We start from the raw sequence: 111,943 nt of genomic DNA, 5'->3' as shown, positions 1-111,943 counted from the left end.
GGCCTTGGCGTCGGTGTCGAAGTTGAGCTTGTCGGTGTCGTTGATGAGGAGCATCCGGATGGCCAGGTCGTCGTTGTAGATCTGGTTGACCCGGTTCATCAGGGTGACCTTCTCGGCCAGCACGTTCTCGGTGCCGAAGTACGCCGCGTACGACGGGTCGGTGAGCAGTGCCAGCCGGTAGGTGCGCAGCGACACCTCGTCGCCGCCGGCCTCGCCGGCCCGGCTCTCGACGAGCTCGTCGAGGACGTGGTCGTCCAGGTGCGGCTCGATCAGGCCCTTCTCGGGGGCGGGGAGGCTGCTGCCCAGGTAGGACAGGTGCACGGTGTCGTCGCCGTTCCACGCCGGGTCGACGTACCAGGCGGCCTGGTCGCGGGCGCCGCGGACGGAGGCGTGGAAGCCGTTCGGGGTGACGTCGAAGCGGATGGTGGCGGTGGGGTCCTCGACGCCGCGGCCCGCGTAGGTGCGGATCTCGGGGTTCCGAGCGGCCAGCTCGGCCTCCATCACCGGGGACTCCTTGACGTCGAAGGCGACCAGGTCGCCCTCGGGTGAGGGGACCCAGACGGTCTCGGCGGCGGCGGTGCTCTCCTCGCGCGGTGCGTCGCGGAGCTCGTCGCGCAGGGAGTCGCCGTCGAGGCTGAACGCCGCGAAGTCGCGGGGGTCGACCCGGGGGGTCAGGCCGTCGCGGACGGTGCCCGGCCGGGCCGACGTGGCCGACCAGTAGTCACCGGTGGACGTCGCTGCGGGGGTGGGGCGGTCCGGGGTCGCGGTGGCGGTCGCGGGGCTCAGCAGCGCGAGGCTGCCGGCTCCCACGACTGCCGCGATGCTGGAGCAGACGATCCCCCGGAGGCGGGGGCGCCTGTGTGACGCATGTGGCATATGGGTCTCGCTTACCTAAAATTGGGTATGACGAGACAAGTGCATCACTTCGTCGACGGTGTGGCGTTCGTTGACCGGATGTCGAACACTTGCGCACCCCCTGGCCCACCCGCCCCACGAGCTCTCCCACTCCCACGCCGCGGGCCCCGGACCAGGAGGTCCGGGGCCCGCGGAGACTGCCTGCTCGGAGTGAGCCGGGACCGGGTCGGTCGCCTCAGTGCCGCACGGTGTTCACCGGACCCAGGCTCACCGGAGCCTCGGCGCGCGCCGCCACCTGCTCGGGCTCCGGGGCCGGCTCGTCCTCGGAGGTCCCGGTCTCCCGGGTCTCCTCCCGCAGGATCCGAAGCGCCTGGCCGGTGCCCCGGGCCAGCTCGGGGAGCTTGCGCGCTCCGAAGAGCAGCACCAGCACGGCGAAGATGATGAGCAGCTCGGTGCTCCCCAGGTGGGCCATCAGCGTCGTTCCTTCTTGTCCGGGAAGGCGGCGTCGACCTCGACCTCGACGAGCCATCCGTTGACTGGCAGGTTCTCGATCTCCAGGGCGAACCGCGACGGGCGTGCCGGGTTGGCCACCTTCGGCGGCGCGGGTGGCGCGGAGCCGAGCGGCACGGCGACCGGCAGACCGGTCGACAGGCTCGTGTTGGCGAAGAACTGCCGGTAGGCGCGGTTCCAGCCCGCGAAGTCCATCTTCTCCTCGCTCGCCGGGTTCTGGAGGAAGACGCGCATGGTGATCACGTCGTCATAGCTGAGCCCGACCCGGGCCAGGTTCTCCCCGATCCGGCGCAGCACGTTGAGTCCCTGGGCCTCGGTGATGGTGACCCCGGGAGGCAGCGCGCCGTCGACGAGGTCCACCGGGTCGATGTAGCGCTCCTCGGTCCCGGCCGGGGCCGCGGTGTTGAGGCCGCCGGGCCCCAGGCCGCTGGTCTTGTAGATCGCGGTGTCCTTGCCGATCGCGACCCCGTCCGCGATGGACGGGTTGTCCTGCCCCGGGGGCAGCATCGAGACGGTCGTCCCCTTCTTCGGCTCCCAGTAGCGGCTTCCCGCCACGGCCGCGGTCGGCGCGACCACCGCCGCGGTGATGACCGAGGCCGCGACGACCCTGCGGACGGCCTTCGGCTTCTTCGTGCGCTGCGTGGTCATGGTGCTCCTCGTGCTCATCAGGCGGTCACCCGCTCGTGGATCTGCTGGACGGTCACGCGGGCCGACGTCATCGCCCCGTGCTGCCACGCGATGGCGTGGCTGAGGTGGTCCCCGGCGAAGTAGACGTTGCCGGTGGCGCCGAGGAGGCTCTGATAGCCCGCGCCGGTCTGGCCCCCGACGGCGCTCGGCCAGCCGACCCAGGCCGCCTCGGCGTACTTCGAGGTGGCCCAGTCCTGGCTGAACGAGGCGGCGACCTTCTCGGCGTAGACGTCCCCGAAGATCTTCTTGCCCTGGGCGAGTGCCTCGTCGAGGCGCTGGGCCGGGGTCAGCGCGCCGTAGAAGTTCGCGTTGGCCCCGGTGTTGTAGTAGCCGATCATCGTGCCGCGCCGCCCGTGGTAGTCGTACGAGGGGTGCCACACGTTGCCCAGGTTGGTGTTGGCGTTGGTGATGCCTCCGTAGATCCGGAAGTCCTCCTCCCACCAGCGCCGCTCGTACTCGATGCCGATCTTCCCGGCGTTGGTCCGGCTCACCGAGCCCAGCGCGGTCACCACCTCGGCCGGGAGGTTGCTGGGGATCCGGGCGGCGATGTGCGGCGGCATCGTGTTGACGGCGAAGTCGGCGGTGACCTTCCGGGTGCCGCCGAGCCCGCGGTAGAGGACCTCCACGCCCGTGGTGGTGTTGCGGTACTCGACGACCTCGGCGTTGTAGCGGATGTTGCGTGCCCCGACCGCGCCGGCCAGGGCGTAGGCGATCCGGTCCATGCCGCCGACCGGCTGGTACATCATCATCGCCTGGTCGAAGCCCATCTCGAAGGAGAAGTAGTTCCCCAGCGTGGAGCGGAACAGGTCGGAGATGTCGTACTGGGGGAGCGGGGTACCCGCCTCGAGGTGGGCGCCGGGCTCCGGGTCGTAGCCGCGGCGTCCGCCCCCGACGTACTCGTTCGAGGAGTTGATCGCCCCGAAGCTGCGCAGGAAGGAGATCAGTGCCTCCTTGTCCTCGGCAGTGAGCTCGGCGTCGAGCGCGCCCTGGCTCGTGGCCTTGGCGAGCAGCTCGGCGGTGTAGCCGTAGACGTCGGCCTTGACCGCGCGCTGCCGCACCGGCACCCCGTTGAGGGCGCCGGGGACACCCTCGCGGTAGAGGAAGGCGTCCGCGTTCTGGTTGGCGAAGACCTCGATCGGGACGCCGAGCTCCTTGCAGTAGTCGAGCGTCACGTGCATCTGGGGGATCCGGGCGGGGCCGGCGTTCATGTACTGACCGCGGGAGAAGCGGGCGCGCTGGGTCTGGCCCTTGAGGTCGGTGTAGGTGTCACCGCCGCGGACCGTCCAGTTGCGCCCACCGGGGCGGCTCCGGCCCTCGAGCACCGTCACCGAGTAGCCGCCCTTGAGCAGCTCGTAGGCGGTGGTGAGCCCGGCGATGCCACCGCCGAGCACGACGACCGACTTGCGCCCCCGACGCTGGAGGCCCTCCCGGTCGAGCGGGGTGAACGGCGGCGTCTCCGCGACCGCGGCGGGGGAGAGCCCGAGAGCCCCCATGGTCTGGAACATGACTCCTGCTCCGCCGGCGACGCCGACGCTGCGCAGGAATGCGCGACGTGTCTGGGACAAGGAAGGACCTCCGAGATAGCCGGAGCCAGAGGCGTCCGGGGCTGAGCTGTGATGCGGGACGCTAGGCACGCCCGGTTTCGCCCGTCCCCCCCGAACGGTGACGCGCACGTTTCAGACCGCTCGGTCGTCGAACAGTCGTGTGACCTGCCGCTCACGCGCCGCCCCAGGGGCGCGACCTACAGTCGAGAGCATGAAGACTCTCTACACAGCCAGCGCCGTCGCGACCGGGGACGGCCGGAACGGCCACGTCGAGACCACCGACGGCCTGCTCGTGACCGACGTGCGCACCCCGAAGGAGATGGGCGGACCGGGCGGTGCCACCAACCCCGAGCAGCTCTTCGCCGCCGGCTATGCGGCCTGCTTCCACTCCGCCCTGAGGCTGGTGGCCCAGAAGGCCGGCGCCGACGTCGCGGAGTCCGAGGTCGTCGCCGACGTCTCGATCGGCGACAACGGCGAGGGCGGCTTCGGCCTGGCCGTCGCCCTGGAGGTGACGCTGCCGCAGGTCTCCCGCGAGGAGGCGGAGAAGCTGGTCGAGCAGGCCCACCAGGTCTGCCCGTACTCCCACGCCACCCGGGGCAACATCGAGGTCACGCTCACCGTCGCCTGACCCGGCCGCGCCGCCCGGCGCGGCGCCGCGCCGGTCGCGACCCACGCGCCGATCGGGGATCCGCTGCGGCGCCCGGTAGCCTCCGAGCGTGGACGCGGTCTCAGCGGTGGACGGATTCCAACGACGGCACGGCGTCGTCGGCTTCCCGCTCGCGGTCGTCTACAAGTACTTCGACGACCAGGGGCCCTACCTGGCCTCGGCGCTGACGTACTACGCGTTCATCGCCATCTTCCCGCTGATGCTCCTCGGCTCCTCGATCCTGGGCCTGGTGCTGCAGGGCCATCCGCAGTGGCAGGAGGCGATCCTGGACTCGGCACTGGCCCAGTTCCCCATCATCGGGGACGAGCTCGGCAGGCCCGAGGGCCTCCAGGGGTCGGTCTCCGGCATCGCGGTCGGCGGGCTCACCGCGCTCTACGGCTGCCTCGGCCTCGGCCAGGCGCTGCAGAACACCCAGCACGTCGCTTGGTCGGTGCCGCGCAACAGTCGTCCCAACCCGATCTACGCCCGGGTCAAGACCCTGATCCTGCTCGTCACCGCCGGGCTCTCGCTGGCGAGCGTGTCGGTCCTCTCGACCGTGGTCAGCACCACCGACCTCTTCGGCGACGCGCTGGGTGGGGGGATCAAGCCCCTGCTCCCGGTGCTCACCATCGCGGTGGTCGGCACCTTCCTGACCCTGCTCTTCCGCTTCGCGGCGACCGGCCAGCACTCCTTCAACAGCTCCGCGCCCGGGGGCTTCGCGCTGGCCGTCATGTGGCAGGTGCTCCAGTTCCTGGGGGCCAGGTACGTCGAGCACGTGCTGGTCGACGCCAGCTCGATGACGAAGACGTTCGGTCTCGTCCTCGGTCTCATCGGCTTCCTGTGGATCGGAGCCGTGATGGCGGTCCTCGCGATGGAGATCAACGTCGTGCTGGCGCGCCGCCTGTGGCCCCGGGCACTGCTGACCCCGTTCACCGACAACGTCGAGCTCACCGACGCCGACCGCCGGGCCTACGCCGGCTACGCCCGGATGCAGCGGCACAAGGGGTTCGAGCGGGTCGCCGTCTCCTGGGAGGAGAATCCTCCGGACTCACACTCTGGTCGCTGAGTCAATCTTGACTTGATCCAGAACAGGTTGCATGCTGGCGACCATGACCACGGACTTCCCCTCCGTGCTGCGCGGCGTCTCCCTGCGCGTCACCCGACCACGGGTGGCGGTGCTCTCCGCCGTGCACGCGGAGCCCCACCTCGACACCGACGCGGTGATCGACCGCGTCCGCGCCGACCTCGGCGCGGTCTCGCACCAGGCCGTCTACGACGTGCTCCGGGCGCTCACCGACGCCGGTCTCGTCCGGCGGATCCAGCCGGCCGGGGCGACCGCGCGCTACGAGGCGCGCGTGGGGGACAACCACCACCACGTGGTCTGCCGCTCGTGCGGGGCGATCGCCGACGTCGACTGCGCCGTCGGCCACGCCCCGTGCCTGACCGCCTCCGACGACCGCGGCTTCACGGTCGACGAGGCGGAGGTCGTCTACTGGGGCACCTGCCCCGACTGCGCGACCGCCACCAGCGCGGATCACCGCACCGACCCGCACCGACACCACCGCACACCGCACACCACCGAACAGCACTGACCGCACCACCTCGCCACGAGGGTCCGGGGCGCACCCAGCCCGGGACACATCCAGCCGGAAGGAACCAGATGACCGACAGCCAGGACAACAGCACGCCGCAGAGCCCCCAGGGGGTGGACCGCAAGGCCGAGGGCGGCTGCCCGGTCATGCACGACTCCGCCGCCGCGCACGGCAGCGAGAGCGAGAACCCCGGGATCGAGTCGCCGACCCCGAAGACCGGCATGCGCCCCCGCACCAACAAGGACTGGTGGCCCAACCAGCTCGATCTCTCGGTGCTGCACACCAACTCCGAGAACATCAACCCGCTGAGCCCGGACTTCGCCTACAAGCAGGAGTTCGAGAAGCTCGACCTGGAGGCGCTCAAGCGCGACATCGTCGAGGTCATGCACACCTCCCAGGACTGGTGGCCGGCTGACTTCGGTCACTACGGCGGCCTCTTCATCCGGATGAGCTGGCACTCGGCCGGCACCTACCGGGTGCACGACGGTCGTGGCGGTGGTGGCGACGGCGGCCAGCGCTTCGCGCCGCTCAACAGCTGGCCCGACAACGTCAACCTGGACAAGGCCCGCCGGCTGCTGTGGCCGGTGAAGAAGAAGTACGGCCAGAAGATCTCGTGGGCCGACCTGATCGTGCTGGCCGGCAACGTCGCGCTGGAGGACATGGGCTTCGAGACCTTCGGCTTCGGCTTCGGCCGCCAGGACATCTGGGAGCCCGAGGAGATCTTCTGGGGTCCCGAGGACGCCTGGCTGGGCGACGAGCGCTACGCCGGCGAGCGCGAGCTCGACGACGCCCTCGCGGCGGTCCAGATGGGTCTGATCTACGTCAACCCCGAAGGCCCCAACGGCAACCCCGACCCGATCGCCTCGGCGAAGGACATCCGCGTCACGTTCGCCCGGATGGGGATGAACGACGAGGAGACCGTCGCGCTGATCGCCGGTGGCCACACGTTCGGCAAGACCCACGGTGCCGGCGACGCCGACCTGGTCGGCCCCGAGCCGGAGGCCGCGCCGCTCGAGGAGCAGGGCCTGGGCTGGAAGAGCGCCTACGGCTCCGGCAAGGGCGGCGACACCATCACCTCGGGCCTGGAGGTCACCTGGACCTACCACCCGACCCGGTGGGACAACGAGTTCTTCCACATCCTCTACGCCTACGACTGGGAGCTCTTCGAGTCGCCGGCCGGTGCCAAGCAGTGGCGGCCCAAGAACGGCGCCGGCAACGACCTGGTGCCCGGCGCCCACGAGGGCGACGCCCGCCGCGAGCCCCGGATGCTCACCTCCGACCTCGCGCTGCGCTTCGACCCCGAGTACGACAAGATCTCGCGGCGCTTCAAGGAGGACCCGGAGGAGTTCCGCCTGGCCTTCGCGAAGGCCTGGTACAAGCTGCTCCACCGCGACATGGGTCCGGTCACCCGCTACCTGGGCCCGTGGGTCCCGGAGCCCCAGATCTGGCAGGACCCCGTGCCGGCCGTCGAGGGCGAGCTGATCGGCGACGCCGACGTGGCGACGCTGAAGGCCAAGGTCCTCGACTCCGGCCTCTCGGTCTCCGACCTGGTCTCCACCGCGTGGGCGTCCGCCTCGACCTACCGGCGCACCGACCACCGCGGCGGTGCCAACGGCGCCCGCATCCGGCTGGAGCCGCAGCGCGGCTGGGAGATCAACCAGCCCGAGCGACTCGCCCCGGTGCTCGAGCGCCTCGAGGCCATCCAGCGCGAGTTCAACGAGGCCGGCGGCGCCCAGGTCTCGCTGGCCGACCTGATCGTGCTCGCCGGCACGGCAGCGGTCGAGAAGGCGGCGAAGGACGCCGGTGTCGAGGTGACGGTGCCGTTCCACCCGGGTCGCACCGACGCCACGCAGGAGCAGACCGACGTCGACTCCTTCCGGTGGCTCGAGCCCCGGGCCGACGGCTTCCGCAACTACGTCCGTCCGGGCGTGAAGCTGCAGCCGGAGACCCTGCTGGTCGACAAGGCCTACACGCTCAGCCTGAGCGCCCCGGAGATGACGGTCCTCGTCGGTGGCCTCCGCGCCCTGGGCAACAACCACGGCGGGTCGGCGCACGGCGTGCTCACCGAGCAGCCGGGCGTGCTGACCAACGACTTCTTCGTCAACCTCCTCGCTCCCGGCATGGAGTGGAAGGCGTCGGAGAACGAGGAGGGCGTCTTCGAGATCCGCGACCGCGCCACGGGCGACGTCCGGTGGACCGCGACCGCGGTCGACCTGATCTTCGGCTCCAACTCGCAGCTGCGGGCGATGGCCGAGGTCTACGCCAGCGACGACGCGCGCGAGAAGTTCGTGCAGGACTTCGCCGCGGCCTGGACCAAGGTGATGGACGCGGACCGGTTCGACCTCCGCTGATCCGGTCCTGACACCGCCGAGCCCGGCCCCCGCCATGCGGGGGCCGGGCTCGGCGGCATTGCGGGGGCGAGAGCCCTCAGCTCGCCACCGGCAGCCGCATCGTCTCCATCTGCAGGGGGGATCCCTCGCGCAGCGGCGTGAGGTCGCCGGTCACCTCGAAGCCCTGCGACTCGTAGACGGCCCGGGCCGAGGAGTTCCCCTCGGTGACGTGGAGACGGACCTCCAGGGCGCGGGTGTGGCACCAGGCCACGAGCTCGCCGACGATGCGCCGGCTCAGGCCCTGGCCCCGCGCCTCCGGGGCGGTCCAGATGCCCCACAGCCACGCGGTCCGCGACTGCGGGTAGGCCAGCGCGCCGCCCATCGCCACGGGGCGCTCCCCGTCCAGGACGAGCAACGTCGGCCCGGCACCGTCGGCGAGGCTGCGCCAGACGGACTCGGGGTCCTCCTGGGCCTGGGCGAGGCTGACCTGGAAGGAGTCGGGCGAGTCGGCCAGCGCCTGCAGCCTGATCTCGCGCAGCAGGGGCCAGTCGTCGCCGGAGAGGAAGCGCGAGACGAGAAGCATCGGGCCATCGTTCGTGGCGGGTGCGCGTCGCGCAAGGAGTTGCGAGGAGCGCCACACCCGGAATTCGCGCGCGCTCGTCGTCCCGGTCGTCGCGCCGGCCTCAGCCGGCCTCAGCCGTCCCGGGCCGCCCGGTAGGCGCACCGCGTCGCCACCGCCTTCTCCAGGTCGTCGGTGATGCCGGTGAAGAACTGACGACGGTAGGTCTCGTCGGTGACCGCGTAGACGGCGAAGTAGAGCCCGGAGAAGGCGGCCAGGAAGACCGAGACGCGCACCAGCTCCCAGGTGAGCGACCCGACGGCGGCGGTCGGCGCGACCCCGACCCAGCTCGTGACGACCTCCTCGGGGATGGCGACCAGACCGAAGCCCAGGAAGAAGACGAAGACCGCCACGCTGAGCAGCAGCACCTGGACGGCCTGGGAGGCGAGCAGCACCAGGACCAGGTTGGCCCGCTCCAGCCGGGTGGGGGGCGGGATCGCCTCGACGGCGCCGATCCCGCGCGACCACTCGGCGAACGGGGTGCCGGCGCAGGCGCTCTCCACGCCGGCGGGGTCCAGCTGTGCGGTGAGCAGGTCCACCTCCTCCGGCAGCCGGGAGAGCAGGAAGCCGACGGCGGCCGCTGCGAAGCCCAGGACGGCCGCCCACATCACACCGCCGGAGAGCCGGGCGGCCACCTGCCACACCTCGGCGTTGATGAAGAGGAAGGTGATGAAGAGCATCAGCATCGGCAGCGCGCGTGCCACCAGGGAGACCATGAGGCCGAGCGAGGAGAGGGTCTTGCCGGTGGCCCAGCGCAGCCACAGCCAGACACGCAGGGTCGCCAAGGCGTAGCCGGCGACCACCACGCCCACGGTGGTCAGGGCGGCCGCTCCCGCGACGTAGAGGTCCGAGAGGGGGAGCGCGACGCCGAGGACGACGGCGGCCAGGAGGAGCGCCGTCGTGGCCACCACCACCAGCCGGACCGGTCGCAGGCCGTGCTCCACCCGGCCCCGCACCTCGTCGACGAAGTAGGGCAGGCCGTGGTCGAGGAACCAGTGCTCGGCCCGTCCGAGCCCCGGGGGGCTCGCCGGCCGCTCGGGGCTCACGGGTCCAGCCTGCGGGGGACCGTCGAGCTCCTGGGGGTCCTGCTGCGTCCGGTGCACGTGCGCCCTCTGTCTGGGTGAGCGGATGGGAGTGGTGGCATCGTGCCACGCGGGTGCGGAGCGGGCGGCCGGATCGGCCGTGCGGTGTGTGAGCATGCAGCCATGCGTGCGGTGGTGGTCTGGGCCCTGGGAACGGCGATGACGGTGCTGGGGGTCCCGGCGTCCGCCCTGGCGGCCTCGGGCGACGGCACCGGTGGGGAGCTCGCCGCCACGCTGACCCTCACCAGCGCCCCGGCCCGGTCGGAGGAGGCGGCCGCCGTCACGCTGGTCGCGACCGGCGCGGACGGCGGCCCCCTGGCGGGCGTGCCGGTCACCGTCGAGAGGCTGCACGGCGGCGCCTGGACGCCGCTGCTGACCGTCGGCACCGACGGCGCCGGCGTCTCGGCGTTCCCGGTGACGCTGTCGCGGGAGCATGAGGAGAACCGGCTGCGGGCGAGCTACGCCGGGGACGCGCTCCACGCCCCGGCCGTCTCCTCCGAGCACGCCCTGACCCTGGTGCCCCGCGCGGGCAGGATGCGGCTCCACGGGCCCCGCTCGGTGGTCGACGAGCGCGCGGTGACCCTGACCGTGGAGTGGCGGGCCGCGACGGGGCAGCCCGTGGCCGGGACGGTCGCGCTCCAGCGCCGCCTGGTGGCACGCCCGGGGGTGCGACTGACGCCGCAGCAGCGTCGCCGGCAGCCCTGGCGGACCGTGCAGCACGTCGAGACGGGCCCGGACGGCACCGGAGCCGCGGAGGTGACGCCGCGGGCGACGTTCCGCTGGCGGGCGGTGGCCGAGGACCTGCCGTGGGTCGGCGGGGCGCGGAGCCGGGCACGCCTCCTGCGCAACCTGCCGCCGGGGACGCCGGTGCGGCTGCCGGCCGGCGCCCCGCGCCCGCGGGTCACGCTCCCGCCCCAGCAGCGCGCCGTCGGGAGCGGTGCCAACGCGGTGGTGCTGCCGATCCCCGACTCCGTGTGGAACCAGATGCGCGGGCGGTCCTGGCGGCCGGGCTGCCCCGTCGGTCGCAGCGGGCTCCGCCTGGTGCGGGTCAACTACTACGACTTCGACGGCTACCGGCGGCGCGGAGAGCTGGTCGTCCACGCGGCCGTGACCGGGAACGTCGTCGGGGCCTTCACCGAGCTGCACGACCGCCGGTTCCCCGTCCGCTCGATCTACCGGGTGGACCGGTTCGGCTGGTCGGGGCGGCTGCGGGGCGCCGACGACCACGCCTCGATGGCGGCCGGCAACACCTCGGCGTTCAACTGCCGGCAGGTGGTGGGCAACCCGGCGGTCCGCTCGCCGCACTCGTGGGGCCGTTCGGTGGACATCAACCCGTGGGAGAACCCGTACCGCAGCCGTCAGGGCGTGGTCCCCAGCCCCTGGTGGCAGTCGCGGCAGCACCCTCGCTACGCCTGGCGCAGCGCGAGCCACCCGGTGGTCGCGCTGATGCGGCGCCACGGCTTCCGGTGGACCTACGGGCGCCACGACAACCACCACTTCGACGCCGTGGCGGGCGTGCGGGGGCGACTGGCCCGGCTGCTGCGGGGCGACCGCTGCGACGGGGTGTGCGAGTGACCGGGCGGAGCGGAACCGGCCGAGCGGGTGGGGCCGCGTGCCTCTTCTGCGCCATCGCCGCGGGCGAGGCCGCCGCCGAGGTGGTGCTGGAGACCGACGAGCTCGTCGGCTTCCTCGACGTGCGCCCGGTCTTCAAGGGACACACGCTGCTGGTGCCGCGTCAGCACGTGGCGACCCTGCCCGACCTGCCGGCGTCCCTGCGCGACGCGTTCCTGGGCGAGGCGCAGCGACTGGCCACCGCGGTGGTGGCCGGGCTGGGCGCGCAGGGCTCGTTCGTGGCGATGAACAACGTGGTCAGCCAGTCGGTGCCCCACCTGCACCTGCACGTCGTGCCCCGCACCAAGGGCGACGGCCTGCGTGGCTTCTTCTGGCCCCGGACGAGCTACGCCGACGACGACGAGCGGCGTGAGTACGGCGACCGGCTCCGCGCGGTGCTGTGACCGGCGCGCGACGGCGCGGTCTGGGCGGGCCGCCCGGAGTCGGGCGCGTCTGCTGCGCCTAGAGTGACGCCGGGAGCGGGGACCGGCCTCGCACACTCAGAGGAGGTCACCTGACATGGGTCGTTTCGACGGTCGCGTCGCAGTCATCACCGGAGCCGCACGCGGGATCGGCTTCGGCACCGCACAGCGCTTCGCCGCCGAGGGCGCGAGCGTCGCCATCATCGACCTCGACGAGTCCGCCGCGGCCGAGGCAGCCGGCCGGCTCGAGACCGTCGGGCAGGCCAAGGCGACCGGCATCGGCTGCGACGTCAGCGACGCCGCCTCGGTCGACGCCGCGGTCGAGCGGGTGGTCTCCGAGCTCGGTGGCCTCCACATCCTCGTCAACAACGCGGGCATCACCCGCGACAACCTGCTCTTCAAGATGACCGAGCAGGACTGGGACCTGGTCATGAACGTCCACCTCAAGGGCGCGTTCCTGATGACCAAGGCCGCCCAGAAGCACTTCGTGGAGCAGAAGTACGGCAAGATCCTCAACCTCTCGAGCGTCTCCGCCTACGGCAACCGCGGCCAGGCCAACTACTCCGCCGCCAAGATGGGGGTCCAGGGCTTCACCCGCACCCTGGGCATCGAGCTCGGCCCCTTCGGCATCAACGCCAACGCGATCGCCCCCGGGTTCATCGCCACCGAGATGACCGACGCCACCGCCGCCCGGCTCGGCCTGGGCGTGGAGGAGTTCCGCGAGCTCAGCGCCAAGAACAACCCGGTCCGCCGGGTGGGCTTCCCCGAGGACATCGCCGCGGCGGCGGCGTTCCTGTGCAGCGACGAGGCGTCCTACATCACCGGTCAGACCCTCGTGGTCGACGGTGGGGCCAAGCTCGTCAGCTGACCCTGCTAAACCCTCGAGGGGGGAGACCTGCCTCACGCGCTGAGCGTGGGCGGGTCTCCCCGTCTTGAGTTGACCTGTGGTCATGTGCTTAACCTGCGGAGTCGAGAGCACTCGGCGCACAAGTCAACAGCCACCACCGGGTACGCCGAGTCCTGCCCGTCCGGTCGGAGGCGCCTCACCACATGAAAGACGGGCAGGAGTGGGGGACCCACAGGTTCTTCGCCGCAGCACGCGGCTCGGGGTGAAGTCACCGCTTGGTGGCAGAGCACTTTCCAGCTCCAACCCGACAGCTCACCTCACAGGCGTGGGAAAGGAACACATCTCCATGCCTGTCACCCGCAACACTGGCGCGCGCCTAGGTGCCCGCCGCGGCGTCACCGCCACCCTCATGCTCGGCCTCGTCACCGGTCTCGGACTGACCGCCCCGGCCGCCAGCCCGGTGGCCGCGGCTCCGGCCCGCCAGGCCGACGTCTCCCCGTCGCCCGTCCCCACCCCCGTCTCCAACCCCGGGTCCACCCCGGAGCAGCCCGACCGGACCACCCAGGAGCGCCGGGCCGCCGCGAAGGCCCGGAAGGCTGCCCGGCAGGCCCGGAAGGCCAAGAGGGCCCGGATCGCGGCCCGGAAGGCCCGGAGGGCCCGCGTGGCGGCCCGCGCCCGGGCCCGCAAGGCGATGTGGGCGCAGATCCACCGGGTGGGGCGTGCCAAGAACATCGCGATGGCCCAGCGCGGCGACGCCTACGTCTACGGCGCCACCGGCCCGAACGCCTTCGACTGCTCCGGCCTGGTGCAGTACTCCTACCACCGCGCCGGCTTCCGCGGCATGCCCCGGACCTCCTCGGCCCAGGCCGGCCACACCCGCCGCATCTCCAAGGGGGCCATGCGCCCCGGCGACCTGATGTTCTTCGCCAACGGCGGGGGCGTCTACCACGTGGGGATCTTCGCCGGGCGCGGCCGCGGCGGCGTCCCGCTGATGGTCCACGCCTCGCGTCCGGGGGTGCCCGTCCAGGTGGCCACGCCGTGGACCTCCAGCTGGTTCGCCGGCACGGTCCGCTGACCGGGACGCCCGCGCGTCCTGCCGGGCGGCCGGGGCCGGGAGCCGCACACTTGGCTCGTGTCCATGCCGCCCCTGTCCAAGCTGCTCGTGCCCAGGCCCGAGCTCAGCACCTCTCGATCGGAGACTGACGTGCGCCGCCTCCTCGCCCTGCCCGCCGCCCTGCTCTCGGCCTCCCTGCTGCTCGCGGGCTGCAGTGGGGGCGAGGAGGCGCCTGCGCCCACCGCCGGAGAGGCGGCGGCCAGTGGGGAGGCGGCGGCCGAGCCCGCCGAGCCCGAGACCTGGCCGCTGACCGGTCTCGAGGCACCCGAGGGCAGGTCCGTGGCCGCCCGGCACCCGGTGCTGGTCACGAAGATCGACAACACCTCCAGCGCGGCCCCACAGCTGGGTCTGGGTAAGGCCGACCTGGTGATCGAGGAGCTCGTCGAGGGCGGCACCACGCGCCTGGCCGCGTTCTTCTACAGCCAGCTTCCCGACGTGGTCGGCCCCGTCCGCTCGATGCGGGCCAGCGACATCGGCATCGTCACCCCCGTGAAGGCCGACGTGATCACCAGCGGCGCGGCCCAGATCACCAAGGACCGCATCCAGCGGGCGGGGATCACCTTCTTCGAGGAGGGGGCGAAGGGCTTCTTCCGCGAGTCGAGCCGCTACGCCCCGTACAACCTGATGGCGCGTCCCCGCGAGGTGGCGAGCGTCGTGAAGCAGCAGCCCACCCGGCCTGCTGACTACTTCACCTTCGGCGACCCCGCCGCCCTGCCGAAGGGCCGGAAGGCATCCACCCTCTCGGCCGGGTTCGGCCGGCACACCACCAGCTGGCAGTTCGCCGACGGCACGTACCGCAACGTCAACGGCTACATGGGGGCCGGCGACGAGTTCGTCGCCGACACCGTGCTGACCCTGCGGGTGCGGGTCGGCGACGCCGGCTACCGCGACCCGGCCGGCAGCTTCGTCCCCGAGACCATCTTCGAGGGGTCCGGCCCCGCCCAGCTCTTCCACGGGGGGCGGGTGGTCAACGCCACCTGGTCCAAGGACGGCCTGGGCGGGCAGCTGAGGCTGAAGGCCAAGGGCGAGGAGATCGCCGTGCCGCCGGGGCGCACCTGGGTCGAGCTGGTCCCGCAGGACACCGGCTCGGTGACCTTCGCGAAGTAGCCGCCCCGGCGCGCGTCGGGGCCGGTCAGCGAGAGGGGCCGGGCCGGGGGAGCACCCGCGCGGTGATCTCCGACAAGCCGGCGCCGGAGTCGACGAGCTGCCGGATCGAGGCCAGCATCAGTCCCACCACCTGCTCGACCCGGGCGCTGTCGGCCTCGGCGTCGTCGCTGGCGGCCACCGCGGCACCCGCGGTGTTGAGCGCCCCGTAGAAGAGCCTGCTGAACGTCCGCACCTGCTCGTCGTCCACCTCCCAGCCGCTGGAGCCGAGGATGCCTTCCAGGATGCGGTGGACCAGCGCGAAGGTGGGGCGCGACTCCTCCGCGCGGTAGCGCTCGTGGCCGAGCACGGCCGGCCCGTCCTGGGCGACGATCCGGCGGTAGCCGGGCTCGCGGACCACCTCGAGGAAGGTGCGCAGGCCGGCCGCCGCCTGCCGCCAGGGGTCGTCGTGCGCGGAGACGCTCTCCTCGATCACCCGCGCGGAGTCACGGTCGACCTGCTCGAAGACCGCCTCGAAGACCCCCTGCTTGCTGCTGAAGTGGTGGTAGAGGGCGCCCTTGGTGACGTGTGCCCCGGCCACGATCGAGTCGAGCGAGGTGGCGGCGTACCCCTGGTCGGTGAAGAGCCGCTGCGCCACCTCGAGGAGGTCGCGGCGGGTCGAGGCCGAATAGTCCTGGCGGCGGGTCGCCCGGGACGCCTTGGGCTCGGTCATCCGGGCAGTGTAGGGGCGGCGAGCGTGCTCGCGTGTGGGCAGAGTCACCCGTTGAACGTTTGCATACCGTCGGTATGGAGGCGTACCGTTCCACACGTGCTCAGGACTTAGGTCCCTCCCATGAGCCCGACAGCCCCGACCTGCTGCGCCACGCGGTTCCCTCCCTCCCAGGAAGACCGCACCTCCCTCCCTCCCTGTGCGCCGGGTCGGGGCTGTCGCACGTCTGCGACCTGCCCCATGATGGACGACATGGAATCCGGAGCTGGGCAGGACGAGGAGCAGGCAGGCGTCGTACGGGCCGGCTCCCTCCTGGTGGCCACCCCCGGGATGGCGGATCCCAACTTCGCCGACACCGTGGTGCTGGTGCTGGACGTCGACCCCTCCGGGGCGCTGGGGGTGGTGCTCAACCGCCCGTCCCCGGTGCTCGTCGCGGAGGTGCTGGAGACGTGGGGCGACGTCGTGGCGGAGCCCGAGGTGCTCTTCCGCGGCGGGCCGGTGGGGGCGGAGGGGGCGATCGCCGTGGCGCTCCTCTGCGAGGGCCAGGACGAGCCCGTGGGCTTCCAGGAGGTCTGGCGCTCCGAGGCGGGGGTGGTCGGCATGGTCGACCTCGACGCGCCCGTCGAGCTTGTCGCCGGCTCCCTGGCCGGGATGCGGGTCTTCGCCGGCTACGCGGGCTGGGGGGCCGAGCAGCTCCAGGGCGAGGTGGTGCGTGGCGACTGGTACGTGGTGCCGAGCGTGGTGGGCGACCTCTTCCGCCCTGATCCTCGCGACCTGTGGCGCGAGGTCCTGCGGCGTCAGCCGGGCGAGGTGGCCTGGCACTCCACGCGGCCTGCCGATCCTGGGCTGAACTGACCTAGACTGGCCGCACCATGACCCAGATCGGATTCTCGCCCGGAGCCTCGACGATCGAGGACACTCGCACCGTCCCCACCGACGACGGGGATCACGAGCGGTTCTCCCACTACGTGCCGAAGGACAAGCTCACCGAGGCGATGGTGATGGGCACCCCGGTGATCGCCCTGTGCGGCAAGGTCTGGGTGCCCAGCCGCGCCCCGGAGAAGTACCCGGTCTGCCCGGAGTGCAAGGAGATCTGGGACTCCCTCAAGCCCGGTGGCGGCGGGAAGTCCGGCGGAGACTCCGGTGCCGGGGGCAACGACGCGTGAGCGACCGGGCAGATCTCGCCCCCGTCACTCCTGCGCTCTCCCCGGCCTGGCCCGAGCGCGCCGCCTGGGGCACGGCACCGTCGCTGCGCGCGTGGCAGTCGGCGGCGATGGCGAAGTACTTCGACGAGCAGCCGCGTGACTTCCTGGCCGTGGCGACGCCGGGCGCCGGCAAGACGACCTTCGCGCTCACCGTGGCCGCCGAGCTGCTGGGCAGGCGGATCGTCGACCGGGTGACCATCGTGGCGCCCACCGAGCACCTCAAGGTGCAGTGGGCCGAGGCGGCCGCGCGCGCCGGCATCCCGATCGACCCGACCTACGCCGCCGGCAAGGGGCGCACCTCCAAGGACTACCTGGGGATCGCGGTGACCTACGCCGGGGTGGCGGTCAACCCGCTCGCGATGAGGATCCGCACCGAGCGGTTCAAGACCCTGGTCATCCTCGACGAGGTGCACCACGCGGGTGACGCGCTCGCCTGGGGCGAGGGGGTCCGCGAGGCGTTCGAGCCGGCGACCAGGCGCCTCGCGCTGACCGGAACGCCGTTCCGCTCCGACATCAACCCCATCCCGTTCGTCACCTACGCGCCGGGGCCTGACGGCGTCCCCCGGTCGCTGGCCGACTACACCTACGGCTATGCGCAGGCGCTGGCCGACCACGTGGTCCGCCCGGTGCTCTTCATGGCCTACTCCGGCGAGATGCAGTGGCGCACCCGGATGGGCGACGAGATCACCGCCCGGCTCGGTGAGCCGCTGACCAAGGACATGCACGCGCAGGCGCTGCGCACCGCGCTGGACCCCACCGGCTCGTGGATGCCCTCGGTGCTGGCGGCCGCCGACAAGCGGCTCTCCGAGGTGCGACGCCACATGCCGGACGCCGGTGGGCTGGTGATCGCCTCCGACCAGGAGACCGCGCGCGCCTACGCCAAGATCCTGCGCGGCATCACGGGGGAGGGGCCCACCGTGGTGCTCTCGGACGAGAAGGCGTCGTCCAAGAAGATCGCGAAGTTCACCGACTCCGAGGACCGGTGGATGGTCGCGGTCCGGATGGTCTCCGAGGGGGTCGACGTACCGCGGCTCGCGGTCGGCGTCTGGGCCACCCGCACCTCCACCCCGCTCTTCTTCGCGCAGGCGGTCGGCCGCTTCGTGCGCGCCCGCAAGCGCGGCGAGACGGCGTCGGTCTTCCTGCCGTCGGTGCCCAACCTGCTGGGCTTCGCCTCCGAGATGGAGGTCGAGCGGGACCACGTGCTCGGGCGCAAGGTCAGCGACGAGGGAGACATCTTCGCCGCCGAGAACGACCTGCTCGCCCAGGCCCAGCAGGGCGAGGGTGCCTCCGACGAGCTGGAGGGGACCTTCGAGGCGATGGGCTCCACAGCCTCCTTCGACCGGGTGCTCTACGACGGCGGCGAGTTCGGCCACTCCGGTGAGGTGCACGTGGGCTCCGAGGAGGAGATGGACTTCCTCGGCATCCCGGGACTCCTCGAGCCCGACCAGGTGCGCGAGCTGCTCCACTCCCGCCAGAGCGAGCGCGCGGCCCGGCAGAAGGCCGCCGCACCCGGCCGCGGGCCGGCCGCCGCCGACGACCCGGTGGCGGCCCTGTCGACCCACGAGCAGCTGGCGGTGCTGCGCCGCGAGCTCAACGGCCTGGTCGCCGCCTGGTTCCACCGCACGGGTCAGCCCCACGGGGTCACCCACGCGGCCCTGCGCAAGGAGTGCGGCGGCCCGGCGGCCGCGGTGGCGACGGCGGAGCAGCTCCACGCGCGGATCGACGCGCTCCGAAGCTGGGCGGTCCGCAAGAGCTCCTGAGCGCCTAGACTCCGAAGCATGGCTGCCGAGACCTCGCAGACCCTCGACCGGGGGATCCGGGTGCTCGTCACGCTCGCGGAGGAGCCCGACGGACTCACCGTCACCGAGCTCGGCACCCGGCTGGGGGTCAACCGCACGGTCGTCTACCGCCTGGTCTCCACCCTGGAGCAGCACGGCCTGGTGCGGCGCGGCCCGCAGGGCCGGCTCCAGGTCGGCCTGGGGGTGCTCCACCTCGCCTCCGCCGTGCAGCCGGTGGTGCGGGACCTCGCGGTGCCGGTGCTGCGCCAGCTGGCGGAGACCGTCGGCTGCACCGCCCACCTCACCGTCGCCGACGGCGACGAGGCGCTCGCCCTCGCCGTGGTCGAGCCGTCCTGGACCGACTTCCACGTCGCCTACCGGGTGGGCGCGCGGCACCCCCTCTCCCAGGGGGCCGCGGGCAAGGCGATCCTGATGGCGCGCGGCTCCTCCAAGGCGGGCTACGTGGCCACCCAGGGCGAGCTCCAGTCCGGCGCGCACGGGCTCTCGGCACCGGTGCGCGGCGTCCAGGGCCTCGACGCGTCGGTGGGGATCGTCACCCTCGGTCAGCCGGTCGACGAGTCGGTGGTGGCTCCCCGGGTGGTGGCCGCCGCGGAGGAGGTCGCGCGCAGGCTGCGCTGAGTCGCCTGGCGCGTGCCGGGTCAGTGCCGGTCAGCGCCGGTCAGCGCCGGGTCAGGGCGGCGTGGGCCAGGGGCAGCACCCGGTGGGCGACCTGCTCGGCGAGGGCGATGACGGTGGTGCTGCGCACGATGGACGGGTCGTCGAGGACCAGGTCGATCACCCGTTGCAGGTCGGCGTTGGAGCCTGCCACCACCCGCGCCCACATGTCCCCGGCCCCGGTGATGGTGTGCACCTCCAGCACCTCCGGGACGCCGGCGAGATGGACCGCGACCGCCTCGTGCCCGGAGCCCTGGCGGATCTCCAGGGTCAGGAACGCCGTCACCGGATAGCCCAGGGCCGCCGGCGAGAGCTGAGGTGCCCAGTCCACGAGGACGCCGCGGGCGGCGAGCCGGTCCAGCCGCGCTTGGACCGTGCCCCGGGCCACCCCCAGGCGCCGGGATGCCTCGAGCACGCCGATCCTGGGCTCGTGGGAGAAGAGGTCGAGCAGTCTGACGTCGAGATCATCCATGGAGCGGCTCCGGCCTGTGCACCCTGTCCAGTGAGGCGAGCAACGATTGCACACCCTGCTCATCCCGGGAACCCTGTGACCTATGACACAGACCGCCGCGGCCTCCTCCGCCATCGACAAGCCGTCCACCGGCGCCGCCCTCACCGCCGAGGAGCTCAGGGCCGACCTCACCCTGGAGCAGCTGAAGGAGCTGGTCGGACTGGTCGAGTACGACGGGAGCAACGACCCGTTCCCGGTCACCGCGATGGATGCGATCGTCTTCGTGGTGGGCAACGCCACCCAGGCGGCCGGCTTCTACCAGCTGGCCTTCGGCATGGAGCTCGAGGCGTACCGAGGACCCGAGACCGGTCACCGGGACGCCAAGTCCTACGTGCTGCGGTCGGGCTCGGCCCGCTTCGTGCTCACCGGCGGGGTGACCCCCGAGAGCCCGTTGCTCGACCACCACCGCCGGCACGGGGACGGCGTGGTCGACCTCGCGCTCGAGGTCCCCGACGTCGACAAGTGCCTCGCGCACGCCCGGGCGGCGGGCGCGAGGATCCTGGTGGAGCCGCACGACGTCTCCGACGAGCACGGCACGGTGCGGACCGCCGCCATCGCGACGTACGGGGAGACCCGCCACACCCTCGTCGACCGGAGCCGCTACCAGGGCCCCTACCTGCCGGGCTACGTCGCCAGGTCGTCGACCGTCGTACGCCGCGAGGGGCACCCGCGCCGGCTCTTCCAGGCGGTCGACCACTGCGTCGGCAACGTCGAGCTCGGCCGGATGGACGAGTGGGTGGCGTTCTACAACAAGGTGCTGGGCTTCACCAACATGGCCGAGTTCATCGGCGACGACATCGCCACCGACTACTCGGCGCTGATGTCGAAGGTCGTGGCCAGCGGCAACCACCGGGTGAAGTTCCCGCTCAACGAGCCGGCGGTCGCGAAGAAGCGGTCGCAGATCGACGAGTATCTGGAGTTCTACGACGGCGCGGGGTGCCAGCACATCGCGCTGGCGACCGGCGACATTCTGCGCACCGTCGACCTGCTGCGCGACAACGGCGTCGAGTTCCTGACCACGCCCGACTCCTACTACGACGACCCCGAGCTCCGGGCCCGCATCGGTGAGGTGCGGGTGCCGATCGAGGAGCTGAAGAGGCGGGGGATCCTGGTCGACCGTGACGAGGACGGCTACCTGCTGCAGATCTTCACCAAGCCGGTCGGCGACCGGCCGACGGTCTTCTACGAGTTCATCGAGCGCCACGGGTCGCTCGGCTTCGGCAAGGGCAACTTCAAGGCGCTCTTCGAGGCGATCGAGCGCGAGCAGGACGCCCGCGGCAACCTCTGAGCCCCGCGCTCCGACGACCTGATTCCTGTCTGCCTCGCAGGCTCACCCCGGACGTCATCGCGGACGGTCGCGCGAGCGACTGCTGACGACGACCTCCGCGGGGAGGCCCGGGGATGGGGGTCAGTGCAGGATGAGTCCCACGCCGAGCGCCCCCATCACCACGGCGATCGCGGAGTCGAGGACCCGCCAGGCCGAAGGCCGGGCGAAGAGGCCGCGGAGCAGGCGGGCGCCGTAGCCGAGCGCGAAGAACCAGGTGGTGCTCGCGAGCACGGTGCCGAGCAGGAACCACCAGCGGTCGGCGCCGAAGCTGTTGGCCACGGTGCCGAGCATCAGCACGGCGTCGAGGTAGAAGTGCGGGTTGAGCCAGGTCAGCGCCAACGTGGTGAGCACCGCCCGCTGCCAGGTCATCGTCGAGCCGGTCTCGGAGTCCAGCCCCTTGGGCCGCCAGGCGCGCATCGCGGCGTGCAGGCCGAAGCCGATCAGGTAGAGACCGCCGAGCACCTGGGCGACCGGCAGCACGCCCGGCCACCGCTCGAGCACGATGCCCAGCCCGGCGACACCGGCGGTGATCGCGACGACGTCGGAGACCAGGCAGGTGACCACGATCGGGAGCACCTGTTCGCCCCGGATCCCCTGGCGGAGGACGAAGGCGTTCTGGGCGCCGATGGCGACGATGAGGGCGAGGCCGGTGACGAGACCGGCGAGGACGACGTTCACAGGTGGCAACGCTAGGTAGTCGCTGCAGTTAAGGCCAGCGAACTATTCTGGGGAATCATTAGGATGTCTGGTGTGAAAGAACTCACCCAGCTGGACCCCGTCGCACTTCGCACTCTGGCAGTCGCCGTGCGGCTCGGCACCTTCGAGGCAGCAGCCCGCGAGCTGCACGTCACCCCGTCGGCGGTCAGTCAGCGGATCAAGGCGCTCGAGGCGCGCGTGGGTCGGGTGCTGCTGCACCGGGTCAAGCCGCTCGAGACCACCGAGGCCGGCCAGGTGCTGGTCCGGCTGGCCGCGCAGACCGAGCTGCTCGAACGGGAGGCGGTCGCTGAGCTGACCGAGGTCGACGACGACGAGGACGCGCCGTACGCCGCGGTGCCGCTCGCGGTCAACGCCGACGCGCTGCACACGTGGCTGATCGACGCGCTGGTCCAGGTGCAGTCCCGGCACCGGGTCACCTTCGAGCTGGTCCGCGAGGACCAGACCCGCACCGCCGAGCGGCTGCGGCGCGGCGACGTGATGGCCGCGGTCACCTCCGACCCCCGACCCGTCCCGGGCTGCCGGGTGGTCCAGCTCGGCAGGATGCGGTACCTCGCCGCGGCCACCCCGGCCTGGGTGCGCGACCACCTGCCCGACGGCACGACCACGGCGGCGCTGGAGCGGGCGCCGATGATCGCCTTCGACCGCACCGACACCCTGCAGCACGACTTCCTCCGTCGGCTCACCCGGCGGCGGCTGACGCCGCCGGTGACCTACATCCCTTCGGTCAACGAGTTCGACTCCGCGGTCCGCCGGGGGATGGGGTGGGGGATGGTCCTGGAGAGCCATGCGGCCCGCGACCTGGCCAGCGGGCGGCTGGTCGAGCTGGCGCCGGGCCGGCACGTGGACGTGCCGCTCTTCTGGCAGCACTGGCGGCTGGAGTCGCCGGTGATCACCGACCTCACCGCCGCGGTCACCCGGACCGCCCTGGACTGGTTCGGCTGAGTGCCCTGGCCAGGGTGGTCAGAGGACCTTGGAGAGGAACGCCCGGGTGCGCTCGTGGCGCGGGTCGGCCAGCACCGCTGCCGGGTCGCCCTCCTCCACGATGACGCCGTCGTCTTGGTCCTTGACCACTGGGGGGTTCTGGCCGGCGAAGTAGTTGAGCAGCCCGTTTGTCGTTGACCTCGGCGTCGGCGCGGCCGGTCTTGACCGCCTGTGCATCAGAGCGGAGTCCTCGAAGGAGATGATCTCCGCGTCCTCCGGGGCGTTCTCCCGGGTGAAGTCGGCGCCGGTGGTGGCGTCCTGCACGAGCTCGACACCCGACTCGGTGGTGGTGGTCTCGGTGTCGGCGGAGGCTCATCCCCTCACGCTTTCGCCTGCAACGTGTCCCACGTCTCCTCAGGTCGCGCCCGGTGTGGCGCCGGTTCGGCCAGAATGCCCGGGTGAGCACGTACGTCGCGTTCCTCCGCGCCATCAACCTCGGGCGGGTGCGGAAGTTCCCCCGGGCCGAGCTGCAGGCTGCCGTGGAGGCGACCGGGGCCACCGGGGTGCGGACCCACGGCAACACCGGGAACGTGCTGCTCGCCTCCCCGCGCCGCTCGGCCGCCGCGGTCTCCCGCGACCTGGAGGCGGCGTTCGCCGCCGACCGGGGCTTCGAGGTCCCGACCATCGTCCTGCGGCCAGCCGAGCTGGTCGCGGTGGCCGCCCGGGCGGACGAGCTGTGGGAGGAGCTGGGCGAGCCCGACTCCCACTACATCACCTTGCTGAAGGAGCCCCCGACGCCTGAGGTCGTGGCCGCCCTGCAGGAGCGGTCGGTGGACGGCGAGCTGCTGGTGGTCGGCGACCGGGCCGCGCACCTGTTGCTGCAGAAGGGGTTCCACGAGTCCCGCCTGGCCGGCAGCAAGGCGATGGAGCGGCTCGGCGTCGGAACCGCCCGTAACGTGACCGTCGTCCGGACCCTGGCGGAGAGGTGGTGCCGATGATCCCCGGCGAGACCCCGGAGGGCTGGTACGCCGATCCGGAGGTGCCGCACCCGGCAGCCGAGCGGTGGTGGAACGGCGTGCAGTGGACGGCCCACACCCGGCTCTCGATGCCCGACGACGTGCACGACCGCTTCGCGCCGCCCGTCCCCGGGGCACCCGCGGTCCACAGCCCGGTGATGCCGGCGGTGCCGGAGCCGCCGCCCCCGGCGCCGCCGGTCCCGCAACGTCCCCGGACGGAGGCGGTGACCCCGTACGGCGTGGCGCTGGCCCCGTTCGGGCCCAGGATCGCGGCGTTCTTCCTCGACATGGTCCTGGTCACCCTGATCGCACTCCCGCTGGAGGGGATCACCTCCGCTGCGCTCCACCGCGGCGAGGGGGATCCCAGCGCCGTGCTGGAGTGGGCCACCGGCCTCATGCCGCTGCTGGTCTTCTGGGTCTACCACTCCACGACCCTGGCCCGGCAGGGCGCCACCGTGGGTCAGCAGGCGTTGGGCATCGGGGTCCGGCCCTGGCTCGAGCACGCGCGGCTCACCCCCGGGCAGCTCACGCTGCGCACCCTCGCGGTCTCGGTGGTCCTCGTCGGCTCGCTGCTCCCGGGGCTGGGCGCGGTCGGCCAGTTCGCCTGGCTGGTCATCGCCGGCTCCGCGGTGCTGGAGGGCAACAACAGGCGGGGGATGCACGAGACCTGGTCGGAGACCTGCGTGGTCCGCACCCGCTGACGCCTTCGCGAAGGGCAGCGGCCTCAGCGGCCCCGGAAGGTCGGAGGTCGCTTCTCCATGAAGGCGACCACGCCCTCGGCGGCGTCCGCGGTGCGCAGCAGGAGCGACTGGCTGCGCCGCTCGGTCTCCAGGGCGGGCTCCAGCAGGTCGAGGCTGGCGGCGTTGACCGCCCGCTTGACGGCCGTCTGCGCGAGCGGCGGCCCGGTGGCCAGTCGACCCACCAGCCGCTCCACCTCGGCCTCGAGCTCCCCCTCCTCGGCCAGGTGGGAGACGAGGCCGGCGGCGTACGCGTCTGGTCCGGACAGCGCCTCGCCCAGCAGTGCCATCCGCATCGCGCGGGCCCGGCCCACGGCCGCGGCGACGGTGGCGGTGGCCCCGCCGTCCGGCATCAGGCCGACCCGGGCGAAGGCGAGCAGGAAGGAGGCCTGGGGGCTCGCCACCACCAGGTCGCAGGCGAGCGCCAGGGAGCAGCCGAAGCCGGCTGCCACCCCGTCGACCGCAGCCACCACGGGCTGGTCGGCGCGGACGACGGCCCGGACCAGGCGGTTGGCCCGGTCCATGACGCCGACCCCGTCGCCGGGCTGCGCGGAGCCGTCGCCCAGATCCGAGAGGTCCGCCCCTGAGCTGAACGCCCCGCCGGCGCCGCTGAGCAGCACGACGCGCACGTCGTCGCGGGCCGGCAGCGTCTCGAGCAGGGCGGTCACCTCGTCGACCATGCCCGCGGTGAGCGCGTTGCGCACCTGCGGTCGGTGGAGCACGACCCGCAGGACCCCGTCGCGGCAGGAGACCTCGAGATCAGCCAAGGCGGACCCCGGCAGCGGTCAGCTCGGCGAGGGCCGCCTCCGTGCTCGCCGGTGCGACCCCGGCGCACAGGTCGAGGAGCACCCGGACGGCGAAGCCCTCCGCGACGGCGTCCAGGGCGGTGGCGCGCACGCAGTGGTCGGTGGCGATCCCGCAGACGTCCACCTCCTCGACGCCGTGCTCGCGCAGCCACTCCGCCAGCCCGACCCCCGTGGAGGTCGCGCCCTCGAAGCCGGAGTAGGCCGCGGCGTGCTCGCCCTTGAGGAAGATCGCGTCGAAGGGCTGGGGGTCCAGGTTGGGGTGGAACGCCTCGCCGTCGGTGCCGACCTCGCAGTGCACCGGCCAGGATTCCACGAAGTCGGGCTCGCTGGACCAGTGCGCGCCGGGGTCGACGTGGTGGTCCTTGGTGGCCACCACGTGGGAGTACTGCGGGGCCTCGGCCTGCCTGGCGTGCCAGCGGCCGATCAGGGCGGAGACCTCGGTGGCCACCCGCGCGCCCCCGGCCACCGGCAGCGAGCCGCCCTCGCAGAAGTCGTTCTGCACGTCCACGACGATGAGTGCGCGAGTCATGGCCCGAGGCTAGCCCGCCCGGATCGCCGGGAGCAGCAGCCTCAGGGCTCGAGGTGGACCGTCTCGATCGCCGGCTGGCCCTTGCTCAGTTGGCGGGCGTGGAGCGGCAGCTCCTCGCGTCTCGCCTGGTGCCGGGCACGGGCGTCGGCGAGCGGCTCGCGCCCGACGACCTCACCGTCACGCACCAGCGGCACCATCAGCGCCCGGTCGTCGCCGTCGTCGTCGGGCTGGACCCCGATGCCGACCAGCTCGGCCTCGGCGGTCCCGTGCGCGCTGAGCCGTCGCAGCGCGTACTTGCGCCCGCCGACCGAGGCCTTGTCCTTGCTCTTCTTGGCGACCGGCTCCATCCGGCCCGCGTCGTCGGCCCGGCTGACCAGCTTGTAGACGAAGCCGCTGGTGGGATGGCCGGACCCGGTCACCAGCTGCGTGCCGACGCCGTACCCGTCGACCGGCGCGGCGGCGAGCGCCGCGATCGCGTACTCGTCGAGGTCGCTGGTCACCACGATCCTGGTCCCGGTCGCCCCCAGGGCGTCGAGCTGGTCGCGGACCTGGTGGGCGAGGAGGCCGAGGTCGCCGGAGTCGAGGCGCACGGCGCCGAGGCCGGGCCCGGTGACCTCGACCCCCAGACGGACCGCCTCGGCGACGTCGTAGGTGTCGACCAGCAGGGTCGTGCCCGCGCCCAGCGAGGAGACCTGGGCGCGGAACGCCTGCGCCTCGGTGTCGTGGAGGAGGGTGAAGCTGTGGGCGGAGGTCCCGGTGGTCGGGATCCGGTGACGCTGCCCCGCCGCCAGGTTGGAGGTGCTCTCGAAGCCCGCCACGTAGGCGGCCCGGGCGGCCGCCACGGCAGCCTCCTCGTGGGTGCGCCGCGAGCCCATCTCGATGCAGGGCCGACCCTGCGCGGCCCAGGTCATCCGTGAGGCGGCGGAGGCGATGGCGGAGTCGTGGTTGTAGACCGAGAGCAGCAGCGTCTCCAGGACCACCGCCTCGGCGAAGCTGGACTCCACCACCACCAAGGGGGAGTAGGGGAAGTAGACCTCGCCCTCCGGGTAGCCCCAGACGTCGCCGGTGAACTCGAAGTCGGCGAGCCAGGCCAGTGTCTGCTCGTCGACGACCCGCTCCTCGTCGAGGTAGCCCAGCACGGTGTCGTCGAAGCGGAACCTCTCGACGAGGTCGAGGGCCCGGCCCACGCCCGCGACGACCCCGTAGCGCCGACCCTCGGGGAGCCTGCGGCCGAAGAGCTCGAAGACCGAGCGGCGCTGGGCGGTGCCGGAGGCCAGGGCCGCCTGGAGCATGGTCAGCTCGTAGTGGTCGGTCAGCAGGGCGGTGGAGGAGAGGTCCGCGGGGGTCCGGTGGCTCACGGCGGACACTGTGCCACGATGAGGGCGTGTCTGCTGCGAGCCCCGTCGAGGTTGAACCCGACCTGACCCTGGACGAGTCGACGTTCCTGGACCGGCCGTGGGTGACGATCGTGTGGAACGACCCGGTCAACCTGATGTCGTACGTCACCTACGTGTTCCGCACCTACTTCGGCTACGACAAGAAGAAGGCCGAGCGGCTCATGCTCGAGGTGCACGAGGACGGACGTTCGGTGGTCAGCACCGGATCCCGCGAGGAGATGGAGCGCGACGTCCAGGCCATGCACGAGTTCGGGCTGTGGGCGACGATGGAGCGCGCCTCGTGACCGGCTTCGCGCGGCACCGGCGCAGCGGCCGGACGATCGCGAACTTCACCGGGTTCGAGGCCGACCTGCTCCGCTCGCTGGCCTCCCAGGTGGTCGAGCTGCTCCGCAACGAGCGCGCGGTGCCGTCCAGCGAGGTGGACCCCCTGGAGGCGTTGCTCGACTTCTCCGGCCCGACGACCGAGCCGGACGACCCGGTGCTGCTGCGGCTCTTCCCGACCGCCTACCGCGACGACGACGAGGCGGCTGCGGAGTTCCGGCGCTACACCGAGGGAGCCCTGCGCGACGGCAAGGAGCGGACCGCGGTCGCCGTCATCGAGGCCCTCGAGGAGGCCGGTCTCCCGCCGGACCTGGAGGACGACGGCCTGATGATCGACGTCGAGCTGGAGCCCGCGGAGGCCCAGGACTGGCTCCGGGCGCTCAACGACATCCGCCTCGCCCTCGCCACCCGCCTGGGTGTCGAGGAGGACGACGAGGAGTACTGGGCGTCCCTCCCCGAGGAGGACCCGCGGACCCAGGCGCACGACATCTACGAGTGGGTGGGCTACCTGCAGGAGACCCTGGTGGCCGCCCTCAGCTGAGAGCGGCCACCAGGGTGTCAGAGCAGGGTGCCCGAGCAGGGTGCCCGAGCGGGTGCCTCAGGGCAGGGCGATCACGCCGGGGAACTCGTCCTGGTCGCTGCGCCCGTCACCGGCGGCGCCGACGGGCGTCAGGCAGCCGGACGACAGCCCCGCCGACCTGAGGCCGGTGAGGTCGCCGGCACCCCACAGCAGGTTGCTCCCCTCGGAGACCGGGTACATCACCTGGTCGGGCGCGAGCGCGTGGCCCAGCCCCACCGCGTGGCCGACCTCGTGGATCAGCGTCTCGAGCAGCTCGGCCTCGGCCCACGGGTGGTCGGCCTTGAGGACCGCCCCGCCCTTGACGATGCGCCAGACGTCGCCGAGCACCGTGCTGCGGGCGCGGCGGCCGTCGGAGGAGCCGCCCCAGCCGATGGTGGGGCTGGTGGCGCTGAAGGGAGCATTGGTCTGGGCCCCGGTCCCGAACCCGATGACGAGCGTGGCGTCGCCCGGGTAGGCCGCGTGCGGGCCCTTCCCGTCGAAGAGCGCCGGGGTGGTGCCGACGTCCTGGAAGCGCAGGCCGGTCGCCAGGGTGACCCGGCGCAGCGCCTCGGGGATGGCGGCCGCCGCACCGGGGGGCGCCTGGTCGAGGTTGGTGCGGTAGGTGATCACCTGGCACGGGTCGTAGCGCAGCGGGTTGCCGGTGGCGAGCTCGGTCCAGTCGGTGGGGGAGCCGGGCGGGGCCCAGGTCGGGGTCACGGTCAGGACCGAGGAGGCGGAGACCCCCTCGGCGCTCGCCGCGCTCGCCGGCACGCGCACGCGCAGGGCCAGGGAGCTGAGCCAGTCCGTGGGGACGGTGAGGGCGAAGGAGCCGTCGGGGTTGACCGGGACGCTGGTCACGTCGCGCCAGCCGCTGGGCAGCTCGGCCTCCAGGTGGGCCGGACGGCCCGCCGCGTCGGCAGCGCTCACGGTGCCGCTGACGGTGACCGGCGAGTCGAGCGGTGCGGTCACCGTCGACCAGGTGGCCGCCACGAGGGTGGGCGCCCGCGGGGTCTCGACCTTGACCTTGAAGCGGCTGGTGGCGACCACGCGCCTCCCGGCGCGCGCCTGGAGGCGGAACTTGCGGCGCTTCTCCTTCGACCCGGCCTTGACCCGCATCTTGAAGACGCCCTTGCGGTTGGTCCGGTCGCGGCCGACCTTCTTCCAGCGCTTGCCCCGCTTCTCGGTGAGGGTGACCACGCGCTTGCCGGAGCCGGCCTTGACCCGTCCGCGGACGGCGAAGCGGCTCCCGGTCTCGGCCGTGCTCGGGGCCTTGACCTTGATCCGCGCCGGCCTTGCGGCGACGGCGTCGGCCGGGGCCTCCGCCCTCTCCGCGCGAGCGGGGGACGGGCTGGCGGAGGCCGGGCCCAGCAGCGTGGTCGGCACCAGCAGCGCCAGCGCGACGAGCGCCGCCGTCACGGCGGACGAGAACGGGGACATGGTGGGGCGCCGGGTACGACGGCGCGACTTCTCAGCAGGCACCCGCAGACGCTAACCCGTCGGACCCCGGCGTGGGCAGGGATGCGGTCGATCTCGTCGCAGCCCGCACGCCGCCGGTGAGACGCGGCGACGGGCCCCGACCACGCCCGTCTTAGGATTCGGGACGTGTTGACCATCAGCCGGGCGCTCCACGACGCCATCGTCGCCCACGCCAAGCGCGACCACCCGGACGAGGCCTGCGGCATCGTCGCCGGGCCCGAGGGCAGCGACACACCGCTCCGGCTCGTCGAGATGGTCAACGCGGCCAGCAGCCCCACGTTCTACGAGTTCGACTCCACCGAGCTGCTCGCCCTCTACAAGGAGATGTGGGACAACGACGAGGAGCCGGTCGTCGTCTACCACTCGCACACCGCCACCGAGGCCTACCCGAGCCGCACCGACATCGGGCTGGCGAGCGAGCCGGGCGCCCACTACGTGCTGGTGAGCACCAAGGACTGCTTCGACGGGGCCGGGGGGAATAACCACGGCCCCGTGGAGTTCAGGTCCTACAGAATCGTCGACGGCGAGGTGACCGAGGAAGAGGTCGTCCTCGTCGACGCGGACGCACCCACACCGAGGAGCAACGACTGATGGCCATCGAGGTCCGGATCCCCACCATCCTGCGCACCTACACCGACGGCGAGAAGGCCGTGACGGGGGAGGGTGCGACCCTCGCCGCGCTCATCGACGACCTGGAGGCCAACCACCCGGGCCTCGCCGAGCGGCTGCTCGACGGCGGCGACCTGCGCCGGTTCGTCAACGTCTACGTCAACGACGAGGACGTCCGCTTCATCGGTGGGCTCCAGGCGGAGCTCAGCGACGGCGACCAGGTGGTCGTGCTCCCGGCCGTCGCCGGCGGCTGAACGCCGTGACGGGTCGGCGCACCTTCGTCCTCGTCGACGGCGAGAACATCGACGCCACCCTCGGCAACTCGCTGCTCGGGCGGCGTCCGCTCCCCGAGGAGCGCCCCCGCTGGGAGCGGGTCACCGACTATGCCGAGGAGCTGTGGGACCAGCCGGTCACCGGGCTGTTCTTCCTCAACGCCACCAGCGGGCAGTTCCCGCAGACGTTCGTCCAGGCGCTGCTGGCGATGGGCTACCGCCCCATCCCGCTGGCCGGCCGGGCGGACGAGAAGGTCGTCGACATCGGCATCCAGCGCACGCTGCAGGCGCTGGTCGACCGGGACGACGACGTACTGCTGGTCAGTCACGACGCCGACTTCGCCGACCACCTCGCCGCTCTGCTGGGGGGTCGTCGCCGGGTGGCCGTCGCGGCGCTCCGGGAGTACGCCAGCTCGCGCTTCGACGCCCTCGGCCTAGAGCTCCACGACCTCGAGGACGACGTGGCGGCCTTCAACGTCCCGCTCCCGCGGGTCCGCATCATCTCGCTCGACGACTTCGACCCCGAGCAGTTCCTGCGCTGAGCCGCGCCGCGGCCGGCGGACTCCTCCCGGACGTCTCGTGAAAGGTTGGTGACCATGCGCTACGACAACTTGCTCGCCTCGGTGGGCGGCACGCCCATGGTCGGGCTGCCGCGGCTCTCGCCGAGCGCCGACGTGCGGCTGTGGGCCAAGCTGGAGGACCGCAACCCGACCGGCTCCATCAAGGACCGCCCGGCGCTGAAGATGATCGAGATCGCCGAGGCGGACGGCACCCTGCGGCCCGGCTGCACGATCCTGGAGCCGACCAGCGGCAACACCGGCATCTCGCTGGCGATGGCGGCCAAGCTGAAGGGATACCGCATCGTCTGCGTGATGCCCGAGAACACCTCGACGGAGCGGCGCCAGCTGCTGCGGATGTGGGGGGCGGAGATCGTCTCCTCGCCCGCCGCCGGCGGCTCCAACGAGGCGGTCCGGGTGGCGAAGGGCCTCGCCGCCGAGCACCCGGACTGGGTCATGCTCTACCAGTACGGCAACCCCGGAAACGCGCTCGCGCACGAGGAGGGGACCGGCCCCGAGATCCTGGCCGACCTGCCGGAGATCACCCACTTCGTGGCCGGGCTGGGCACCACCGGCACGCTGATGGGGGTCTCCCGCTTCTTCCGCAGGGCCAAGCCCGAGGTGCGCATCGTCGCCGCCGAGCCGCGCTACGGCGAGCTGGTCTACGGGCTGCGCAACCTCGACGAGGGCTTCGTCCCCGAGCTCTACGACGCCTCCCTGATCGACTCCCGGTTCAGCGTCGGACCGCGCGACGCGGTCCGCCGGGTCCGTGACCTGCTCGAGCTGGAGGGGATCTTCGCCGGCGTCTCCACCGGGGCGATCCTGCACGCCGCCCTCGGGCAGGCCGCCAAGGCGGTCAAGGCCGGGGAGAGCGCCGACATCGCCTTCGTGGTCGCCGACGGCGGGTGGAAGTACCTCTCCACGGGCGCCTACGAGGGCACGGTCGACGAGGCAGAGGACCGTCTCGAGGGGCAGCTCTGGGCCTAGTCCGGCCCCTAGGGTGGGGGACCATGTGGTCCTGCCTCCGTCGCCCGCCCGCGGCCGGCCGCGCGCTGCTGCTCGCGCTGGTCCTGCCGCTCCTCGTGCTCTCCTCGCTGGCCGCGGGGCCGGCCGGTGCCGTGCCCGAGCCCCCGACGGCCCCCGAGGCGACGCAGGCGCCCGAGGTGCGGGGCGAGGCGCGGTGGCCGCGCACCCTCCGCGCCCGTCCCGGCCGCTGGAGCCCACGGCGGGAGGTCACCCGGTACCGCTGGCTGCGCGACGGCGTGCCGATCCCGGGTGCCCGCGACCGGCGCTACCGGATCCGTCCGGCCGACGTGGGTGCGCGGCTCCGCGTCGAGGTGCGGGTCCGGGTGGCGGGGCTGCCGGTCGGGGTCGCGCGCTCCCGCCCCACCGCACCGGTGCGGCACCGGGTGCCGACCCGGCGGGTGGTCACCTACCAGGTGGAGACGCGCGGAGAGGTCTCGGGCGTGGCCGCCTTCGCGCGGCTGGCCCAGGAGACCTTCGACGACCCCCGAGGCTGGCGCGGCTCCGGGGTGGAGCTGCGCCGGGTGGCCCACGGAGGTCAGTTCAGCCTGGTGCTCGCCGAGGCGTCCTGGCTGCCCCGGTTCTCCCCGGTCTGCAGCAGCACGTGGAGCTGCCGGGTGGGTCGCTACGTGGTGATCAACCAGGCGCGCTGGCGTGGCGCCTCACCGGCGTGGAACGCCGCCCGCCGGAGCCTGCGCGACTACCGCCACCTGGTCGTCAACCACGAGACGGGGCACTGGCTGGGGCGCGGCCACCTCGGCTGCCCCGGCCGGGGCCGGCCGGCGCCCGTGATGATGCAGCAGTCCAAGGGGACCGCCGGTTGCCTCTTCAACCCGTGGCCCACGGCGGCCGAGCGGTAGCCGGCGGCGGGGCCGCGTGGCTCAGGGGTCCGTGAGCAGCAGCGGCGGGTCGACGCCCAGCTGGCTGCCGGGGACCGGCGGCAGGCCCAGCAGCCCGAGGACGACGTTGGCCACCAGCCCGTTGCGCACCGGTTGGCGGGCCGCGCCGTAGTCGGGTCGCCCGCGTCCCGGGTCGGCGTACCCGTCGTTGAGCTCGTAGAGGTCGGCGCCCTCGCTCACCCCCGGAGCCCGGACCACGAAGGGCACCCGGTAGTTGGCGAGCTCGCCGGCGCGGGAGTGGCCCGTGCCGCGTGCGCCGCCGTGGTCGGCGGTGAGGACCACGCCGGTCGGCACCGCGTCCGCCCCGGCCGGGCCACGGTCCAGCGCGGCGAGCACCCGCCCCAGCAGCCGGTCGACCTTGCGGACCGCACGCAGGTAGGCGCGTCCCATGAATCCGTACCGGTGGCCGGCCGAGTCTGGTGCGGAGAGGTGCAGGAACCGGAACGCCCGGTCCCCGGAGCGGATGTCGGCCAGCAGCGACCTGACCAGCACGCCGTTGTCCCCCTCGATGACCACGCGGTCGAGGTCGTCGGCCCAGGAGCGCTTCCACAGGGAGAACTTCGTCTTGCTGGCGAAGAGCGCGGTCGACCCGCCGGCGTCGGAGACGGAGGAGAAGACCGACTCGACCCGCTCCCCGGCGGCTCGCTGCACGGTCCTCGGGCGGCGCCGGTCGTCGTTCCAGGTGACGCCGTGGCCCCCGGAGCCCGACGAGACGCGTCGCCCGGTCACCATGCCGGTGTGGTTGGGGAGGGTGAGGGTCCGCTCCACCTGGGTGCGGGCGTTGAGCGTGGAGGCGCCCTCCTGGAGGAGGCGGTGCAGGTGCGGCGCACCGCGGCGCCCGAGACGGGTGAGCGCGCGGGGGTTCAGGCCGTCGACCGAGACGGCCAGCACCGAGGCGACCGGACCGTAGCGGGCGCTGGGGCTCACCGGCTCGTCGCCGGGGAAGTGGGCCCGTGAGGTGGCCGCCACCGGGGCGGCAGCCGCGCCCGCCAGGGTGGCGGCCAGGGCGGTGGCCAGGGCGGTGGCCAGCAGGCGACGCCCGGCCGGGTGGCGGCCGACGGCGCGGGAGGGGTAGGTCACGCCCAGACGGTAACTCGGAGGAACCCGCGACGCGGGCACGACGCGGAGATCGGGCGGAGATCACCCGAGCACGACCGGAGGCACGACCGGGGCCCGCGGCGGCGGCTCCGGGTGTGACCCAGACGATGGGTGACGTGGGTCGCGGTCGGGTGACCCGGGCGCGTCGAGCCTCTAGCCTTGCCGATTGTGTCTCCAACAGCGCCCGGGGTGGTCGAAGCCCCGATCGGCATCTTCGACTCCGGGTTCGGCGGCCTCACCGTCGCCCGCTCGGTGATCGACCAGCTTCCCCACGAGTCGATCGTCTACTTCGGCGACACCGCCCGCCAGCCCTACGGCGCCAAGCCGATCGGCGAGGTGCGCGAGTACGCCCTGGAGTGCCTCGACCACCTCGTCCAGCTCGGGGTGAAGGCCCTGGTCATCGCCTGCAACTCGGCCAGCGCCGCGATGCTGCGCGACGCCCGGGAGCGCTACGACGTCCCGGTGGTGGAGGTGATCTACCCCGCCACCCGACGGGCGGTCGCGGCCAGCCGCACCGGCCGCATCGGGGTCATCTGCACCCGCGCGACCGCCGAGTCGATGGCCTACGAGGACGCCTTCGCCGCCGCTCCCCACATCGACCTGCACGTGCGGGCCTGCCCGGCGCTGGTCGACTACGTGGAGGCGGGCGTCACCGGAGGAGAGGAGCTGCTGTCGGTCACCCACGGCTACCTCGACCCCCTGGTCTCCGCGGGGGTGGACACCCTGGTGCTGGGGTGCACCCACTACCCGCTGCTGACGGGGGTCATCTCGTACGTGATGGGCGGCCAGGTCACCCTGGTCAGCTCGGCCGAGGAGTGCGCGAAGGACGTCTACCGGATGCTGGCCACCAAGGGCCTGATGCGCGAGGGTGGGGACCCGACGTACACCTTCCTCACCACGGGTACGGCGTCGGAGTTCGAGACCATCGGTCGTCGCTTCCTCGGTCCGGAGCTGCGGGCGGCGCACCAGTTCGTCGGAGGCATGGCATGAGGCTCACCGTTGTGGGGTGCTCCGGTTCCTACCCCGGTCCCGACTCCCCGGCCAGCTGCTACCTCGTGGAGGCCGACCACGCGGGACGCACCTGGCGGGTGCTGCTGGACCTCGGCAACGGCGCGCTCGGAGCGCTGCACCGCTACGCCGACCCGCTCGAGATCGACGCGGTCCTCCTCACCCACCTCCACGCCGACCACTGCCTGGACCTGTGCGGCTACCACGTGCTCCGCAAGTACCATCCCAGCGGCCCCCAGCCGCGGATCCCCGTGTGGGGGCCGGTGGGCACGGCCGCGCGGATGGCACGGGCCTACGACCTGCCGCTCGTGCCCGGGATGAGCGGGGAGTTCGACTTCCGCGAGTGGGGCGAGGCGTTCCGGTTCGGCCCCTTCGAGATCGAGGCGCTCCCGGTGGTGCACCCGGTCCCGGCCTACGCGCTGCGCGTCAGCAGCGGCGGGGCGACGATCGCCTACACCGGCGACAGCGGACCCTGCGACGCGCTGACCCGGGCGGCCAGCGGCGCCGACGTGCTGCTGGCCGAGGCGTCGTTCGAGGAGGGGCGCGACAACCCGCCCGAGCTGCACCTCACCGGCAAGGAGTGCGGGGAGCTCGCCGGCCGGGCCGGGGTCGGCCGGCTGGTGCTGACCCACGTGCCGCCGTGGCACGACCCGCAGGTCGCCCTCCGGGAGGCCGAGCAGGTCTTCTCCGGTCCGCTGGAGCTGGCGTACGTCGGGCAGGTGCTGGAGCTCTGAGCCGACGGCGCCCGGGCCGCGTCAGGCCGCTCCGGCGTCGTGCACCAGGATCGCGATCTGCACCCGGTTGGTGACGGAGAGCTTCTCGAACAGCCGCGAGACGTGCGCCTTCACGGTGGGCACCGAGAGGTGCAGCGAGCGGGCGATCTCGGCGTTCGAGAGCCCACGGCCCACCTCGCGCGCGACGTCGTGCTCGCGCGCGGTCAGGGCGGCGAGCCGTCGCCGGGCGGACTCGGTCCGGTCGTCGGGGGCCTGGGCGCGGACCTGCGCCACCAGCGCGCGGGTGGCGGTGGGGGAGAGCATCGGCTCGCCGTCGGCGACCCGGTGGATCGCCTCGACGATCCGAGCCGGCGGGGTGTCCTTGAGCAGGAACCCGTCGGCGCCGGCCGCGACCGCGCCCACCACGTGCTCGTCGGCGTCGAAGGTGGTCAGCACGATCACCCTCGGCGGGTCCGGCCGCGCGTGCAGCAGCGCCGTGGCCTCCAGCCCGTTGAGCACCGGCATCCTGATGTCCATCAGCACCACGTGGGGGCGGAGCCGCTCGACGAGCTCCACCCCGGCGCGTCCGTCGGCGGCCTCGCCCACGACCCGCAGTCCGGTCTGGCCTCCCAGCATCAGCCCGAGCGCGGAGCGCACCAGCGGATCGTCGTCCACCACGACCACGTCGAGCACGTTCACGTCGTCCACGGCACCCATCCCTCCACCACGAAGGTCTCGCCCCGCCGGCCGTGCGTGAGCCAGCCGCCCCGGGCCTGGGCACGCTCGGCCAGCCCCACCAGACCCAGCCCGGCACCCGGCGCCGCGGGGACCGTCGCGAAGCCCAGGGGGTTGCACAGCCGGACACCGACTCCCTCCCCGGGCCCCCCGGTGAGCCGGATCTGCAGGCTGGCGGCGGGCGCGTGCTTCCGGGCGTTGGTGATCCCCTCCTGGACGATCCGGTAGACCGCCCTGCCGGTGGCGGCGGGGACGGACCGGGCGTCCTCGACCCGGTCCTCCAGCTCCACCCGCGCCCCGTCGGCCCTGGCCTCGGCGACCAGCGCCTGCACGTCGTCGTACGCCGGCAGCGGACGGGCGAGCACCGAGCCGTCCTCGTCGCGCAGGACGCCCAGCACGCCGCGCAGGTCCTCCAGGGCCTGGTGCGCCTTCTCTTGGATCTCCGCGACCCCGGCGCGCAGGACGGCCCCGTCGAGGTCGTGGCGGAACGCCAGGGCTCCGGCCTGCAGCGAGATCTGGGAGATGCGGTGCGCCAGCACGTCGTGCATCTCCCGGGCGATCCGGGTCCGCTCGGCCGAGCGGGCCTCGCTCTCGCGCAGCTCCTGCTCGGCCTCGGCACGGACCGCGCGCTCGTGCAGCGTCCCGACCAGCTGGCGCCGGGAGCCGAGGTACATCCCCCAGCCCATCAGCGCGACGGTGAAGGCCACGTTGAAGACCAGCTCCGCCCACCACACGCTGGACCCGGCCATCGGCTGCACGTACGGGAACGCCATCCCCGCAGCCACCATCGCCACGCCGGTGACCGCGATCGGCACGAGGCGCAGGCCGGTGGCCAGCGAGACGGCAGCCAGGGTCGCCGGGCCTGCGGCGATGCCCGACCCGAGCATCATCAGCTGGGTGAGGAGGGCGACCATCAAGGGCAGGCGTCGGCGGAGCATCACCATCACGTAGGACGCCAGGCCCACCACGACGTCGGTCCAGAACAGCGCGCGGTGGTCCTCCCACTGCGCCTCCACCACCGTGCCCCACAGCACGGCGGAGATCAGCAGGCACACCAGCAGACGCCACGCGTGGTCCCACAGGCCCAGGGCGGGCCGGTGGAGCTCGAGGGCTGGGGTGGACACCCTGCACAGGCTAGGCGGCCGTCGACACCGGCGCAGGAGCCGCCCGTCGCGGCAGGCCCCCTACTTAGGTAGGGCCGCGGCGCGACCGGCGGAGGGAGAAATCCGGTGGACACCTAGGGCAGGGTGTCCACATGATCGAAGTGCAAGGACTGACCAGGAGATACGGCGACTTCCTCGCCGTCGACGACGTGAGCTTCACCTGCCAGCCGGGTCGGGTGACCGGGTTCCTCGGACCCAACGGCGCCGGCAAGACCACCACGATGCGGGTGATGGTGGGGCTCACCTCCGCGACCAGCGGACGGGTGACCATCGGGGGGCACGACTACCGCGACATCCCGAACCCCGGCCGCCACGTGGGGGTGCTGCTCGACGCCGGGGCGCAGCACGGCGGGCGCACCGGGCGGGAGATCCTCCAGCTGGGCGCCACCACGATGGGGCTGCCCGACTCCCGGGTCGACGAGATGCTGCAGATGGTCTCGCTCTCCCCGGGCGAGGCGAAGCGTCGGCTGCGCAACTACTCGCTGGGGATGAAGCAGCGGCTGGGCATCGCCCACGCCCTGTTGGGCGACCCCTCGGTGCTGATCCTCGACGAGCCGGCCAACGGCCTCGACCCGGCGGGGATCCGGTGGATGCGCGACCTGCTCCGCGGCTACGCCGAGCGCGGGGGCACCGTGCTGCTCTCCAGCCACCTGCTCAACGAGGTCGAGCTGATCGCCGACGAGCTGGTCCTCATCGGGCGCGGGCGGATCCTGGCCCAGGGGGACAAGAGCTCGCTGCTGGCCGGCCGCGGCACCGCCACCCTGGTCGTCTCCCTCGACAACGGAGCGCTCGCCGAGGCGCTGCGCGGCCGGGGCCTGGAGGTCTCGCCCGCGGGCGACGGCCTGCGGGTGGACGCCGAGCCCGTCGAGGTGGGCCGGACCGCCCTCGAGGCAGGCGTGGTCCTCACCGACCTGCGGCGCGGCGGCGGAGGACTGGAGGACATCTTCCTCGAGCTCACCGGTGAGACCCAGCGCGACCAGGTCGCAGGAATCGACACAGGAGCGAACGCATGAGCACCACCGACCACTCCCACCCCCGCACGCTGGACGTCAGCGGGACCCCCGCGGTGCCCTTCACCCGCTTGGTCAAGGTCGAGCTGCGCAAGTCCTGGGACACCCGCGCCGGTCTCTGGCTGGTGGGGGCGATCGTGGCCATCACGGCGATCGTGATGGTGATCGTCTTCGTCGTCTCCGACACCGACGACCGGGTCTTCGGCAGCTTCGTCGGGGCGGCGGCCACCCCCCAGGGCCTGCTGCTGCCGGTGCTGGGCATCCTGCTGGTCACCAGCGAGTGGAGCCAGCGCACCGCAATGGTCACCTTCGCCCTGGAGCCGGCGCGCTCCCGGGTGATCGGGGCCAAGACGGTCGCCGCGCTGATCTTCGGCGCCGGGGCGTTCGTCGCCGCCGTCGTGCTGGCCGCGCTGGCCACGCTGCTGGGCGGCGCCGAGGCCGGCTTCGAGGGCTTCGAGTGGGTCGACACCCTGCCGTTCTTCCTGCTCCAGCTGGTCACCATCCTCCAGGGGCTGGCCTACGGCCTGCTGTGGCTCAACACGCCCGCGGCGATCGTGACCTTCTTCGGGCTGCCGATCGTGATGAACCTGGTCTTCAGCCTGGTCGAGTCGCTGCGGGACGTGGCTGCCTGGCTCGACCTGGCGACCGCCCAGATCCCGCTCTTCGGCACCGAGATCAACCTGAGCGGTGAGGAGTGGGCGCAGCTGGGCACCACCACCCTGCTGTGGATCGTCATCCCGTTCGTCCTGGGCTGGCTGCGGCTGATGCGGGCCGAGGTCAAGTAGGCGCTGCCGCGACGAGAAGCACCGTGCGTGCACCCTGGGACAGGAGCCGACGCCGGGTTCGACCACGGACCGCGTCGGCTTCTGTCTAGGATGCGGGCATGTCGGCCAGCCTCCTCCGCGGACTCCGCACCTTGGAGATGCTGCGCGCCGAGCCCTTGGGGGTCTCGGAGGTCGCGCGGCGCCTGGGGGTCGACAAGGCCGGGGTCTCCCGTGTCATGCAGGCCCTGCTTCGGGAGGGGTGGGTGGAGCGGATGGGGCGGCTCTACGTGCTCGGACCCCGGGCGCTCCACCTCACCGACGACCCGGTGACCACACCGTTGGGCGGCCGGGCGGACGAGGTGGCCCGCGCGCTCCGCGACCGGACCGGTCACAGCGCGGCGGTGTTCCAGCTCCGCGAGCGCCGCACCCACGCGCTCGCCTTCGCGCGCAGCGAGACCCTGCCGCCGCTCGCGGAGCTCAAGGACCCCTTCGAGCACCTGTGGGCATCAGCCGCGGGGCTCGCCCTGCTGGCCCAGCTCCCGTCCGAGGAGGTGGACAGGCACCTCGACCTGTCGCCGTGGCCGAGACGCAGTCTCGGCGCCCCGGCCGGTCCGGAGGAGGTGCACGCCCTGATCGGGCGCCTGCGCCTCGGGCTCCCGGTGGTGGAGAGCTCCTGGACCATGCCGGGCGTGGCCGGCCTGGCCCTGCCGTGGGCGCAGTTCTCCCCGGAGCTGCCGGCGGCGGTCGCGCTGGTGGGCCCCGAGCCCGAGATCCTGCGTGACCACGAACGACTGACCGAGCTGCTGCGCAAGGCGGTCGAGGACGTCGCCTGAGGAAGCCGGCGCCGGAGCCGCCGACTAGGGTCGGGGCCATGACTGAGACTGCCAAGACCCGCGCCGACGGACGGGCCGACGACGAGCTCCGCGAGATCCGCTTCTCCCGCAACTGGCTGGACCACCCGGCGGGCTCGGTGCTGGTGGAGTTCGGTCGCACCCGGGTGCTCTGCGCCGCCTCGGCCTCGGTCGGGGTGCCCCGGTGGCGCAAGGGGTCGGGGCTGGGCTGGGTGACCGCGGAGTACGCGATGCTCCCCTCCGCGACCAACACCCGCTCCGACCGGGAGTCGGTGAAGGGCAGGATCGGCGGCCGGACCCATGAGATCTCCCGGCTGATCGGCCGCTCCCTGCGCGCGGTGATCGACTACCAGGCTCTGGGCGAGAACACCATCCAGCTCGACTGCGACGTGCTGCAGGCCGACGGCGGCACCCGTACCGCGGCGGTCACCGGCGCCTACGTGGCCCTCGCCGACGCGATCGCCCACCTCCGCGCGACAGGGGCGCTGACCGGGGAGCCGCTGACCGGCTCGGTGGCGGCGGTCAGCGTCGGCATCATCGACGGGACGCCGCGGCTCGACCTCCCCTACGAGGAGGATGTCCGGGCCGAGACCGACATGAACATCGTGATGACCGGCGAGGGCAAGTTCGTCGAGGTCCAGGGCACCGCCGAGGGGGCGGCCTTCGACCGCGACGAGCTCGACGCCCTGCTCCGGCTGGGGGAGAAGGGCTGCGCCGACCTCACCCGCCTGCAGCACGAGGCGCTGGCCGCGCCCCTCCCCGGGAGCGCCGGTGCCTGAGGTCTTCCTCGCGTCCCGCAACGCCAAGAAGCTCGCCGAGATGCAACGCATCCTGGCCGAGCAGGTGCCGGACGTCGTGGTGGTCGGCCTCGACGACGTGGCCGGCTACGACGAGCCCGTCGAGGACCAGCCGACCTTCGAGGGCAACGCGCTGCTCAAGGCCCGGACCGCCGTGGCCGCCACGGGTCGGCCGTCGATCGCCGACGACAGCGGCCTGTGCGTCGACGCGCTCAACGGCATGCCGGGGGTGCTGTCGGCCCGGTGGAGCGGGTCGGGCGCCGGCGAGCGGGCCGAGGTGGACGTGAGCAACAACGCACTCCTCCTCGCCCAGCTGCGAGACGTGCCGGACGAGCGTCGGACCGCCCACTTCGCCTGTGCCGTGGCCTTCTGCCTGCCCGGGGGCGAGGAGCACGTGGTGCACGGGCGGATGGACGGCCGGATCATCCGGGAGCTGCGCGGGGAGGGCGGCTTCGGGTACGACGTCCTCTTCGTCGCCGACGAGCACGCCGAGCAGGGCCTGACGAGCGCCGAGCTCGACCCGGCCGAGAAGGACCGGATCTCCCACCGCGGGCGTGCCCTCCGGGCGCTCGCCCCGGTGGTGGCCGAGGCTCTGGGCTGAGAGGTCTGGCTGAGGCGCTCAGCCGACGGGTGCGGCGACCGGCTCGTCGGCCGCCACCCGGCGTGAGACCCACGAGCCCCACACCGCGGCGAAGACGAACATGATGATCGAGTAGACGGCCGCAGGGACCGAGATCTCGGTGGAGTCGAGCACCTCCACCGCGACGAAGATGGCCAGGGTCGAGTTGTGGACTCCGATCTCCATCGACGAGGAGATCGACTGCGGGCCGGAGACGCCCAGCGCCCTCGGCACCGCGTAGCCGATGACGAGGCTGAGGGCGCAGAAGAGGGCGGCCACCAGACCGATGTCGGCCACGTACTCACCCACGTCGGCCCGCTGGTCGACGAGGATCCCGACGACCAGCACCGCGAGGATCACCGCGGAGCCGATCCGCACGGGCTTGTCCATCGCCTCGGCGAAGCTGGGCCGCCTGGCCCGGACCAGCATGCCGAGACCCACCGGCAGGATGATCAGGGCGAAGACCTTGACGATCTCCACCAAGGGCATCGACACGTCGTCCTGCCGGTCGTAGTAGGCGATGGCGGCGCCGGTGATCACCGGCAGGGTGACCACCGCGATCACCGAGTTGATGGCGGTGAGCGAGATGTTGAGGGCCACGTCGCCGCGGAAGAGGTGGCTGAAGAGCGCTGCGGTGGTGCCGCCCGGGGAGGCGGCCAGCAGCAGCATGCCGATCCCCAGCAGGGCGGGCAGGTCGAAGACGACGACGAGGCCGAAGCAGAGGAGCGGCAGGAGCAGGAGCTGGCAGCCCAGTGCGATGGTCACCGCCTTGGGGGTCCGCGCGACCCGCCGGAAGTCCCCGAGGGTCAGGTCGAGGCCGAGGCCGAACATGATGATGCCGAGGGCGATCGGCAGCCCGACGGTGGTGAGCGCGGAATCCATGGCCGGACCGTAGTGGTTCAGGTCACATCCGGGGAAGGGTGCGCCCACGCGTCGGTCGACCGTGCCGACAGCTCACGTCCCGTCGCGTCGCGTCGCGAGTGCCGAAGGCGGGACTCGAACCCGCACACCCGAAGGCACAGGTACCTAAAACCTGCGTGTCTGCCAGTTCCACCACTTCGGCTACGTGCAGGGGAGTCTAGGCAGCGTCCAGCTTGAGGTCACGGCGGAGCTTCGCCACGTGCCCGGTGGCCTTGACGTTGTACTGCGCGAGCTCGACCTTGCCCTCGGCGTCGACCACGACGGTGGAGCGGATGACGCCCTCCACGGTCTTGCCGTAGAGCTTCTTCTCGCCGAAGGCCCCGTAGGCGCGCAGCGTCTCCTTCTCGGGATCGGAGAGCAGGGTGAGGGTCAGCGCGTCCCGCTCGCGGAACTTCGCCAGCTTCTCCGGCTTGTCGGGGGAGATGCCCACCACCTCGTAGCCCGCTGCCTGCAGCGAGGCCAGGGAGTCGGTGAAGTCGCAGGCCTGCTTGGTGCAGCCGGGCGTCATCGCGGCGGGGTAGAAGTAGACGATGACCCGTCGTCCGCGGAGCTCCGAGAGGGCGACCTGCTCCCCGGTGTCGGAGGTCAGGCTGAAGTCGGGGGCGGGGTCGCCGGGGGAGAGACGGTGGCTCACGCGAGAAATCTCCTAGATGCAAATCGTTTGCAAGAGCGTACGGTAGGGGCATGCACGTCCCCGACGGATTCCTCGATGCGCCCACCTCGGTGGCGACCGGCGCGGTGGCCGCAGCCGGGATCGCGGTGGCGCTCCGGGGTGCCCGCCGGGAGCTGGACGACCGTACCGCGCCGATGGCCGGCCTCGTCGCCACGTTCGTCTTCGCCGGCCAGATGGTGAACTTCCCGGTGGGCGCCGGCACCAGCGGCCACCTGATGGGCGGTGCGCTGGCTGCCGTCCTCGCCGGCCCGTGGACCGCGGTCCTGGCCATCAGCGTGGTCCTGATCGTCCAGGCGCTGATGATGGCCGACGGGGGGATCACCGCCCTGGGGACCAACATCACCCTGTTGTCGCTGGTCGCCGTCGCCGTCGGCTGGTGCGTCTTCGTCGGGGCGCGCGCCGTGCTGCCCAAGCGGCCCGCCTCGGTCCCCCCGGCCGCGGCACTGGCCGCGCTGGTCAGCGTCCCGGCCGCGGCCCTCGTCTTCACCGGGCTCTTCGCCGTCGGCGGGACCGCCCCGGTCGAGACCGGCAAGGTGCTCGCGGCCATGCTCGGGTGGCACAGCCTGATCGGCGTCGGCGAGGCGCTGGTCACCGGCATGGTCGTCGGCAGCGTCGTGGCGGTCCGCCCCGACCTGGTCTACGGCGCCCGGCCGCTGCTACGGCGTCGTGCCCTGGAGATCCGGGAGACGGGGGCGACGGGATGAGCGGGGCGCCCGAGCGCCAGAGCCGGCGCGGACGCAGGTTCCTGGTGGTCTTCCTCCTCGTCTCGCTGCTGGTCGCCGGCTTCGTCAGCTACTACGCCAGCAGCAGCCCCGACGGTCTCGAGCACGTGGCGGAGCAGACCGGGTTCCTCGACTCCGCGGAGGAGCACGCGGCGGGGGACGGCCCGTTCGCCGACTACCAGGTCGAGGGCGTCGACGACGAGCGGCTCAGCTCCGGGATCGCCGGGGTCCTGGGCTCCCTCGTGGTGCTCCTGCTGGCCGGTGGGCTCTTCTGGGCCCTGCGCGGCCGGGGCCGCCGGGATCCCGGCGGCGACTCCCAGCACTCCTCCACGGCCCGGGACTAGGCGATGGGCGCGGAGCACGGCCACCTGCTGCACCACCACGGGCACAGTCCCGTGCACCGGGCCGCGCCGCACCTGAAGATCGCCGGGGTGCTGGTCTTCATGCTGGTCGTGGTCGCGACCCCCCGGGACGCCTACGCGGTCTTCGGCGGCTACGCGCTTCTCCTGCTCGCCGTGGTCGCCGTCTCCGGGGTGCCGTTCGGCTACCTCGCGCGGCGCATGGTGGTCGAGGTGCCGTTCGTGGTCTTCGCCCTGCTGGTGCCGTTCGTGGCCACCGGCCCACGGGTCGAGGTGCTCGGTGTGGCCCTCTCAGAGCCCGGCCTGCTCGCGGCCTGGGGCCTGCTGGTCAAGGGGACCCTGGGCGTGCTGGCGGCGCTGACCCTCGCCGCGACCACCGAGCCGGCCGACCTGCTGCGCGGGCTCGAGCGGCTGCGGATGCCCGACCTCCTGGTGCAGATCATGGGCTTCATGGTCCGCTACCTCAGCGTGGTCCTGGGGGAGCTGGGGCGGATGACGACGGCGATGAGGTCGCGGGGAGCGGACCCGCGCTCGCCGCGCCACTGGCCGATGCTGGCCCGCTCGCTCGGTGCCCTCTTCATCCGCTCCTACGAGCGCGGGGAACGGGTCCACCTGGCGATGCTGTCGCGCGGCTACGACGGGACCCTGCCGCGATGAGGCCGCGATGAGGCCGCGATGAGCGCGCCCGTCCTCGACGTCCGCGGGCTGGCCTACGCCTACCCCGACGGGCACCAGGCGCTCTTCGGGGTCGACCTGCACGTCCACGCGGGGGAGCGGGTGGCGCTGCTGGGGCCCAACGGCGCGGGCAAGACGACCCTGGTCCTCCACCTCAACGGCATCCTCACGGCGGGAGCGGGCACCGTCAGCATCTCCGGACTGCCGGTGGCCAAGGAGAACCTCAAGGAGATCCGCCGCCGGGTGGGCATCGTCTTCCAGGACCCCGACGACCAGCTCTTCCTGGGCACGGTGCGCCAGGACGTCGCGTTCGGGCCCGCCAACCAGGGGCTGCGGGGCGCCGAGCTCGACGCCCGGGTCGCGACCGCGCTGGCGGCGGTGGGGATGTCGGAGTACGCCGACCGGCCGCCGCACCACCTCTCCTTCGGGCAGCGGCGCCGGGTCGCGGTGGCGACGGTGCTGGCGATGGAGCCGGAGATCCTGGTGCTGGACGAGCCGAGCTCCAACCTCGACCCGGCCAGCCGCCGCGAGCTGGCCGACATCCTGCGCTCCCTCGACGTCACGGTGCTGATGGTCACCCACGACCTCCCCTACGCCCTCGAGCTCTGCCCGCGCTCGGTGGTGCTCAGCGAGGGGGTGGTGGTCGCCGACGGGCGCACCTACGACGTGCTGACCGACGCCGAGCTGATGGGCCGGCACCGCCTCGAGCTGCCGTTCGGGTTCGACCCGGTGGCGATTGGTAGCCTTCCAGAGTGACCAACGACGTGTCCGCGCTCGAGCGCGAGATCGAGACGACCCGCGAGCGCCTGGCCGACACCATCGACCAGCTGCTATACCGCGCCCACCCCAAGACCATCGTGAGCCGCGAGGTGACCTCGGTGAAGGCGCACTTCGTGGACCTCGACACCGGGGCACCGCGCACCGACAACATCCTCAAGGCGGCTGCGGGGGTGGCGGGTGTCGTGCTGCTCTTCGCGGTGATCCGCAAGATCGCGCGTGACTGAGCCGACCCGTCCGTCGAGCGAGGCCCCCGGCGCCGCGATCAAGATGCTCCACGACCGGATCCTGGTCGAGCCCGACCAGGACGCGGGGGAGCGCCGCTCGAACGGCGGCATCGTGATCCCGGCGACCGCCGCGATGGGTGCCCGGCGGCTCAGCTGGGCCCGTGTGGTGGGCACCGGCCCGCACGCGCGCGCCGTGCAGGTGGGCGACCGGGTGCTCTTCGACAGCGAGGACAAGGCCGAGGTGGAGGTCAACGCCGAGGTCTACCTCGTGATGCGCGAGCGCGACGTGCACGCCGTCGCCGCGGAGCGGCTCGAGGGCGGCGCGACGGGCCTCTACCTCTAGCCCGCACCGTCGGCGTGGCCGGCGGCGACCGGGCTCAGCCCGCCGTCCTGGCGATCAGTCGCCGGGCGGTGACGAGGTCGGGGGCGTTGCCGGACAGGTGCGTCACGAGGTCGTCGGCGGCCGCGGTGAGCTCCGCGTCGGTCATCGGGTCGAGCGCGTCCATGATGAAGAGCGCGGTGGTGGTCTCCTCGCGCAGCTGGGTGCGCCGGGTCTGACGCCAGTTCCAGCGGCGGCAGGTCACTCCCTCGTCGTCGCGCCACACCACCTCGCCCGGTTCCGGATGCTCGGTGGCCGCGGCCCCGTCGGCGAGGATCTCGAAGGGCTCCGCACCGGTGGCGCGGACCAGGCGGGGCGACCCGACGTACCGGCTGAGCTCCTCGCCGCCGACAGGCAGCTGGTGGAGCACCGAGATGCCGTTGTAGAGGTCGGTGAGGCGATTCACCCGGGGCAGACCGCCGTCCACCCGTCGCAGCAGGGCCTCGAGGCTGTTCCTGGTCCGCTGGGGCTTGGCGCCGAAGGACCGGTACGCCTCGCGCCAGGCGGCGACGTGGGGGAGCTCCTGGACGGGACGGTCCGCGAGCGCGGACGCGGCCTCGCGCTCGGCGCTGCGGAGGAGCTCCTCGCTCGTCTCGTCGCTGCCGGCCGGGACGATCCCGTCGACGGCCAGGAGCAGGGCCCGGTAGTCGGGCCGCAGCGCGAACACGGAGTCGTCCACGCGTGCCCCGGCGAGGAAGGCGTCGAGCTCAGCGGTCGTCGGCATGTCGGCATCGTCACCCGAGGTGGGGGCTCCGCGCAACGCCCCAGCCCACACCGCCGAGCGACGTGACCGGGAGGTGCGGGCGTGCCACCATACGGAGGGTGGAGGCTGCCGTCCTGCTGGTCTCGATGGCCGTCGTCGTGCTGGCCGGCACGGCGGTCAGCGAGCGGCTGCGCATCCCGGCGCCGCTGCTGCTGGTCGCGGTGGGGGTGGCGATGGCCTACGTCCCCGGGGTGCCGACGATCCACCTGGAGTCCGAGGTGGTGCTCCTCGGTCTCCTGCCACCGCTGCTCTACGCCGCGGCGATCCAGACCTCGCTGGTCGACTTCAACGCCAACCGCGGCACCATCCTGCGCCTCTCGGTGCTGCTCGTCCTGGTCACCGCGGGCGCAGTGGCCCTCGTCGTCCGGTGGCTGGTGCCCGACTGGGGCTGGGCGGCTGCGCTGGCGATCGGAGCGGTCGTCGCGCCGCCGGACGCGGTGGCGGCGACGACCGTGGGGCGTCGCATCGGCCTGCCACGCCGGCTGGTGACGATCTTGGAGGGCGAGTCGCTGTTCAACGACGCCACCGCGCTGGTGACCCTGCGCACCGCGATCGCGGCGATAGCGGGCGGGGTGGCCCTGCGGGACGTCGGCGTGGACTTCCTGCTCGCGGCCGGTGGCGGCGCGCTGATCGGGGTGGCGTTCTTCGTCGTCGTGGCGTGGCTGCGCAAGCGCATCACCGATCCGCTCCTGGACACCGCGATCTCCTTCGTCACCCCGTTCGCGGCCTTCGTCGCCGCCGAGGCGGTGCACGCCTCGGGGGTGCTCTCGGTGGTCGTGGCCGGCCTGCTGCTGGGGCACAGGGCCGACCTCATCCAGAGCGCCCAGTCCCGGATCACCGAGCGCGTCACCTGGCGCACCGTCGCGTTCGTCCTGGAGAACGCCGTCTTCCTGCTGATCGGGCTCCAGCTCGACTGGATCCTCGCCGGGGTGCGCGAGTCGACGCTGCCCAGCGGGCGGATCGTCCTGGTCTGCGTGGCCACCCTGGTCACCGTCATCGTGGTGCGGGTCCTCTACATGCATGCCACGGCGGTCCTCCGGCGCAGCGACCCGCTGCCGACGAGCTGGACCTTCCTCCTCGGCTGGGCCGGGATGCGCGGCGTGGTGACGCTCGCGGCGGCGTTCGTCATCCCGGAGGAGACGCCGCACCGCGAGGTGATGCTGCTGATCGCCTTCTCCGTGGTGGCCGGGACCCTGTTCCTGCAGGGGCTCACCCTGCCCTGGGCGACGCGGCTCCTGGGAGTCCCGTCCCCCGACCCGGCGCAGGACGCGCTGGCTCGCGCCACCCTGCTCGAGCAGGCGGGGGCGGCGGGGCTCGAGCGGCTCGAGGAGCTCGAGTACGACGACCATCACGGCGTCGCCGAGCGGATCAGGGCCCGGCTGGACCAGCGCGCGCTGACGGCCTGGGAGCAGCTGGCGACCACCGCGGACGAGGAGACCCCCTCCGAGCTCTACTCCCGGCTCCGCCGCGAGATGATCGAGGCCGAGCGGAGCCGGGTGCTCGAGGTACGCACGGAGGGGCACCTGCCCTCCGAGGTGGTGAGCCAGGTGCTGGGGATGCTCGACCTCGAGGAGTCGATGCTCGAGGCCGGCAGCTCGGTGCGTCACGAGGTGCGCGAGGCGACCCTGGGCTACGAGGCGCGCGAGGAGTGCCCGGACCTGGCGGCGCACCCGGTGGTTCGGACGGTCCCGGACCCGGCTTGCGAGACGTGCCGACGGGAGGGGACCCGCTGGGTGTCCCTGCGGCAGTGCCTGACGTGTGGGCACGTGGGCTGCTGCGACTCCTCGGTCGGGCGGCACGCGACGAAGCACTTCCACGAGTCCCAGCACCCGACCATCCAGTCGGCGCAGGCGGGGGAGTCCTGGCGCTGGTGCTTCGTGCACAACCTCACCGGCTGACCTCCCCGCTGACCTCCCCGCTGACCTCCCCAGGGGAGTCGCTCGCGGCCGGCGGGAAGACCGGGAACGGCAGAGGGCCAGGACCGTGAAACGGTCCTGGCCCTCTATCTGTACGCCATCAGGGACTCGAACCCCGAACCCGCTGATTAAGAGTCAGCTGCTCTGCCAATTGAGCTAATGGCGCGTGCGTGAAGCGAGAGGAACACTACCAGCGGGGGGCACGGGAGAGAAATCCTGGGTCGGGCGGCGGCTCCCTCAGACCGTCGAGCCCGGCTCCAGCCGGGCGCCCGCCGACAGCGAGGACCGCGGGGTGACCTGCGAGTCCCGACCCACCAGGACGAGGTCCTCGTCGCGTGCCAGCCGAGCCGTCGGCGCAGTGCCGACCACCGCGTCGTGGCCGACCTCGACGCCGTCGTCGAGCACGCTGGTGGTCACCCGGGCCCCGCGGCGCACCACGACCCCGGTGAAGAGCACGGTGTCCTCGACGACGGCGCCCTCCTCGACCACGACCCCGGGGCCGAGCACGCTGCGGCGCACCGTGCCGGCGACGTCGCACCCGGGGGAGAGCAGGCTGTCCGACAGCTCCCCGCTGGGGCGGACCCGGGCCGGCCCCCGGTCCGACCAGTGGGTGAGCACCGGACGGCCGGGCTGGTCGAAGACGTCGACCTTGCCGTCGATCAGGTCCCGGTGGCCCTGCAGGTAGGACTCCGGGCGGCCCAGGTCGCGCCAGTACCCGGGCAGCTCGACCGCGCGCACCAGACCGCGCTCGACCAGGTCGGGCAGCAGGTGGTCGCCGAAGTCGCCGATCCCGCTGTCGTCGCCCTCGGCGGTCCCGGCCAGCGTGGCCCGCAGCCGGTAGACGGCCTCCAGCAGTGGTGCGGTCTGGTAGACGAAGACCTCGGTGGCCACGGTGGTGGAGGCGGGCCGCGATGGCTTGGCGGCCACCGCGGTGACGGTGCCGTCGCGGCGTGTCTCGACGACGACGTTCTGCGAGGCCTCCTTCTTGGTGACCTCGCTGGTCAGCACCGTCGCGGCGGCCCCGGAGGCCTGGTGCTCGGCGATCACGTCGCGCAGGTCGGCGTTGAAGACGTGGTCGGCGCTGGTGATCACCAGGGTGCTCGCGTCGCGGGCCTCGAGGTCGCGGGCGATCCGCAGCAGCAGGTCGCCGTTGCCGAAGGCGAAGCCGTCCTCGGTCGCCGGGCCGCTGCCGGTCTGGGGCACCATCCGCCGGAAGCCGCCGCGACTGGAGTCGAGGTCCCACGGACGGCCCCCGGCGAGGTACTGGTCGATGGAGGCGACCTGGTACTCCAGGCTGACCCACACGTCGTGCAACCCGGAGTGCACCAGGCTGCTGAGCGCGAAGTCGATCAGCCGGTGGGTGCCGCCGTAGGGAAGCGCGGGCTTGGCCCGCTCCCGGGTGAGCACGTCCATCCGCGACCCCTGACCGCCGGCCTGGACCAGCGCCAGCACGTCACCTGTCACGGCGCCGCTCACAGCTCCTCCAGGATCGCCTGCGCCGCGTTGTGCCCACCGATCCCCGAGACCGCGCCGCCCCGGCGGGCACCGGAGCCGCAGAGCAGCACCGAGTCGCGGTCGGTGGACACGCCCCAGCGCTGGGCGGGCGTCTCCAGCCGCGACCGGTTCGGCGCCCACGGCCACTCCAGGTCGCCGTGGAAGATGTGGCCGCCGGGCATCGCCAGCTCGGCCTCGACGTCCTGGGGCACCTTGGCCTCCAGGCAGGGGCGGCCGTCGGCGTCGGTCATCACAAGGCTTCGCACGGGTTCCTCCAGGTGCTCGTCGAGTGCTTCCAGTGCCCGTTCGACGGCCAGGTCACGCGCGGCGGCCCGATCTTCTGCGAAGAGCGCCTCCGGGGTGTGCAGGCCGAAGTAGGTCAGGGTGTGCGCCCCGGTGCCGGCCAGCTCGCCCAGGATCGAGGGGTCGGTCAGGGAGTGGCAGTAGACCTCTCCCGGCAGCACCTCGGGCATCCGCCCGGCCGCGGCCTGGGCGTGCGCGGTCTCGAGCTGGTCGTAGCCCTGCGCCACGTGCAGGGTCCCCGCGAAGGCGACCTCCGGGTCAGCGCCGGAGCGCAGCCGCGGCAGGCGCTCGAGCAGCAGGTTGATCTTGAGCTGCGACCCCGACGGCTTCGTCATGGCGTCCTCGGGAGAGCCGAGGAGGATCTCCAGCACCCACGGGGCCACCCCCGACAGCACCCGGCGGCAGGTCACCGTGCTCTCGCGGTCGCCGTCGTGCCAGGTGACCTCCGCACCGTCGTCGGAGCTGCGGACCGCGCTCACCCCCGCCCCGGTCACCAGCTCGGCTCCCGCCCCGGCGGCAGCCTTGGCCAGCGCGTCGGTGACCGAGCCCATGCCCCCGACCGGCACCCGCCACTCGCCGGTCCCGTTGCCGAGGAGGTGGTAGAGGAAGCACCGGTTCTGCACCAGCGACGGGTCGTCGAGCGAGGCGAAGGTGCCGATGAGGGCGTCGGTGGCGACCACGCCGCGCACCGTCTCGTCGCGGAAGCGCCGGCGCAGGGCCGCCCCCAGCGGCTCGGTGACCAGCTCGCGCCACAGCCGCGGGTCCACCCGGGCGGCGACGTCCCGCTCCAGGGGCAGCGGCTCGAGGAGCGTCGGGGCGACGGCGCGCGCCATCTCGCCGACCTCGGCGTAGAGCTCCCGCCAGGCGGCGTACTCCTCCTCGCCGCCGGTGAGGGCGGCGAAGGAGGCCCGGGTCGCCTCCCCCTCGGGCCGCTCCACGAGCAGGCCCGCCGGTCGGCCGTCGCGGTGGTAGGGCGTGTAGGAGGCGGTGCGCCGGGAGACCAGCCGGACGTCGAGGTCGAGGTCGGCCATCAGCTGCTCGGGCATCAGGCTCACCAGGTAGGAGTAGCGCGACAGCCCGGCCGGCCGGCCGGGAAAGGCCTGGGTGGAGACCGCGGCGCCGCCCAGGTGGGGGAGGCGCTCGAGCACCACCACCGAGAGTCCCGCCCGCGCCAGGTACGCCGCGGAGACCAGGGCGTTGTGGCCGCCGCCGATCACGACGACGTCGTAGTCATTTCGAGTCATGCCCGTAGTCACTCGGTCAACCTAGACCACCGAACGGGTGATCCCTTCGGCGAAAGGTCCCCAGCGGGGACCAGTGACTTTAGGGTCGAAGCCGTTGGCACCGCTGCGCCCGGGAGGAGGCCCCGATGGCACGTCGCAACCGGGTCGGGCTCGTCGTGCTCCTGCTCTTCTTCGTGCTCGCGGGTCACTACGTCCTCTGGTCCCAGCCGGAGGGGACCCTGATCGCCGAGGCGTTCCCGGTGGGCCTGATGGCGGGAGCGCTGCTGCTCGTGCCGCGTCCGGTCCGGCCGGCGCTGGCCCTCCTGCTCACCGCCCTCGCCAGCGGGCTCTACCTCGCCAACGGTCGTGAGCCGCTCCACGCCCTGGGCTGGGGGCTTGCCGCAGGGGTCGGTGCGGCCCTGGTGGCCGAAGGCGTCACGGTGCGCGGTCGCCGCCGGCCGGCCCTCCTCAACGAGGAGGACTTCAAGTACTTCGTGGGCTCCAGCGTGGGCGGCGCCCTGGTGGCGGCCTCCCTCTGCGCGGCGGTCGGTGCCGCCACCGGACTGGCCGAGTGGTGGGTGATCGTCCTGGCTGTCGGGGTGCCGCAGGTCGCCTCCTACCTGGTCCTCCTGCCGCACTTCATGGGCCGCCCCCGGTTCCCCGGGGTCGCGCCGCTGGCCGAGCGGGTGACCCAGTGGGTGCTCACCGTGGCTGCGGCGGTCGTCGTCTTCTCACCGCTGGAGCTGCCGGTCAGCCTCGCCTTCGTGCTGATCCCGGCGCTGGGCTGGGCCGCCCTGCGGGCGCCCATGAGGGAGACGGTCGTCCAGCTCATGGTGGTCGCGATCATCGCCCACTCGATGACGGTGCAGGGCTTCGGGCCGATGGCCGGTGACCAGGCCACCGGCGCGGTCGGCGCCGAGATGCTGGGCGTCACGCTGGCCCTCCTGGTCTGTGCCTGCGCCCTGACCTGCATCCCCTTCGCCATCGCGGTGGGGGCCCAGCGCCGGGAGAGCTGGCAGGCGCGCCGCGAGCAGGCCAAGGTGGAGCAGCTGGTCCAGGGCGCCTCGGGCATCGCCATCATCGGCACCGACGGCCTGGGCCAGATCGATCTCTTCAACCCCGGGGCCCGCGCCCTGCTCGGCTACTCGGCCGAAGACGTCCTGGGCCGGTCCCCGAGCATGTTCCACGCCGAGGCGGAGGTGGCGCGGCTGGCGGCGCTGCTGGGCGTCGAGAACGACTACGCAGCCGTGACCCACAAGCTCTCCGAGTCCGGGCACGCGGCGATGGACGTGGAGTTCCTCCACCGGAACGGCGAGGTGCGGACCCTCCAGCTGGCGATCTCCCGCCTCCTCGACGAGCAGGGCCGTCCGGTCGGCTACGTCAGCACCGGGGAGGACGTGACCCGGCGGGTCAAGGAGCAGCGCGTGCTGGAGGAGGCGCTGGAGGTCGAGCGGACCGCCCTGGAGCACCTGCGCGAGATCGACGCGGTGAAGGACTCCTTCGTCTCCGGCGTCAGCCACGAGCTCCGGACGCCGATCACCAGCATCCTGGGCTACCTGGAGATGCTCGAGGAAGGTGGCTTCGGGCCGCTGCACCAGGGCCAGGTCCAGGCCCTCGGCCGGGTCAAGGGCAACAGCCGGCGGCTGCTCTCGCTGATCGACGACCTCTTGATGCTCTCCCGGATCCAGGACGGCAGCCTGGCGGTGGCCACCTGCCAGCTGGACCTGCGCGACGTCGTCGCCCAGGCGCAGGAGGAGATGGCGCCCGCGATGCTGGCCGCCCAGATCGACTGCTCCCTCTCGCTCCCCGAGGAGGAGGTCCTGGTCACCGGCGACGAGGAGCGACTCGGCCGGGTGCTGATCAACCTGCTCGGCAACGCCATCAAGTTCACCGACCCGCTGGGCAAGGTGGCGGTCTCGCTGACGGTCGAGGGCCGAGCGGCCGTCCTCGCCGTGCGTGACACGGGCATCGGGGTGCCCGCGGAGGAGCAGGCCCAGCTCTTCGAGCGGTTCTTCCGCTCCACCGTCGCCCACGAGCGGGCCACCCAGGGCAGCGGCCTGGGCCTCTCCATCGCCCGGGCGATCGTGGAGACCCACGGAGGGGTCATCGAGGTCGACTCCGGGCACGGCGTCGGCTCCACCTTCCGGGTCAGGCTGCCCCTCGAGGGGGCCGACCCGGTGCCGGTCCAGCGGGCCGAGGGAGCCAGGCGCGCCGCCGGTGAGCCGGACGACGACGGGGACGGCGACGGCGACGGCGACGGCCCGGCGTACGAGAGCGGTCAGGCCGCCACGCTGGCCAGCTGACCGGGAGCCGTGGGGGGCCGGGACGTGCGACAGGGCCGGACCTCTCGGTCCGGCCCTGCGCGGATCTCCTGGGAGATCCCTTGGGGTGAACGACGGGACTTGAACCCGCGACATCCGCGACCACAACGCGGCGCTCTACCAGCTGAGCTACGCCCACCATGAAGCCCCGACAGTGCCGGGGCCGGGGAACAGTGTAGCCCTACTGCGTGGCGCTGTCCGCATCGGGGGCGTCGGTGGCGTCGGCCTTCGGAGCGGTCTCTCCCTGCTCCGTGCCGAGTCCGGTCAGCGCGCCGGCGTGCCGGGCCGCGATGGCCTTCGCGGTGGCGGAGTCCGGACCGGGCGGGGCGACGAAGACGGCCTCGCGGTAGTAGCGCAGCTCCTCGATGCTCTCCTGGATGTCCGCCAGCGCGCGGTGGTTGCCCCGCTTGGCGGGGGAGGAGAAGTACGCGCGCGGGAACCAGCGCCGGGAGAGCTCCTTGATCGAGGAGACGTCGATGTTGCGGTAGTGCAGGTGGCCCTCCAGGGTCGGCATGTCGCGTGCCAGGAACGCCCGGTCGGTGGCGATCGAGTTGCCCGCCAGGGGAGGACGGGAGCCCTCGGGGCAGTGCTCCCGGATGTAGGCCAGCACCTGCTCCTCCGCGTCGGCCATCGTGATGCCGGCGTCGAGCTCCTTGAGCAGCCCGGAGGTCTCGTGCATCGAGCGGACGAACTCCACCATCTGCTCCAGCGCCTCGGCGGGTGGCTTGATGATCAGGTCCACCCCCTCGCCGAGCACGTTGAGGTCGGAGTCCGTCACGAGCGCGGCGACCTCGATCAGCGCGTCCGCCCCGAGGTCGAGGCCAGTCATCTCACAGTCGATCCACACCAGTTTGTCGCTCACGGCGTTCACCCTAACGGCCCGGGCACGGGGTGTCCGGACTCACGCCGCCGGGGGACGGGGTCCTCAGGTCGCGTTCAGCCGCCGCGACTAGGGTGAGGACCGTGCAGCACCACGCAGCCTGGCCCTGGATCGGCACCGTCGCCCGTCTGGTGACCGGTGGGGTCTGGCTGGTCGCCGGCGCGCTCAAGCTGCCCGACCCCGTGGAGAGTGCTCGCGCGGTCCGCGCCTACGACATCCTCCCCGACAGCATCGTGCCGACCGTCGGTGTGCTGCTGCCGGCGATCGAGGTGGTGGTGGGCATCTGCCTCATCCTCGGGGTGCTGACTCGCGCCGGGGGCGTGATCTCGGCGCTGCTCTTCGCCGTCTTCATCGCGGGGATCGCCTCGGCCTGGGCACGCGGCCTGGAGATCGACTGCGGCTGCTTCGGCGGCGGCGGCGAGAAGGAGGGCGCCTCCGCCGAGTACCCGTGGGAGATCGCCCGGGACACCGCGCTGCTGCTGGCCTCGGCGTGGCTGGTCAGATGGCCTCGGACCCGCTTCGCACTGGACAACCGGATCTTCCGCCCGGAGGGGCGGGACGTGGAAAGGAACGACGATGGCGAACTCGCCGAAGAAGAAGCCGACCCGCTCCAGGGCTGAGGAGAAGGCCGCTCAGCAGGCCAAGCGCGAGGCGCGCCGGGAGAAGGCGGCCCGCCAGGCGGAGGCGCTCCGCGCGGAGCAGAAGCGCCGCAAGCGCAACGAGCGACTCATCGTGGGCGGCATCGTGCTGCTGGTGATCGCGGTCATCGGGGGGATCGTGCTCTACCAGCAGATCCAGGACGACAGGCGTGAGAACGCCGCCGTGCCGGCCAACACCACCGACGAGTTCGCCCTGGCCGTCGGCGAGGACTCCGCCCCGCGCACCGTGGAGATCTACGAGGACTTCCTCTGCCCGGGTTGCGCCAGCTTCGAGACGGCCACCGCCGAGCCGCTGGCCGAGGCGGCCGAAGCCGGCAAGGTGCAGGTCAAGTACTACCCGATCGAGATCCTCGGCCGCTACGGCGACTACTCCAAGCGCGCCGCCAACGCCTTCGGCGTGGTCCTGGACACCTCCGGTCCCGAGGTCGCGAAGAAGTTCCACGACCTCCTCTTCGCCCAGCAGCCGAGCGAGTCCGGCGACCTCCCCGACGACGAGTGGCTCATCGACCTGGCCGTCGAGGCGGGGGCCGAGGAGTCGGAGATCCGTGACGGGATCGAGGACATGACCTTCGAGCTGTGGGTGGAGAACGCCAACCAGCACGCCTTCGACGAGGGCGTGGACAGCACCCCCACCGTCCTGCTCGACGGCGAGCCGTTCACCGGCGACCCCGCCGAGCTCATCGCCTCCCTCGGCTGAGAGGGGAACGATGCAGGTCGAACGGGTCCAGAAGTGGATCATCTCCGCCCTGGTGCTCACCACCGCGGCGCACTTCGCCGGAGGCCTGGTCCTCCTCGCGCTGACGGTGGAGAACCCGGGGGCGTTCCCGGTGCTCACGGCGATCGCCACCATCGTCTGCCTGCTGGCGATCATCGGGGTGCGCGTGCTCAACCAGCTCTCCCTGGTGACGCCGTGGCTGCTCGCGGGCCTGACGCCGCTCGCGCTCGCGTTGTGGTTCCACTGAGCCGGGCCGGCGGCTCCGGGGCAGACTGGTGCGCGTGAGCCTCTCCTCCTTCGTCGCCGGGCTGCCCAAGGCCGAGCTGCACGTGCACCACGTCGGCTCGGCCTCGCCGCGCATCGTCGCCGAGCTGGCGCAACGTCATCCCGGCACGGTGCCCTCGGACCCCGAGCAGCTCGCCGCGTTCTACGAGTTCCGGGACTTCGCCCACTTCATCGAGGTCTACCTCGCCGTCGTCGACCTGGTGCGGACCCCCGAGGACGTGCGGCTGCTGACCTACGAGGTCGCCCGGGAGATGGCGCACGGACAGCAGGTGAGGTACGCGGAGCTGACGTGCACGCCGTACACGAGCGTCCGGCCCCACGAGCCCGGCCGTGGGATGGCGATCGAGGCCTACACCGAGGCGATCGAGGACGCCCGGGTCGCCGCCGAGCGCGACTTCGGTCTGGTGCTGCGCTGGATCTACGACATCCCGGGCGAGGCCGGGATCCCCGCCGCGGACGCGACGCTGGCCTACGCGCTCGACCACGCGCCCGAGGGACTGGTCGCCTTCGGCCTGGGCGGGCCGGAGATCGGCGTGCCCAGGCCGCAGTTCGCGCGTCACTTCGCCGCCGCCAGGGCCGCGGGGCTGCGCTCGGTGCCCCACGCCGGGGAGACCACCGGCCCGCAGACGATCTGGGACGCCCTGGACGAGCTGGGCGCGGACCGGATCGGACACGGCACCACGGCTGCCCAGGACCCGGCCCTCCTCGAGCACCTGGCCGAGGCCGGGATCCCGCTGGAGGTCTGCCCCTCCTCCAACGTGGCCACCCGGGCGGTGGCCAGCCTCGCCGAGCACCCGATCGTGGCCTTCCGGGACGCCGGAGTGAGCTTCTCGGTCAACTCCGACGACCCGCCCATGTTCGGTACCTCCCTGAACCGGGAGTACGAGATCGCGGCCGAGCTGCTCGGTCTCGACGACCACGGCGTGGCCGAGCTGGCGAAGGACGCCGTGCGGGCCTCGTTCGCCCCCGACGACGTGCGCGCCGGGCTGCTGAAGGAGATCGACGCGTACGTAGGAGGCTGACCGCCACGTCGGGTGCGCCTCGGCGCGTCGTCTAGCGTGAGCGCCATGACCACCAGTGACCTGCCCGGCGTGATGACGATGCGGGAGCGGATGCTCGCCGGTCAGCCCTACGTCGCCGACAGCGAGATCAGCGCGCTGACGGTGGCCGCCCAGCAGCGGATGGCGGCGTACAACGCCGCGGACCCGGCGGACCCGCAGACGCGTCGCGCGCTGCTGGAGGAGCTGCTCGGGGAGGTGGGGGAGGGGGTGGAGCTGCGACCGCCGGTCTACCTCGACTTCGGCGACCGGATCGCCATCGGGCCCCGGACCTTCGTCAACTTCGGGCTGACCGCCCTCGACGTCGCCCAGATCACCATCGGCGCAGACGTCCAGATCGGCCCGCACGTGCAGCTGCTCACCCCCACGCACCCCCTCGACGCGCAGCTGCGCAAGGACAAGTGGGAGGGAGCCGCGCCGATCACGATCGGGGACAATGTCTGGCTCGGTGGCGGGGTGATCGTCTGCCCGGGCGTGACGATCGGGGAGAACACCGTCGTCGGGGCCGGTGCCGTGGTGGCCACCGACCTCCCGGCCAACGTGCTCGCGGTGGGCCAGCCCGCGAAAGTGATCCGCCAGCTCTGAGCCTGGGAGCGGATCCCGCGATCCCGGATCGTGAGATTCTCGGCGGGGGCGAATCCGCTGGGTCGGTGGGGTGCGAAAGACCTGTAGAGGGCCGCATCGGGCAGCCCGCGCACAGGGGAGGACCCCAATGAAGATCCGCACCACGCTCGCCACGCTCGCGACCACGGCACTGCTCGCCGCCGGGACGGGGCTGCCGGCCCAGGCCGCCGAGCCCGAGCCGCTCGGCAACCAGAGCCTCGCCGCGGTCCTGACGTCCGACGGCAACCAGTTCGACTACAACCCCGGTGACTTCGACATCCTCACCGAGGCGGTGCTCGCCGTCCTGGCCGCCAAGCCGGACAGCCCGGTCGGCGTGCTGACCGACGGGGACGTGGCGCTCACCGCCTTCGCTCCCACCGACCTGTCCTTCCGGCTGCTGGCCAAGGACCTGACCGGCAAGTTCCAGTTCTCGGAGAAGGCGGTCTTCAACTCGCTCGTCTCGGCGGTCGGCGTCGACGCGATCGAGCAGGTGCTGCTCTACCACGTCGTCCCCGGCGCGACGATCGACTCGAGGACCGCGCTGAGGTCCGACGAGGTGGCACTGACCACGGCGCAGGGCGGCCAGGTCACCGTGGACGTGCTGGCTCCCAGGCTCGGCATCGTCCGGCTCCGCGACGCCGACCGCAACGACGTGGACCCGTTCCTGGTCCCCGGCAAGCTGGACATCAACAAGGGCAACAAGCAGATCGCCCACGGGATCTTCCTGGTGCTCCGCCCGGCCGACCTCTGAGGCGTCTTCGCCCGGAAGTAGAGGTCCGGTGTGGGATTCGGGCCACCTGGCCCGAATCCCACACTCGGCCGCGCCCCCGGCAGGATTCGAACCTGCGACCGGCGGATTAGAAGGCCGCTGCTCTGTCCCCTGAGCTACGGAGGCGGGGGGGGTCGGAATCACAGTCGGGAGAATCCTCGGGATGACCAAGCTGTCATTCACCCGACGTGCATCACGTCCCTGCGTCAGTATGCCCGACCGCGGTACCCGCCATGGTCAACGGCATCTTGCAGACACGGCGTAGCACGCTGTCGACTTGCCCACCTCGATCCCTTCACGTGCGTCTTGCGGACCAGATGCTGCCGGCGGAGCGGCTCGCTTTTCGATCCTGGTCCCTGAGGATCGTGCGAAGGGGGAGTGGTACGCAGTGCGCCTGTCAAAAGTTCGGATCACCAATCGGAGTCGGATTCAGGACCTGAAGCTTGAGCTGCGCCGGCACGCCGTGATCGTCGGGGCCAACGATGTCGGCAAATGGGACTGCCCCGAGCGTCAACCAGACCGGGGGCAGTCCCTGCCAATGGAGGAAAGCGAGCGAAGACTGACTGCGGCGGAGGGTTCGTTCGATTGCCTTGGGCCATCGCGATCGGCGAGTCGTCCCCGGATGAATCGCCCTTCCTAAAGCTCCTCGGCGGAACTGACTGGGAACTGACTGGGTGCTGCCTGGCTCTCGCCCCGTCCATGGAATGTGAGCCTCCACCAGATCCGGCACGCGCCAGGGGGTTCGCCATGGCGCACACGGTGGGGATGCGCGTGCGCCCATCATCCGGTGTGCGCGCGGCGGCTGCTTCAAGTGTCACGGCCGCCAACCCGGTCGACTCGGAGCGCACTCCGAGCGCCGGCGTAAGCCGGACCGCGTTCCTGGGCCTGTGGGACGTCCCTGCCCCCACGTGATCAGCCGGAGTCCTCAACGCGTGCGGGGCGCTCGGGAGGGCACCGCTTCGAACTTGGATCGGGTCAAGCACAGGTTTGGTTTTGGCCCTTGTCACGCTCGTTCTCGGTGTGCGCAATATGTCCCTCACACGTTTCCTGTCGCCCCTGTGGCGGCCTTCTCGGGGGAGCCATTGTGGTGGTGTTTTCTGGACGCGCGCCCGCAGCAGTTGTCGTTGTCGCCTCGGCGATCGCGCTGGTCTTTTCCGCGGCTTCGTTGCCGGCAGCGGGATCGGCCGCCAGCCCGCGTTCGCAGGTCGTGAAGCTTGCGCCGGCACTGGCGCCTCCGGCAGCGGCAGAGCGGGGGACCCCGTCGACGGCGCAGGGAGCCGGTGGGCTGACGGCGGCGCAGGCCGGTGTGGCCCCGGATCGCACCGCGGAGCAGGCGGCCAAGGCTGCTGCGCAGGGAGCTGAGCAGGGTGCGTGGCAGGTTTCGGCTCCCGGGTTGCCGTCCTCGTGGACACCGGGTTCGGCCGTCACCACGCGGGTCACGGTGCAGAACAGCTCTGGGCAGGCGTGGCCTGCGCAGTTGCAGCTGTCCTACCGCTGGACGGCCGTCGGCGGCACCGCGGACGTCTCACCCAGCGGCCGGGCCTACGTGCCGCTGGGTCGCAGTGTCGCCTCGGGGGAGTCGGTGACCCTCGCCCTGCCCGTGAAGGCACCCCAGGGTGTCGCGGGCGTCCGGTCGACGTACGACCTGTTTCTGGACCTGTGGGACGGCTCACGGTGGTGGTCCCAGGCGAGCCCCCCGGTCGCCACCACGACGCGCCCCGGGGCCGCGTGCGGGATGGTCACCCAGGGGTTGTTGTGCCCCGAACGCGTCATTGAGAGCGCGACGTCGAGTGGCCTGGGCTTGGAGAAGTTCTTCTCCTACGCCGGCGAGGCGACCGGGGCGGGCTCCGCGGCGTTGACGAACCTGCACAACGGCAACCTGGTGTGGTCCTACGACGCCTGGCAGAACCCCTCGGTCGGCGTGTCCACGTTTGTCCGGGTGGCTTACAACAGCCTCGACAGCAGCAATCCGGGGACCGGGGCGGGCTGGTCGGTGCAGACCTCGGCGCTGACCCGGCTCGGAAGCACGCTGTCGGTCCCTGCCAGCGGAGTGGTTTCCCCTCCACAGGCGATGCGGTTCGTCGACGGTGACGGGACCTCGCACGAATACCGCTTGGGCGAGGGATCGACCGCGTCACTGTGGGTCTACCGGCGCCCCGCCGGTGTGCCGCTAGCGCTCACGCGGGACCTGACCCGGCCGGCGGAGAGCCAGTGGATCTTCACGCGACCTGACGGCACCCGGTTCTTCCATAGCCACACCACGGGCCTGCCGACCGCGGTGGAGGACCGCAACGGCAACACGCTGAGCTTCACCCATGACGCGGCCGGGAAGCTCGTGGCGGTCCGGGACACCAAGGGGCGCACCACCCTGACTCTGGGTTGGTCCGCCGGGCGCCTGCAGTGGGTGCGGGACCTCTCGGGCCGGGCGCTGCGCTTCGGCTACGACGCGGGTGGCCGCCTGGCCACGCTGCAGGACGGCGGGCCGTTCGACCCGACGACTGGTTCGTTCGCGGGCGGCGCAGCAATCAAGAGGTTTCAGTTCGCCTACGCGGACAGCGATACACCGGGCGCCGGCAAGCTGCGCACTGTCACCGACCCTCGCGACGCCACCAGCACCATCGAATACGGCAGCAGCGATCAGGGCCAGCCGGGTTGGGTGGACGTGTTCAGGGACCGCGGCGACCGTGCGACGTACTACGAGTATGAGATCAGTGGCGCTCAGACCGCGCAGGTCGCCCGGGTGGAGGACTACGCGGATGGAAAGCGGGTGGTCACCACTTACCGGATGGACGGTTTTGGTCGCACGACCAGCGTGAAGGACGCGAATGCGTACGCCACCGGTGCCCAGGACCTCACCCTTCTCGGTTGGGACGCCGACCACAACGTCGTGGCGCTGACCGAACCGAACGGCGCGGTGTCGCGCTGGCAGTTCGACCCGGCCACCGGGTACCCGCTCCAGGTACGCGACGCCGAGGCGGCGCGTACCGACGGCCCGGCCACGGTCTTGACCTATACCCGGCTCGAGACGGCGCCCGGCAAGCCGACGGTGCTCGCCTCGATCACCACAGCGCAGGGGCGGCCATCTCGATTCGCCTACGACACCCGCGGCAACCTGACGTCGGTGACCGACGGCGAGCAGGGCGTTACCCGGCACACCTACAACGGCGACGGCACGCTCGCCACCACACAGGACGCGAACGGGAACCGCACGACGTTCACCGCGCACGACCCCAACGGCTTCCCGCAGGCCATCACCGACGCGGCGGGGAAAGCGACGCGGTACGTCTACGACGCCCGCGGCAACGTGCTGCAGGTGACTGACGCCCTGGGCCAGGACACCATCGCGGCCTACGACGTGTTCGGCCGTCCGACCTCGATCACATCACCGCACGACGGCCAGCGGGTCCGCACCGTCGCCACCGGCTATGACCTCAACGACAACGTCGTCGCCGAGACCGCGCCCACGGGCGCTCGGACCGCCTTCAGCTACAGCCCGATGGACGAAGTCCTCGAAACCGCCCTGCCCGACAACAACGTCTCCGGGCGCACCATCGAGTACGAATACGACGAACTCGGGCGGCTCATCACCGAGATCAGCCCGCTCGGCGTCGGAATGTCGGGCGACGACTACACGACCCGGTACACCTACGACCGGGTCGGCCAATTGTTGACTGCTCAGAAGACCTTCCTCGCCAACGGCAGGTACGTCCGCCCCACAACCACCTACTCCTACGACAACGTCGGAAACCTCCGCTCCGTGCTGGACCCCAACAAGACCGCCAGCACCGCGACGGACCACACCAGCCTGTTCGAGTACGACCTCAACCACCGCCGCATCGCGGCCACCGACGCGGCCGGGCACACCTCCCGCACCGAGTACGACCGGGACGGTCTGGTCACCGCCGAGGTCGACCAGGACGGCCACCGGAAGACCTATACCTACGACCAAGCCGGGCGCGTCACGTCCGAGTCGGTCCCGCACACTCCTTCGGGAGCGACGGCTCCTGTGCAGCGGACCATCCGGTACACCTACGACGCGGCCGGCAACCAGCGCAAGGCCACAAAACCTTCGGGGCTGTTCACCGAGACCTTCTACGACGCCCTGAACCGGCCGATCAGGACGCACGGCGCTTTCGACCCGGACAAGGAGGTCCGGTACCGCACACCCGCCCGCACGTTCCTGGAGTACGACGCACTGGGGCGGCTGGCGCGCCAGTCCGAACCCACCTACACGACTCAGGGCCAGGACTGGACGACGTTCGACTACTTTCCCTCAGGCGACATCAAGCGCACTCGTGAGCCGTGGAACCTGGTCACCAGTTACGACTACGACCTCAACGGTCAGCAGACCAGCCGGACCGTGCGGAGCACCGACGACCGGGCCGACCGCACCATGACGTGGGCCTACTACCCGGACGGCTCGCTGAAGTCTCGCGCGGACGCTGCCTCCACGGACCCGGTCACGGTCACCGCAGGCGCCGCCGCGGCCACCAGCAACGCGAAGACCACTGCTGTGAAGGTCCCCGTCGCTGGGGACTACGAGGTCTCCGCCGCGTGCGACTCCGCGTCCGCCGAGGCACCTGAGGGCAACTACCGAGTCGCCAGCGCGGACGGCAGCACGACGCTGCGCGCGGCGGCCGACCGGTGCACGAAGGGGTACACCGCCCTCGGGGAGCTCAGCCTCGACGCCGGCGTGGAGTACCCGATCTCAACTCCTGGTGAGATCCGGCTCCACATGGCCGCAACCCAGGTCGCACGCTCCACGGAGTACACCTACGACGCCGACGGCCAGCAGACCCAGGTCCGCAGCCTCGTCGACGGCACCCTGTCCCACCGCTGGCAGACCACCCGAGACGGCCTGGGCCGCACCCAACGAGTCGAGGAGTTCGCCGGCACGGACGCCACCACACCCAGGCGCTGGACCACCTACTCCTACGACCTCGTCGGCAATCTCCTGACCTCCTACGCCCAGCGCCCCGACAGCGCCACGACCAACAAGGCCGCCGCCCGGTACACCGAGTACACCTGGGACCCACGCGACCTGATCAAGACCGTCCGCAGCGGCGCGTCCCCGGCCGACCAGACGCTCAAGACGACCCAGTACGAACACGACTCCCGGGGGATGCGCCTCAAGCTGGTCAAGCCCAACGGCAACGTCACCCGATACACCTACTACGAGAGCGGAGAGGTCGCCACCATCCGGGAGAAGACCCCCGGGGACGAGATGGTCTCGCGTCACCTGCTCTCCTACAACGCCGACGGACAACGCTCCGAAGACGCCTCCCGCCTCCCCGACGCTGCCGCCGGCGCCCCAGCCGGGTCGACCCTGGAACAGACCGCCACCTACAAGTACACCCCCGCCGGCCAGCTCAAACTGGTCACGAAGACCGACGACGCCGCCGACGGACGGCCCGACGCCGGACCCGACGAGACCTACGCCTACGACGCCGCAGGCAACGTCGAGAAACAGACCATCGGGGAGAAGGCCACCACCTTCACCTACCAGCGCAACCGGCTCACCTCCACGACCTCGGCCGGGCTCACCCTGACCCACCAGTACGACTCCTGGGGCCGTTCCTCCCGCGTCACGGCCGCGGACGGCACCGTCGCCAAACGCTACGAGTACGACGGCTTCGACCGGCTGGTCAACGAGGAGCAGTTCCTCACCAACGGAGCCAACGACGTCACCACCACACGCACCTACGACGCCTTCGACCGCACCACCCGGGAGACCACCAAGGTCCGGACCTCCCCAGCCCGCAGCACCCGGTTCGTCTACCTAGGTCTCGCCGACCAGGTCGCGGTCGAAGAACAGCGCAACGACGACGACTCCTGGGCCATCACCCGCTCCTACGTCTACGGGCCCGAGGGCCAGAAGATCGGCATGGTCAAGACCCCCGTCGAGGGAGGCACCGGCAAGTCGTTCTACTACGGCAACAACCCCCACGGAGACGTCGAGACCCTCGCCAACGACGCCGGCAAGGTCGAGGCCACCTACCGCTACCAGGCCTACGGTGCCCCCGACGAGGTCGGCACCACCGGCCTGGACGCCAAGACCGGCGACCCGGTCGCGGACGCCGAGGTCGTCAACCCCTACCAGTTCAACAGCAAGCGACTCGATGCCGGCACCGGCAAGTACGACATGGGGTTCCGCGACTTCGACCCCGGCCTCAACCGGTTCCTCACCCGAGACTCCTACAACGGCGCACTGGCCGACACGGCCCTAGGGTTCGACCCCTGGAACGCCAACCGCTACGCCTTCGCCGGCGGCAACCCCATCGGCGGCGTCGAGATCGATGGCCACTACGTGCTCCCCACAAACAGTGGCATGACCCAGGAGGAGTTCGAGAAGGAGCAGAGAAATAGCAAGAGTTCCGGCACCCCGGACGACGGCACCAGCGCTGCGACAAGTGAGCCGACCCAGGAGGTCTGGACAATCTCGAACGGGAGTGTCTCGCAGGAGTACCTCGAGAAGGCCGGGCCATGCGCCCTCACCACCCGTTGCGACACCGGTGGGTCAGATGCGCCCCTAACCTTCGCAAAGGCGCTGTTCTTCGACCCGGGCGCCTGCCAGGACGGCCTGGGGAGCTGCCTGGCCGAGATCGCCATGGCCGCCCTTCCGGTCGGCAAGCTTGGAAAGGGTGCAAAGATTGCCGACGATATCCGCGATGCTAGCCGTGCGGGCGAAGAGGCCGCAAACGCAGGACGCCGAGCGTTCGACATCCATCCGCGAGTCTCGGGCCAGCTGAACGATCCCCGTCTGGGAGCGCTCCGGGGCAAGCTGACGCCGGACGACCTCCAGGATCTCGCGCACAATCCGAACGGGAACTACTTGCTCGACAGCGCCACCGGCAACATCAACGTCATCCAGGAGGTTGACGGCGTCATCCTGCGCATCACCACGCCTCGGGACGCGTTCAAGATCATCTCGGTGGGGCGCATGAGGCCTAACCAAGTGCCCAATGGACTTGAGAGTGGCCGCTTCGTACCGATCGGCCCGGGAGGCTAACCATGGCAACCGTCCACATCCGCGACATCATGAGATGGCTCGCTGAGGCCGGCCAGGCCGATGCTCAGCCATGGTCGGGCGAGTTCTTCCTGGAGATTCGCTTCGATGAGCCGACAGCCTCGCTCCCTGTGGACGCTGAGATGGCAGGAAAGGTCATCACGGCTGACACTGCTCAAGGCACAGTGACAATCGTCTTCGACGACAACGGGCAGCTGAGGTCGCTGGATATCTCATGAACGTCCTGGTCCGCGTACTCGTAGCGCTGCTGATCGCGCTATCGATCGGCGGGACTCCCAACGCAGCCGAAGGTGCGGACGTCGGGCGCGCCGTGCTGCCAGTCCACACGCACGACGGGCTCTGGACCACCTGTAGCACGCAGGTGACCTGCCACGCCGACCTCGGGCCGCCTCCTCATTACCAGCCATCGCTGTCGCCATGCCGCCGAGGCGAGTGGATCGCGCGCCGCTTCGGCGCGCCCGCACAACGCGGCACCCCTTGCGAACACCACGTACGACGACCCCACGCAGCTCGTCCTGGTCGCCGGCGGCGGTCCCACGACCGGGAGGCTGGGTCAGGTCGATAGGAGAACCTTCCCTCGCGCGGTCGATCGCAGGTTGCCGCAAAGAGCGTTGACAACATCCCGACGGTGCACTGGGGGCAGCAGTCAAAGCACTTCCCGGGACATCCCAACTACAGCCCGGGAAGGAGTAAACTGGCCCTTCCCAGATGAGCGTGGTTGAGGGGTTCGGCATGGGCGGCGTGTCAGGGGGCTGAGAAGGCGTCAGGGCCTTCACGATCAGCAGCGACCAAGCAGCTTTTCGAGAAAGACCCTGACGGTGACTCACTGTACGTGCGCGCGCGGGACCTCATGGTGTCCGCGGGCTGATGAACTCTTTGGTGTCGAGGGCGTCCATGTCCTCGACGTCCTCGCCCGCAACGACGGGACTCTGGTGCTCGACGTCGAGTCCGACGCCGACCTCGCAGGCTGTGTGGACTGTGGTGTGGTCGCGGTCGGGCACGGCCGCCGGGTCCAGGTCCTCCACGACGCGCCCTGCTTCGGTCGACCGGTGCGGGTGCGGTGGCGCAAGCGGATCTGGCGCTGCCCCGAACCGTCTTGCCCACGTACGACGTGGACCGAGGAGCATCCCTACGCGCCGTCCCGGGCCAAACTCACAACCCGGGCGACGGCGTGGGCGGTCGATGCGTTGCGGCACGACGACACCACGGTCTCCGCGATCGCGCGTCATCTCGGTGTCGCATGGGACACCTGCTGGTCCGCGATCAAGACGACGGCGTCGGCCCGGATCGCAGACCCTGCCCGGCTGAGCAACATCAAGACCATCGGCGTGGACGAACACATCTGGCGGCCTTCGAAGATCGCGTCCACGGACAAGGCGGTCACTGTGATGGTCGACCTCACGCGCGACGAGAACGGTTGCTTACGTGCCCGGCTCCTCGACGCTGTGCAGGGCCGATCGGGGAAGGTCTACGCCGACTGGCTCACCGACCAAGGCGTCGAAGGCGTCGACGTCAAGGTCACCATCGAGCACGCCGCGCTCGACCCGTTCCGCGGCTACGCCAACGCCATCAGGGACGAGCTGCCCGACGCGGTCGCGGTGCTCGATGCGTTCCACGTCGTCAAGCTCGCCGGCAGCGCCCTCGACGACGTCCGACGTCGAGTGCAACAGGCGACCCTGCACCGGCGCGGTCACAAGGACGACCCGCTGTACAAGATCCGCCGCACCCTGCTCACCGGCGAAGAACACCTCACCGACCGGCAACGCCACCGCCTCGAGACGTACCTGCCGGTCGGCGACCCCGGCTGCGAGGTCGAAGTCGCTTGGCGGTGCTACCAGCTCGTCCGTTCGATCTACCACGCCGCGTCCCCAGCCGCGGGACGCCAAGTGGCGGAGAAGGTCCTCGACTCGTTGCACACCTGCCTGATTGCCGAGGTCAAGCGGCTCGGCAAGACCCTGCGTCGCTGGCGCGAGGAGATCTTGCCTACTTCACCACCGGCGGCGTCAGCAACGGTGGCACCGAGGCCATCAATGGCGTCATCGAGAAGACCCGACGCCTCGCCCACGGCTTCCGGAACTTCACCAACTACCGCATCCGGATCCTGCTCGCCGCCGACGGCTCACGCCCCTACCGACGCCGCCCACCAATCAGACCCGAACCATGCTGAACTGGGAAGGGCCGGCATGACCCAGGAGGAGTTCGAGAAGGAGCAGAGAAATAGCAAGAGTTCCGGCACCCCAGACGACGGCACCAGCGCAGCGACAAGTGAGCCGACCCAAGAGGTCTGGACAATCTCGAACGGGAGCGTCTCGCAGGAGTACCTCGAAAAGGCCGGGCCATGCGCCCTGACCACCCGTTGCGACACCGGTGGGTCAGATGCGCCCCTGTCCTTCGCAAAAGCGCTGATCTTCGACCCGGATGCCTGCCAGGACGGCCTGGCGAGATGCCTGGCCGAGATCGCCATGGCGACCCCGCCCGGCAAGATCGGAAAGGCCGCGAAGGCCGTCGATTACCTCCGCGACCTGAATCGTGCGACCTCACCGCATGCGGTCGCAAACAGTGGAGCCCCGCTGATCAAGGCGGGCGCTAAGGGCGGCGAGAGTGCGGGCAAGGCGTTCTCGCAGCGGGTTCGTCAGCAGGCTCTGGAAGAGAACCCGAGCACTTGCGTGTACTGCCGGATGGAGACTGGGCGGCCTCAGGTCGATCACGCCATCCCACGCTCGCAGGGGGGGCAACGCTACGTTGTCCAACGCGCAGACAACCTGCTCATGGTGCAACGCCTCGAAGCGTGATCGAAAGTTCCCGGTCAATCCGCCGCCCGGCTTCGAGGGCTTGTGGCCGCCGAGTTGGTGGGGGCTGCCATGATCGCTGCTGTGCAGTATTCCACCCATGACGAGCCGGTCTGGCGGGAGCGAGCGGACTTCATCATCAATGCGCCACTGCCGGAGGAAGGGCGGTTCGAGCAGCTCTGGACGAGGCAAATCGGTGAGGACGTGTTCGAGGTTTGCTGCATTCCGTTCTTCCTATACGACGTCGCACTTGGCGACTTGGTGGAGACCGCCCCGCAAGGCGATCTTCAGTACGTTTTCAGCCGAGTCCGACAGCGGGCGGGACGCTACGTGTTTCGCGCCTTCTTCGAGCGGACGCAGTACCGCTTCCGCGACTCGACGGTGGAGACGCTGGCAACTCTCGGCGCGCTGACCGAATGGTCATCGCCAAGCCTTCTTGCGGTTGACGCCGAAGGCGCGGCGGTGAGGAGAGTGGCTGACCTGCTGCACGGTCTCGAGACGGAGGAGCGACTGGTCTACGAAACCGGCAAAACCGCGTGACTGCTCGGTGGCCGTGGGCTAGTTCGCGGGACTGGTGGGGGAATAGGAGCGATGTGATGAGGTTGGGGATGATCTTATTCTCGTCGTTTCGAACTGCTGAGTGCTTCGAGGGCAGTCATGGTTGGTCGTCGCCAGCACTGGCTCATTACCGTGAGCGACTCTCGTATCTGGATCGGCGTTCAAGACCGCGCTTGCCGCCCCGACCGTAGCCGCGTATGCCGTCCGCGCACGAGGGTCACGGACAACCCTCGCGGGGCGGGCTTGGCGTCGCGGCGGGCCTACGAGCTGGGGGACTGCGCAGGGCTTCAGGGCAACCCGACCCGCGATCGGAAGTCAGCAGGACGGAAGTCCGTGTCCTGGCTCCAGCACTTGTTCAGCGTGCGCTTGACGGCTTCGTCCGGGCGATCGTCGCAGTCGAAGCAGCGCCGGCGACCTGGCAGCAACTTGGTGCTGACGCCGAGGCAGAGAGCCGGTGTTGCCTGACGCCGCTCCGCGAGCACCCGGCGCAAAAGGGGGGCGCTGTCCTACGCTTGCGCGTCGGACGTGCCGGGCGCTGGCGTCATCAGACGGAGTCCTCACCCGCTGCCTTGCACTCGGTAGCCAGGCGCGTTCCGCCTGGTCCTCGAACGCGTTCCCGGGTGGCAACCCGCAGAGCCAGAAGTCACGAGAACAGGCTGGTCACACTGGATTTCCGACCCCCTATGGAGGCGGGGGGTCGGGACTCCCATCGGGAGAGACATCGCGATGACTCTGTGGTGGTTCGACGGAGCTCCGGTGAACGGCGTGGCCCGGCTCGGCGTCCCGGTCAGTCGCAGTTGTCGCAGAGCCCGGTGGCCGGGAGCTGCATGAAGCACCGGGGGCAGGTGGCCGCCTTGGGCGGATCCACCTGACGAGCCTTGCTCACCACCGCCTTGGACTCCCGCGGGGCGCGGGGCGCCGCGGCGGCGCGCGGCGTGCGGGTCGCGGGGGCGCGCTTCGCCATCTCGCGCCGGGGCGGCAGGGCGGGCTGGCCGCCGTCCGGCGGGATCTCGGCACCGTGCCGGCGGTAGCACTCCAGCCGCTCCTGCGCCGCGTGCTGCTCGGGATCGGTGACGACGTCGCCCCGCACGCTGTTGACCGTGTCGGCGTACCACTCGCTCATCCGGCCGTCCGGCCCCACGCAGAGCGCGCCCAGCAGTGGCTCACCCCGGCGGCGGCAGTCCTTGGCGACGCGGTAGAGCACGTCGCCCATCCACAGGCTCGGCGCCTGGCGCTGCCGGATCCTGGTGCGCTGCTGCACCGCGTGGGCCAGCTCGCCGACCGTGATCACCGCGTGGTACTCCCGGGCGGTGTCGGCCAGCACGTGACGGGCCGCCAGCGCGAACGTCTCCCGGGTGGTCTCGACGTCCAGCGTGCGGGCCTCGATCCAAGCGACATCGTCCACGCGTACGAATGTATCCCGTGGGTACGGAGGACCGACCGGTGGGCGGATCCCAGGGAGCCTGGCAGGCGTGCGGTCCGGCACGGCACAATGGGGCCAGCGCCGCCGCCGGCGTCCGTACCAATGATCCGAGCCGAGGGACTGAGACCGTGACCGTCATCGAGAGGAAGGCCGCGAGCCAGATCGCCCACCTGCGTCCCGAGGACGTCGAGGCGATCGGCCGCGAGCTGGACGAGATCAGGCAGGACGTCCTCGACACCCGGGGCGAGCGTGACGCGGCCTACATCCGCCGGGTGATCGCGCTGCGGGCCGGTCTCGAGGTCGCGGGTCGGCTCGTCCTGACCGTCGGCAGCAGGCGCCGTCCGGCGTGGGTGGTGGGCACCACCTGCCTCTCGCTGGCCAAGATCCTCGACAACATGGAGATCGGTCACAACGTCCTCCACGGGCAGTGGGACTGGATGCGCGACCCCAAGATCCACTCCGAGACGTGGAACTGGCAGCACGCCTCCCCGCCCTCCCAGTGGAAGCGGGCGCACAACGTCCAGCACCACCGGTTCACCAACATCGTGGGCAAGGACAACGACCTCGGCTACGGGATCATGCGGGTCGACGAGGACCAGGAGTGGTCGCGCCGCTTCCTCGTGCAGCCGATGTGGAACGCCGTCAACGCCCTGATGTTCGAGTACGGCATCGCCACCTACGACATCGAGCTCGGCGAGCACCTGCGCGAGAAGAAGGGGGTCACCCCCGAGCTGCGCCGGCGCATCGCGGAGACCCTGGTGCAGACCGGCCGGCAGGTGGTCCGCGACTTCGTGGCCTTCCCGGCCCTCTCCGGCCGGGGGTGGCGCTCCACCCTGAGCGCCAACGTCACCGCGACCGTGGTCCGCAACGTGTGGAGCCACTCGGTCATCATGTGCGGCCACTTCCCCGAGGGCGTCGAGACCTTCGAGCAGCCCGAGCTCGACGACCAGGAGACCCGCGGGGAGTGGTACCTGCGTCAGATGCTGGGGTCGGCCAACATCTCGGGGTCGCCCACGATGCACCTGATGTGCGGCAACCTCTCCCACCAGATCGAGCACCACCTCTTCCCCGACCTGCCGAGCAACCGCTACCAGGAGATCGCGCCGCGGGTCCGGGCGGTCTTCGAGCGCTACGGGCTCTCCTACAACTCCCGCCCGCTGCCCCAGCAGGTGGCCAGCGCGTGGCACAAGGTGGTGCGGCTCTCCCTGCCCAACGGGTGGCTCGAGGAGACCACCTGGTCCAACGCGCCCCGCCGCATCGCCTCGCTGCTGCGGCGCGAGGACAAGTCGCGGCCCGCTGCCGGGCTCCTGCCGATGGGACGCGCCGCGCTGATGTGAGGCGGGCCAGTGTGACCTCTGGCACACTCTGCGGGCATGCTCCCCGCCAGCAAGCGCATCCGTAGCCTCCAGGGCCGCAAGGTCTTCCTCACCGGCGCCGCCAGCGGCATCGGCCGCGCCACCGCCGAGGCCGCCGCGGCCCAGGGCGCGGTGCTCCACCTCACCGACCTCGACGCCGACCGGCTTGAGCAGGTCGTGGCGGGCATCCGGGCACGCGGCGGAGTGGTGGCCCACGCCGCGCCGGCGGACGTCTCGGACCACGACGCCGTACGGCGGCTCGCCCGGGAGGTCACGGCGACCTCGGGAGCCATGGACGTGGTGATGAACATCGCCGGGATCTCCACCTGGGGCACCGTGCAGAGCCTCGAGCACCAGCACTGGCAGCGTCTGGTCGACGTCAACCTGATGGGGCCCATCCACGTCATCGAGGAGCTGGTGCCGCCGATGATCGACGCCGGCCGGGGCGGGCACCTGGTCAACGTCTCGTCGGCCGCGGGGATCATCGGGATGCCGTGGCACGCCGCGTACAGCGCCAGCAAGTTCGGCCTGCGCGGCCTCTCGGAGGTCCTCCGCTTCGACCTGCGGCGTCACGGCATCGGCGTCAGCCTGGTCTGCCCCGGGGGCGTCGCGACGCCGCTGACCGAGACGGTGACGATCGCCGGGATCGACAAGGCGAGTCCGCGGTTCCAGCGGCTGCACGCCCGCTTCCGGGCCCGCGCGGTCACCGCGGAGCAGGCGGCCGGCTCGATCCTCGACGGGGTGCGCCGCAACCGCTACTGGGTCTACACCTCCCCGGACATCCGCCTGATCCACCTCGTGCAACGCCTCTGCCCGCCCGCCTACGCCCTGGCCATGCGGTCGATGAGCTGGGGAGCCAACCGCGCCCTTCCCGAGGTGGGCCAGGCCCGCCGCCCGGAGGAGACGACCGATGCCGCGTGAGACCGAGCCGGCAGTGGCCCGGATCACCCCCGGCGGGTGGCGCGAGGTCGGGCCGCTGGTCGCCGGGTTCTCCCGTGTCGCCGGGCGGGTCACCGGCACCGAGCCGCCCGCCGTCTTCCGCACCCTCGGCCGGAACCGGCGCCTCTTCTGGGGCTGGCTCCTCTTCGCGGGCACCCTGATGCCCGGTGGACGCCTCCGACGCCGCGAGACCGAGCTGGTGATCCTGCGGGTCGCGACCCTGACCGGCAGCGACTACGAGCTGACCCAGCACACCAGGCTGGCCGCGCGCGCCGGGCTCTCCGCGGCCGAGATCGAGCGGGTGGCCGACGGGCCGGACGCCGTGGGCTGGTCCCCCCGGGAACGGCTGCTCCTCGAGGTCACCGACCAGCTGCACCGCGACCGGGACCTGGACGACGCCCTGTGGGGTCGGCTGCGCGCCGAGCTCGACGAACGGACCAGCCTGGAGGTGCTGATGCTGGTGGGTCACTACGAGATGCTCGCGACCACCCTGCGCACCCTGCGGGTCCGCCCGGACCGGGGCCGGTGACCCACCCAGCTGAGACCTCGAGGCCAGCGTGAGACGCGACGGCTACCGGATCCTGGCGCCCGTCGAGCTCGGCTGAACTGGCGGGTGCCGGCCAGGGTGGCCGGGCGGTACGGTGCCAGCATGACTCGGGCCCGCGCGTGTGTCCTCCTGTCCGCCCTGCTCCTCCCGGCGGCCCTGCTCTCCGCGTGCGGGGGGGAGTCGTCGGGAGATGACACCGACGACCGCCCGACCCTGAGCATCAGCGCCATCCCCGACCAGGACCCCGCCGAGCTGGGAGCACGGGAGCAGCGGCTCGCCGACTACCTCGCCGAGACGCTCGACGTCGAGGTCGAGTACGTCCCGGTCACCGACTACTCCGCGTCCGTCTCCCTCTTCAGCGCCGGCGACCTCGACCTCGTCTTCTACGGCGGTCTCACCGGCGTCCAGGCCCGCCTCCAGACCCCGGGCGCGGCCCTGCTCGCCCAGCGGGACATCGACGCCGAGTTCCGGAGCGTCTTCATCGCCGGCACCGGGTCCGGCGTCGAGCCGGTCGAGGACGTCGCCGGGCTCTCCGCCCTGAAGGGGACCCGGTTCACCTTCGGCAGCGACTCCTCCACCTCCGGCCGCCTGATGCCGGAGTGGTTCCTGCGGGAGGCGGGCGTGGTCAGCGACGAGGACTTCGCCGGGGAGGTCGGCTTCTCGGGCTCGCACGACAAGACGATCGACCTCGTGGAGTCCGGCTCCTACCAGGCCGGCGCGCTCAACGAGCAGGTGTGGGAGGCGCGCAAGGAGGCCGGGACCGTCGACCTCGACAAGGTCGTCGAGGTCTTCCGCACCCCGATCTACCACGACTACCACTGGATCGCGGGCCCGGAGACCGACGAGCGGTTCGGCGAGGGGTTCACCGAGGAGCTCGGCGAGGCGCTGCTGGCGCTGGACGGCTCGACCCCGCAGGAGCAGGAGGTCCTGGCGGGCTACGGCGCCGGCGCCCTGGTCCCGACCGAGGCCGGCAACTACGAGCAGATCGAGGAGATCGCCCGCGAGCTCGGTCTGGTCTCCTGATGTCCGCCACGTCCGCGGCGGCCGGGGTGCCTGTGGCGGCGGTCGCGCTGCGAGGGGTGAGCGTCGCGTACGGGACGCAGACCGCGCTGCGGCAGGTCGACCTCTCGGTCCGGGCGGGGGAGCGCGTCGCCCTGGTCGGACCCAGCGGCGCCGGGAAGTCCACCCTGCTGGCGCTCTGCACCGGCGCCGTGGTCGCCGACGAGGGCGAGGTCGAGGTCCTCGGCCGTGAGCTCGGCCGGCTCGGCGCGCGCGACCTCGCCGCCGTACGCCGCCGCATCGGGGCCATCCACCAGCGGCTCCACCTGGTCGAGCGGCTCCGCGTGGTGCACAACGTCAACGCCGGTCACCTGGGGCGGTGGAGCACCTGGCAGGCGCTCTCGTCGCTGGTCCGGCCACGCGAGGAGGAGACCGCGCGTGCCGCGCTCTCCCGGACCGGGATCGCGGAGAAGCTCCACGCCCGCACCGGGGACCTCTCCGGCGGCGAGCAGCAGCGGGTGGCGCTGGCCCGGGTGCTCGTCCAGGACCCCGACCTGGTGCTGGCCGACGAGCCGGTCTCCAGCCTCGACCCGGCCCGTGCCGAGGAGGTCATGCGGCTGCTCTGCGAGACCGTCGCCACCCCGGCCCGCACGCTGCTGGTGAGCCTGCACGACTTCGAGCTCGCGGTGCGCTGGTGCGACCGGGTCGTGGGGCTGCGTGCCGGTGAGGTCCTCTTCGACCTCCCGGCCACGCAGGTGGACGTGGCGCTGCGCGAGGAGCTCTACGCGCTGGGCCGGACGTGACCGGGCTGACCGACCTCACCAGGCTCGAGGCGAGCGGGGGGACCGGTCGGCGCAGGTGGCCGGGCCGCTCGCCGAGCGGTCGGGGAGCCGACCAGTCGGGTCGGCGGCTCACCGGACGGCTCTGGGCGGCGCTCTGGCTGCTCGGGGTGGTCTGGGCGGTGGCCGGGCTGCTCCCGGACGACGGCGAGGTGATCAACTCCGGTGGGTGGGGCTTCCTGGCGCAGTTCTGGGCCCACGCGCTGCGCCCCGAGCTCGCCCCGGAGTTCCTCCGGGCGACCTGGGACGCGACGCTCACCACCGTGGCCTTCGCGGTCCTCGGCACGCTCGGCTCGGTCGCGCTCGGGATCCTGCTGGCACCGGTGATGAGCCAGACGTGGTGGGCACCGACGTCCGGGCGCTGGCCGGCCCGGCTGGCGCGGCACGCGGGACTGCTGCTGACCCGCGCCGGCGTCGCTCTCCCGCGCGGGGTGCACGAGGCGGTGTGGGCCCTGCTGCTGATCAGCGTGCTGGGCCGCGACCCGCTGGTCGGGGTGCTGGCCATCGTCATCCCCTTCGGGGCGATCACCGGCAAGGTCTACTCCGAGCTCCTCGACGAGGCCGACCACGAGCCCTACGAGGTGATCCGCCGCGCCGGCGCCGGCCGGGTCGCCGCGCTCTGCTACGGCCTGCTGCCCGGGCTGGTGCCGGCGGCGACGTCGTACGCCTTCTACCGGTTCGAGTGCGCGATCAGGTCGGCGGTCATCCTGGGCATGGTGGGCGCCGGGGGCCTGGGCCTCCAGCTCAGCCTGAGCTTCGCCGGCCTGCAGTACGGCGAGATGTGGACCTCGATCTATGCCCTCGTGCTGCTCGGCGCCCTCATCGACCGGTGGGGTCTGCTGCTGCGCCGGGGCACGGGGCGGCGTCGGGCACGGCTCTCCACCGTCCTCGGGGCGTGCCTGGTCGTGGCGTCGGTGTGGCACCTGCAGCCGGACCCGGCGCGGTGGCTCTCCAGCCGCACGGCCGAGAGGCTGGAGCGGCTCGTCGCGGCCATGGTGCCGCCCGAGCTGCCCGACGGCGGGTGGTCGCTGCTGCTGAGCCGCAGCGTCGAGACGCTCCAGATGTCGGTGGTGGCGATCACGCTGGCCAGCCTGCTGGGCCTCGTCGTCGCGCTCGTGGCCGCCCGGGCGCCCGCGGGCGCCCGGGTCCCGACACTGCGACGGGTCGTGGGCTGGGCGGCGAGGCAGCTGCTCCTGGTGACCCGTGCCGTCCCGCCGCCCGTCTGGGCGCTGCTGGTGCTCTTCGTGGTCTATCCCGGTCCGCTGCCCGGGGCCCTGGCACTGGGCATCTACACGTTCGGGATCCTGGGGCGGCTCTTCGCCGAGGTCGTCGAGGAGCTGGACCAGCGGCCCCGGGCGGCACTCACCTCGCTGGGTGCCTCACCGGCCGCCTCGTTCGCCTACGCCTCCGTGCCGGCGGCGCTGGGTCAGCTGGTCGCCTACAGCCTCTACCGCTGGGAGGTGACCGTGCGGGAGACCGTGGTGGTGGGGGTGGTCGGGGCGGGCGGCCTGGGGCGGCTGCTGGAGCAGCAGCGGGCCGGGTTCGACCTGGCGGCGATGAGCACGACCGTCCTGGCGCTCGTCGCGGTCTGCCTGCTGGTGGACCTGCTGAGCATGGTGGTGCGCACCTCCCTGCGCTGAACGCGCCCCCGGTCAGCCGATCTCGCGGCGGTCGTCGGGAAGACGACGGGTCAGGCCCTGGTGGTCCAGCAGCTCCAGCAGGGGGAGGACCACCCGTCGCGTCGTCCCCAGCCGCCGGCGCGCCTCGCTGGTGGTGAAGGGCTGGGGCAGCTCGGCCAGCCACTCGGCGGCCATCACGTCGGCTCCGGGGAGCAGCACGATCCCGGGAGCGACGCGCAGCACCCGTCCGGCCTTCGCGGCCGCGGCCGTCCGTCGGGGGTCGAGGCCCAGCTCGGCGAGCCGGTCGGCCGTCGGGGCCGCGAACGGCTGGTCCAGCAGGTCGGCCTCGAGGGCTCGGACGGCCGTCTCCACCGGGGGTGGCAGCGCGCTGTCGTCACCGGGGGTGAGCACCCGCCCGTCGCGGACCACCAGCGCCCCGGCGGACCGACCGGTCCCGGGGTCCGGCTCGCCCGACGTGGCGGCCAGCACGGCGCTCACCAGGTCGGGGGAGGGCAGAGCGAGGCGCTCGGCCAGGGCGACCAGCGGCACCCCGCGGTCCAGCGGGTGCTGTGCGTCGTGCTCGGCGACCAGACGGGAGACCTCCATGCGGATCTCCTCGACCAGGTCGGAGGCCAGCCACCAGTCACCCGCCCGCAGGGCGGCGGCGCCCGGGTCGGAGGCGGGCACCCCGATCCGGCGCAGGAACAGCCGGTCGACGAGCTGGCGCCTGCCGATCTCGGAGCTCAGGTCCGGCTCTCCGGAGTCGGTCGCGAGCACCTTGGCCCGGGCCGCGGCGGCGCCGCGGCGCCGCAGCTCGGGAGGTGCGGGGTCGAGCACGCGGACGCCCCACACGGCGCGGCTGCCCGGCTCGCGCAGGAGCGCACGGTCGCCGACCCGCAACGGGAGGGACCGCTCGAGGGTCAGCCGCACCAGATCGGCCGCGAGCGGCCGCACCCGGACCTGCACCGAGGCCGCCCCCACGTGCAGCTGCAGGTGGGTCGCCAGGCGCGTCTCGGGGCCGCTGACCCGGACGTCGGCGACCTCGCACGAGTGCCACGCGCCCGGGGTGACCAGGGCGTCGCCACGGTCGAGGAGGGCCAGCTCGTCCCCGGTGAGGTTCAAGGCCACCCGGGCGACCCCGGTCGCCGCGTCGACCGGACGACCGAGCGCCTGGACGCCCCGCACCCGGACCGTCCTGGACCCCACGGCCAGCTCGTCGCCCCGCGCCACCCGGCCCGCGGGCAGGGTCCCGGTGACCACGGTGCCGGCGCCCTTCACGGTGAACCGGCGATCGATCCAGAGCCGCACGTCGGCGGCGGGGTCCGGGACCGGCAGGCTCGAGACCATGGCGCCGAGGGCTGCCCTGAGCTCCGCCATCCCGTCTCCGGTGCGGGCCGAGACCGTGATCACCGGAGCGCCGCGCAGCGAGGTCCGCGAGACCTCCGCCGCGGCGCGGGCCGCCGCCGGCGCCGGGTCGGCGAGGTCCGAGCGGGTCACCGCGACCACCCCGTGCCGGACCCCCAGCGCGTGCAGGGCGGCGAGGTGCTCGGCCGCCTGCGGCATCCACGGGTCGTCGGCGGCGACCACGAGGAGGACCGCCGGGACCGGTCCGATGCCGGCCAGCATGGTGGAGATGAACCGTTCGTGCCCGGGGACGTCGACGAAGGCGACCTCGCCGGTGCCCGGCAGGGAGGTCCATGTGTAGCCCAGCTCGATCGAGAGCCCGCGCCGGCGCTCCTCCTCGAGCCGGTCGGAGCGCATGCCGGTCAGGGCGTCGACCAGCGTGGACTTGCCGTGGTCGACGTGCCCGGCGGTCGCGATGACGTGCACGCCCTCACTCCTCCCGGCCCGCGTCGGGCAGGCAGGCCCGCCGTACCGCCTCGACCAGGGCGTCGTCGTCCTCGGGGGCGACGGCGACCAGGTCGAGGAGGAGCGCCCCCCGCTCGACGCGGCCGACGACCGGCAGCTCCGGATCGGCCCGCAACCGCTCGCCCAGGGCCGCGGGCAGGGCGAGGCCCGCGCTGGCCAGGGGGACCTCAGGGGCACCGCCGCCACCCACGGCCGCCACCGTGTCGACGACCCGGACCTCGACCGCGTCGCCGAGGAGCCCGCGGATCCGCTCGGCTCGGGCCCGCAGCGTCTCCGGCGTGGCCGCGAGCGCCCGGGCCACCGGGGTCGCCGGGCCGACGAGGGTGGCTTCGAGTGCTGCCAGGGTGAGCTTGTCGACGCGCAGCGCCCGCGCGAACGGGTGACGCCGCAGCGTCTCGACGAGCTCGGCCCGGCCCAGCAGCAGGCCGCACTGGGGCCCGCCGAGGAGCTTGTCGCCGGAGGCCGTGACCAGGGCGGCGCCCGCGGCCAGCGCTGCCGAGGCGCTCGGCTCCGCGGGGAGACGGGGGTGGGGGACCAGCAGCCCGGAGCCGATGTCGGCGACGACGTCGACCGGGCCGTGCGGTCCGGTGAGCCCGGCGAGCTCGCGCACGCCGACGGCGGAGGTGAAGCCGGAGACCACGAAGTTGGAGGGGTGCACCTTGAGCACGAAGGCGGTCCGCCCGCCCACGGCCGCGCGGTAGTCGTCGAGCCGTACCCGGTTGGTCGTCCCGACCTCCCGCAGCCTGGCTCCGACCGACTCGAGCAGCTCGGGGATCCGGAAGCCGTCGCCGATCTCGACCAGCTCGCCGCGGGCGATCACCACCTCGGTGCGGGCTCCGTGCCCGGCCTCGGTCAGGGCAGAGGCCACCAGGGCCAGCGCGGCCGCGCCGTTGTTGACCACGTGCACGGCCCCGGCCTCGGGGACGGCTGCCGCCAGGGCGGCCATGGCCGCACGACCCCGCCGTCCCCGGCGTCCGGTGGCGAGGTCGAGCTCGACGTCGGTGGCGCCGGCCGCCACCTCGAGCGCCTCGACGGCAGCGGACGAGAGCGGGGCGCGGCCGAGGTTGGTGTGGACCACCACCCCGGTCGCGTTGAGCACCCGGCGCAGCGAGGTCACCCGGGCGGGGAGGGTGGCGAGCGCCTCCGCCAGCACCTGGTCCGGGGCGATCTCGCCGGTCCGGCACCGCTGCTGGGCCGCGACCACGGCCTCCCTCACCAGCTGGTCGCCGAGCCGGGCGGCCGCGGTGCGCAGCGCCGGGTCGGCCAGCAGGGTGTCGGTGCGCGGAACCGAGCGACGGGGGTCCAGCACCTTGGTCCTCCCGAGCTCGGCCGCAGGTCGTCACGTGACGTGGCGGAGGCGGACGGGAATCGAACCCGCCGGACCCAGGTACTGGGCCCCTACGGTTTTGAGGACCGTGCCCGTCACCAGACGAGAAACGCCTCCCTGCAACGTCGCCCCCCACTCTAGGGGGCTGCGGTCTGGACCGGGCGCCGTTAGGCTCGTGCCCATGACCAGCGCCCCGGCGGTCCGGCTCACTCAGTTCGCGTCCGGGGGCGGCTGTGCCTGCAAGGTGCCGCCCGGTGAGCTGGAGCGGGTGCTGGCCGGTCTGCCCGGCGGGAGGGCCCCTGTCGACGGCGGCACGGGGACGACGGGCGACCTCCTCGTGGGCCTGGAGAACGGCGACGACGGGGCCGCGGTGAGACTCGCCGGCGGCCAGGCGCTGATCGCCACCGCCGACTTCTTCACCCCCGTGGTCGACGACCCCTACGACTGGGGCCGGATCGCCGCCGCCAACGCCCTCTCCGACGTCTACGCGATGGGCGGCGAGCCGGTCCTCGCCGTCAACCTGCTCGCCTGGCCCCGGGACAGGGTGCCCTTCGAGCTCGCCCGCGAGGTGCTGCGCGGGGGTGCCGACATCTGCCTCGAGGCGGGCTGTCACCTGGCCGGCGGGCACAGCATCGACGACCCGGAGCCGAAGTACGGCCTCGCGGTCAGCGGCCTCGGGCAGGCGGACCGGCTGCTGCGCAACGACGCCGCGGTGGCGGGGACGCCGATCACCCTGACCAAGCCGCTCGGGCTGGGCGTGCTCAACAACCGGCACAAGGCGACCGGCGAGCGGTTCGAGGAGGCGATCGCCACCATGACCGCCCTCAACCGCGACGCCTCGCGGGCCGCGCTGGCCGCCGGGATCACCGCCGCCACCGACGTGACCGGCTTCGGCCTGCTCGGCCACCTCTACAAGATGGCGCGGGCCAGCGGGGTGACCGCGGTGGTGGAGAGCGCTGCCGTGCCCTACCTCGACGGGGTGCGGGAGTCCTACGCCGCGGGCTACGTGCCCGGGGGCAGCCGACGCAACCTCGACTGGGTGCGGCCCCACCTGGACTCGGGGGTGGGCGAGGACGAGATGGTGCTGCTCGCCGACGCCCAGACCTCGGGCGGTCTGCTGGTCGCGGGGGAGCTCCCCGGCCACCCGGTGGTCGGGGAGCTCGTGCCCGCCGGAAAGTCGCCGGTGGTCATTCGTGCGTGATCGGCGCATAGTGGGTACAGCGCGTCCAGTGAGGAGGGCCACATCGTGAAGACGTTCCTTGACTGGCCGCTGGTGCGCCAGCTGCGCGGCAACGACGTGCTCGGCCGGGGCACGGCCGTGCGCTCCCAGCACACCGAGGAGATCACCTCCCGCACCACGACGGCCGACAGCGTGGCCCGCAGCGTCTGCCCGTACTGCGCCGTGGGGTGCGGCCAGAAGGTCTTCGTCAAGGACGGCGAGGTCACCCAGATCGAGGGTGACCCCGACAGCCCGATCTCGCGGGGGCGGCTGTGCCCCAAGGGGTCGGCCAGCAAGAACCTCGTCACCAGTCCGCTGCGGCAGACCAAGGTCCGCTACCGGCGCCCCTACGGCACCGAGTGGGAGGACCTCGAGCTCGAGACCGCGATGGAGATGATCGCCGACCGGGTCGTCAAGACCCGGCGCGACTTCTGGCAGGAGCAGGACGAGCAGGACCGTCGGGTCCGTCGCACCATGGGCATCGCGAGCCTCGGCGGCGCCACGCTCGACAACGAGGAGAACTACCTCATCAAGAAGCTGTTCACCGCGATGGGTGCCATCCAGATCGAGAACCAGGCGCGTATTTGACACTCCGCCACCGTCCCCGGTCTGGGGACCAGCTTCGGGCGCGGCGGCGCCACCGGGTTCCTCCAGGACCTTGCGAACTCCGACTGCATCATCATCCAGGGTTCCAACATGGCCGAGGCGCACCCGGTGGGCTTCCAGTGGGTCGTGGAGGCCAAGGCACGCGGTGCCAAGGTGATCCACGTCGACCCGCGCTTCACGCGGACCAGCGCGCTGGCGGACACGTTCGTGCCGCTGCGGGTCGGCTCCGACATCGCGTTCCTCGGTGGCATCGTCAACTACGTCCTGAGCAACGAGCTGGACTTCCGTGACTACGTGGTGAGCTACACCAACGCGGCCACCATCGTCAGCGAGCAGTTCCGCGACACCGAGGACCTGGACGGGCTCTTCTCCGGCTTCGACCCGGAGACGCGCACCTACGACACCCAGTCGTGGCAGTACGCCACCCAGGAGGGCGACGTCGCCGGCGACGACGAGGCGATGCAGCGCGAGACCGCCAGTGCGATGCAGCACGAGACGCACGGCATGCAGGTGCGGGGGGAGCCGCCCCGCGACGAGACCCTGCAGGACCCGAACTGCGTCTACCAGATCCTCAAGCGGCACTACGCTCGCTACACCCCCGAGATGGTCTCGCGCACCTGCGGCGTCAGCGAGGAGGCGTTCCTCGAGGTCTGTCGCGCCTGGACGGAGAACTCGGGGCGGGACCGGACGACCGCGCTGGTCTACAGCGTGGGCTGGACGCAGCACTCGGTCGGCGTGCAGTACATCCGCACCGGGGCGATCCTCCAGCTGCTGCTGGGCAACATGGGGCGTCCCGGAGGCGGGATCATGGCGCTGCGCGGCCACGCCAGCATCCAGGGATCGACCGACATCCCGACCCTGTTCAACCTGCTGCCCGGATACCTGCCGATGCCCAACGCCGAGGAGCACACGTCGCTCGACAAGTGGCTCGACTCGGTCCGGCAGCCGGGAGCCAAGGGGTTCTGGGGGAAGGCCGACGCCTACGGCATCAACCTGCTGAAGGCCTACTGGGGCGAGGCGGCGACTCCGGAGAACGACTTCTGCTTCGACTACCTGCCCAGGATCTCCGGCGACCACGGCACCTATCGCACCGTGCTGGACATGATCGACGGCAAGGTCAAGGGCTACTTCCTGCTCGGGCAGAACCCGGCGGTGGGCTCCGCCCACGGCAAGGCCCAACGCCTGGGGATGGCCAACCTCGACTGGCTGGTGGTGCGCGACCTCTTCGAGATCGAGAGCGCCACCTTCTGGAAGGACTCACCCGAGGTGGCCACCGGCGAGATCGTGACGGAGGAGTGCGCGACCGAGGTCTTCCTCGTCCCCGCCGCCTCCCACGTGGAGAAGGAGGGCACCTTCACCCAGACCCAGCGGATGCTCCAGTGGCGCGAGAAGGCGGTCGATCCGCCGGGCGACTGCCGCTCCGAGCTGTGGTTCTTCTACCACCTCGGCCGGATGGTCCGTGAGCGCCTGGCCGGCTCCACCGACGAGCGCGACCGGCCGGTCCTGGACCTGGCCTGGGACTACCCGACCCACGGCGAGCCCGGATCGGTCTGGGGCGAGCCCAGCGCCGAGGCGGTGCTCAAGGAGGTCAACGGCTACGAGGTGGCCACCGGCCGCCCGCTCTCGACGTTCCTGGAGATGAAGGCGGACGGCTCCACCCTCGGTGGGTGCTGGATCTACACCGGCGTCTACAAGGACGGGGTCAACCAGGCGGCCCGGCGCAAGCCGGGCAGCGAGCAGTCCTGGGTCGCCCCGGAGTGGGGCTGGGCGTGGCCGGCGAACCGCCGCACCCTCTACAACCGTGCCTCCGCCGACCCCGAGGGGAGGCCCTGGAGCGAGCGCAAGGCCTACGTGTGGTGGGACGAGGACGCCGGGGAGTGGACCGGCCACGACGTGCCCGACTTCGAGAAGGGCAAGCCGCCCTCCTACCGTCCCGGCCCCGACGACGAAGGGGTGGCCGGGATCTCCGGGGTCGACCCGTTCATCATGCAGGGCGACGGGAAGGGCGCGCTCTACGTGCCGACCGGGCTGCTCGACGGCCCCATGCCCACCCACTACGAGCCGGTGGAGTCGCCCTTCGCCAACCCGGTCTACGGCCAGCAGGCCAACCCGACGCGCAAGGAGTACGTCCGGTCCAACAACCGGATGAACCCGAGCCCGCCGGAGGAGCACTCGCAGGTCTTCCCGTTCGTCTTCACCACCAGCCGGCTCACCGAGCACCACACGGCCGGCGGGATGAGCCGCTACGTCGCCCGGCTGGCCGAGCTGCAGCCGGAGATGTTCGTGGAGGTCTCGCCCGAGCTGGCCGCCGAGCGCGGCCTCGAGAACGGCGGATGGGCGACGATCGTCACCGCGCGCGCCGCGATCGAGGCCCGGGTCATGGTGACCGACCGACTCAGCCCCCTGCGGGTGGAGAACCGGATCGTCCACCAGGTCTGGCTGCCGTACCACTGGGGCCAGGGCGGCATTGTCACCGGTGACTCGGCCAACGACCTCTTCGGGATCTCGCTCGACCCCAACGTCCTGATCCAGGAGTCCAAGGTCGGCACCTGCGACGTGCAGGCGGGCCGGCGGCCCACCGGACGCGACCTGACTGCCTTCGTGGCCGACTACCAGCGAAGGGCCGGCGTCGACCACGACCTGATGCGCCCCATCGTCACCACGGGGCCAGGGGCGTTCGAGGACGACTCCGGAGACGAGACACCCAGGCCCGACGGAGGCGACGACGTGAGTGGAGAAGACCAGTGATCGGCGGCACGAACAGTCTGTCCGGGCCGGTGAACCCCACGGCGAACGCCGGGTACGCCGGGGACCACCCGCACCGGAAGGGGTTCTTCACCGACACCAGCATCTGCATCGGGTGCAAGGCCTGCGAGGTCGCCTGCAAGGAGTGGAACGACGTCCCGGCCGACCACTTCGACATGACGGCGAGCTCCTACGACAACAGCCACTCGCTCAACGCCAACCAGTGGCGCCACGTGGCGTTCATCGAGCAGCCGAAGCGACTGGGCTCGCAGGACCCGGGGCTGCGCCCGGTCGAGGTGGCGGACCTGGGGATGCCGACGGTCCGTCCCACCGACACCGCCGGCGCCGTGGCGGACCAGCAGGAGACCGAGGACGGCGAGAAGCCCGACTTCCGGTGGCTGATGTCCTCCGACGTCTGCAAGCACTGCACCCATGCCGCGTGCCTCGACGTCTGCCCGACCGGGTCGCTCTTCCGCAGCGAGTTCGGCACCGTGGTCGTGCAGGACGACATCTGCAACGGCTGCGGCTACTGCGTGCCCGCGTGCCCGTACGGCGTGATCGACCGCCGCAAGGGCCCGGAGGGCGCCAAGAACGTCGGGATCGCCCAGAAGTGCACCCTGTGCTACGACCGTCTGGGGGCCGGACAGACTCCCGCCTGCGCCCAGGCGTGCCCCACCCAGTCGATCCAGTTCGGCGACGTCGAGGAGCTGCGTGAGCGGGCGAGCGCCCGGGTCGCCCAGCTCCACGAGGCCGGCATCATGGACGCCAGTCTCTACGGCAACGACCCGCACGACGGGGTCGGCGGGACGGGCTCCATCTTCCTGCTGCTCGACGAGCCGGAGGTCTACGGTCTGCCACCCGACCCGGTGGTGACGACCGCCGACCTGCCCCACATGTTCCGCCGTGCCTCCGCCGCCGCCGCGACGCTCCTGGTCGGGGCCGCGATCGCCTTCGTGGGGAGACGGCCGTGAACGGCGGACCGCGCGGACAGGGGGAGCGCGAGGGAGGCGCCGCGCCGGGCCGGCACTCGATGACCGGGCCCGAGGGCGCCCACCCCGACAACGAACGACAGACCACCGCGGTGATCGGGTCGGCCGGTGGGCGCCGGCCGCGGCGCCCCGGCGGCCGACGCAAGCACGGCCCGGGCGTCGAGCAGGTCGTCCCGGACGCCGACTTCACCTCCTACTACGGGCGGCCGATCGTCAAGGCCGCGCCGTGGGAGGCCGACATCCCGGCCTACCTCTTCACCGGCGGCCTGGCCGCCGGGTCCGCGCTCGTGGCGGCCGGCGCCGACCTGACCGGCCGTCCCCACCTGCGCAGGACGGCCCGGCTCGGGGCCCTGGGCGCGCTGGTCTTCTCCGGGGCCGCCCTCGTCCACGACCTGGGCAAGCCGTCGCGCTTCGTCAACATGCTCAGGGTGGCCAAGCTGACCTCGCCGATGTCGGTGGGCACCTGGATCCTCACCGGCTACGCCCCGGGCGCCGGGATCGCCGGGATCGCCGAGCTCCTCGACCTGCTGCCGGCGAGCCGTCGCCGCGGGGTGCTGGGGACCGCGTCGCGGCTGGCCTCCTTCGCCGACCGGCCCGCCGGCCTCTGGGCCGCCCTCTTCGGGCCGCCGTTGGCCGCCTACACCGCCGTGCTGCTCTCCGACACCGCCACCCCGTCGTGGCACGCCTCCTACCAGGAGCTCCCGTTCGTCTTCGTCGGCTCGGCCGCCGCCGCCTCGGCCGGGCTGGGGCTGATCGGTGCGCCCCCTCACGAGACCGGGCCGGTCCGACGACTGGCGGTGGGCGGTGCGGTGCTCGAGCTGGTGGCCGAGCACCGGATGGAGCAGTCCATGGGCATCACCGCCGAGCCGCTGCACCAGGGGAGGGCCGGTCGCCTGATGAGGGCCGCGAAGGTGCTCACCGCGGCGGGCGGAGTGGGTGCGGCCCTGAGCGGGCGCAGCCGGGCGCTCGGTGTGGTCTCCGGGGCGGCGCTGATGGCCGGGTCGGCATGCACCCGGTTCGGCGTCTTCGAGGCGGGCATCGCCTCCGCACACGACCCGAAGTACACCGTCGTCCCGCAACGGGAGCGGCTGCAGCATGAGGGACCTGTCCGTTTCGAGGAGTGAGGTGTCGCGATGACCAGCACGGAGCCAGACAGCACCAGCACCACTCCGTCCACCAACCGGTGGCTGCTCGTCGCCGCAGGACTGCTCCTGCAGTTCTCCATCGGCGCCGTCTACGCCTGGAGCGTCTTCGCCAAGGCGCTCCAGGAGGCCGACCCCTTCGAGCTGACCGCCGTGCAGGCGGCGATCCCCTTCGAGGTCACCATCGGGATGATCTTCGTCGGCACCTACATCGGCGGGCGGATCCAGGACCGTCGCGGACCGCGCATCGTGGCGATGGCGGGCGGGGTGATCTACGGCCTCGGGGTGCTGCTGGCCGGCTTCGCGCGGGACGCCGACACCTTCTGGCTGGTCGTCCTGGGCTACGGGGTGATCGGCGGCTTCGGTCTCGGGGTCGCCTACATCGTGCCGATCGCGATGCTGCAGAAGTGGTTCCCGGACAAGCGCGGACTGATCACCGGGCTGGCCGTGGGTGGCTTCGGCTTCGGTGCGGTGCTCACCTCGCCGGTGGCCAACTGGCTCATCGACCGCGACCCGGACGTGCCCACCAAGGCGTTCATCCCGCTGGGGATCGCCTACCTGGTGATGTCGGTGCTGGGGGCCTCGCTCTTCAAGAACCCGCCCGAGGGCTACACCGTCGGCGGGCAGTCGGCGACCACGTCGGGTGCCGCCGCGCGACAGGTGCACGACTACACGCAGGGCGAGGCGCTGCGCACCCCGCAGTGGTACCTGCTGACCGCCATCCTCACGCTCAACGTCGCGGCCGGGATCTCCCTGATCTCGCAGGCGGCCTCGAGCGCCTCGGACATCGCGGGCTACTCCGCCTCGGCAGCGGCCACCGTGGTCGGGGTGCTGGCGATCTTCAACGGAGCGGGCCGCATCGTGTGGGCCGCGGCGTCGGACAAGGTCGGGCGGATGAAGTCGTTCGCGGCGATGTTGGGACTCTCGGGCCTGTGCCTCATCGCCATCCCGCACGCGGAGAACGCCGCCCTCTTCTTCGTGCTGGCCGCGGTGATCTACCTCTGCTACGGCGGTGCCTTCGGGACGATGCCGGCCACGGCGGGCGACTTCTTCGGCGTCCGGAACGCCGGCGCGATCTACGGCCTGATGCTGATCGGCTGGAGCATCGGCGGCGTGTGCGGGCCGCTGCTGGCCTCCGCCCTGATCGGTGACGACCTGGCCTACACCACGGCCTACACCACGATCGGGGTCGTGGCGCTGGCCGCGGTGGCGCTCACCCTGGTCACCAAGGTGCCCGAGGGACGCCCCACCGCGGCCGGCGGCTCCGAGCCGGTCAGGCGCTGACCGGCCGCTCCTGCCGGGAGCTGTCGTCGGCGTCGTCCTGCCCGCCGGTGGTGGACGGGGAGGGCGGGGCCAGGTCGACCTCCTCGTCGCGCCACGCCCTGCCCTCGCGGCTGGCGGTGTAGGCCTCGAGGTCGAGGATCCCCTCGCGCTTGGCGACCAGCGTCGGCACCAGCGCCTGGCCGGCCACGTTGGTCGCGGTGCGACCCATGTCGAGGATGGGGTCGATCGCCAGCAGCAGACCCACGCCCTCGAGGGGGAGACCGAGGGTGGAGAGCGTCAGGGTCAGCATCACGGTGGCCCCGGTGACCCCGGCGGTGGCCGCGGAGCCGATCACCGAGACGAAGGCGATCAGCAGGTAGTCGGTCAGCGCCAGGTCGACGCCGAAGAACTGGGCCACGAAGATGGCGGCGATCGCGGGGTAGATCGAGGCGCACCCGTCCATCTTGGTGGTCGCCCCGAGCGGCACCGCGAAGGCGCTGTAGGCACGCGGGACGCCCAGGTTGCGCTCCGTCACCGCCTGGGTGACCGGCATGGTGCCCACCGAGGAGCGGGAGACGAAGCCCAGCGAGATCGCCGGCCAGGCGCCGGAGAAGAACTGGCGCACCGAGAGTCCGTTGACGCGCAGCAGCACCGGGTAGACGACGAAGAGCACCAGGGCGAGACCCAGGTAGATCGCCAGCGTGAACGTGCCCAGGGAGCCCAGCGCGTCCCAGCCGTAGGTGGCGACCGCCTTGCCGAGCAGGCCGACGGTCGCGACCGGAGCGAGCAGGATGACCCACCACAGCACCTTCTGCACCACCGCGAGCGCGGAGCGGACGAAGCCGAGGAACGGGTCGGCCGCGGGCCCGACCTTGAGCGTCGCGATGCCCACGGCGATCGCGGTCACCAGGATCTGCAGCACGTTGAAGGAGAGGCTCACGCTGCCGTCGTCGCCCGCGCTGGCCTGGAGGCCGAGGAAGTTGGCGGGCACCAGGCCGTTGAGGAAGTCCAGCCAGGAGCCGGTGGTGGAGGGCTCCGCGGCGGCGGCGGCGGAGACCGAGGTGTTGCGCCCCGGCTCCAGGAGCAGCCCCAGGGCGATGCCGATGCCCACCGCGGCCAGGGCGGTGCCGGCGAACCAGGCCAGCGTCTTCCAGGCCAGCCGGGCCGCGCCGGTGACGTCGCGCAGGTTGGCGATCGAGGCCACGATGGCCAGGAAGACCAGGGCCGGGACGATGGCGCGCAGCAGGGTGACGAAGATGCCGCCCACCTGGGTCAGCGTCTCGGTCAGCCAGTTGGGGTCCGCGACGCCCGCGGCGTCGACGGAGTCCGGGCCCATCGACCGGGCGACGAGGCCCAGCACGACGCCGAGGACGAGGCCGATCAGGACCTGGGTGCCGAAGGACGGCAGCCACCGTCGTCGCGGCTTCTCCTGACTCTCCGGGGTCGTGGTGGGGACACGGGGGGTTGAGCTCATCGAGATGACCTTTCTGGGACGGCGCGGTGCGGGCGGGCACGTCGACCGGGGAGCGGGCGGGCGGCTGGAGGCGCCACGGGCTGAGCCGGGGGGCGCGTCACGAGGTCAGCGACAGCGGGTGCTCTGGGTGCGGACGAGGTCGATGAAGAGGCGCCGCGTCAGCAGCTCTCCCTCGGCGTTGGTCCGGGTGCACATGGAAGCCTCAACCGGCCCGCGGCCGGCTCCATTCCCCGCCGGCGTACATGGGCCTGCGGCACCGGGGTACTCACGCTGGCAACGACGGGAGGACGAATGCGACCACGGATGCCGGGCGGACCGGCGGAGCTGACCCTGGTGAGGCACGGGCACAGTGTCGGGAACCTCGCCGACCAGCGGGCCCGCGAGTCAGGGGCCGAGCTGCTCGACCTCGAGATCCGCGACGCCGACGTCGCGCTCTCCGACGACGGGGAGCAGCAGGCGGGGGCCCTGGCCAGGTGGCTGCGCGCGCAGGGGGACGAGGGGCTGCCCACGGTGGCGATCAGCTCGCCCTACCGGCGGGCCGCCGAGACGGCGCGCCTGAGCCTGGAGGGGACGGGGATCGAGGTGGTCCTGGACGAGCGGCTGCGGGAGCGGGACCTCGGTCTCTTCGACGGGATGACCGGCAAGGGCATCCGCGCGCGGCACCCCGAGGAGACCGAGCGCCGCGACAAGCTGGGCAAGTTCTACTACCAGCCCCCCAGCGGCGAGAGCTGGGCGGACGTGGCGCTGCGGGTGCGCAGCCTCCTCCACGACCTTCGCGACGGGTACGACGGCGCGAACCTGTGGCTCTTCACCCACCAGGCGGTGATCATGACCTTCCGCTACGTGCTGGAGGGGATCTCCGAGGAGGACCTGCTCGAGATCGACCGCCGGGTGCAGATCCCGAACGCCTCGATGACCCGCTACCGACGGGAGGGCGACCTGCTCGAGCTCCTCACGTTCGCCGACACCGGAGCCGTGGACGCCGCCCCGGAGGCCGGCGTGACCCGCGAGCCCTCCCAGGCAGGGCGCGGCGATGGCACCGGGTGAGCCGCGGCCGGTGACCCCCGCGGTGCTGCGGGACCATCCGCTCCCCGCCCCCGGCGACGACAAGCAGGCACGCGGCCAGGTGCTCGTGGTGGGCGGGAGCGCGGCCACCCCGGGGGCGGCGCTGCTCGCGGGCGAGGGCGCGCTGCGCGCCGGCGCGGGGAAGCTGCAGATCGGCACCGTCGCGAGCACCGCGGTCGCGGTCGCGGTCGCGGCGCCTGAGGGAGGAGTGTGGGGGCTCCCGGAGCTCGACGGCGAGATCGCGCCCGTCGCCGCCTCCCGGATCGCCGAGCTGGCCGACGGGTGCGACGCCGTCCTGCTGGGCACCGGCGCCGGCGACGTGGAGGCGGCCATCTCCCTGCTCGAGCGGCTGGCGCCGCGGCTGCGGGGGCCGGTGGTGCTCGATGCGCTGGGCTCCTCCTTCCTGACCCGGCACCAGGACGGTCTCCACCACCTCGACGGGCGGGCGGTGCTCACGGTGAACCCGACGGAGCTGGCCCTCACCTCCGGCCGGGACGAGGAGGAGGTCGCCGCCGACCCGGTGCCGGCGGCGTGCCAGGTGGCCCGGGACTCCCGTGTCGTGGTCCTGTGCGGCGGCACCGACAAGCACGTGGTCACCCCGGAGCTGGACGTCTGGGTCGTCCCCGGCGGGGGGCCCGGGCTCGGCGTCTCCGGCTCGGGCGACGTCCAGGCCGGGATCGTCTGCGGCCTCCTCGCCCGCGGCGCGGCCCCGTGGCTGGCTGCGGTGTGGGGGGCGCACCTGCACGCCAGGGCCGGAGAACGCCTCGCCGAGGCCGTCGGCGCCGTAGGCTTCCTCGCGCGAGAGCTGCCGGGGGAGGTGCCGGGGCTCCTCGAGGAGCTGGACTGAGCGGCCTGGGAGGGGAACGGGATGGGCGAGCCGGACACCGGGCCGGACACGGAGCCGGACACCGGGCCGGACTGGCCCCTGGTGTGGAGCCGGGTGGCGACCACGCTGGGCGGTCACCTGGCCGCGGGCCGCGGGCACCTGGTCACCCGGGACACCGTCCGGTTGGCCACCGTCCTCGCCCTGCAGGGGGCCGGGGTCGTGCCCTCCCGGATGGCGCTCGACCTCCCCGCCCGCGGCACCACGGCCCCGAGCGCACCGATCGCCGACCTCCTGGTCGACGGCCCGGGAGGCACGGTCGTCGACCTGAGGCTGCCGTGGGACGCGGAGGGCCAGGACACCCACGCGATGGGGGTGCTGGTGCGCGACCTGCTCCGGATCGGGGCGGTCCCGGCGCGCCGGCGGTGGGTGGTCCAGGTCATGGCCGGTGAGCGCATGGGCCACCTGGAGAGCGCGGCCACCCGTCGTGGCCTGACCTGGCCGAGCCGCCCGGGCGTGCGGGTGCTGCTGGACCGGGCCACGCTGGACGACCTGCCGCCGGGGGCGGGACGGGCGCTGACCGGCGGGCGCTGGCACCTGCCCCTGGTGGTCGCCTGCGCGGGCGTCTGGCCCGTCGCCGCCGAGCTGGCCCTCTACGCCCTCGACGTCTCGACGCCCCTGGCCACCGCGGGCGCGTCCTCGACCGACCGTCCCCGGGTCGTGCCCACCACCGCGCCGGAGCGGCGGCAGGGCCACGTCGCCCGCACGTCCGGGCAGCCACTGCTGCGCACGCCGGTGGTGGCTCCGCCGTCACCGCAGGGCACCGCCAGGGCCGAGGTGCTGGAGGCGGTGCGGTCGCTGGTGGAGCGCACCGGCCATGACCTCGTCCACGTCGACGACGTCCTCGCCGAGGTCCGCCGCCGGGGCAGCCGGTTCGCCGACGCCACCGTCGTCACCATGCTGACCCGGCACATGTGCGTCGAGGTCCAGGGTCGCGGTATCGCCTCCTACGACGACCTGGAGCAGGCGGGGGAGCGCAGGTACCGGCTGCGGCCGGGCCGCTGAGCGAGCCGGGCCGGACGCGCCGCCACGGCAGCGGCTCAGACGTAGCGGCGGTCGTCGGGCTCCTCGGGGTCGTCGGTCCCGTCGTCCACCCGCCCCTCGCGCAGCCGCTCCAGGGCGGCCATCAGGTGGTAGAGGACCACCGCGGCCACCGTGCCCAGGGCGATGCCGGTGAAGGTCATCTCGCCCGCGTGGAGGGTGAGGTCCCCGATGCCGATGATCAGCGCGGCTGCGGCCGGGTACTGGTTGACGGCCCGACCGAAGTCGACCTGGTTGTCGATCCAGATCTTGACGCCGATCAGGCCGATCAGGCCGTAGAGCGCCACGGTGACGCCGCCGAGCACCCCGTCGGGGATGGTCTTGAGCAGCTGCCCGAACTTCGGCGAGAGGCTGAGCAGCACCGCGGCGATGCCGGCCACCCAGTAGGCCGCGGTCGAGAAGATCCGGGTGGCGGTCATCACCCCGATGTTCTCGCCGTACGTCGTCGTCGCGGAGCCGCCGCCGGCGCCGGCCAGGGCGGTCGCGAGGCCGTCGGCCAGCAGTGCGTTGCCGGTCCGGTCGTTGATGCTGTCGTCGCCGACCAGGTGGGCGACGCTCTTGACGTGGCCGACGTTCTCGGCGATCAGCACCAGCACCACGGGCAGGAACATCGGCACCACCGACCAGGTCACGTCCGGGGTGGTCAGCTCGGGGAGGCCCACCAGCTCGGCGTCGCGGACCGGGCCGAAGTCGATCTGGCCGCTCAGCGCCGCCGCCACGTAGCCGACCACCACCCCGATCAGGATCGAGAGGCGGGCGACCATGCCGTGGAAGAGCACCGCGACGACCACGATGGTGGCCAGCGTCAGGGTGGCGATCCACGGGGCCGTCTGGAAGTTCCCGGTCGCGACCCCGCCCAGGTTGAAGCCGATGAGGGCGACGATCGCGCCGGTCACCACCGGCGGCATGAGCACGTTGATCCACCGGGTCCCGGTCACGTTGACCACCAGGCCGACGGCGGCCAGGAGAAGGCCGGTGGCCATGACGCCGAAGAGCGCGGCGCCCATGCCGCCGTCGGCCATCGAGGCCTGGATCGGCGCGATGAACGCGAACGAGGAGCCCAGGTAGCTCGGCACCCGGTTGCGCGTCAGCAGGAGGAAGAGCAGCGTGCCGATCCCGGAGAAGAGCAGGGTGGTGCTGGGCGGGAAGCCGGTGAGCAGCGGGACCAGGAAGGTGGCGCCGAACATCGCGACCACGTGCTGGGCGCCGAAGCCGATGGTCCGCGGCCAGGTGAGCCGCTCGCCGGGCCGGACGATCGCGTCCGGAGCGACGGTGCGGCCGTCGCCGTGCAGGGTCCAAGCCATGGTGTCTCCTGAGTGTGCTGGTGCCGGACCGGACGGCCGCCCCCACGACCCAGCGGGACTCTACCGAGGTCGGGCGCCGGCCACGTGGCAGAGGGTGTGCGCCCGGGGAGCCGCGCGCGGACGGGTCAGGGGGGCGGTGCGGAGACGACTCCTCGGACCGCGCGCTCCAGCACGACGCGGCCCAGCGGGTCCGCCACCCTCCGGGGCTCCAGAAGGAGGGCGGACGGGAGCTCGACGAGGCAGTAGCCCACGGTGGTCCGCGCCGAGCGGTCGGTGCGTCCCCACAGCCGCTCGGCCAGCTCGCGGACGAGCGCGTCGAGGTCGTGTCGGAGGGCGGCGAGCTCCTCGACCTGGCCGGGGGAGAGGCTTCCGCCGATCAGGTCGCCCGGCCGCACGGAGAGCAGCAGCCGGGTGCCGTCCTGGTCGCGGGTGGCGTAGTCGGCCGGGGCGCAGGCCGCGGCGACGAGCGCCTCGGTCGCCGTCCCGCCCGCACCGAGCACCCCGCCGACCGCGGCCCGCTGCTGGGTGAGGAAGCGGCGTCCCTCCCGGGCCCAGGTGCTGGCGAGCAGGCCGTCGCGCGAGCCGAAGGCGTGATAGATCGCGCCGTTGCTCACCCCGGAGGCGGCACTCAGCCCGCGGATGGTGAGGGCGTCCCGGCCCTCCCGGGTCCAGAGGGCGCGGGCGTGGTCGAGGAGCTCGTCCAGGTCGTGCTCGCGCCGGCGCCCCATCGTCGCCGGCCGCCTAGGCCTGCGGGCGGGCGAGCGCCTCGACGACGTGGGCGTACATCGTCGCCTTGATCGCCCCCAGCGTCGCCCGGTCTTTGCCCGCCCGGTCGCGGACCAGGTCGGCGGCGGTGCCGGCGAGCGACTCCAGGTCCGTCGCCGCGTCCACCAGGCCGGTGCTCGCCGCCTCGGGGCCTCCGAACCGTCGCCCGGTCAGCATCGAGGCCACCGCGGCCTGCGGGGTCAGCTTGGCGGTGATCAGGGCGGACATCCCGGGGGTGAAGGGGATGTGGATGTCGACCTCGGGGAAGCAGAAGAAGCCCCGGTCGGCACGCATCACCCGGTGGTCGTGCGCCATCGCCAGCATCGCGCCGCCTCCGAACGCATGGCCGTTGACCGCCGCCACCGTCGGCACCGGGAGGGTGAGGACCTGCGAGAAGAGCGCGTGGATGCTGTCCACGTAGGTGCCGAGCTGCTCGGGGTGGGCGCCCAGCCACTCCAGGTCGAGACCGTTGGAGAAGAACTTGCCGGATCCGGTGGTCACCAGCGCGGCCGGCTCGGTGGACCGGGCGACCTCGTCGAGCAGCCCGGAGGTCGCGGCCAGCCAGTCCGGGGAGAAGCGGTTCTCGTCGTCGCCAAGGTCGAGGGTCCAGACGGGGCCGTCGGTGGTCAGGGTGGGCATGGGATCTCCTCGGGTGTCGTGGGCCAGGAGAAGATAGCAGAGCGCCCGCTCTGAAAAGCGGCGTCCCGAGGACGGGGCGGGTCAGCCTCTGCCGTGCCACCAGATGGCGACCGCCAGGTCCACCCGCTCCGGTGTCCGGGTGGCCACACCCTCGGCGCGCAGCAGCTCCCAGGCCGCGCCGTCGTGGCACTCGGCTGGCCGTCCGTCGGCGCGCACCACCCGCCACCACGGGACGCCGCCGCCGTGCAGGGCCATCACCCGGCCCACCAGCCGGGGACCGCCCCGGCCCACGGCGTCGGCCAGCGCCCCGTAGGTGACGACGCGACCCGGCGGCACCTGCTCCACCAGGCTCAGCACGGCCTCGACGTACTCCTCGTCCAGCACCCGCCCGGTCATCGCGCGGGCCTCCTGGTGAGCAGCACCAGCACCTCGTAGTGCGACGTGTGCGGGAACATGTCGAGGAGCTGGGCGCGCACCGGGACGAGTGAGGGCATCGCGGCCAGGTCGCGGGCCAGCGACTCCGCGTGGCAGCTGGAGTAGACGACGTGCGGCACCGCAGAGCTGTCCAGCCACCCGGCGAGCTCCGGCCCGAGGCCCCGCCGGGGCGGGTTGACGACGACCAGGTCGGGGGCGTGGTCGGCGGCGAGCGCGTGAGCGGTGGCGTCACCGGTCTCGAAGGTGACGTCGCCCAGGCCGGCGTCCCGGCTGGTCCTGCGGGCGCTGGCGACCGCCTCGGCACTGACCTCGACGCCGAGCACGCGGCGTCCCGGGCCGGCGAGATGGAGGGCGAAGCCGCCGACACCGCAGTAGAGGTCCCAGATCTCCACCGGGGCCGGGACGATCCCGTCCACCCAGGCGGCCGCCTGGCGGTAGAGGGCCGTGGCCACCTCGGTGTTGGTCTGGAAGAAGCTCTGCGGCCTCAGGTGGAGCGTCAGCGCGCCGACCCGCATGCCCAGGGTCTCCCCGTGCAGCACGAGCTCGCGCTCGCCCTCCAGCACGGCCTTGTGCTCGGGCTGCAGGTTGACCGAGACCACGCGCACGCCCGGCAGCGCCGCCAGCAGCGCCGGCAGGTGCTTGCGGATCCGCGTCACCGGCTCCTGGGACCGCAGCACGAACCGCACCATCAGCTCCCCGTCGGGGGACTCGGTGACCAGCAGGTGCTTCAGCTCGCCGCGCCGCCGCGCCACGTCGTACGGCTCGACCGCCGCGAGGGAGACGAAGTCGGCCAGCACCGGCAGCGCCGCCTGCAGCCCGGGAGTGTGCAGGGGGCAGTCGCGCAGGTCGATGCCCCGCCGGCCCCGGTCCAGGATGCCCAGGGTGGGAGCGGCCACGCTGCCCGCCACGACCATCTTGGCCTTGTTGCGGAACCCGGCCTCCCGGCCCGCCACGGGGGGCAGCCACTCGATCCCCCCGGCGGGGCCGTACGGGTCGAGCAGGTCGCGCAGGTGCCTGGCCTTGGACTCCAGCTGGTCGGGCCGGGGCACCTCCAGCCACGAGCAGGAGCGACACCGTCGGGCGTCGTAGTGGGCACAGTCCATGACGCCAGCGAATCTACCTCGCGGCGGCCCTCGGCTACGATGTGCGGCGCAGAGGGTTCTGCGCGTTCTTGGAGGTGGGTACGGCGCGCGTCGTCAGCGCCTACCCGAAAGCCGCCCACCCCCTTGTCTCCACTGTCTTCCTACCGACGGCTCCTCGAGCTGGCCGGTCCTCTCTACCTGGCCGTCGCCTTCTTCGGGCGCCTTCCGCTCTCCATGAGCCAGCTCGGCACCCTGCTGCTGGTCTCCTCGGTCACCGGCAGCTATGCCACCGGCGGGCTCGCCGCGGGCGTCCTGGCCGTGGCCAACGCCGTCGGCGCCCCGCTCGCCGGCGCCCTGGCCGACCGGTTCGGCCAGCGCCCCGTGGTGCTGGTCCAGTCCCTGGCCGGGGCCGGCGCCCTGGCCGCCCTGGTCCTGGCCGGCGAGCAGGGGGCGGGCGGCACCACGCTGATCGCCGCGGCCGGGCTCGCCGGGCTGCTGATCCCGCAGGTCGGCCCGCTCTCCCGGGCGCGCTGGCGACCGATGATCGGGTCGACCGACCCGCACCGGGAGCGGCTGATCAACACCGCGTTCTCCTACGACGGATCGGCGGACGAGGCCTCCTTCGTGCTCGGCCCGGCGCTGGTCGGGATCCTGGTCGCCGTCGCCTCGCCCACCACCGCGATGGCGACGGGGGCGGTCGGGCTGCTCGTCTTCGGCACCGCCTTCGCCGCCCACCCCACCGCTCGGCATCGTCCGGCCGCAGGCAGCAGCGCAGGCAGCGCAGGCAGTGCGGGGACGACGGGGCAGGAGGCAGCGACCGAGGCTGGGCACCCCACCGGCGTCGTCCGACCGGCCCGCGTGCTCACCCCGGTCTTCGTCGCCCTGCTGGTGGCCCTGCTGTGCGTGGGATCGCTCTTCGGGGCGACCCAGACCGGCACCACGGTGCTGGCCGACGCCAGCGGAAGCGCCGGCCTGGCCGGGCTGGTGCACGCCGTGCTCGGCATCGGCAGCGTGATCGCCGGGCTCGGGACGGCGCTCCTCCCCGCCTCCTTCGCCCAGGAACGGCGGATGGTGCTCTGCGGAGTCTTCCTGCTGGTCGGCTCGCTCCCGCTGTTCGCCGTCGGGTCGCTGGGCACCTTGACCCTGGTGGTCCTGGCCCTCGGCTTCGGAGTCGCGCCGTTCATGATCAGCGCGTTCACCCTGGGCGAGCGCACGCTCCCGGCGGGGCGCTTCGCGCTGGGCCTGAGCCTGCTCGGCAGCGCCGTCAACGTCGGCTACGCCCTGGGTGCGGGCATCGCCGGACGGCTCGCCGACCACGTGGGCCCGGACCGGGGCCACACGGCGGCCTTCGCGGTGACGGTCTCGGCGATGGCGGTCGCGGTGCTGGTCTCGCTCGGCCTGCTCCGGCGGCTCCGGCGGTCGGAGCGGCTCGGTGGAGGCGGACCAGGAGCCGGAGGCTCAGCCGCGGAGCCGGCCCATCCACTCCTCGACGTCGTGTGAGCTGCGGGGGAGCGCCGCGGAGAGGTTCCGGCTGCCGTCGGCGGTGACGAGGATGTCGTCCTCGATCCGGATGCCGATGCCGCGCAGCTCCTCGGGGACGAGGAGGTCGTCGTCCTGGAAGTAGAGGCCCGGCTCGACCGTGAGGACCATCCCCTCGGCGAGCTCGGCCCTCGTGTAGGACTCCGGCGCCGCCCGCCCGCAGTCGTGCACGTCCATCCCGAGCATGTGCGAGGTGCCGTGCAGGGTCCACCGGGCGTAGACCTTGGAGCCGGGGTCGAGCGCCTCCTCGGCGCTGACCGGCAGGAGGCCGAGGTCGGCCAGGCCGTGGGCCAGCACCTCCATCGCCGCCTCGTGCGCCGCGAGGAAGGGCACGCCGGGGCGGACCGCCTCGATGCCGCGCTGCTGGGCGGTGAGCACCAGCTCGTAGAGGTCGCGCTGCAGGTCGGTGAAGGTGCCCGAGACCGGCAGCGTCCGGGTGACGTCCGCGGTGTAGAGGTTGAGGTTCTCCACGCCCATGTCGAGGAGGACCAGCTCGCCGGGGACGATCGGACCGGTGTTGTCGATCCAGTGCAGCGTCGTGGCGTGCGAGCCGCCGCCCACGATCGAGTCGTAGCCGATGTCGTTGCCCATCGCGCGGGCCCGCCGGAAGAAGGTGCCCTCGATCCAGCGCTCGCCGTGCTCGAGGACCCTGTCCCACTCGCGCACGGAGTCCTCGAAGCCCAGGGTGGTGATGTCGCAGGCCTCCTGGAGCTGGGCGACCTCCCACTCCTCCTTGACCAGCCGCATCTCCGAGACGACGCGGGCCAGGTCGGCGTCGGTCGTCACGTCGCCGGGCACCAACGCGTCGACCTCGGCGCTGACCCCCCGGTGCACCCGGGTCTTGGGCCCGTTCGCGAGCACCTCGGGGAGCTCCTCGGCGTGGCGGACCTCGAGGCCGAGCGACTCCGACATCTCATCCAGCGACGGTCGGCGGCCCGCCCACAGGGCGCCGTACTGCCGGTCCCGGAAGAACTCGTCGGTCTCGCGGGAGGAGCGCGGGCGGGCGTAGAGCACCGACTCGCCGTCCTCGACGACCAGGACGGCGTCGGTGGTCTGGTTGCCGGAGAAGTAGGTGTGCGCGGTGTCGGGGCGGAAGCGGTAGTCGGTGTCGTTGGACCGCACCTTGAAGGTGCCGGCGGGGAGCACCAGCCGCTCGCCGGGGAAGGCCTCGGCGAGGCGGGCGCGCCGCGCCGCCGCGAACGGGGCCACCGGGTGCCGGTCGACCTCGTGCTCACCCTCCGCCCACCCGGTCCGCATGAAGGCGGCGTACGCCTCGGGGACGGACTGGTCGTGGGACTGCGTGCCCGGCGCCGACTCGGGGTCGGTCCGTGGGGGAGAGATGGACTCGCTGGTCGGCTGCTCGCTCACAGCGATCACTGTACGCCGCGCCCGAGCCGCCCCGTTAGGCTGCGGCCCATGTCAAGTCACGGTCGCGACAGCGTCGCGTTCACGCTCGTCGTGACCCTGCTGGCGGTGCTGGGCGCGGCCGCGATGCTGCTCGTGATCGCGCTCTCCGGCGCTCCCTCCACGCTGGCCCTGGCGACCCTGCTCGCGGTCCTGCCGGTGGGGCCGCTGCTGGCCTGCTTCCTCTGGCTCGACCGCTACGAGCCGGAGCCCCGTCGGCTGCTCGCCGCCGGCCTCGCCTGGGGGGCCTTCGTGGCGACCGCCGGTGCGATCGTGCTGCAGGGGCTCGGGGGCTTCTTCGGCGGCTTCGACGACGCCCAGATGCTGGCCGGGGTCGCACCGGTCACCGAGGAGGCCACCAAGGGGCTCTTCCTGCTCCTGCTGCTGTGGTGGCGCCGGGGCGAGCTCGACGGGGTGCTCGACGGGATCGTCTACGCCGGCATGGTGGGGGTGGGCTTCGCCTTCGTCGAGAACATCCTCTACCTCGCTGCGGCCTACGACGGCACCGACGCGATGGGCCCCGGCGGCACGGAGGCGCTGACGGTCGTCTTCGTGCTGCGGTGCCTGATCAGCCCGTTCGCGCACCCGCTCTTCACCGCCTTCATCGGCATCGGCGTCGGGGTGGCCGTCGCGAGCCGCAACCGGCTGCTCCGTGTGGTGGCCCCGTTCGCGGGGTACGTGCTGGCTGTGCTGTCCCATGGCCTGTGGAACGCCTCCAGCCTCACGGGGACGGGGGGCTTCCTCGCCGTCTACGTCACCACGATGGCGCCGGCCTTCGTGGCCGTCGTCTGCTTCGCCGTCTGGCTCCGCCGCTCCGAGCGCCGGATGCTGACCCGGTCGCTGGAGGACGCCGCCCGGCTCGGTCTGCTCCCCGCCTCCGACATCGCCTGGATCGTCGACCTGCGGGCCCGCCGGGCCAGCCGGAGCTACGCCCGCGACCAGGGCGGTGAGGAGGCCGAGCGTGCGATGCGCGACTATCAGCAGGCCGCGATCGAGCTGGGCTTCCTGCACCACCGCTACCTCCGCGGCACGCCCCCGCCGCGGTTCGCGGCCCGAGGGCAGGTCTTCGTCCGTCGACTGAACGCCGCCCGTCCCTACGTCTCCTTCCCCGGTCAGGTGGTCCCCACGCGATGAGCGACTCTCACACCCAAGGCTCGCCGGTCGGCGAGCCCTCCGCCGACGCCACCCAGATGCTCACCGCGCTGGTCCAGCTGCGCGGGGCCCTCCAGGGCGCCGTGCTGCCGCTGGAGGTGCCCGGCGTCGAGGCGCACCGCGCCGCCCGCGCCGACATGATCTCCCAGCTCGAGGACTACGTGATCCCGCGGCTGATGACCATCGAGGCGCCGATGCTGGCGGTGGTGGGGGGCTCGACGGGCGCCGGGAAGTCCACCCTGGTCAACTCGCTCGTCGGGCGCCGGGTCACCCAGCCCGGGGTGCTGCGGCCCACCACGCGGTCGCCGGTCCTCGTGCACAACCCGGAGGACGCGCACTGGTTCGGGCAGGACCGGCTGCTGCCCGAGCTCGAGCGGGTGACCACCTCGACCAACGACCCGTCCGCCCTCCAGCTGGTGCCCTCCGACACCGTCCCGGCCGGGCTCGCGGTGCTCGACGCCCCCGACATCGACTCGGTGGAGGAGGCCAACCGGACGCTGGCCGCGCAGCTCCTCGCCGCGGCCGACCTCTGGCTCTTCGTCACCTCGGCCGCCCGCTACGCCGACCAGGTGCCCTGGCAGTTCCTCCGCGAGGCCGCGGAGCGTTCCGCGGCGGTCGCGATCGTGCTCGACCGTACGCCGCCGGAGGCCGTCGAGACGGTCGCGAGCCACCTGGCCCGGATGCTGGCCAGTCGCGGGCTCAAGGACTCCCCGCTCTTCACCGTGCACGAGGGGCCGGTGGACGACGAGGGGCTCCTGCCCCCCGAGTCGGTCGCCGAGATCCGCGCCTGGCTGGAGTCCCTGGCGGCCGATGCGGAGGCGCGGGCCGGGGTGGTGCGCCAGACCCTGGAGGGCGCCATCCGCACCGTCGCCCGGCGCACCCACCTGGTCGCGGACGCCGAGGCCACCCAGGTCACCGCGCTGACCCGGCTCCGCGAGGACGCCGAGAAGGCCTACGCCGTCAGCCTGGACGCGGTCAGGGAGGCCTCGGCCGACGGCACGCTGCTGCGCGGCGAGGTGCTGGCGCGCTGGCAGGAGTTCGTCGGCACCGGCGAGCTGCTCCGCTCCCTGGAGACCCGGGTCGGCTGGTTGCGCGACCGGGTGGTCAACGCGATCAAGGGCAAGCCGCAGCAGGCCGAGCGGGTCCAGGTAGCCGTGGAGTCGGGCCTCGAGACGCTGCTGACCGAGCACGCGGAGGCAGCGGCCGAGCGGGCCGAGGCCTCCTGGCAGTCGCTGGCGTCCGGGCAGGCGCTGCTGCGCCAGGCCGACGAGGACCTGGGACGTGCCTCCCGCGACTTCCGGCGCCGGGCCGAGCGCGAGGTCCGGGACTGGCAGGCGGGCGTGCTCGAGATGGTCCGCATGGAGGGCGCCGACAAGCGCACCACGGCGCGGTTCCTGGCCTACGGCGTCAACGGCCTCTCCGTGGCCCTCATGGTGGTCGTCTTCGCCCACACCGGCGGTGCCCTGGTCGGGGCCGAGGCCGGCATCGCCGGCGGCGGTGCCGTGCTGGGCCAGAAGCTCCTCGAGGCGGTCTTCGGCGACCAGGCGGTCAGGTCGCTGGCTGAGCGCGCCCGCAAGGACCTGGAGCGCCGGGTGGAGGCGATGTACGCCGTGGAGCGGGCCCGCTACCTCGACCTGCTCGACTCCCTGGGCTTCAGCGAGGGCTCGCCGGAGACGCTGCGCCAGGCGGCACGGCGCGTGGACGACCTGCGCTTCGCCCGGTCCTCGAAGCCTGAGGCCAGTGCCGGGACGGCATGAGGATCGGTGCGGAGGCTAGGGTGAACTGTTGCAACCGACCATCTCCGCAGAGGACACCATGACGTCTCTTCTCGAGGGCGCCAAGAAGCTGGTGACCCGCGGCTCCGACATCGGCGCGAGGGTCGAGGGACTCTCGCTCGCCGTGGAGGCGAGCCGCGGGCGCCTCGACGACGACCTGGTCGACGCGGCCGGCTCCACCGCGACCCGTGCCGCCCACCGCCTCCGGCTCTCCGCCGACCACACCGTGGTCGCGCTCGCCGGCGCCACCGGGTCGGGCAAGTCCTCCACCTTCAACGCGCTGACCGGCCTCGAGCTGAGCGCGGTCGGCGTGCGCCGCCCCACCACCTCGTGGGCCACCGCCTGCGTGTGGGGCTCGGAGGGCGCCTCGGAGCTCCTGGAGTTCCTCGGCATCCCCGAGCGCCACCAGGTGACCCGCGACAATCTCCTCTCCAAGGGCCGCGAGGACTCCGCCATGCAGGGGGTCGTCCTGCTCGACCTGCCCGACCACGACTCCACCGAGGTCAGCCACCACCTCGAGGTCGACCGGCTGGTGGCGCTGGCCGACATGCTGATCTGGGTCCTGGACCCGCAGAAGTACGCGGACGCCGCCGTCCACGAGCGCTACCTCGCCCCGCTGGCCGGTCACAAGGACGTCATGCTCGTCGTGCTCAACCAGATCGACCGGGTCCCCGAGGAGCGGCGCGAGGCCATGCTGGGCGACGTCCGGCGCCTGCTGGCCGCCGACGGCCTGACCGGGGTCCCGGTGCTCGGCGTCAGCGCCCGCGAGGACTGGGGGATGGCCGAGCTCCGGGAGGAGATCGCCCGCCGGGTCGCGAGCAAGAAGGTCACCAAGCAGCGGCTCGAGGCCGACGTGAGGGCCGCCGCCCTGCGCATGCGCACGGTGACCGGCGTGGCCCCCGTCCCCGAGGTGCCCAGGGCGAGGCTGGAGGCCCTCGAGGACTCCTTCGCCGAGGCGGCGGGCGTGCCGACGGTCGTCCGCGCCGTGGAGCAGTCGACCCGGGTGCGGGCCAACCGCGCCACCGGCTGGCCCGCGACGGCCTGGCTGAGCCGCTTCCGGCCCGACCCGCTCAAGCGCCTCCACCTCGACCTCGGCCAGGTGGGCAAGGAGCTGACCGGCAGCCCGCGCAGCTCGCTCCCCGAGCCCACCCAGGTGCAGCGGGCCCGGGTCGACACCGAGGTGCGCGCCCTGGTCGACGAGGTCACCCAGGAGCTCGAGCCGGCGTGGTCGCACGCGGTGCGCCGGGCCTCGGTCTCGCGTCTGCCCGACCTGGGCGACCGCCTGGACAAGGCCCTGTCGGGCACCGACCTCGGTGCCGACCGGTTGCCGGTCTGGGCCGGGATGGTCCGGGTCCTGCAGTGGATCCTCATCGTGGCCGCGGTGGTCGGCGGCCTCTGGCTCGGGCTGCTCGCGCTCGGCACGTATGCCCGGGTGCCCGAGCCGCCGACGCCGGAGTGGGGCGGCTGGCCGCTGCCCACGCTGCTGCTCCTCGGCGGACTCGGTCTGGGCGTCCTGCTGGCCCTGCTGTGCCGCCTGCTGGTGGCTGGCACCGCGCGCCGACGCGCACGGGTGGCCGACCAGCGGCTGCGCAAGGCGATCGGCGAGGCCTCCGACGAGCTGGTCCTGGCACCGGTCAAGGCGGAGCTCGAGGCCTACCGGCAGACCCTCGAGGGTCTCGAGACCGCGCTGCGCTGAGGCCACCGGCCGCTCACCCTCCACAGCGGCGGGGCCGCAGCCGTCCCTCCACAGGCGGGACGCGCGCGGCCGCCGGCTCGCTCGGGCTCCCGCCAGCCTGGTCACGGGCACGGTGCCCGCGACGACGGCGAGGGAGAGCCAGATGAACGACAGCACGATCACCTTCAGCGGCTGGGTGGGCTCGGAGGTGACCCTGACCGAGGGTCCGCAGGGCGTCGCCGTGGCCAGCTTCCGGGTGGGCAGCACGCCGCGGCGGTTCCGCGACGGCCAGTGGGAGGACGGCGAGACCATCTGGTACGCGGTGAAGGCGTGGCGGACCCTGGCGGCCAACGTCTCACGCTCGGTCCGCACCGGAGATCCGGTGGTGGTCTCGGGCAAGCTGGTCGCCGACGTCTGGAAGCGCGAGGACGGCACGATCTCCACGCGCTACGTCGTGGTCGCCGCCTCGGTCGGTCACGACCTGACGCGGGGGACCAGCACGTTCCGGCGCACCGCACGCGCCCAGGCCGCCGCCCAGGCCGCCGCGCCGACCGCCGCGCCGACCGCCGATTCGGCCGCCGACTCGGCCGAGGCCGGCGGTGCCGCCGGTCCCGCCGGCGAGCCGCTCGACCCCGGCGCGGAGGCGGAGGTGCGGCCGGACGGCGGACCGCACGCGGCGACCGACCAGGAGCCCGCGGCGTGACCCCACGGCCCGTCGCCGTCCGCCCGCCCGTCCGCCCGCCCGTCCGGTGCTCTGTCCGCCGTGCGGACGTCTCTGCCGGCGCAGGGCTGCGCCTGGCGGTGCGTGGGCGCGCGTGGGCGGTGCATGCGGTGCATGCGGTGCATGGCGGCCGGGGCGTCACGGGTAGGGTCGCGGGCATGGCTGAGTACGTCTTCACGCTGCGCAATGTGCGCAAGGCCCACGGCGACAAGGTGGTCCTCGACAACGTCACCCTCTCGTTCCTGCACGGCGCCAAGATCGGCGTCGTCGGACCGAACGGTGCCGGAAAGTCGACCCTGCTCAAGATCATGGCCGGGCTCGAGCAGCCCAACAACGGGGATGCCATCAAGGACCCCGAGGCCACGGTCGGCATGCTCCAGCAGGAGCCGCCGCTGACCGAGGGCAAGACGGTCCTGGACAACGTCGAGGAGGCCGTCTTCGAGATCAAGAGCAAGATGAAGCGCCTCGAGGACGCCTACATGGAGATGGGCGAGCCCGACGCCGACCAGGACGCGCTGATGGCCGAGACCGGGGAGCTCCAGACCTTCCTGGACGACCACAACGCCTGGGACGTCGACAGCCGGCTCGAGCAGGCGATGGACGCGCTGCGCTGCCCGCCGCCGGACGCCCTGGTCGACACCCTCTCCGGGGGTGAGCGCCGCCGCGTGGCGCTGTGCAAGCTGCTCCTCCAGCAGCCCGACCTGCTGCTGCTCGACGAGCCCACCAACCACCTCGACGCCGAGTCGGTGCAGTGGCTCGAGGGGCACCTGAAGAGCTACCCGGGTGCCGTGCTGGCCATCACCCACGACCGGTACTTCCTCGACAACGTGGCGGAGTGGATCGCCGAGGTCGACCGCGGCTCCATCCACGGCTACGAGGGCAACTACTCCACCTACCTGGAGACCAAGAAGGACCGCCTCAAGATCGAGGGGCAGAAGGACGCCAAGCGCGCCAAGATGCTCGAGAAGGAGCTGGAGTGGGTCCGCTCCAACGCCAAGGCCCGCCAGACCAAGAGCAAGTCGCGCCTGGCCCGCTACGAGGAGCTGGCCGCGGAGGCCGACAAGGCCCGCAAGATCGACACGGCCGACATCAACATCCCGCCCGGCCCGCGCCTGGGTGACGTGGTGCTCGAGGCTGCCCACCTCACCAAGGGGTACGACGACCGCATCCTGTGGAACGACATCAGCTTCACGCTTCCCCGCGCGGGCATCGTCGGGGTGATCGGTCCCAACGGGGTGGGCAAGACCACCCTCTTCCGGATGATCACCGGCGACGAGACCCCGGACTCGGGGAAGCTCACGGTGGGCCAGACGGTCAAGATCTCCTACGCCGACCAGAGCCGCGGGGGGATCGACCCCAACAAGAACGTCTGGGAGGTCGTCTCCGACGGCCTGGACTTCATCAAGGTCGCCAACTTCGAGATGAACAGCCGTGCCTACGTGGCGTCGTTCGGCTTCAAGGGCCCGGACCAGCAGAAGAAGGCCGGGGTGCTGTCGGGCGGTGAGCGCAACCGGCTCAACCTGGCGCTGACCCTGAAGATGGGCGGCAACATGCTGCTCCTCGACGAGCCCACCAACGACCTCGACGTGGAGACCCTCTCGGCCTTGGAGGACGCGCTGCTCGACTTCCCCGGCTGCGCCGTGGTCACCTCCCACGACCGGTGGTTCCTGGACCGTGTCGCCACCCACATCCTCGCCTGGGAGGGCACCGAGGAGGACGGCGGCAAGTGGTTCTGGTTCGAGGGCAACTTCGCCTCCTACGAGGAGAACAAGGTCGAGCGTCTCGGCGTCGACGCCGCCCGGCCGCACCGGGTCACCCACCGCCGGCTCACCCGCGACTGACCCGCTGCGCGCGGGTCCGCTCAGGTCTCCCTGGGGCGGACCCCTGCGTGCGGGGCCGCCGGCAGAGGCCTCAGGAGCTGCGCATCTCCATCTCGGGGTGACGCGCGATGAGGTGGTCCGCCACCGCGTTCATCACCCTGCCCACGGCGTCGAAGTCCTCGCGCGAGACCAGGTCGACCAGGTTGTTGCGCACGCCGGTGACGTGGACGTGCGCGGCGTCGCGGAGCAGCTCCATCCCGGCGTCGGTGAGGCTCGCCACCACCCCACGGCCGTCCTCGGGCGAGGCGGAGCGCAGCACGTAGCCGCTGCGCTCCAGGCGCGCGATCGTGTGGGTGACCCGGCTGCGGCTGTGCGCGAGTGCGTCGGCGAGCTGGGCCATCCGCATGGCGCGGCCCTCCCGCTCGGAGAGCCGGACGAGGATCTCGTACTCCGCCAGGGAGATGTCGAACGACTGCCTCAGGTCGTCGTCGAGGCGGTCCAACAGCAGGGTGTGGCCGAGCATCAGAGCCCGCCACGCGCGTTGCTGGGACTGGTCGAGCCACCTGGTCGCCCCCGGATCGGTCATGGGGGAGACCCTATCGGCTCCTCCGGTGCCGATCTCGCGACGCGCGCCCCGGAACCGAAGGGAGACCGGGGCGCGCGTCGCCGGCGCCGGCGCGGAGCCGGCCCGGGAGCGATCAGATGCGCTCGAGGATCAGCGCCATGCCCTGACCGCCGCCGACGCACATGGTGATCAGGCCGGTGGACTTGTCGTGCCAGTCGAGGCTGTTGAGCATCGTGGCCTGCAGGCGGGCGCCGGTCATCCCGAAGGGGTGGCCGACCGCGATGGCCCCGCCGTTGACGTTGAGGCGGTCGAGGTCGATCCCGAGCTCCTGGTAGGAGGGGACGACCTGGGCGGCGAAGGCCTCGTTGATCTCGACCAGGTCGATGTCGCCGATGCTCATCCCCGCGTTGGCGAGGGCGCGCCTGGTCGCCTCGACGGGGCCGAGGCCCATGATCTCCGGGGAGAGGCCCGAGACGCCGGTGGCGACGATGCGGGCCAGCGGGGTGACCCCGAGCTCGGCGGCCTTGGTGTCGCTCATCACCACGACGGCCGCGGCGCCGTCGTTGAGGGCGCAGCAGTTGCCCGCGGTGACCACGCCGTCGGGGCGGAACACCGGCTGCAGGCCGGCGAGGGCCTCGTAGGTGACGCCGGCGCGGGGGCCGTCGTCGGCGGTGACCACGGTGCCGTCCGGGGTGCTCACCGGCGTGATCTCCCGGGCCCAGAAGCCGTCGGCGATCGCCTTCTCCGCGAGGTTCTGCGAGCGGACCGCGAACTCGTCGAGCTCCTGGCGGCTGAGGCCGCGCAGCTGGGCGACGTTCTCGGCCGTCTGGCCCATCGCGATGTAGACGTCGGGCAGCAGGCCCTGGTCGCGGGGGTCCGCCCACTTCTGGCCGCCCTCGGCCAGCTTGGCGGTGCGGCTCTGGGCGTCGTCGAAGAGCGGGTTCACCGTGTGGGGGAGGTGGTCGGAGGTGCCCTTGGAGAAGCGCGAGACCGTCTCCACGCCGGCCGAGATGAAGACGTCGCCCTCGCCGGCCTTGATGGCGTGGAAGGCCATCCGGGTGGTCTGCACCGAGGACGAGCAGTAGCGGGTGATCGTCGCGCCGGGGACGTCGTCCATGCCGTTGATCACGTTGACCACGCGGCCCATGTTGTTGCCCGACTCGCCGCCGGGCAGCCCGCAGCCGAGCAGGGTGTCGTCCACGGTGTTCGGGTCCAGGGCGGGCACCTTGTCCAGGGCGGCCTTGATGATCGTGGCAGCCAGGTCATCGGGGCGCAGGTCCTTGAGGGATCCCTTGTTGGCGCGGCCGATCGGCGAACGGGCTGCGGAAACGATCACTGCCTCGGGCATGGAAGCTCCTTCTGGGGTACTCATCTTCGGGACCGGGCCACCCTACGTCGGTGCCGTGTGCCGCGGGAGTGCGTGCCCGCCCCACGGTCCTTGGGCGGCGAGCCCGGGATCCGCCCCGGTCCGGCGGACCGCAGCAGAGCGATGAGAGCATCGCGGTCGTGCGCCACCTCTACGAGTGCCCCATGCGCTGGGCCGACCTCGACGTCCTCCAGCACGTCAACAACGTCGTCTACGTCGACTACCTGCAGGAGGCCCGGGTCGACATGCTCCGGACCCACGCGCCGGCCCGGTCCGGCGGCCCGGCCGGTGAGCGTCCCGGTGAGGGGCTGGTGGTGGCCCAGCACGACATCACCTATCTGACCTCGCTCGAGCTGCGACCCGAGCCGGTGCGCATCGAGTGCTGGGTGACCGAGATCAGGGCGGCCAGCTTCACCATGGCCTACGAGATCTTCGACGAGGCCGACGGGGTCCGCACCACCTACGCCCGGGCCACCACGTTGCTCACCCCCTACGTCTTCTCCGCGGAGCGGCCCCGCCGGCTCAGCGGTGCTGAGCGCGAGGTGCTGGAGAGGTTCCTGGAGCCCGCCGAGGCGCCGGAGCGCCTCTTGGGGGGCGACGGCAGACCGGCCGAGCCCGCGGGGAGCTACCCGCTCCAGGTGCGCTTCAGCGACGTGGACGTCTACGGGCACGTCAACAACGTGAAGTACCTCGAGTACTTCCAGGAGGCCCGGATCGCCATGATCGGCGGGCTGGCCGCGGAGGAGAGCGGCCAGCAGCTCGTCATGGTGCTGGCGCGCACCCAGGTGGAGTACCGGTTGCCCATCCTGTTCCGGGCCGAGCCCTACGCGGTGAGCTCCTGGGTGACGCGGATGGGGTCGCGCTCGCTGACCGTCGAGTCGGAGATCCGGGACGGCGACCGGTTGATGAGCCGTGCCGCGGTGGTGATGGTCTTCTTCGACCCGGTCACCCAGCGCAGCAGCGAGCCGGACGCCGCGCTGCGGTCCCGCCTGGAGCGGCTGGTCGCCGGCTGAGCCCGGGGGAGGAGCGCCGGGCGGTCAGCTCGTGCCCTGCGGGACCTCGTTGGCGTTGACCATGAACTGAGCCGCGTGAGTGACGTAGTCCCAGAACTGCGCGTCCTGCTCCGGGGTCAGTGCGGCCTTGTCCAGACCCGCGCGGAAGTGGACCAGCCAGTGCTGGGCGGCGGTGGGGGTGACCTCGAAGGGTGCGTGCCGCATCCGCAGGCGCGGATGGCCGCGGTTCTCCGAGTAGGTGCTGGGACCGCCCCAGTACTGGGCGAGGAAGAGGGTGAACCGCTCCGCGGCCGGACCCAGGTCCTCCTCGGGATACATCGGTCGGAGCAGGGGATCGGTGGCGACGCCCTGGTAGAACGTGTCCACGATCGTGCGGATGGTCTCCATCCCGCCGATCTCGTCGTAGAAGCTGCTCACGCCCCCATTGTGCAGGCTCACGGCCAGCTCACCGCCCCCGGGCGTCCGGCTCGGCGTCCGGCTCGGCGCCCGCCGCGGCGTCCGGCTCGTCGCCGGGGTGGACGGGGAAGGGCTGGGAGGCGGCGCCCCCCTCGGGCATCTCCGGCGTCCACTCCACGTAGCGGGTGTGGGGGATCACGATCCCCTCGTGGTCGAACCGCGCCTTGATCCGCTCGCGCAGGGTGCGCGCCACCGCCCACTGCTCCATCGGCGCGGTCTTGAGCGAGACCCGGACGGTGATCCCGTCCAGGGTCATCGCCTCCACCCCGGGGTCGTCCGGCTTCTCGATCACCCGGCCCTTGAAGTCCTCGTCCTCCCACATGCCGGTGGCCACCTCGGAGAGGACCTGCCGCACCCGGACCAGGTCCGAGTCGTAGGTGACGGTGATGTCGAGCACGGCCCGGGCCCAGTTCTGGCTCATGTTGCCCACCCGGATGATCTCGCCGTTGCGCACGTACCAGACGGTGCCGTTGATGTCGCGCAGCCGGGTCACCCGCAGGCTCACCGCCTCGACGGTGCCGGAGGCCTCGCCGAGGTCGACCACGTCGCCCACGCCGTACTGGTCCTCGACGAGCATGAAGATGCCCGAGAGGAAGTCCTTCACCAGGGTCTGGGCGCCGAAGCCGAGGGCCAGTCCCAGGATCCCGGCACTGGCGATGATCGGGGCGATGTTGACCCCCAGCTCCGAGAGGACCATCGTCGCCACCACGGCGAGCACGACGCCGCTGATGATGCTCTTGAGCAGGCTCCCCATCGTCTTGGCGCGCTGGACCCGGCGGGTGCTCGCGGCCAGGTCGCGCGGCGAGGTCTCCGTGCTGCGGCCGAGTCGTGCCGAGGTGCTGATCGCCGCCCGCGCGACCCGGTCGGGGACCATGCCCAGCTCGGCGCGACGCACCACCCGGTCGACCAGGCGGTGCAGCGTCCAGCGCAGCAGCAGCGCGCCGAGCACCAGCAGCGCGATCGTCAGCGGCTTGCCGATCACGATGTCCGCGAGCTGGGCGAGACGGTCGTTCCCGGTCGTCCTCTC

At 72.4% G+C, this 111,943-nt stretch carries 106 protein-coding genes, 5 tRNA genes, 3 pseudogenes and 1 riboswitch (2 of these 115 only partly in view); of the genes and pseudogenes, 72 read left to right on the top strand and 42 right to left on the bottom strand.

What is annotated here, in order from left to right; all coding sequences use genetic code 11:
• The 4 genes from AC3X7R_RS18155 to AC3X7R_RS18140 all read right to left on the bottom strand — a co-directional run.
• On the bottom strand, positions 1-810 hold the start of the coding sequence (locus tag AC3X7R_RS18155; protein ID WP_489967078.1) for a reprolysin-like metallopeptidase. It extends 2,700 nt beyond the left edge of the window; only the first 810 of its 3,510 coding nucleotides appear in the window; its start codon is at positions 808-810; its stop codon lies beyond the left edge, outside the window.
• Between the two features lie 280 nt (positions 811-1,090).
• Complete coding sequence (locus tag AC3X7R_RS18150) at positions 1,091-1,327, bottom strand: twin-arginine translocase TatA/TatE family subunit (RefSeq protein ID WP_489967077.1); 237 nt, start codon at positions 1,325-1,327, stop codon at positions 1,091-1,093.
• On the bottom strand, positions 1,327-2,013 hold the full coding sequence (locus tag AC3X7R_RS18145; protein ID WP_489967076.1) for a Rid family hydrolase: 687 nt from the start codon (positions 2,011-2,013) through the stop codon (positions 1,327-1,329). Before AC3X7R_RS18145 ends, AC3X7R_RS18150 begins: the two co-directional genes overlap by 1 nt.
• Before the next feature lie 17 nt (positions 2,014-2,030).
• Entirely contained in the window at positions 2,031-3,557 is a 1,527-nt protein-coding gene (locus AC3X7R_RS18140; RefSeq protein ID WP_489967075.1) for a flavin monoamine oxidase family protein, read from the bottom strand.
• Between the two features lie 250 nt (positions 3,558-3,807).
• Here AC3X7R_RS18140 and AC3X7R_RS18135 point away from each other — a divergent pair, with 250 nt between their 5' ends.
• From AC3X7R_RS18135 to katG, 4 genes are all read left to right on the top strand, one after another.
• Complete coding sequence (locus AC3X7R_RS18135) at positions 3,808-4,224, top strand: organic hydroperoxide resistance protein (RefSeq protein WP_489967074.1); 417 nt, start codon at positions 3,808-3,810, stop codon at positions 4,222-4,224.
• Positions 4,225-4,312: 88 nt separating this feature from the next.
• The gene (locus AC3X7R_RS18130; protein WP_489967073.1) at positions 4,313-5,308 is read left to right on the top strand and encodes a YihY/virulence factor BrkB family protein; all 996 of its coding nucleotides are present in this window, start codon (positions 4,313-4,315) and stop codon (positions 5,306-5,308) included.
• Between the two features lie 43 nt (positions 5,309-5,351).
• Positions 5,352-5,834: a Fur family transcriptional regulator gene (locus tag AC3X7R_RS18125; protein ID WP_489967072.1), complete on the top strand. Its 483-nt coding sequence runs from the start codon at positions 5,352-5,354 to the stop codon at positions 5,832-5,834.
• Positions 5,835-5,902: 68 nt separating this feature from the next.
• The gene (gene katG, locus AC3X7R_RS18120; protein ID WP_489967071.1) at positions 5,903-8,185 is read left to right on the top strand and encodes a catalase/peroxidase HPI; all 2,283 of its coding nucleotides are present in this window, start codon (positions 5,903-5,905) and stop codon (positions 8,183-8,185) included.
• 76 nt (positions 8,186-8,261) lie between these two features.
• Here the strand turns inward: katG and AC3X7R_RS18115 are convergent, their stop codons facing one another.
• Positions 8,262-8,747 carry a GNAT family N-acetyltransferase gene (locus AC3X7R_RS18115; protein WP_489967070.1) on the bottom strand — a complete coding sequence of 162 codons (486 nt, stop codon included), beginning with the start codon at positions 8,745-8,747 and terminating at the stop codon, positions 8,262-8,264.
• Positions 8,748-8,857: 110 nt separating this feature from the next.
• Complete coding sequence (locus AC3X7R_RS18110) at positions 8,858-9,829, bottom strand: hypothetical protein (protein WP_489967069.1); 972 nt, start codon at positions 9,827-9,829, stop codon at positions 8,858-8,860.
• A 159-nt stretch (positions 9,830-9,988) separates the two neighbouring features.
• Between AC3X7R_RS18110 and AC3X7R_RS18105 the strand changes: the two genes are divergently transcribed.
• The 5 genes from AC3X7R_RS18105 to AC3X7R_RS18085 all read left to right on the top strand — a co-directional run bounded on the left by AC3X7R_RS18105 (position 9,989) and on the right by AC3X7R_RS18085 (position 14,966).
• Positions 9,989-11,440: a M15 family metallopeptidase gene (locus AC3X7R_RS18105; RefSeq protein WP_489967068.1), complete on the top strand. Its 1,452-nt coding sequence runs from the start codon at positions 9,989-9,991 to the stop codon at positions 11,438-11,440.
• A complete protein-coding gene (locus AC3X7R_RS18100; RefSeq protein ID WP_489967067.1) occupies positions 11,437-11,880 on the top strand; it encodes an HIT family protein in 444 nt (147 codons plus the stop codon). Before AC3X7R_RS18105 ends, AC3X7R_RS18100 begins: the two co-directional genes overlap by 4 nt.
• A 115-nt stretch (positions 11,881-11,995) precedes the next feature.
• On the top strand, positions 11,996-12,766 hold the full coding sequence (locus AC3X7R_RS18095; RefSeq protein ID WP_489967066.1) for an SDR family NAD(P)-dependent oxidoreductase: 771 nt from the start codon (positions 11,996-11,998) through the stop codon (positions 12,764-12,766).
• A 161-nt stretch (positions 12,767-12,927) separates the two neighbouring features.
• Positions 12,928-13,086, top strand: a riboswitch (cyclic di-AMP (ydaO/yuaA leader).
• A 5-nt stretch (positions 13,087-13,091) separates the two neighbouring features.
• Positions 13,092-13,820 carry a C40 family peptidase gene (locus AC3X7R_RS18090; protein WP_489967065.1) on the top strand — a complete coding sequence of 243 codons (729 nt, stop codon included), beginning with the start codon at positions 13,092-13,094 and terminating at the stop codon, positions 13,818-13,820.
• A gap of 63 nt (positions 13,821-13,883) precedes the next feature.
• Positions 13,884-14,966: a DUF3048 domain-containing protein gene (locus tag AC3X7R_RS18085; RefSeq protein ID WP_489967100.1), complete on the top strand. Its 1,083-nt coding sequence runs from the start codon at positions 13,884-13,886 to the stop codon at positions 14,964-14,966.
• Between the two features lie 25 nt (positions 14,967-14,991).
• Here the strand turns inward: AC3X7R_RS18085 and AC3X7R_RS18080 are convergent, their stop codons facing one another.
• Positions 14,992-15,675: a TetR/AcrR family transcriptional regulator gene (locus AC3X7R_RS18080; RefSeq protein WP_489967064.1), complete on the bottom strand. Its 684-nt coding sequence runs from the start codon at positions 15,673-15,675 to the stop codon at positions 14,992-14,994.
• A 249-nt stretch (positions 15,676-15,924) separates the two neighbouring features.
• Between AC3X7R_RS18080 and AC3X7R_RS18075 the strand changes: the two genes are divergently transcribed.
• From AC3X7R_RS18075 to AC3X7R_RS18060, 4 genes are read left to right on the top strand one after another with little or no spacing between them, the layout of a single operon-like run.
• Positions 15,925-16,527: a YqgE/AlgH family protein gene (locus AC3X7R_RS18075; protein ID WP_489967063.1), complete on the top strand. Its 603-nt coding sequence runs from the start codon at positions 15,925-15,927 to the stop codon at positions 16,525-16,527.
• Between the two features lie 17 nt (positions 16,528-16,544).
• A complete protein-coding gene (locus tag AC3X7R_RS18070; RefSeq protein WP_489967062.1) occupies positions 16,545-16,838 on the top strand; it encodes a DUF3039 domain-containing protein in 294 nt (97 codons plus the stop codon).
• On the top strand, positions 16,835-18,637 hold the full coding sequence (locus tag AC3X7R_RS18065) for a DEAD/DEAH box helicase (RefSeq protein WP_489967061.1): 1,803 nt from the start codon (positions 16,835-16,837) through the stop codon (positions 18,635-18,637). The genes AC3X7R_RS18070 and AC3X7R_RS18065 overlap by 4 nt, the downstream gene beginning before the upstream one ends.
• Positions 18,638-18,655: 18 nt before the next feature.
• On the top strand, positions 18,656-19,294 hold the full coding sequence (locus AC3X7R_RS18060) for an IclR family transcriptional regulator (protein WP_489967060.1): 639 nt from the start codon (positions 18,656-18,658) through the stop codon (positions 19,292-19,294).
• 40 nt (positions 19,295-19,334) lie between these two features.
• On the opposite strand, the gene AC3X7R_RS18055 is transcribed toward AC3X7R_RS18060, so the two are convergent.
• Positions 19,335-19,802, bottom strand: a complete 468-nt coding sequence (locus AC3X7R_RS18055) for an Lrp/AsnC family transcriptional regulator (protein WP_489967059.1) — start codon at positions 19,800-19,802, stop codon at positions 19,335-19,337.
• 82 nt (positions 19,803-19,884) lie between these two features.
• Between AC3X7R_RS18055 and hppD the strand changes: the two genes are divergently transcribed.
• Positions 19,885-21,129, top strand: a complete 1,245-nt coding sequence (gene hppD / locus AC3X7R_RS18050) for a 4-hydroxyphenylpyruvate dioxygenase (RefSeq protein ID WP_489967058.1) — start codon at positions 19,885-19,887, stop codon at positions 21,127-21,129.
• 120 nt (positions 21,130-21,249) lie between these two features.
• On the opposite strand, the gene AC3X7R_RS18045 is transcribed toward hppD, so the two are convergent.
• Positions 21,250-21,846, bottom strand: coding sequence for a LysE/ArgO family amino acid transporter (locus tag AC3X7R_RS18045; RefSeq protein ID WP_489967057.1), 597 nt, complete (start codon positions 21,844-21,846; stop codon positions 21,250-21,252).
• A 72-nt stretch (positions 21,847-21,918) separates the two neighbouring features.
• Here AC3X7R_RS18045 and AC3X7R_RS18040 point away from each other — a divergent pair, with 72 nt between their 5' ends.
• Entirely contained in the window at positions 21,919-22,827 is a 909-nt protein-coding gene (locus tag AC3X7R_RS18040) for a LysR family transcriptional regulator ArgP (protein ID WP_489967056.1), read from the top strand.
• 18 nt (positions 22,828-22,845) lie between these two features.
• On the opposite strand, the pseudogene AC3X7R_RS18035 reads toward AC3X7R_RS18040, so the two are convergent.
• A pseudogene (locus tag AC3X7R_RS18035) lies at positions 22,846-22,941 on the bottom strand (amino acid ABC transporter ATP-binding protein); the annotation flags it as partial.
• A 323-nt stretch (positions 22,942-23,264) separates the two neighbouring features.
• Between AC3X7R_RS18035 and AC3X7R_RS18030 the strand changes: the two are divergent.
• Both AC3X7R_RS18030 and AC3X7R_RS18025 read left to right on the top strand, forming a co-directional pair.
• Positions 23,265-23,804, top strand: coding sequence for a DUF1697 domain-containing protein (locus tag AC3X7R_RS18030; RefSeq protein WP_489967055.1), 540 nt, complete (start codon positions 23,265-23,267; stop codon positions 23,802-23,804).
• The gene (locus tag AC3X7R_RS18025; protein ID WP_489967054.1) at positions 23,801-24,523 is read left to right on the top strand and encodes an RDD family protein; all 723 of its coding nucleotides are present in this window, start codon (positions 23,801-23,803) and stop codon (positions 24,521-24,523) included. The genes AC3X7R_RS18030 and AC3X7R_RS18025 overlap by 4 nt, the downstream gene beginning before the upstream one ends.
• A 23-nt stretch (positions 24,524-24,546) precedes the next feature.
• Here the strand turns inward: AC3X7R_RS18025 and AC3X7R_RS18020 are convergent, their stop codons facing one another.
• Genes AC3X7R_RS18020 through AC3X7R_RS18010 form a run of 3 tightly spaced genes read right to left on the bottom strand, consistent with a single transcriptional unit; the run spans position 24,547 to position 27,261 of the window.
• Positions 24,547-25,326, bottom strand: a complete 780-nt coding sequence (locus AC3X7R_RS18020) for an enoyl-CoA hydratase-related protein (RefSeq protein ID WP_489967053.1) — start codon at positions 25,324-25,326, stop codon at positions 24,547-24,549.
• Positions 25,319-25,894, bottom strand: coding sequence for an isochorismatase family protein (locus AC3X7R_RS18015; protein ID WP_489967051.1), 576 nt, complete (start codon positions 25,892-25,894; stop codon positions 25,319-25,321). Before AC3X7R_RS18015 ends, AC3X7R_RS18020 begins: the two co-directional genes overlap by 8 nt.
• A gap of 41 nt (positions 25,895-25,935) precedes the next feature.
• Complete coding sequence (locus tag AC3X7R_RS18010; RefSeq protein ID WP_489967050.1) at positions 25,936-27,261, bottom strand: nicotinate phosphoribosyltransferase; 1,326 nt, start codon at positions 27,259-27,261, stop codon at positions 25,936-25,938.
• A gap of 17 nt (positions 27,262-27,278) precedes the next feature.
• Here AC3X7R_RS18010 and clpS point away from each other — a divergent pair, with 17 nt between their 5' ends.
• The gene (gene clpS, locus AC3X7R_RS18005; RefSeq protein WP_489967049.1) at positions 27,279-27,575 is read left to right on the top strand and encodes an ATP-dependent Clp protease adapter ClpS; all 297 of its coding nucleotides are present in this window, start codon (positions 27,279-27,281) and stop codon (positions 27,573-27,575) included.
• Positions 27,572-28,153 carry a DUF2017 domain-containing protein gene (locus AC3X7R_RS18000; RefSeq protein WP_489967048.1) on the top strand — a complete coding sequence of 194 codons (582 nt, stop codon included), beginning with the start codon at positions 27,572-27,574 and terminating at the stop codon, positions 28,151-28,153. The genes clpS and AC3X7R_RS18000 overlap by 4 nt, the downstream gene beginning before the upstream one ends.
• A 57-nt stretch (positions 28,154-28,210) precedes the next feature.
• Here the strand turns inward: AC3X7R_RS18000 and AC3X7R_RS17995 are convergent, their stop codons facing one another.
• Positions 28,211-29,650, bottom strand: a complete 1,440-nt coding sequence (locus tag AC3X7R_RS17995; protein ID WP_489967047.1) for a matrixin family metalloprotease — start codon at positions 29,648-29,650, stop codon at positions 28,211-28,213.
• Positions 29,651-29,773: 123 nt separating this feature from the next.
• On the opposite strand from AC3X7R_RS17995, the gene AC3X7R_RS17990 reads away from it, so the two are divergent.
• Genes AC3X7R_RS17990 through AC3X7R_RS17970 form a run of 5 tightly spaced genes read left to right on the top strand, consistent with a single transcriptional unit; the run spans position 29,774 to position 32,968 of the window.
• Positions 29,774-30,238, top strand: a complete 465-nt coding sequence (locus AC3X7R_RS17990; protein ID WP_489967046.1) for a M67 family metallopeptidase — start codon at positions 29,774-29,776, stop codon at positions 30,236-30,238.
• Entirely contained in the window at positions 30,238-30,510 is a 273-nt protein-coding gene (locus AC3X7R_RS17985; protein WP_489967045.1) for a MoaD/ThiS family protein, read from the top strand. The genes AC3X7R_RS17990 and AC3X7R_RS17985 overlap by 1 nt, the downstream gene beginning before the upstream one ends.
• Before the next feature lie 5 nt (positions 30,511-30,515).
• Positions 30,516-31,070, top strand: a complete 555-nt coding sequence (locus tag AC3X7R_RS17980) for an NYN domain-containing protein (RefSeq protein ID WP_489967044.1) — start codon at positions 30,516-30,518, stop codon at positions 31,068-31,070.
• A gap of 54 nt (positions 31,071-31,124) precedes the next feature.
• Positions 31,125-32,072: a PLP-dependent cysteine synthase family protein gene (locus tag AC3X7R_RS17975; protein WP_489967043.1), complete on the top strand. Its 948-nt coding sequence runs from the start codon at positions 31,125-31,127 to the stop codon at positions 32,070-32,072.
• Positions 32,073-32,095: 23 nt separating this feature from the next.
• Complete coding sequence (locus AC3X7R_RS17970) at positions 32,096-32,968, top strand: DUF3152 domain-containing protein (protein ID WP_489967042.1); 873 nt, start codon at positions 32,096-32,098, stop codon at positions 32,966-32,968.
• 21 nt (positions 32,969-32,989) lie between these two features.
• Here the strand turns inward: AC3X7R_RS17970 and AC3X7R_RS17965 are convergent, their stop codons facing one another.
• Positions 32,990-34,087 carry an alkaline phosphatase family protein gene (locus AC3X7R_RS17965; RefSeq protein ID WP_489967041.1) on the bottom strand — a complete coding sequence of 366 codons (1,098 nt, stop codon included), beginning with the start codon at positions 34,085-34,087 and terminating at the stop codon, positions 32,990-32,992.
• A 177-nt stretch (positions 34,088-34,264) separates the two neighbouring features.
• Between AC3X7R_RS17965 and murI the strand changes: the two genes are divergently transcribed.
• Together murI and AC3X7R_RS17955 are read left to right on the top strand one after the other, a co-directional pair.
• Positions 34,265-35,095, top strand: coding sequence for a glutamate racemase (murI, locus tag AC3X7R_RS17960; RefSeq protein WP_489967040.1), 831 nt, complete (start codon positions 34,265-34,267; stop codon positions 35,093-35,095).
• Positions 35,092-35,847 (top strand): MBL fold metallo-hydrolase, encoded by a 756-nt coding sequence (locus AC3X7R_RS17955; RefSeq protein ID WP_489967039.1) that lies wholly within the window; start codon positions 35,092-35,094, stop codon positions 35,845-35,847. Before murI ends, AC3X7R_RS17955 begins: the two co-directional genes overlap by 4 nt.
• Positions 35,848-35,868: 21 nt before the next feature.
• Here the strand turns inward: AC3X7R_RS17955 and AC3X7R_RS17950 are convergent, their stop codons facing one another.
• Entirely contained in the window at positions 35,869-36,534 is a 666-nt protein-coding gene (locus tag AC3X7R_RS17950; protein WP_489967038.1) for a response regulator, read from the bottom strand.
• Positions 36,522-37,685, bottom strand: a complete 1,164-nt coding sequence (locus tag AC3X7R_RS17945; RefSeq protein WP_489967037.1) for a sensor histidine kinase — start codon at positions 37,683-37,685, stop codon at positions 36,522-36,524. The genes AC3X7R_RS17950 and AC3X7R_RS17945 overlap by 13 nt, the downstream gene beginning before the upstream one ends.
• A 131-nt stretch (positions 37,686-37,816) precedes the next feature.
• Between AC3X7R_RS17945 and AC3X7R_RS17940 the strand changes: the two genes are divergently transcribed.
• From AC3X7R_RS17940 to rdgB, 5 genes are all read left to right on the top strand, one after another.
• The gene (locus AC3X7R_RS17940; protein ID WP_489967036.1) at positions 37,817-38,737 is read left to right on the top strand and encodes an ABC transporter ATP-binding protein; all 921 of its coding nucleotides are present in this window, start codon (positions 37,817-37,819) and stop codon (positions 38,735-38,737) included.
• Entirely contained in the window at positions 38,734-39,519 is a 786-nt protein-coding gene (locus AC3X7R_RS17935) for an ABC transporter permease (protein WP_489967035.1), read from the top strand. Before AC3X7R_RS17940 ends, AC3X7R_RS17935 begins: the two co-directional genes overlap by 4 nt.
• A 98-nt stretch (positions 39,520-39,617) precedes the next feature.
• Positions 39,618-40,331 (top strand): helix-turn-helix domain-containing protein, encoded by a 714-nt coding sequence (locus AC3X7R_RS17930; RefSeq protein WP_489967034.1) that lies wholly within the window; start codon positions 39,618-39,620, stop codon positions 40,329-40,331.
• 38 nt (positions 40,332-40,369) lie between these two features.
• Positions 40,370-41,128 carry a ribonuclease PH gene (gene rph / locus AC3X7R_RS17925; RefSeq protein WP_489967033.1) on the top strand — a complete coding sequence of 253 codons (759 nt, stop codon included), beginning with the start codon at positions 40,370-40,372 and terminating at the stop codon, positions 41,126-41,128.
• On the top strand, positions 41,121-41,747 hold the full coding sequence (gene rdgB / locus AC3X7R_RS17920) for an RdgB/HAM1 family non-canonical purine NTP pyrophosphatase (protein WP_489967032.1): 627 nt from the start codon (positions 41,121-41,123) through the stop codon (positions 41,745-41,747). The genes rph and rdgB overlap by 8 nt, the downstream gene beginning before the upstream one ends.
• Before the next feature lie 18 nt (positions 41,748-41,765).
• Here the strand turns inward: rdgB and AC3X7R_RS17915 are convergent, their stop codons facing one another.
• The 3 genes from AC3X7R_RS17915 to bcp form a co-directional block, all read right to left on the bottom strand.
• Positions 41,766-42,647: a bile acid:sodium symporter family protein gene (locus AC3X7R_RS17915; RefSeq protein ID WP_489967031.1), complete on the bottom strand. Its 882-nt coding sequence runs from the start codon at positions 42,645-42,647 to the stop codon at positions 41,766-41,768.
• Positions 42,648-42,746: 99 nt separating this feature from the next.
• A tRNA-Leu gene (locus AC3X7R_RS17910) sits at positions 42,747-42,828 on the bottom strand.
• Between the two features lie 15 nt (positions 42,829-42,843).
• Complete coding sequence (gene bcp, locus AC3X7R_RS17905) at positions 42,844-43,320, bottom strand: thioredoxin-dependent thiol peroxidase (RefSeq protein WP_489967030.1); 477 nt, start codon at positions 43,318-43,320, stop codon at positions 42,844-42,846.
• 50 nt (positions 43,321-43,370) lie between these two features.
• Here bcp and AC3X7R_RS17900 point away from each other — a divergent pair, with 50 nt between their 5' ends.
• From AC3X7R_RS17900 to AC3X7R_RS17875, 6 genes are read left to right on the top strand one after another with little or no spacing between them, the layout of a single operon-like run.
• Positions 43,371-44,063, top strand: coding sequence for an energy-coupling factor ABC transporter permease (locus AC3X7R_RS17900; protein ID WP_489967029.1), 693 nt, complete (start codon positions 43,371-43,373; stop codon positions 44,061-44,063).
• Positions 44,060-44,425 carry a PDGLE domain-containing protein gene (locus AC3X7R_RS17895; RefSeq protein ID WP_489967028.1) on the top strand — a complete coding sequence of 122 codons (366 nt, stop codon included), beginning with the start codon at positions 44,060-44,062 and terminating at the stop codon, positions 44,423-44,425. Before AC3X7R_RS17900 ends, AC3X7R_RS17895 begins: the two co-directional genes overlap by 4 nt.
• Before the next feature lie 3 nt (positions 44,426-44,428).
• Positions 44,429-45,097, top strand: coding sequence for a cobalt ECF transporter T component CbiQ (gene cbiQ / locus AC3X7R_RS17890; RefSeq protein WP_489967027.1), 669 nt, complete (start codon positions 44,429-44,431; stop codon positions 45,095-45,097).
• 18 nt (positions 45,098-45,115) lie between these two features.
• Positions 45,116-45,871 carry an energy-coupling factor ABC transporter ATP-binding protein gene (locus AC3X7R_RS17885; protein WP_489967026.1) on the top strand — a complete coding sequence of 252 codons (756 nt, stop codon included), beginning with the start codon at positions 45,116-45,118 and terminating at the stop codon, positions 45,869-45,871.
• Entirely contained in the window at positions 45,868-46,119 is a 252-nt protein-coding gene (locus AC3X7R_RS17880; RefSeq protein ID WP_489967025.1) for a DUF3618 domain-containing protein, read from the top strand. Before AC3X7R_RS17885 ends, AC3X7R_RS17880 begins: the two co-directional genes overlap by 4 nt.
• A 43-nt stretch (positions 46,120-46,162) precedes the next feature.
• Positions 46,163-46,462, top strand: coding sequence for a GroES family chaperonin (locus AC3X7R_RS17875; protein ID WP_489967099.1), 300 nt, complete (start codon positions 46,163-46,165; stop codon positions 46,460-46,462).
• 34 nt (positions 46,463-46,496) lie between these two features.
• On the opposite strand, the gene AC3X7R_RS17870 is transcribed toward AC3X7R_RS17875, so the two are convergent.
• Positions 46,497-47,222 carry a B3/B4 domain-containing protein gene (locus AC3X7R_RS17870; RefSeq protein WP_489967024.1) on the bottom strand — a complete coding sequence of 242 codons (726 nt, stop codon included), beginning with the start codon at positions 47,220-47,222 and terminating at the stop codon, positions 46,497-46,499.
• 98 nt (positions 47,223-47,320) lie between these two features.
• Here AC3X7R_RS17870 and AC3X7R_RS17865 point away from each other — a divergent pair, with 98 nt between their 5' ends.
• Positions 47,321-49,159: a Na+/H+ antiporter gene (locus tag AC3X7R_RS17865; RefSeq protein ID WP_489967023.1), complete on the top strand. Its 1,839-nt coding sequence runs from the start codon at positions 47,321-47,323 to the stop codon at positions 49,157-49,159.
• Positions 49,160-49,270: 111 nt separating this feature from the next.
• Here the strand turns inward: AC3X7R_RS17865 and AC3X7R_RS17860 are convergent.
• The 3 genes from AC3X7R_RS17860 to AC3X7R_RS17850 form a co-directional block, all read right to left on the bottom strand.
• Positions 49,271-49,343 (bottom strand) — tRNA-Lys (locus AC3X7R_RS17860).
• A 71-nt stretch (positions 49,344-49,414) separates the two neighbouring features.
• On the bottom strand, positions 49,415-50,653 hold the full coding sequence (locus AC3X7R_RS17855; RefSeq protein WP_489967022.1) for a glucose-1-phosphate adenylyltransferase family protein: 1,239 nt from the start codon (positions 50,651-50,653) through the stop codon (positions 49,415-49,417).
• A complete protein-coding gene (locus AC3X7R_RS17850; protein ID WP_489967021.1) occupies positions 50,650-52,218 on the bottom strand; it encodes a phytoene desaturase family protein in 1,569 nt (522 codons plus the stop codon). Before AC3X7R_RS17850 ends, AC3X7R_RS17855 begins: the two co-directional genes overlap by 4 nt.
• 125 nt (positions 52,219-52,343) lie before the next feature.
• On the opposite strand from AC3X7R_RS17850, the gene AC3X7R_RS17845 reads away from it, so the two are divergent.
• Positions 52,344-54,500 (top strand): sensor histidine kinase, encoded by a 2,157-nt coding sequence (locus AC3X7R_RS17845; RefSeq protein WP_489967020.1) that lies wholly within the window; start codon positions 52,344-52,346, stop codon positions 54,498-54,500.
• An 81-nt stretch (positions 54,501-54,581) separates the two neighbouring features.
• On the opposite strand, the gene AC3X7R_RS17840 is transcribed toward AC3X7R_RS17845, so the two are convergent.
• A tRNA-His gene (locus AC3X7R_RS17840) sits at positions 54,582-54,657 on the bottom strand.
• Positions 54,658-54,699: 42 nt separating this feature from the next.
• Positions 54,700-55,380, bottom strand: a complete 681-nt coding sequence (orn, locus tag AC3X7R_RS17835) for an oligoribonuclease (protein WP_489967018.1) — start codon at positions 55,378-55,380, stop codon at positions 54,700-54,702.
• A gap of 101 nt (positions 55,381-55,481) precedes the next feature.
• Between orn and AC3X7R_RS17830 the strand changes: the two genes are divergently transcribed.
• The 6 genes from AC3X7R_RS17830 to AC3X7R_RS17805 all read left to right on the top strand — a co-directional run bounded on the left by AC3X7R_RS17830 (position 55,482) and on the right by AC3X7R_RS17805 (position 59,469).
• The gene (locus AC3X7R_RS17830; protein WP_489967017.1) at positions 55,482-56,018 is read left to right on the top strand and encodes a MauE/DoxX family redox-associated membrane protein; all 537 of its coding nucleotides are present in this window, start codon (positions 55,482-55,484) and stop codon (positions 56,016-56,018) included.
• Positions 55,975-56,754 (top strand): DsbA family protein, encoded by a 780-nt coding sequence (locus tag AC3X7R_RS17825; RefSeq protein ID WP_489967015.1) that lies wholly within the window; start codon positions 55,975-55,977, stop codon positions 56,752-56,754. The genes AC3X7R_RS17830 and AC3X7R_RS17825 overlap by 44 nt, the downstream gene beginning before the upstream one ends.
• A 10-nt stretch (positions 56,755-56,764) precedes the next feature.
• Positions 56,765-57,019: a hypothetical protein gene (locus AC3X7R_RS17820; protein ID WP_489967014.1), complete on the top strand. Its 255-nt coding sequence runs from the start codon at positions 56,765-56,767 to the stop codon at positions 57,017-57,019.
• Positions 57,020-57,053: 34 nt separating this feature from the next.
• On the top strand, positions 57,054-58,079 hold the full coding sequence (locus AC3X7R_RS17815) for an adenosine deaminase (RefSeq protein ID WP_489967013.1): 1,026 nt from the start codon (positions 57,054-57,056) through the stop codon (positions 58,077-58,079).
• A gap of 45 nt (positions 58,080-58,124) precedes the next feature.
• The gene (locus AC3X7R_RS17810) at positions 58,125-58,700 is read left to right on the top strand and encodes a sugar O-acetyltransferase (protein WP_489967012.1); all 576 of its coding nucleotides are present in this window, start codon (positions 58,125-58,127) and stop codon (positions 58,698-58,700) included.
• A 127-nt stretch (positions 58,701-58,827) separates the two neighbouring features.
• Complete coding sequence (locus AC3X7R_RS17805; RefSeq protein WP_489967011.1) at positions 58,828-59,469, top strand: fasciclin domain-containing protein; 642 nt, start codon at positions 58,828-58,830, stop codon at positions 59,467-59,469.
• A 71-nt stretch (positions 59,470-59,540) separates the two neighbouring features.
• Here the strand turns inward: AC3X7R_RS17805 and AC3X7R_RS17800 are convergent.
• Positions 59,541-59,613: transfer RNA gene (locus AC3X7R_RS17800), tRNA-Arg, on the bottom strand.
• A gap of 874 nt (positions 59,614-60,487) precedes the next feature.
• Here AC3X7R_RS17800 and AC3X7R_RS17795 point away from each other — a divergent pair.
• The 5 genes and pseudogenes from AC3X7R_RS17795 (at position 60,488) to AC3X7R_RS17775 (ending at position 69,843) form a co-directional block, all read left to right on the top strand.
• Positions 60,488-66,496, top strand: coding sequence for an RHS repeat domain-containing protein (locus tag AC3X7R_RS17795; RefSeq protein ID WP_489967010.1), 6,009 nt, complete (start codon positions 60,488-60,490; stop codon positions 66,494-66,496).
• A gap of 2 nt (positions 66,497-66,498) precedes the next feature.
• On the top strand, positions 66,499-66,732 hold the full coding sequence (locus AC3X7R_RS17790; protein ID WP_489967009.1) for a hypothetical protein: 234 nt from the start codon (positions 66,499-66,501) through the stop codon (positions 66,730-66,732).
• A gap of 600 nt (positions 66,733-67,332) precedes the next feature.
• A pseudogene (locus tag AC3X7R_RS17785) lies at positions 67,333-68,681 on the top strand (ISL3 family transposase).
• A gap of 16 nt (positions 68,682-68,697) precedes the next feature.
• A complete protein-coding gene (locus AC3X7R_RS17780; RefSeq protein WP_489967008.1) occupies positions 68,698-69,306 on the top strand; it encodes an HNH endonuclease in 609 nt (202 codons plus the stop codon).
• A gap of 69 nt (positions 69,307-69,375) precedes the next feature.
• Complete coding sequence (locus AC3X7R_RS17775) at positions 69,376-69,843, top strand: DUF4265 domain-containing protein (protein WP_489967007.1); 468 nt, start codon at positions 69,376-69,378, stop codon at positions 69,841-69,843.
• A gap of 805 nt (positions 69,844-70,648) precedes the next feature.
• Here the strand turns inward: AC3X7R_RS17775 and AC3X7R_RS17770 are convergent.
• Positions 70,649-71,266, bottom strand: coding sequence for a hypothetical protein (locus AC3X7R_RS17770; RefSeq protein ID WP_489967006.1), 618 nt, complete (start codon positions 71,264-71,266; stop codon positions 70,649-70,651).
• A 146-nt stretch (positions 71,267-71,412) separates the two neighbouring features.
• Here AC3X7R_RS17770 and AC3X7R_RS17765 point away from each other — a divergent pair, with 146 nt between their 5' ends.
• The 6 genes from AC3X7R_RS17765 to AC3X7R_RS17740 all read left to right on the top strand — a co-directional run bounded on the left by AC3X7R_RS17765 (position 71,413) and on the right by AC3X7R_RS17740 (position 77,603).
• Positions 71,413-72,621, top strand: coding sequence for a fatty acid desaturase family protein (locus AC3X7R_RS17765; RefSeq protein ID WP_489967005.1), 1,209 nt, complete (start codon positions 71,413-71,415; stop codon positions 72,619-72,621).
• Between the two features lie 36 nt (positions 72,622-72,657).
• The gene (locus tag AC3X7R_RS17760; protein ID WP_489967004.1) at positions 72,658-73,560 is read left to right on the top strand and encodes an SDR family oxidoreductase; all 903 of its coding nucleotides are present in this window, start codon (positions 72,658-72,660) and stop codon (positions 73,558-73,560) included.
• Positions 73,550-74,107: a carboxymuconolactone decarboxylase family protein gene (locus tag AC3X7R_RS17755; protein WP_489967003.1), complete on the top strand. Its 558-nt coding sequence runs from the start codon at positions 73,550-73,552 to the stop codon at positions 74,105-74,107. The genes AC3X7R_RS17760 and AC3X7R_RS17755 overlap by 11 nt, the downstream gene beginning before the upstream one ends.
• Before the next feature lie 120 nt (positions 74,108-74,227).
• The gene (locus AC3X7R_RS17750; protein ID WP_489967002.1) at positions 74,228-75,148 is read left to right on the top strand and encodes a putative selenate ABC transporter substrate-binding protein; all 921 of its coding nucleotides are present in this window, start codon (positions 74,228-74,230) and stop codon (positions 75,146-75,148) included.
• The gene (locus AC3X7R_RS17745; RefSeq protein WP_489967001.1) at positions 75,148-75,927 is read left to right on the top strand and encodes a phosphonate ABC transporter ATP-binding protein; all 780 of its coding nucleotides are present in this window, start codon (positions 75,148-75,150) and stop codon (positions 75,925-75,927) included. Before AC3X7R_RS17750 ends, AC3X7R_RS17745 begins: the two co-directional genes overlap by 1 nt.
• Complete coding sequence (locus AC3X7R_RS17740; protein ID WP_489967000.1) at positions 75,924-77,603, top strand: PhnE/PtxC family ABC transporter permease; 1,680 nt, start codon at positions 75,924-75,926, stop codon at positions 77,601-77,603. Before AC3X7R_RS17745 ends, AC3X7R_RS17740 begins: the two co-directional genes overlap by 4 nt.
• Positions 77,604-77,615: 12 nt before the next feature.
• On the opposite strand, the gene selB is transcribed toward AC3X7R_RS17740, so the two are convergent.
• From selB to AC3X7R_RS17725, 3 genes are all read right to left on the bottom strand, one after another.
• Positions 77,616-79,412 carry a selenocysteine-specific translation elongation factor gene (selB, locus tag AC3X7R_RS17735; RefSeq protein WP_489966999.1) on the bottom strand — a complete coding sequence of 599 codons (1,797 nt, stop codon included), beginning with the start codon at positions 79,410-79,412 and terminating at the stop codon, positions 77,616-77,618.
• A gap of 4 nt (positions 79,413-79,416) precedes the next feature.
• Positions 79,417-80,760 (bottom strand): L-seryl-tRNA(Sec) selenium transferase, encoded by a 1,344-nt coding sequence (gene selA, locus AC3X7R_RS17730; protein WP_489966998.1) that lies wholly within the window; start codon positions 80,758-80,760, stop codon positions 79,417-79,419.
• Positions 80,761-80,800: 40 nt separating this feature from the next.
• Positions 80,801-80,895, bottom strand: a tRNA-Sec gene (locus AC3X7R_RS17725).
• A 64-nt stretch (positions 80,896-80,959) separates the two neighbouring features.
• On the opposite strand from AC3X7R_RS17725, the gene selD reads away from it, so the two are divergent.
• From selD to AC3X7R_RS17695, 6 genes and pseudogenes are all read left to right on the top strand, one after another.
• Positions 80,960-81,979 carry a selenide, water dikinase SelD gene (gene selD / locus AC3X7R_RS17720; protein ID WP_489966997.1) on the top strand — a complete coding sequence of 340 codons (1,020 nt, stop codon included), beginning with the start codon at positions 80,960-80,962 and terminating at the stop codon, positions 81,977-81,979.
• Between the two features lie 45 nt (positions 81,980-82,024).
• Positions 82,025-82,585, top strand: coding sequence for a hypothetical protein (locus AC3X7R_RS17715; RefSeq protein ID WP_489966996.1), 561 nt, complete (start codon positions 82,025-82,027; stop codon positions 82,583-82,585).
• A gap of 12 nt (positions 82,586-82,597) precedes the next feature.
• A pseudogene (fdh, locus tag AC3X7R_RS17710) lies at positions 82,598-85,351 on the top strand (formate dehydrogenase); the annotation flags it as partial.
• A 29-nt stretch (positions 85,352-85,380) separates the two neighbouring features.
• Positions 85,381-86,319, top strand: a complete 939-nt coding sequence (locus AC3X7R_RS17705; protein ID WP_489966995.1) for a 4Fe-4S dicluster domain-containing protein — start codon at positions 85,381-85,383, stop codon at positions 86,317-86,319.
• Complete coding sequence (gene nrfD / locus AC3X7R_RS17700; RefSeq protein ID WP_489966994.1) at positions 86,316-87,461, top strand: NrfD/PsrC family molybdoenzyme membrane anchor subunit; 1,146 nt, start codon at positions 86,316-86,318, stop codon at positions 87,459-87,461. Before AC3X7R_RS17705 ends, nrfD begins: the two co-directional genes overlap by 4 nt.
• Positions 87,462-87,470: 9 nt before the next feature.
• Positions 87,471-88,763, top strand: a complete 1,293-nt coding sequence (locus tag AC3X7R_RS17695) for an L-lactate MFS transporter (protein WP_489966993.1) — start codon at positions 87,471-87,473, stop codon at positions 88,761-88,763.
• Here the strand turns inward: AC3X7R_RS17695 and AC3X7R_RS17690 are convergent.
• Positions 88,753-90,216, bottom strand: a complete 1,464-nt coding sequence (locus AC3X7R_RS17690) for a dicarboxylate/amino acid:cation symporter (protein WP_489966992.1) — start codon at positions 90,214-90,216, stop codon at positions 88,753-88,755. The genes AC3X7R_RS17695 and AC3X7R_RS17690 overlap by 11 nt on opposite strands.
• 303 nt (positions 90,217-90,519) lie before the next feature.
• Between AC3X7R_RS17690 and AC3X7R_RS17685 the strand changes: the two genes are divergently transcribed.
• From AC3X7R_RS17685 to AC3X7R_RS17675, 3 genes are read left to right on the top strand one after another with little or no spacing between them, the layout of a single operon-like run.
• Complete coding sequence (locus AC3X7R_RS17685; RefSeq protein ID WP_489966991.1) at positions 90,520-91,263, top strand: histidine phosphatase family protein; 744 nt, start codon at positions 90,520-90,522, stop codon at positions 91,261-91,263.
• Complete coding sequence (locus AC3X7R_RS17680) at positions 91,250-92,128, top strand: NAD(P)H-hydrate dehydratase (RefSeq protein ID WP_489966990.1); 879 nt, start codon at positions 91,250-91,252, stop codon at positions 92,126-92,128. Before AC3X7R_RS17685 ends, AC3X7R_RS17680 begins: the two co-directional genes overlap by 14 nt.
• Before the next feature lie 21 nt (positions 92,129-92,149).
• Positions 92,150-93,169, top strand: a complete 1,020-nt coding sequence (locus AC3X7R_RS17675) for a hypothetical protein (RefSeq protein ID WP_489966989.1) — start codon at positions 92,150-92,152, stop codon at positions 93,167-93,169.
• Between the two features lie 35 nt (positions 93,170-93,204).
• On the opposite strand, the gene AC3X7R_RS17670 is transcribed toward AC3X7R_RS17675, so the two are convergent.
• The 5 genes from AC3X7R_RS17670 to rlmC form a co-directional block, all read right to left on the bottom strand.
• Positions 93,205-94,509: a uracil-xanthine permease family protein gene (locus tag AC3X7R_RS17670; RefSeq protein WP_489966988.1), complete on the bottom strand. Its 1,305-nt coding sequence runs from the start codon at positions 94,507-94,509 to the stop codon at positions 93,205-93,207.
• 125 nt (positions 94,510-94,634) lie between these two features.
• Positions 94,635-95,237, bottom strand: coding sequence for a helix-turn-helix domain-containing protein (locus AC3X7R_RS17665; protein ID WP_489966987.1), 603 nt, complete (start codon positions 95,235-95,237; stop codon positions 94,635-94,637).
• 13 nt (positions 95,238-95,250) lie between these two features.
• Entirely contained in the window at positions 95,251-95,913 is a 663-nt protein-coding gene (locus tag AC3X7R_RS17660; RefSeq protein ID WP_489966986.1) for an enoyl-CoA hydratase-related protein, read from the bottom strand.
• Positions 95,914-95,994: 81 nt separating this feature from the next.
• A complete protein-coding gene (locus AC3X7R_RS17655; RefSeq protein ID WP_489966985.1) occupies positions 95,995-96,309 on the bottom strand; it encodes an MGMT family protein in 315 nt (104 codons plus the stop codon).
• Entirely contained in the window at positions 96,306-97,451 is a 1,146-nt protein-coding gene (gene rlmC, locus AC3X7R_RS17650; RefSeq protein WP_489966984.1) for a 23S rRNA (uracil(747)-C(5))-methyltransferase RlmC, read from the bottom strand. Before rlmC ends, AC3X7R_RS17655 begins: the two co-directional genes overlap by 4 nt.
• A 123-nt stretch (positions 97,452-97,574) precedes the next feature.
• On the opposite strand from rlmC, the gene AC3X7R_RS17645 reads away from it, so the two are divergent.
• A complete protein-coding gene (locus AC3X7R_RS17645; RefSeq protein ID WP_489966983.1) occupies positions 97,575-98,930 on the top strand; it encodes an MFS transporter in 1,356 nt (451 codons plus the stop codon).
• On the opposite strand, the gene AC3X7R_RS17640 is transcribed toward AC3X7R_RS17645, so the two are convergent.
• A complete protein-coding gene (locus tag AC3X7R_RS17640; RefSeq protein WP_489966982.1) occupies positions 98,889-100,337 on the bottom strand; it encodes an aminopeptidase P family protein in 1,449 nt (482 codons plus the stop codon). The two genes, AC3X7R_RS17645 and AC3X7R_RS17640, sit on opposite strands and share 42 nt — an antisense overlap.
• A gap of 48 nt (positions 100,338-100,385) precedes the next feature.
• Between AC3X7R_RS17640 and AC3X7R_RS17635 the strand changes: the two genes are divergently transcribed.
• The 5 genes from AC3X7R_RS17635 to ettA all read left to right on the top strand — a co-directional run bounded on the left by AC3X7R_RS17635 (position 100,386) and on the right by ettA (position 107,537).
• Entirely contained in the window at positions 100,386-101,507 is a 1,122-nt protein-coding gene (locus AC3X7R_RS17635; RefSeq protein WP_489966981.1) for a PrsW family intramembrane metalloprotease, read from the top strand.
• The gene (locus AC3X7R_RS17630) at positions 101,504-103,282 is read left to right on the top strand and encodes a dynamin family protein (RefSeq protein ID WP_489966980.1); all 1,779 of its coding nucleotides are present in this window, start codon (positions 101,504-101,506) and stop codon (positions 103,280-103,282) included. The genes AC3X7R_RS17635 and AC3X7R_RS17630 overlap by 4 nt, the downstream gene beginning before the upstream one ends.
• Positions 103,283-103,340: 58 nt before the next feature.
• The gene (locus AC3X7R_RS17625) at positions 103,341-104,996 is read left to right on the top strand and encodes a YfjP family GTPase (protein ID WP_489966979.1); all 1,656 of its coding nucleotides are present in this window, start codon (positions 103,341-103,343) and stop codon (positions 104,994-104,996) included.
• 142 nt (positions 104,997-105,138) lie between these two features.
• Entirely contained in the window at positions 105,139-105,678 is a 540-nt protein-coding gene (locus tag AC3X7R_RS17620; RefSeq protein ID WP_489966978.1) for a single-stranded DNA-binding protein, read from the top strand.
• Positions 105,679-105,854: 176 nt separating this feature from the next.
• On the top strand, positions 105,855-107,537 hold the full coding sequence (gene ettA / locus AC3X7R_RS17615) for an energy-dependent translational throttle protein EttA (RefSeq protein WP_489966977.1): 1,683 nt from the start codon (positions 105,855-105,857) through the stop codon (positions 107,535-107,537).
• Between the two features lie 70 nt (positions 107,538-107,607).
• Here the strand turns inward: ettA and AC3X7R_RS17610 are convergent, their stop codons facing one another.
• Together AC3X7R_RS17610 and AC3X7R_RS17605 are read right to left on the bottom strand one after the other, a co-directional pair.
• Positions 107,608-108,102, bottom strand: a complete 495-nt coding sequence (locus AC3X7R_RS17610) for a MarR family winged helix-turn-helix transcriptional regulator (RefSeq protein WP_489966976.1) — start codon at positions 108,100-108,102, stop codon at positions 107,608-107,610.
• 112 nt (positions 108,103-108,214) lie between these two features.
• Positions 108,215-109,429, bottom strand: a complete 1,215-nt coding sequence (locus AC3X7R_RS17605; RefSeq protein WP_489966975.1) for an acetyl-CoA C-acetyltransferase — start codon at positions 109,427-109,429, stop codon at positions 108,215-108,217.
• Positions 109,430-109,587: 158 nt separating this feature from the next.
• On the opposite strand from AC3X7R_RS17605, the gene AC3X7R_RS17600 reads away from it, so the two are divergent.
• Positions 109,588-110,460 (top strand): acyl-CoA thioesterase, encoded by an 873-nt coding sequence (locus AC3X7R_RS17600; RefSeq protein ID WP_489966974.1) that lies wholly within the window; start codon positions 109,588-109,590, stop codon positions 110,458-110,460.
• 24 nt (positions 110,461-110,484) lie between these two features.
• Here AC3X7R_RS17600 and AC3X7R_RS17595 read toward each other — a convergent pair whose 3' ends face one another.
• Positions 110,485-110,877, bottom strand: coding sequence for a globin (locus AC3X7R_RS17595; RefSeq protein WP_489966973.1), 393 nt, complete (start codon positions 110,875-110,877; stop codon positions 110,485-110,487).
• Positions 110,878-110,905: 28 nt separating this feature from the next.
• Positions 110,906-111,943: the 3' portion of a mechanosensitive ion channel family protein gene (locus tag AC3X7R_RS17590; RefSeq protein ID WP_489966972.1), read on the bottom strand. It continues 66 nt past the right edge of the window; only the last 1,038 of its 1,104 coding nucleotides appear in the window; its start codon lies off the right edge, out of view; the stop codon is at positions 110,906-110,908.

This window comes from Nocardioides sp. Z22_16 (genome assembly GCF_058134365.1).
Note: the sequence above shows the minus strand (reverse complement) of the source record. Positions and strands in the feature narration are given on the sequence as shown.

Excerpts from the sequence above, each read along its gene's own strand:
- AC3X7R_RS18150 (WP_489967077.1), bottom strand. The coding sequence starts at position 1,327 with ATGGCCCACCTGGGGAGCACCGAGCTGCTCATCATCTTCGCCGTGCTG.
- AC3X7R_RS18145 (WP_489967076.1), bottom strand. The coding sequence starts at position 2,013 with ATGACCACGCAGCGCACGAAGAAGCCGAAGGCCGTCCGCAGGGTCGTC.
- AC3X7R_RS18140 (WP_489967075.1), bottom strand. The coding sequence starts at position 3,557 with ATGTTCCAGACCATGGGGGCTCTCGGGCTCTCCCCCGCCGCGGTCGCG.
- AC3X7R_RS18135 (WP_489967074.1), top strand. The coding sequence starts at position 3,808 with ATGAAGACTCTCTACACAGCCAGCGCCGTCGCGACCGGGGACGGCCGG.
- AC3X7R_RS18125 (WP_489967072.1), top strand. The coding sequence starts at position 5,352 with ATGACCACGGACTTCCCCTCCGTGCTGCGCGGCGTCTCCCTGCGCGTC.
- katG (WP_489967071.1), top strand. The coding sequence starts at position 5,903 with ATGACCGACAGCCAGGACAACAGCACGCCGCAGAGCCCCCAGGGGGTG.
- AC3X7R_RS18115 (WP_489967070.1), bottom strand. The coding sequence starts at position 8,747 with ATGCTTCTCGTCTCGCGCTTCCTCTCCGGCGACGACTGGCCCCTGCTG.
- AC3X7R_RS18105 (WP_489967068.1), top strand. The coding sequence starts at position 9,989 with ATGCGTGCGGTGGTGGTCTGGGCCCTGGGAACGGCGATGACGGTGCTG.
- AC3X7R_RS18095 (WP_489967066.1), top strand. The coding sequence starts at position 11,996 with ATGGGTCGTTTCGACGGTCGCGTCGCAGTCATCACCGGAGCCGCACGC.
- AC3X7R_RS18090 (WP_489967065.1), top strand. The coding sequence starts at position 13,092 with ATGCCTGTCACCCGCAACACTGGCGCGCGCCTAGGTGCCCGCCGCGGC.
- AC3X7R_RS18085 (WP_489967100.1), top strand. The coding sequence starts at position 13,884 with ATGCCGCCCCTGTCCAAGCTGCTCGTGCCCAGGCCCGAGCTCAGCACC.
- AC3X7R_RS18080 (WP_489967064.1), bottom strand. The coding sequence starts at position 15,675 with ATGACCGAGCCCAAGGCGTCCCGGGCGACCCGCCGCCAGGACTATTCG.
- AC3X7R_RS18075 (WP_489967063.1), top strand. The coding sequence starts at position 15,925 with ATGGAATCCGGAGCTGGGCAGGACGAGGAGCAGGCAGGCGTCGTACGG.
- AC3X7R_RS18070 (WP_489967062.1), top strand. The coding sequence starts at position 16,545 with ATGACCCAGATCGGATTCTCGCCCGGAGCCTCGACGATCGAGGACACT.
- AC3X7R_RS18060 (WP_489967060.1), top strand. The coding sequence starts at position 18,656 with ATGGCTGCCGAGACCTCGCAGACCCTCGACCGGGGGATCCGGGTGCTC.
- AC3X7R_RS18055 (WP_489967059.1), bottom strand. The coding sequence starts at position 19,802 with ATGGATGATCTCGACGTCAGACTGCTCGACCTCTTCTCCCACGAGCCC.
- hppD (WP_489967058.1), top strand. The coding sequence starts at position 19,885 with ATGACACAGACCGCCGCGGCCTCCTCCGCCATCGACAAGCCGTCCACC.
- AC3X7R_RS18025 (WP_489967054.1), top strand. The coding sequence starts at position 23,801 with ATGATCCCCGGCGAGACCCCGGAGGGCTGGTACGCCGATCCGGAGGTG.
- AC3X7R_RS18015 (WP_489967051.1), bottom strand. The coding sequence starts at position 25,894 with ATGACTCGCGCACTCATCGTCGTGGACGTGCAGAACGACTTCTGCGAG.
- AC3X7R_RS17985 (WP_489967045.1), top strand. The coding sequence starts at position 30,238 with ATGGCCATCGAGGTCCGGATCCCCACCATCCTGCGCACCTACACCGAC.
- AC3X7R_RS17975 (WP_489967043.1), top strand. The coding sequence starts at position 31,125 with ATGCGCTACGACAACTTGCTCGCCTCGGTGGGCGGCACGCCCATGGTC.
- AC3X7R_RS17970 (WP_489967042.1), top strand. The coding sequence starts at position 32,096 with ATGTGGTCCTGCCTCCGTCGCCCGCCCGCGGCCGGCCGCGCGCTGCTG.
- AC3X7R_RS17955 (WP_489967039.1), top strand. The coding sequence starts at position 35,092 with ATGAGGCTCACCGTTGTGGGGTGCTCCGGTTCCTACCCCGGTCCCGAC.
- AC3X7R_RS17940 (WP_489967036.1), top strand. The coding sequence starts at position 37,817 with ATGATCGAAGTGCAAGGACTGACCAGGAGATACGGCGACTTCCTCGCC.
- AC3X7R_RS17935 (WP_489967035.1), top strand. The coding sequence starts at position 38,734 with ATGAGCACCACCGACCACTCCCACCCCCGCACGCTGGACGTCAGCGGG.
- AC3X7R_RS17930 (WP_489967034.1), top strand. The coding sequence starts at position 39,618 with ATGTCGGCCAGCCTCCTCCGCGGACTCCGCACCTTGGAGATGCTGCGC.
- rph (WP_489967033.1), top strand. The coding sequence starts at position 40,370 with ATGACTGAGACTGCCAAGACCCGCGCCGACGGACGGGCCGACGACGAG.
- AC3X7R_RS17915 (WP_489967031.1), bottom strand. The coding sequence starts at position 42,647 with ATGGATTCCGCGCTCACCACCGTCGGGCTGCCGATCGCCCTCGGCATC.
- AC3X7R_RS17900 (WP_489967029.1), top strand. The coding sequence starts at position 43,371 with ATGCACGTCCCCGACGGATTCCTCGATGCGCCCACCTCGGTGGCGACC.
- AC3X7R_RS17895 (WP_489967028.1), top strand. The coding sequence starts at position 44,060 with ATGAGCGGGGCGCCCGAGCGCCAGAGCCGGCGCGGACGCAGGTTCCTG.
- cbiQ (WP_489967027.1), top strand. The coding sequence starts at position 44,429 with ATGGGCGCGGAGCACGGCCACCTGCTGCACCACCACGGGCACAGTCCC.
- AC3X7R_RS17885 (WP_489967026.1), top strand. The coding sequence starts at position 45,116 with ATGAGCGCGCCCGTCCTCGACGTCCGCGGGCTGGCCTACGCCTACCCC.
- AC3X7R_RS17875 (WP_489967099.1), top strand. The coding sequence starts at position 46,163 with ATGCTCCACGACCGGATCCTGGTCGAGCCCGACCAGGACGCGGGGGAG.
- AC3X7R_RS17870 (WP_489967024.1), bottom strand. The coding sequence starts at position 47,222 with ATGCCGACGACCGCTGAGCTCGACGCCTTCCTCGCCGGGGCACGCGTG.
- AC3X7R_RS17850 (WP_489967021.1), bottom strand. The coding sequence starts at position 52,218 with ATGACTCGAAATGACTACGACGTCGTCGTGATCGGCGGCGGCCACAAC.
- AC3X7R_RS17845 (WP_489967020.1), top strand. The coding sequence starts at position 52,344 with ATGGCACGTCGCAACCGGGTCGGGCTCGTCGTGCTCCTGCTCTTCTTC.
- AC3X7R_RS17825 (WP_489967015.1), top strand. The coding sequence starts at position 55,975 with ATGGCGAACTCGCCGAAGAAGAAGCCGACCCGCTCCAGGGCTGAGGAG.
- AC3X7R_RS17820 (WP_489967014.1), top strand. The coding sequence starts at position 56,765 with ATGCAGGTCGAACGGGTCCAGAAGTGGATCATCTCCGCCCTGGTGCTC.
- AC3X7R_RS17810 (WP_489967012.1), top strand. The coding sequence starts at position 58,125 with ATGACCACCAGTGACCTGCCCGGCGTGATGACGATGCGGGAGCGGATG.
- AC3X7R_RS17805 (WP_489967011.1), top strand. The coding sequence starts at position 58,828 with ATGAAGATCCGCACCACGCTCGCCACGCTCGCGACCACGGCACTGCTC.
- AC3X7R_RS17790 (WP_489967009.1), top strand. The coding sequence starts at position 66,499 with ATGGCAACCGTCCACATCCGCGACATCATGAGATGGCTCGCTGAGGCC.
- AC3X7R_RS17780 (WP_489967008.1), top strand. The coding sequence starts at position 68,698 with ATGACCCAGGAGGAGTTCGAGAAGGAGCAGAGAAATAGCAAGAGTTCC.
- AC3X7R_RS17775 (WP_489967007.1), top strand. The coding sequence starts at position 69,376 with ATGATCGCTGCTGTGCAGTATTCCACCCATGACGAGCCGGTCTGGCGG.
- AC3X7R_RS17760 (WP_489967004.1), top strand. The coding sequence starts at position 72,658 with ATGCTCCCCGCCAGCAAGCGCATCCGTAGCCTCCAGGGCCGCAAGGTC.
- AC3X7R_RS17755 (WP_489967003.1), top strand. The coding sequence starts at position 73,550 with ATGCCGCGTGAGACCGAGCCGGCAGTGGCCCGGATCACCCCCGGCGGG.
- AC3X7R_RS17750 (WP_489967002.1), top strand. The coding sequence starts at position 74,228 with ATGACTCGGGCCCGCGCGTGTGTCCTCCTGTCCGCCCTGCTCCTCCCG.
- AC3X7R_RS17745 (WP_489967001.1), top strand. The coding sequence starts at position 75,148 with ATGTCCGCCACGTCCGCGGCGGCCGGGGTGCCTGTGGCGGCGGTCGCG.
- selD (WP_489966997.1), top strand. The coding sequence starts at position 80,960 with ATGACCAGCGCCCCGGCGGTCCGGCTCACTCAGTTCGCGTCCGGGGGC.
- AC3X7R_RS17695 (WP_489966993.1), top strand. The coding sequence starts at position 87,471 with ATGACCAGCACGGAGCCAGACAGCACCAGCACCACTCCGTCCACCAAC.
- AC3X7R_RS17690 (WP_489966992.1), bottom strand. The coding sequence starts at position 90,216 with ATGAGCTCAACCCCCCGTGTCCCCACCACGACCCCGGAGAGTCAGGAG.
- AC3X7R_RS17685 (WP_489966991.1), top strand. The coding sequence starts at position 90,520 with ATGCCGGGCGGACCGGCGGAGCTGACCCTGGTGAGGCACGGGCACAGT.
- AC3X7R_RS17680 (WP_489966990.1), top strand. The coding sequence starts at position 91,250 with ATGGCACCGGGTGAGCCGCGGCCGGTGACCCCCGCGGTGCTGCGGGAC.
- AC3X7R_RS17675 (WP_489966989.1), top strand. The coding sequence starts at position 92,150 with ATGGGCGAGCCGGACACCGGGCCGGACACGGAGCCGGACACCGGGCCG.
- AC3X7R_RS17670 (WP_489966988.1), bottom strand. The coding sequence starts at position 94,509 with ATGGCTTGGACCCTGCACGGCGACGGCCGCACCGTCGCTCCGGACGCG.
- AC3X7R_RS17665 (WP_489966987.1), bottom strand. The coding sequence starts at position 95,237 with ATGGGGCGCCGGCGCGAGCACGACCTGGACGAGCTCCTCGACCACGCC.
- AC3X7R_RS17660 (WP_489966986.1), bottom strand. The coding sequence starts at position 95,913 with ATGCCCACCCTGACCACCGACGGCCCCGTCTGGACCCTCGACCTTGGC.
- AC3X7R_RS17655 (WP_489966985.1), bottom strand. The coding sequence starts at position 96,309 with ATGACCGGGCGGGTGCTGGACGAGGAGTACGTCGAGGCCGTGCTGAGC.
- rlmC (WP_489966984.1), bottom strand. The coding sequence starts at position 97,451 with ATGGACTGTGCCCACTACGACGCCCGACGGTGTCGCTCCTGCTCGTGG.
- AC3X7R_RS17635 (WP_489966981.1), top strand. The coding sequence starts at position 100,386 with ATGTCAAGTCACGGTCGCGACAGCGTCGCGTTCACGCTCGTCGTGACC.
- AC3X7R_RS17630 (WP_489966980.1), top strand. The coding sequence starts at position 101,504 with ATGAGCGACTCTCACACCCAAGGCTCGCCGGTCGGCGAGCCCTCCGCC.
- AC3X7R_RS17625 (WP_489966979.1), top strand. The coding sequence starts at position 103,341 with ATGACGTCTCTTCTCGAGGGCGCCAAGAAGCTGGTGACCCGCGGCTCC.
- AC3X7R_RS17620 (WP_489966978.1), top strand. The coding sequence starts at position 105,139 with ATGAACGACAGCACGATCACCTTCAGCGGCTGGGTGGGCTCGGAGGTG.
- ettA (WP_489966977.1), top strand. The coding sequence starts at position 105,855 with ATGGCTGAGTACGTCTTCACGCTGCGCAATGTGCGCAAGGCCCACGGC.
- AC3X7R_RS17610 (WP_489966976.1), bottom strand. The coding sequence starts at position 108,102 with ATGACCGATCCGGGGGCGACCAGGTGGCTCGACCAGTCCCAGCAACGC.
- AC3X7R_RS17605 (WP_489966975.1), bottom strand. The coding sequence starts at position 109,429 with ATGCCCGAGGCAGTGATCGTTTCCGCAGCCCGTTCGCCGATCGGCCGC.